We start from the raw sequence: 115,343 nt of genomic DNA, 5'->3' as shown, positions 1-115,343 counted from the left end.
CGGCGGCGGCCACCAGGGCGCCCAGGATCAGGTGCACCCAGCCCCAGCCGGTGAGGCTGAACTCGTAGGTGAAGTTGCGGGTGGCCACGAAGACGTCGTCCTGGGCGATGGCGGCGATGCCCTCGAAGATCGCCATGATGCCGCCGAACACCATGAGGACCGCGGCGGCGGCCGTCCAACTGGTGGCCCAGGGGTTCCGTGCCTCCCAGCCGGTCCCGTGCCCGCGCGTACCGCTGACATTGCTGGCCATGTTCTCGACCTTTCGGATGTCCCCGAGCGGTTCGATCTCATTCAGAGTGGCACCCCGGGCGGAACCCGGCACCTCGGTACCCGGCACGGCGCCTCGGGGCCGGACGTCGTCAGCCCTCGCGGCGGCGCTCCTCGCGGAAGCCCTCCGCCAGCGCGGTCGCGCGCGTGAACCAGTCGTTCAGTACGGCGAGCTCCTCGGGCGAGTAGTCGGCGAAGAGCTCGGCGAGGCGCGCGTAGTAGGGCTCGTACAGCCGGGTCGCCAGGGCCACCGCGTCGGGCTCGGCGGCCACGCGCACCCGGCGGCGGTCGGCGGGGTCGGGGCGGCGGGTGATGAAACCGGCCCGTTCCAGGCGGTTGAGGACGCCGGTCATCGCGCCGGTGGTGACGTGGACGCGTTCCGCCAGCTCACCGGCCGTGAGGAGGTCCTCCCCCGCCGCGATGACGAAGCCGAAGCAGGTCACGTCGGTGACGTTCAGGCCCATGAGCTGGGCCATCTCCTGCTGGCCGACCAGGTGGGTCGCGATCAGCCGGTCCATCGCCCACATCGCCTCCTGCTGGGTGGCGGGCGGGCGCGGAGTGACGTGCATGACGGGGCTTCCCCTTTTCCCTTAGGTCGTGAGATATTTCTGTTGTTAATCCCTTAGGACGTGAGATATCTCGTCCGGGGGAACGCCGACTGCGCGAAGGGGCAGACATGAGCGCGCACCCATATGACCACGGGCACACGGTCGCCGGATGGACCGGTTGCGGGATCGCCGTCACCGGGACGGCGGTGCTCGGCGCGGGCCTCTGCACCGGCTCCGGGCCGCTGCTCGTCGCCGGGGCGGTGGTCGTGGCGGTCGCCCTGCTGGTCACCTGGGGCCTCCACCTCGCCGGCTGGGGCAAGCCGTCGGGGCCGCGCCCGCGGGAGCAGTGGGACTGGCGGGTGCGCGACACCGGCGCCCGCGCCGGGCACCCGCGGTGCGTGGGATGCCGGCTGGCGGGGCGGGGCCGGGTGGCGTTTCCCGACGCGGTCGTGCCGGAACCCGCGCGCGTGGTGGCGTCCGTGACCGAACCCGCGTCGGCGTCCGTGCCCGTGTCGGCGTCGGCGTCGGCGTCGGCGTCCGTGCCCGTGTCGGCCGGCGCGGACTCGGTGGGCGCCGGGAGCTGATCCGGCCGGGGTCCGAGAGGCTGGCCGTCGCTCCGGACCGCGAGGACGCGCGAGCCGGGACGTCCGTACGTGAGCCGGTCGTGAGCCGTCCCCGCGGCAGCGCCCCGTTGTCAGTGGTCCCCCCTACGCTCGGCGGGGATGGCACAGGCATGGCGGTGTGCGGGGCTGAGCTGGACGGCGGACGGCCCCGTGCTGATCTGGGACGGGGGCCGGCGCTCGGCGCTGACCTGGGGGAAGACGGTGGCCTTCGGGGTCGCGGAGGGGGAAGTGCGGACCTGCGTCGGAGCGCGGGGGAACGCCTGCCCGCTCGGGGCCCCGGTGCCCGCGCGGAGCACCGGGGCGCGCTGCGAGGAGTGCGCCCGGCTGGACCGCGCGCACTCGGTGGCCGCCGACACGCTCGCGGACGATCCCCGGCCGTACCGCGTGTACCTGGCGTGGTTCGGGCCCGGGATGACCAAGGTCGGCATCACCGCCGCGCGGCGCGGTCCTGCCCGGCTGCTGGAGCAGGGGGCGGTCTGCTTCAGCTGGCTGGGCACCGGACCGCTGATGGCGGCGCGGCGCACCGAGGAGCTCCTCCGCGCCGCGCTGCGGGTGCCCGACCGGATCCCTTACGCCGCCAAGCGGGCGGCGCGGGCGGCGCTTCCGGCGATCGCTGAGGAACGGGCGGGTGAGCTGGCCGCGTTGCACGCGCGAGCCGTCGCCCTGAGCGGCTGGCCGGAGTCGCTCGACCCCGCCCCTTTCGCCCCCGTCGACCATGTGGCGGCGTTCGCCCTGGACCGGGCGCCCGCTCCGGTGGGCGAGGTCGGCGAGCTGGTGGCGGGAGGCGCGGTGAGCGGCGAGCTGGTGGCCGCCGCCGGACCCGATCTGCACCTGGCGACGGACCGCGGCGTCCTCGTGCTGGACACCCGGCTGCTGCGCGGCTGGGAGCTCGTCCCCGCCGCCGGGCAGGGGGTCGCGGTGCCGGTCAGGGCACTGAAGGAGCGGACGGGCGCTCAGGACGGGCTGTTCTGAGGGAAGGGCTGGCCGCCGGGTCGGAGGAAGGCTGGACTGCTGGGTCGGAGGAAGGCTGGACTGCTGGGTCCGAGGAAGGCTGGACTGCCGGGTCTGAGGGGGGCTGGACTGCCGGGTCTGAGGGGGGTCTGGACTGCCGGGTCTGGGGGGCTGGACTGCCGGGTCTGAGGAGGATCCGTGCCGCGCGGTCCGAGGAGGGTCCGGACTGCCGGGTCCGAGGAAGGGCCGGGCCGCCGGGTCAGGCGGTGGGGCTGGACCGACGCGGTGGTCGCGGGTGATCGTGTCGGGCATGAGCGTTCCCCGGACAGCCCTTCCGACCCGGCCCCGACCCCGCGACGAGACCGCCGGCGTACGGCGCTTCTGGCAGGAGCTCGGGCTGCCCGGCCTCGTCGACGTGCACACGCACTTCATGCCGGAGCGGGTGCTCCGCAAGGTGTGGGCGTACTTCGACGGGCTCGGCCCGCTGACCGGCGGGATCGAGTGGCCGATCACCTACCGTGCGGAGGAGGCGGAACGGGCGGCGCTGCTGCGCGCGTTCGGCGTGCGCGCCTTCACGTCGATGCTCTACCCGCACAAGCCGGGCATGGCCCGCTGGCTGAACGACTGGGCGGCCGGCTTCGCCCGCCGCACCCCCGACTGCCTGCACACCTCCACGTTCTTCCCCGAGCCCGGTGCCGCGGACTACGTGCGCGAGGCCGTCGAGGACGGCGCGCGCGTCTTCAAGGCGCATGTACAGGTGGGCGGTTACGACCCGGCCGACGAGGCGCTCGACGCCTGCTGGGGGCTGCTCGCCGAGGCGGGCGTCCCGGTCGTCGTGCACTGCGGTTCGGGCCCCGCCCCCGGCAAGCACACCGGGCCCGAGCCGGTCGCCCGTGTGCTCGCCCGGCACCCCCGGCTGCGGCTGGTGGTGGCCCACCTGGGCATGCCGGAGTACGAGGACTTCCTGGACCTGGCCGAGCGGTACGCGGAGGTGCGCCTGGACACCACGATGGCCTTCACCGACTTCAGCGAGCGGATGGCGCCGTTCCCCGGGCGGGCGCTGTCCCGGCTCGCGGACCTCGGCGACCGGGTCCTGCTCGGCACCGACTTCCCCAACATCCCTTACCGGTACGCCCACCAGCTCGACGCCCTGGCGGGACTGGGACTCGGGGAGGGCTGGCTGCGGGCGGTCTGCCACGACAACGCGGCCCGGCTGTTCGGCCTGCCGGACACACCGGGGGCGGCGCCCGTATGAGAGCGGGGCGCGGCGCCCTGCCTGGGACAGGCCCGTGGGTTTCTCAGCGAAAACACAGAAAGACGAAAGGGTGCTCTCAGAGGAGCCCCTCATCGTGTCCGGTATGACCACGATCTCGCCCCAGGGGCGCTCCGCACTGCTCCGGCCGGACGGAAGCTCCGTCCGGGTGCTGGTGGTGGACGACGAGCAGTCGATCACCGAACTGCTCTCCATGGCCCTGCGCTACGAGGGCTGGCAGATCCGCAGTGCCTCCGACGGCCAGGGCGCCGTGCGCGCCGCCCGCGAGTTCCGTCCCGACGCCGTCGTCCTGGACATGATGCTGCCCGACATGGACGGACTGGCCGTCCTCGGCCGGCTGCGCCATGAGCTGCCGGACGTGCCCGTGCTGTTCCTGACCGCCAAGGACGCCGTCGAGGACCGTATCGCCGGGCTGACCGCGGGCGGGGACGACTACGTGACCAAGCCGTTCAGCCTGGAGGAGGTCGTCGCACGGCTGCGCGGGCTGATCCGCCGCTCCGGCGCGAGCGACCGCCGCTCCGACGCCGTCCTGGTGGTCGGCGACCTCACCCTGGACGAGGACAGCCACGAGGTGACGCGCGGCGGCCGGAGCATCCACCTCACCGCCACCGAGTTCGAGCTGCTGCGCTTCCTCATGCGCAACCCGCGGCGCGTGCTCAGCAAGGCCCAGATCCTCGACCGGGTCTGGTCGTACGACTTCGGCGGGCAGGCGAACGTCGTCGAGCTGTACATCTCCTACCTGCGCCGGAAGATCGACGCGGGCCGGGAGCCGATGATCCACACCCGCCGCGGCGCCGGCTACCTGCTCAAGCCCGCGGTGTCGTGAGCGGACGCGGACGGTCGCGTCCCCGCACGCTGCGGACGCGGCTCGTCGTCGCGTCCGTGACGCTGATCGCGGTGGTGTGCGCGGTGATCGGCACGGTGACCGCGCTGGCCCTCCGCTCCCACCTGTACGAGCAGCTCGACGGACAGCTGCGCGAGGCGGCGATGCGGGCGACGGGCGGCCCTCCGGGCGCCGGACCGCATCTCGGGCTTCCGGGGGGCCGCCTCGACTTCGTGACCAAGGGTCCGCAGATGTTCGGCACCGTCGGTGCGACCGTGGTGAACGGCACGGTGACCGACGGGATCGTCAGCAACTCCCGTGAGGAGAACGGGGTCAGGACGCCCGAGGCCGGCCGGCTCACCGCCGCCCAGCTCGCCGCCCTGGAGGCGGTCCCGCGCGACCGGCGGGAGCACACCGCCGACCTGCCGGGCCTCGGGAGCTACCGCGTCGTCTTCGCGGAGGGCCCCAACGGCGCCTTCTACGTGGCCGTCCCCACCACCGACGTCGACGCCACCGTCACCACCTTGATCCTGGTGGAGATCAGCGTCACCGCCGCCGGGCTCGTCGCCGCGTCCCTGGCCGGCGCCGTCATCGTCGGGGTCGCCACCCGGCCCCTGCGCCGGGTCGCCGCCACCGCCACCCGCGTCGCCGAACTTCCCCTGCACCGGGGCGAGGTCATGCTGGAGGAGCGCGTCCCGGAGTCCGAGTGCGATCCGCACACCGAGATCGGGCGGGTCGGCGCCGCCCTGAACCGGATGCTCGACCACGTCCACGGCGCCCTGGACGCACGCCAGACGAGCGAGACCCGCGTACGCCAGTTCGTCGCGGACGCGAGTCACGAGCTGCGCACCCCGCTCGCCTCCATCCGCGGGTACGCCGAACTCACCCGGCGTGGACGGGAGGAGACCGGCCCGGACACCCGGCACGCGCTGCGCAGGATCGAGTCCGAGGCGGACCGGATGACCCTGCTGGTCGAGGACCTGCTGCTGCTCGCCCGGCTGGACGCCGGACGGCCCCTGCGGTTCACGGAGACCGACCTGGTGCCGCTGGTCGTGGACACCGTCAGCGACGCCCGCGCCGCCGGACCGGGCCACCACTGGCGCCTGGACCTGCCCGACGGGCCCGCGCCGGTGGTCGCCGACGCCGCCCGGCTGCAGCAGGTCCTCGTCAACCTGTTCGCCAACGCCCGTATCCACACCCCGCCCGGCACCACCGTCACCGCGCGGGTGCGCCGCGACGGGCCCCGGCTCCGGGTGGACGTCGCCGACGACGGGCCCGGCATCCCGCCGGATCTGCTGCCCCACGTCTTCGAACGGTTCGCGCGTGGCGACGCGGCGCGCACCCGGGCCACCGGCTCGACCGGGCTGGGCCTGGCCATCGTGCGGGCGGTGGCGACCGCACACGGCGGCACCGTGACCGTCGACAGCGCGCCTGGACGGACGGTGTTCACGCTCCACCTGCCCGCGCCCGCGACCTCGGGATCTCCCGCGCCCGCGATCCCGGCACCTTCCGTCGCCGTGATCTCCGCACCTCCCGCGCCCGTGATCCCGCCCGCGTCCGCCGTCCCGCCCGACTCACAGCCCCGGCACAGCATCGCCACAGAGGTACGACAGGGCGGTTGACCAGGGTCGGTCCCATGCGAACCGAACCCTCTCCCGGCACCCTGCCGGCTCGGGAGCACCTTCCGGCCGGCTGGGCCGGCACACCGGTCCTGGACGTCGTCGTCCCCGTGTACAACGAGGAGAAGGACCTCCAGCGGTGCGTCCGCCGGCTGCACGAACACCTCACCCGCACCTTCCCCTACGCGTTCCGCATCACGGTCGCCGACAACGCGTCCACGGACGGCACCCCGCACCTCGCCGGGGAGCTGGCCCGGCGGATCCCGGAGGTCCGGTCCGTGCGGCTGGAGCAGAAGGGCCGCGGCCGCGCGCTGCGCACCGTCTGGTCGGCCTCGGACGCACCCGTGCTCGCCTACATGGACGTGGATCTGTCCACCGACCTCAACGCCCTGCTCCCGCTGGTCGCCCCGCTGATCTCCGGGCACTCGGACCTGGCCATCGGCTCCCGGCTGAGCCGCAGCGCACGGGTGGTGCGGGGGCCCAAGCGGGAGTTCGTCAGCCGCGCCTACAACCTGATCCTGCGCGGCTCGCTCCAGACGCGCTTCTCCGACGCGCAATGCGGGTTCAAGGCGGTCCGCCGGGACGTGGCGCGGGCGCTGCTGCCGCTGGTGGAGGACGGCGGCTGGTTCTTCGACACCGAGCTGCTGGTGCTCGCCGAGCGGGCCGGACTGCGCATCCACGAGGTGCCGGTCGACTGGGTCGACGACCCCGACTCGACCGTGCGTATCGTGCGCACGGCAACGGAGGACCTGAAGGGCGTCTGGCGGGTCGGCAGGGCGCTGGCGACCGGCGCGCTGCCGCTGCACCGGCTCGCCCGCCCGTTCGGCGACGACCCGCGTGACCGGGACATCGAGGACGTACCGCGAGGGCTGGCCCGTCAACTGGTCGGCTTCTGCGCCGTCGGCGCCCTGTCCACCCTGTTCTACCTGCTCCTCTACAGCGGCTTCCGGACCTTCGCCGGCTCCCAGGTCGCCAACGGGCTCGCGCTGCTGGTCTCCGCGGTCGCCAACACCGCCGCCAACCGCCGGCTGACCTTCGGGGTGCGGGGGCGGGGCGGGCTGGTCCGCCATCAGGCGCAGGGGCTGGTCGTCCTCGCCATCGGTCTGGCGCTGACCAGCGGCTCGCTCGCCGCCCTGAACACGGCGAGCGGCGACCCCGGCCGCTCCACGGAACTGGCGGTCCTCGTGGCCGCCAACCTCGCGGCGACCGTGCTGCGGTTCCTGCTCCTGAGGGCGTGGGTGTTCCCCGACCGTCCCGGCGACCGCGCCGCCGACCGTCCCGGCGACCGCACCTCCGCCCCCGACCCGAGGACCGCCCGATGACCACTCCGCACGAGCCGACGGCGGCCCCCGCCCCCGCGGATCCCCTCCCCGCGTCCGCGCCGCCCGGCGCGAGCGCCGTACCCGCCGCCGGAAGCGCATCTTCCGCCGACCCCCGCCGGGCCCGCCCGGCCCTGCTCGCGCTGCTCCTGCTGACCGCGCTGCTCTACCTCTGGAACCTCCAGGCGTCCGGTTACGCCAACTCCTTCTACTCGGCGGCCGTCCAGGCCGGCAGCCAGTCCTGGAAGGCGTTCTTCTTCGGGTCGCTGGACGCGGCCAACGCCATCACCGTGGACAAGCCCCCGGCCGCGCTGTGGCCGATGGCCCTGTCGGTGCGCCTGTTCGGCCTCAACTCCTGGGCGATCCTGGTGCCCGAGGTGTTGATGGGCGTCGGCACGGTCGCCGTCGTGTACGGGGCCGTACGGCGCCGCTCCGGGCCGGGCGCCGGGCTGCTGGCGGGGGCGGTGCTCGCCCTCACCCCGGTCGCGGCGCTGATGTTCCGGTTCAACAACCCGGACGCGCTGCTCGCGCTGCTGATGGCCGTCGCCTGCTCCTTCCTGGTCCGGGCCCTGGAGGACGGCCGCACGAAGTGGCTGGTGTGGGCCGGGGTCGCCATCGGCTTCGCGTTCCTCACCAAGACGTTGCAGGCCTTCCTGATCCTCCCGGCCCTGGCGGCGGTCTACGCCGTCTGCGCCCCGGTGCGGCCGCGGAAGCGGTTCGTCCAGCTGGCCCTGGCGACCGTCGCGCTCGTGGTGTCCGGCGGCTGGTGGGTCGCGGTGGTGGAGCTGTGGCCGGCGTCCTCGCGGCCGTACGTCGGCGGCTCGCAGAACAACAGCTTCCTGGAGCTGACCATCGGCTACAACGGCCTCGGCCGCCTCAACGGCGACGAGACGGGCAGCGTCGGCGGCGGGGGCGGCCCGGGCGGCGGCGGACGCTGGGGCGAGACCGGACTGGGCCGGATGTTCGACGCCGACATCGGCGGCCAGATCTCCTGGCTGCTGCCCGCCGCGCTGCTCCTGCTCGTCGCCGGCCTGGTGCTCACGCGGAGGGCAGGGCGGACCGACGTCACCCGTGCCGCGTTCCTGGTGTGGGGCGGCTCGCTGCTGACGACCGCGGTGGTCTTCAGCTTCATGGCCGGCATCTTCCACCAGTACTACACGGTGGCGCTGGCCCCCTACCTGGCCGCCGTCACCGGCATGGGCGCGGCGGCCCTGTGGCGCGGGCGGCGGGACACCTGGGCCGCCCTCACGCTGGCCGCGTCCGTCACGGTGACGGCGGTCTGGGGCTACGTCCTGCTCCACCGCACGCCCGACCACCTGCCGTGGCTGCGCTGGCTCGTCCTGGTCGGAGGGCTCCCCGCCGCGCTCGGGCTGGTCTTGGCGGGCCGGGCGGGGCGCCGGGTGGTGCTCGCGGCGGCCGGACTGGGCCTGGCGGCCTCGCTGGCCGGCCCGACGGCGTACACCCTGAGCACCGTGCGGGAGGGACACTCCGGTTCCATCGTCACCGCCGGTCCGGCGTCGGGGCAGGGCGGCGGGGCCGACCCAGTTCGGCGGCCCCGGCGGGGCGGGGCTCCGGGAGAGGACGGCGGCGGGCGGAACGGCACCCCGCCCGGGACGAACGGCACCGGCGGCTTCCCTGGCGGCGGCCCGAACGGCGGCTCCCGGGACGGCGGTCCGGCCGGCGGCACCCCGCCCGGCGCGAACGGCTCGGACAGCGGAGGCTTCCCCGGCGGCGGGACCACGGAAGCGGCCGGCCCTCGCGGCGGCATGGGCGGCCTGCTCGGCGGCGCGGACGTCGACGCCGAGGCCCGCGCGCTGCTGGAGGCCGACGCCGACGACTACACCTGGGTGGCGGCGGCGATCGGCGCCCAGAACGCGGCCGGCTACCAACTCGCCACCGGGAACCCCGTGATGGCGATCGGCGGCTTCAACGGCACCGACCCGTCCCCGACCCTCGAACAGTTCCAGCAGTACGTGCAGGACGGCCGCATCCACTACTTCGTCGCGGGCGGCGGCATGGGCATGGACGGAGGTCCGGGCGGCTCCGACGGCACGGGCACCTCCGCGGCGATCACCGCCTGGGTGCAGGCGACCTTCGAGGAGGTGACGGCCGGCTCCTCGGCCTTCTACGACCTCACCCGCCCGGCATCCGGGGACTGACCGCCGTACGGAGTCGTGTTGTACACCGTAAGTGCTTGTTCTACGGTGTACAGCATGACGACGTCCTCGCGGGAACCCTCGACCGCGTCCCCCGGCCCGGACCCGCGGAACGTCCGGGCGGCCCACACGCCGCCCGGTCATGCCCGGCGCTGGCTGATCCTCGGCGTCATCTGCCTCGCCCAGCTCACGGTGCTGCTGGACAACACCGTGCTCAACGTGGCGATCCCCTCCCTCACCAGGGAGATGGACGCCTCGACCGCCGACATCCAGTGGATGATCAACGCCTACTCCCTGGTGCAGTCGGGCCTGCTGCTCAGCGCGGGGAACGCCGCCGACCGCTACGGCCGCAAGAAGATGCTGATCGTGGGCCTGGCGCTGTTCGGCGCGGGCTCGCTGGTGGCCGGGCTTGCCCAGTCGTCGGGCCAGCTGATCGCGGCGCGGGCGGGCATGGGCGTCGGCGGGGCGCTGCTGCTCACGACCACCCTCGCCGTCGTCATGCAGATCTTCACGCCCGAGGAGCAGCCCCGGGCGATCGGCATCTGGAGCGCCGTCAACTCCCTGGGCTTCGCGGCCGGTCCGCTGGTCGGCGGGTTCGTGCTGAACCACTTCTGGTGGGGTGCCATCTTCCTGATCAACCTTCCGGTCGTGGTCCTGGCCCTGGCCGCCGTCACGGCGTACGTCCCCGAGTCCCGCAACCGGCAGGGCGACCGGCCCGACCTGGTCGGCGCGGTGCTCTCCACCATCGGCATGACCGCCCTGGTCTACGCGATCATCTCCGGCCCCGAGCACGGCTGGACGTCGGGCCTGGTGCTCGCCACGGCGGCGACGGCGGTCCTGGTCCTCGGCGCCTTCGCGTACTGGGAGAGCCGGATCCCGTACCCGATGCTCGACCCGCACTTCTTCCGCAACCGGCGCTTCACGGGCGCGGTCGGCGGACTGGTGCTGATCACCTTCGGCATGGGCGGCGCGCTCTTCCTGCTCACCCAGTACCTGCAGTTCGTCCTCGGGTACGGCCCCCTGGAAGCGGGGCTGCGCACCGCGCCGATGGCGCTGACCGTGGTCGCCCTCAACTTCACCGGCGTGGGCACCAGGTGGTCGGCGAGGCTGGGCACTCCGCTGTCCATCGCGCTCGGCATGGGGCTGATGGCGGCCGGCCTGGTGTCGACAGCGACCCTCACCGAGCACGGCTACGGCGGGACCCTGCTGGGCCTGGTGCTGATCGGCGCGGGCACGGCGATCGGCAGCCCGGTGATGGCGCACGCCGTGATGAGCTCCGTGCCCCGGGAGAAGGCCGGTGTCGGCGCGGGCATCAACGGCACCCTCGCCGAGTTCGGCAACGGGCTCGGGGTCGCCGTCCTGGGCGCGGTGCTCAACGCCCGGTTCGCGGCGCTGGTGCCGGTGGCGGCGACCTCGCTGCCGGTGGCGCTGGCCGCGGCCGGATCGGACGGCGAGCGCGCCGAGATCACCGGGGCGTTCTCCTCCGGCCTGGAGACCAGCCTGCTGGTGGGCGCGGTGGCGGTGCTGCTCGGCGGACTGATCGCGGCGGGCCTGCTGCGCCGGGCCGACCGCGCCGACACGCGGGCCGCGGACGGCGGGACGGACGCCTAGCATGAACCGGCGTCGGCGAGTCGAGGAAGGTGCGCCATGGTGAGGGCAGCCCAGCGGTCCGGGAAGGCGCCGCGGCCCAGTGTCTGGCTGGAGGGCAGGGCCCGGGGCGGCGGGCGCGGCGGACGCCAGCCGTCCGGACTCGACCGGGAGAGGATCACCGGGGCCACCGTGCGGCTGCTGGACGCCGAGGGCCTGGCGACGTTCTCCATGCGCCGCCTCGCCGCCGAGCTCGACGTGACCGCGATGTCCGTCTACTGGTACGTCGACACCAAGGACGACCTCCTCGAACTGGCCCTGGACCGCGCCTTCGGCGAACTCGTCCTCCCCGGCCCGGAGTCCGGCGAGGACTGGCGCGCCGACCTGCGCGCACTGGCCCGCGAGTACCGCGCGCTGCTGGTGCGCCACCCCTGGCTGTCGGCGCTGGCCGGCCGCTTCCTCAACATCGGGCCCAACGCGCTGCGCTTCTCCGGAGTGATCCAGCAGGTCCTCGGCCGCAGCGGTCTGCCCGAGCACGGGGTCACCGGGGCGATCTCCGCCGTGTTCCAGTTCGTGTACGGCTACGGCACCATCGAGGGCCACTTCCACGACCGGGTGGCCGCCACGGGCCTGACCCCGGACGAGTACCACCGCCGGGCCATGAACGAGGTGACGCGGGACCCGGACGCCTCCGACGTGATCGGGCAGTCGGCCCGGATCATGGAGGCCCGCGGCGGCGACACCGTCGAGGAGATGCTGGAGCGGGACTTCACCTTCGCCCTGGACCTGCTCGTGGCGGGCATCGAGACGATGGTGGCCCGCAGCCGCGGATGACGTGGGCGGCGCCTAGTCGCCCTCCGCGAGCCGCGCGGGGAAGCCGCCGGTGGCGACCGGCCCCCAGCGCTCCGGGGTGACCCGGATCAGCGACTTGCCCTGCTTGACCATCGCCGCCCGGTACTCGTCCCAGTCGGGGTGCTCCCCGGCGATGTTGCGGTAGTACTCCACCAGCGGCTCCACCGCCTCGGGCATGTCCAGGACCTCGGCGGTGCCGTCGATCTGCACCCACGGCCCGTTCCACTCGTCGCTCAGGACGATCAGGCTCACCCGGGGGTCCCGCTTGGCGTTGCGCGTCTTGGCACGCTCGGGGTACGTGGACACCACGATCCGCCCCGAGTCGTCGACACCGCAGGTCAGCGGGGAGCCCTGGGGGCTGCCGTCGGCCCGCCGGGTCAGCAGGACCGCCCGGTGCCGGGGCCGTACGAAGTCGAGCAACTCGTCGAGGGAGACGCTGGTGTTGGTCGCGATGTTCGGTGCCATGGCGTCAGCCTAGGCCGCCATCGCCTCCGGAAGGTTGTCGTACACGGGGACGTCACGGCGCAGGCCGGTCAGTTCCAGCACCCGGCCGGCCACGCTTTCCGGGAGCGCCACCAGATGGACCCGGGTGTCGGGCAGCAGAAGTCTTCGGGCGTCGTTGATCAGACGGACTCCCTGGGAGTCCATGAAACGGGTCGCGGACAGGTCGAGGACCATCACCTGGGCGGGTCCTTCGGAGCCGGAGCGGGCCTGATACATGATCAGCGGCAGCAGGCCGTCGGCGTTGCAGAAGTCGATCTCCGACGGCAGCGGGAGCATCACGCGCTCGGAGGGATACGGGGGGAGGGTCACTGCACTCACCTGACGGTCGATTGTCCGAATACGGAAAAAGGCCGCTTCCTGACCCTCCGCCCATTGCACCACGTCGGGGTGTGTGACCGGAAGCGGCTAAAGTTTGTACGTCCTGTGCTCGCAGTCGGGAATGTGCTGCGGAGCTCTCCTGCGCACGGCCGTCCGGTCGTGCTCGCCGAAGAGGTTCGTGGTGGTCTCCTCCCAGTTTTCCGATTGCGGCTTCCCCCATGGTGTGGACCTGGCGGAGGCATTGACGGCGGCGGCCCGCCGGCTGCACGAAACGGCGTCGGCCGACAGCACGCTGGACGCCGCGGTGCGTCTCACGGTGGATCTGCTGCCCGGCGCGGAGCACGCGGCCATCTCCGTCATAGAGCGCGACAACCGGCGCCGCCCGCTCGCCTGGACCGACGAGGTCGTCCGCGCCGCCGAGGACGGCGGGCCCCCGGCCGGGCGTCAGCCGTACTGGCAGCGGCTGTGGAACGCGCCGGTGGCCGAGGTCGCGGACAGCGAGGGTGACGAGGGCGAGGACACGCTGTCCGGGCTGGGACTGCGCTCGGTGCTGTCGCTGCGGCTGCGCGTCGACCGGCGGCGGCTGACCGTCCTCACGGCGTACGCCCGCAAGCCGCGCGCCTTCGACGAGGCGGCGCTGCGGGTCGGGCGGCTGTTCACCACGCACGTCGGCATCGCCCTCGACTCCGCCACCGTGCGGGAGCAGCTCACCGAGGCCATGCGCACCCGGGACCTGATCGGCCAGGCGACCGGCATCCTGATGGAACGCATGGACCTCGACGCGGCCGGTGCCTTCGAGAGCATGGTCCGCGCCTCCCAGCGCGAGAACGTCAAACTCCGCGACCTGGCCCTCCGCATCGTCGCCACCCACGAGAAACCCTGACGGCCTCCTCCGCGACACCCGGGCGGCCGTGCTTCCGCGGCCGGCGCGCGGTGGCGCGCCGCCGCTTCCTCCACTCCCCATGGGCGGGCCCCGGTCGAAGGAGCGGGCCCGGACCCGGTTTCAGACGGTGGGGAGGGTTTCGCCCTGGACCGCCTGGACGTCGAGTTCCACGCGCAGGGTGGTGCCGATGGCGGCGATGCCGGCTTGGACGACCTGGTTGTAGTTCATCGCGAAGTCCTCGCGGTGCAGCTCGGTCGTCGCGCGGAAGGCCGCGCGGGTGCCGCCCCACGGGTCGGCGCCGGTGCCGAGGTAGGCGAGGTCCAGGTCGACCGGGCGGACCACCCCGCGCATGGTCAGCTCGCCGTGGACGGTCCAGCGGTCGGTGCCCGCCTGGGTCAGCCCCGTGGACCGGTAGGTGATCTCCGGGTACCGCTCGACGTGCAGGAAGTCCGGGGACCGCAGATGGGTGTCGCGCATCCCGTTGCCGGTGTCGATGGACGCGGCCTGGATGACCGCCTCGACACGGGACTTGGTCACGTCGTCCGGGGCGATCTCCACCGTGGCCGAGAAGTCGGTGAACCGTCCCCGCACGCTGGAGATGCCCAGGTGCTGGGCGACCGCCGCCACACCGGAGTGCGCCGGGTCGACGGTCCACGGTCCGGGCGGCGGCAGCTCCGTGCCCCCGGTGCGGGCCAGCGTCACGGTCCCGACCTCGGCACGCCCGCTCGCGGTGACGAGGGCGCTCGCGGCGGCGGGCGCGTACCCGACCGCGGTCACGACGACGGTGTACGCCCCCGGCGTCAGCTCGGTGGCGTCCCGGACGGCGCCCTCGGCGTCCGCCTCGGCGCGCAGCACCTGGCTGCCGGTCCCGTCGGTGAGCGTGACGACCGCGTGAGACACGGCCCATCCGTCCCGGGTACGGATCCTCGCGGTCAGTGGCATCCGGTCTTCTCCCTGAAAAAGCTCATAAAAGGTCGTGATACGACCGGCCCGCGGCGGGGCGCGTCTCCGCTACAGGACGCGCGGGCCCGCCACGGGCCCGGGCCGGTGCTACTCGCCCGGGTGGGCGAGTTCGATGTCGTGGTCGTCGACACCGGTGCCGGCGACCGTCAGCGCGGTCGCCACCGGCGGGTAACCCGTGGCGATGACGGTGTACTCGCCGCCGTCCAGGTCGGCGAAGGCGTACGCCCCGTCCGCCCCGGTCGTCGCCGTGCCGACCACGTTGCCCGCCGCGTCGACCAGGGTGACCCGGGCGTCGGCCAGCGGACCGTGCGGGGCGCGCACCACGCCCCGGACGTGGGCGCCGCTCTCCAGGTCGGCCTCGACCCGGGTGACACCCGTGGCGCCGATCTCGACCGGCAGTGCGCGCGGCCGGTAACCGGCGGCGTTCACCGCCACGGTCACCGCCCCCGGCACCAGCTCGGCGAACGAGAACTCGCCCTGCTCACCGGTGGTCCCGGTGGCCAGCAGGTCCCCGCGTACGTCGGTGACGATCACCATCGCGTCCCGCACCGGCTGCCCGGTGTCCGCCGCGCGGACCACACCGGTCATGCCGCTGGTGCCGCTGAGCAGGATGTCGTAGGCGACCGGCTCGCCGTTCACCACGACCGTGGACGCCTGCGGCTGGTGGCCGTCGGCGGCGGCGATCAGGACGTACGACCCGGCCGAGGGGGCGTCCACCGCGTAGGAGCCGTCGTCCTGGGCCACCGAGCGGCCCAGCTGACGTCCGCCGAGGGAGATCAGCGTGACCGCGGCCCGCGGCACCGGGGTGCTGTCCGCGCCCCGGACGAAACCGCGCACCGGGATGCCGGAGGAGGCGGACTCCTCGGGACGGGCGACGGTGGCGACGGCGGACACGGGCCGCGCGAAGGTGTCCTCGCCGGTCCGTTCGGTCTCCGAGGTGACGGAGCCCGCGGAGGCGGCGCCCGCGGCCGGGACGGTGGCCGCGGCCTCGGTGGGGGCCGGGACGGCCGGGGCGCCGGTGACGCCGGCCTTCTCCTGGGCGGCCTGTGCCAGCGCGCCCGTGGTCCGCAGCGGGACCTCCTTGATGAACAGGGTCACCAGGAAGCCGAGCAGGGCGACCGGCGCGACGTACAGGAAGATGTCGGCGATGCCGTGCCCGTAGGCGCTCTCCAGCCAGGTGCGGATGCCCGGAGGCAGCAGGTCCATGTCGGGGATGGTGCCGCTGCCGGAGGCCTTGGCGGCCGCCGCCTGCTCCTGCGGGCTGAGCGAACCGATGGTGTCCGCCGCGTAGTTGCTGATCCGGGAGGACATCACCGAGCCGAGCACGGAGACGCCCACCGCACCGCCGAGGGAGCGGAAGAAGGTCACCACCGACGAGGCCGCGCCCAGGTCGCTCGGGGCCACCTGGTTCTGCGTGCAGAGCACCAGGTTCTGCATCATCATGCCGACGCCCAGACCCATCAGCGCCATGAAGATGCCGATGTGCCAGTAGGGGGTGTCGTAGCGCATGGTGCTCAGCAGGCCGAGGCCCGCCGTGAGCAGCACGCCGCCGGCCAGCAGCCAGGCCTTCCAGCGGCCGGTCTTGGTGATGACGATGCCGGAGACGGTCGACGATATGAACAGACCGCCGATCATCGGGATGGTCATGACGCCCGACATGGTCGGGGACTTGTCCCGGGCCAGCTGGAAGTACTGGCTGAAGTAGACGGTGCCCGCGAACATCGCGATACCGACGAACAGCGAGGCCAGCGAGGCCAGCGCGATGGTGCGGTTGCGGAACAGGCGCAGCGGGATGATCGGCTCACTGGCCTTGGACTCGACGAACAGGAAGACCAGCGTCAGCAGGATCGCGCCGCCGACCATCAGACCGGTCTGCCAGGACATCCAGGCGTACTTGTCGTCGGCGAAGGTGACCCAGACGAGCAGCAGGCTGACGGCCGCGGTGACGAAGAAGGCGCCGGCCCAGTCGACCTTGACCTCCCGCTTCACCAGGGGAAGGTTCAGCGTCTTCTGCAGCACGATCAGCGCGATGATCGCGAACGGGACGCCGACGTAGAGGCACCAGCGCCAGCCGAGCCAGCTGGTGTCGGTGATGACACCGCCGAGCAGCGGACCGCCGACGGTCGCGACGGCGAAGGTCGCGCCCAGGTAGCCGGAGTACCGTCCACGCTCACGCGGGGAGATCATCGCGGCCATGATGATCTGCGCCAGTGCGGCCAGACCGCCACCGCCGAGACCCTGGATGGCGCGAGCGATGATCAGCATGCCCGGGTTCTGCGCCGTACCGGCCACGATCGAGCCGATGACGAAGACCACCAGGGCCGTCTGGACCAGGGCCTTCTTGCTGATGAGGTCGGCGAGCTTGCCCCACAGCGGGGTGGAGGCGGTCATCGTCAGCAGCGAGGCGGTGACGACCCAGGTGTAGGCGCTCTGTCCGCCGCCGAGGTCGGAGACGATCTCGGGCAGGGCGTTGGTGACGATGGTCGACGACAGGATGGCGCAGAACATGCCGAGCAACAGCCCGGACAGCGCCTCCATGATCTGCCGATGGGTCATCGGAGCGTCCTGGGAGGGGCCTCCTCCGTGCTTGGCATGAGCCCGCACACCTTGTGGTGTGGTCGTTGCCATGGACTTCCTTCTCTTATGTGTTTGCGGGTGTACGGGGGGTTGTCCCTAGCGCGGGAGGTGCCTGCCGGGGCACGGTGCGCGGGTCGCCGAAGCTGTCCCGGAGCCGGGCCATCAGCTGGGTGAGGCTGCCGACCTCCTCGTCCGACCAGTCGCTCAGCCGCTCGGCGAGGAGCCGGGTCGTGAGCCGGAACATCTCGTCGAGCCGGGTCTGGCCGGCCGGGGTGAGACGCAGGATGCGGGACCGTTTGTCGGCGGGGTCGGGGGAGCGTTCGATCCAGCCGCGCTCGGCCAGGTGGGCGACGTGGCGGCTGGTGACGGACATGTCCACGGACAACAGCTCCGCGAGACGGCTCATGCGCATGTCGCCGTGGCCGCCCAGCAGGGTCAGCACGGCCGCGGAGCCGCTCGGGCAGTCGGCCGGCATGATCCGGTTCATCTCCCGTTTGACGGCGCCGAAGGCGCTGAACTGCCGGACCAGTTCCTCGTACTGTGCCGACTCGGCCATGGCACCTCCGTTTCGTTGCTTAAAGCAACCGTAAGTTTCGATGGTTGCTGAAGGCAAACAAAAGCGCCCCTGTCGGCCCAAAAACTTGGCAAAGGCAAGTAATCGCGGCAGTAAACCCGCAGCTCGGAGCGGTTGTGCCGGTTCGGCGGCGGTCCTCCGTGGCCGGTGCGGCCGCCTGCCCCCGCCCCGCTTGGGGCGCCGGGCGGTGATTCGCTAGGGTCTCGTGACATGGCTAACACCCAGGGCCCGCAGGGCAATCACGACCCCGCCGGCAGCACCCAGATGTTCCGCGCGTTCGTCGACGAGGCCCCCCAGGGGCAGCAGGCGGCGGCGTCCACCAGCGGGGGGCCGCGCATCGGCCTGATCGTCGGCATCGTCGTCGCCGTGGCGGTCGTCGCCGCGGTGGCCTGGCTCGCACTGAAGTAGGAACGGCGCCGGCCCGGCCGCCGACGCGATCTCCCTCCGGGGGCGCTGCGGCGGCCGCGCACCTCGCCCCCTGCGCGGGGGCGCCGGCATGTTCGCGCGGCGGAACGGGCTGTCGCCCGCGCCACGGCGGCGCCTACGCGCCTTGCTCCCTGTGCGGGCGCGCACGCGTGCCCGCAGGGCGGAGCGCCTTGCCGTCGCCGATGCGGCACGCTTCAACGTCTCGCGCCGCGAGCGTCCTGTCGCCGGCGCGGCGTGTGCGCTCGCGCGTTGTCGAGCGTCCTGCCGCCGGCGTGGCTCGTTCATACCCGCGCTGCGCTGCGGTGTACCTCACCGCCCTCGCGGGCGTACTCACCTGCCTGCGCACGCCGGGTACACGCTCGACTCACTCGCTGCCGGGCTCGCTCACGTCTCCCCGATTGTGATGCCCGAGGTTGCCTCGGTGGCTGCCCACGTTCCCGCGTCCGCGAGCGGTGCGGCACTTTTATCCACAGCTGTGGATAACCTTTTCCCGGTCCATCACGGGGCCTCACCCCCACCTGAAGTGATCTGAGCGAGCAGACCGCTGATCAACGCGGGGCTGCCGCGCACCCGGGCGGTCCGGCGCCGCGAAGCGCCCCGTGGGCGGCGGGAGCGACGCGTTGGGTACCTGGGCTGCGGATGCCGCCGGTGACGGCCGGCCTCACGGTCGGCGCGCGGGCCGGTGCTGCGGGGCGCCCGTACGCGCCGCGGTGTACTGCTTGCTCGGGCCGGACTCCGTGCCTGTCTCCGCGGAGGCCTTCGCGCCCCGGCCCCAGCCGTCCAGGACCCGGCCGTGAGCCGGCGGCACGTCCCCTGGGCCGCCGTATGCCTTCGCGCCCCGGCTCCAACCGTCCGGGCCCGGCCGCGAGCCGGTGGCACGTCCTGACCCGGGGCGTCGTAAGCCCGGGTCCCGGAATGCGTGCAGGGCTCAGCTCTCGACGATCCGGGAAGCGCCCGCAGGTGTGGGCTGCCTGCCGTCGGGCGCGAGTCCGCCCGCGTCGTATGGCGGACGCGGAGGTGTCCCGGACCCCAGGGGCCGGGACACCTCCGTACCGGAGTCGCCGCGGACGTCAGTCCGAGATGAGCCCTTCCCGCAGCTGCGCGAGCGTCCGCGTGAGCAGACGCGAGACGTGCATCTGCGAGATGCCGACCTCCTCGCCGATCTGCGACTGCGTCATGTTCGCGAAGAACCGCAGCATGATGATCTGCCGCTCACGCGGCGGCAGCTTCGCCAGCAGCGGCTTCAGGGACTCCCGGTACTCCACGCCCTCCAGCGCCGTGTCCTCGTAGCCGAGGCGGTCCGCCAGCGAGCCCTCGCCGCCGTCGTCCTCCGGGGCGGGGGAGTCCAGCGAGGACGCCGTGTACGCGTTCCCCACCGCGAGGCCGTCGACGACGTCCTCCTCGGACACGCCCAGGACGACGGCGAGTTCGCTCACCGTCGGCGAGCGGTCCAGCTTCTGGGAGAGCTCGTCGCCGGCCTTGGTCAGCGCCAGCCGCAGCTCCTGCAGCCGGCGCGGCACCCGCACCGACCAGGACGTGTCACGGAAGAACCGCTTGATCTCACCGACCACCGTCGGCATCGCGAACGTCGGGAACTCCACGCCCCGTTCGCAGTCGAAGCGGTCGATCGCCTTGATCAGGCCGATGGTGCCGACCTGGACGATGTCCTCCATCGGCTCGTTGCGCGAGCGGAAGCGTGCCGCCGCGTACCGCACGAGCGGGAGGTTGAGTTCGATCAGCGTGTCCCGGACGTAGGCACGCTCCGGGCTGTCCTCGTCGAGCACGGCGAGCCGCAGGAACAGGGAACGGGACAGGGTGCGGGTGTCGAGGGCCGCCGTGTCCGGGAGGTCCGGAGCGGGTGTAGCGGCGAGGGCCGGGCCCTCGTCGATGGGGCCGAGTGCGTCGAGAGCATGGGGAGCTGACTCGCTCTCCGCGAGCGTGAGCACCTTCGAGCTGCCCTGTTCTGCGGACATGCCACCCCCTTTGGGTCGCGGGACGGTCGCGGCGGACGCTCCCGATCCGGGGAACGCAGCCTTCACCTGAATACCGGCGCCGAGGCTCCGGCAAACGCGCTTCCGGCAGAATGTCACATGTCGGCAACGCGCTGTAGTGACATGTCGACATGCGAGACGCGAATCAGCCCTGGAAACAAGGGGTCTGACGGCGTATCGGTCGGAAGAACCACAGAAGTGCGCTCGCGGACGATTCGCTCTTTACGGTTACGCGTCGATCCTGTTTGCGGACCGCAGTCGCTGGAAGCTCCGGGCCAGGAGCCGGGAGACGTGCATCTGCGAGACGCCCAGCTCCGCGCTGATCTGGGACTGCGTCAGATTGCTGTAGTAACGCAGCAGAAGGATGCGCTGCTCGCGCTCCGGCAGCTGCACGAGCAGGTGCCGGACCAGGTCGCGGTGCTCGACCCCGTCGAGGGCCGGGTCCTCGTAGCCGAGCCGGTCCAGCAGGCCGGGCATGCCGTCACCCTCCTGCGCGGCCTCCAGCGAGGTGGCGTGGTACGACCGGCCGGCCTCGATGCAGGACAGCACCTCCTCCTCGGAGATGCGCAGCCGCTCGGCGATCTCGGCGGTCGTCGGGGTGCGCCCGAAGGCGGTGGTGAGGTCCTCGGTCGCGCCGTTGACCTGCACCCACAGCTCGTGCAGCCGACGCGGTACGTGGACGGTGCGCACGTTGTCGCGGAAGTACCGCTTGATCTCGCCGACCACGGTGGGCATCGCGAACGTCGGGAACTGCACGCCCCGCTCCGGGTCGAAGCGGTCGATGGCGTTGATGAGCCCGATGGTGCCGACCTGGACGACGTCCTCCATCGGCTCGTTGCGGGAGCGGAAACGGGCGGCCGCGTAGCGCACGAGCGGGAGGTTCGCCTCGATGAGCGCCGCGCGGACGCGGGCGTGCTCCGCCGTGCCGGGCTCCAGGTTCTTGAGCTGGCCGAACAGCACCTGGGTGAGGGCCCGGGTGTCCGCGCCGCGGCGCTTGGCTGGGGTCTGGACCGCGTCGGGGGACACCTCGTCCTGGGGTGGCGCGGAACTGGCCGACACGGTCAACGCCACCTCTTCATCGCTCACATCGTCCGTCAACTCATCCGTCAAAAGCGGTCATAGCATCACAAGACTGACTCACTGTGTGCAAGCACCGCATATTCCGTGTTGAGGGCGATCGGGCGTCGCCGGGCACGCGAAAGCCCCCTGCCGCAGCGGCAGGGGGCCTCGGTGCACGGGGCGCGGGCGGGGCGTCAGAACTCGTAGTCGGCGATCACCCACGTGGCGAACTCGCGCCACAGGCCCACGCCCGCCTGGTGGTCGGGGTGCTCGACGTACCGGTGCAGCGCCTCGGCGTCGTCGAACGCCGAGTTGATGGCGAAGTCGTAGGCGATGGGGCGGTCGCTGATGTTCCAGGCGCACTCCCAGAAGCGGATCTCTCCGATCTTTCCCTCCAGCGCGCGGAAGGCGTCCACTCCTTCGACGACCTTCGGGTCGTCGCGGCGGACGCCCTTGTTGAGCTTGAACAGCACCAGGTGCCGGATCATCACTTGCCTCCCGCGGCCAGCCAGGTCATGAAGTCGCCGACCGCCTTGGCGGCGTCCGAGATGCCCTGGAACCCGATGAGGACGTAGTCGGCGGCGGTCTCGGGATCCGTGATGATCACGTACAGCACGAAGACCACCAGCAGATAGACGGCGGCCTTCTTCGCGTTCACCGCCATCGCGGCCCTCCCCTGTCACTGCTGTCACACGAGCATCGAGCGGGCCCATGATCGCACGAAGGGCCCCGTCTGACGACGGGGCCCTTCAGAAGCGGTAGCGGAGGGATTTGAACCCTCGGTGACTTGCGCCACACTCGCTTTCGAGGCGAGCTCCTTCGGCCGCTCGGACACGCTACCGAGGGAGACCTTACAGCACGGTGGCGCGTGGTCAGAAATCGGTATTCACCGGCCGCGGAAGAACTCCGTGAGCAGCCGTGCGCACTCCTCGGCGAGCACGCCCTCGATCACTTCCGGGCGGTGGTTGAGGCGCCGGTCCCGTACGAGATCCCACTGGGAGCCCACCGCGCCGGCCTTCTCGTCCCGGGCGCCGTAGACGACCCGGTCCACCCGGGACTGCTGGACCGCGCCCGCGCACATCGTGCAGGGCTCCAGGGTGACGACCAGGGTGCAGCCGGCCAGCCGCCACTCCCCGAGCCGCTCGGCGGCCCGCCGCAGTGCCAGCACCTCCGCGTGTGCGGTGGGATCACCGCCCGCCTCGCGCTCGTTGTGCGCGGAGGACAGCACGGTGGCCCCGTCCGCGGCCAGCACGAGGGCGCCCACGGGGACGTCCCCGCCCGGGACGGCCCGGCGGGCCTCGTCCAGGGCGAGGCGCATCGGCTCACGCCAGCGGTCGCGCACCGGGTCCGGGAGACCCGGTGCGGGGGTGGTCGTCGGCACGGTCAGCGGACGGTCTCCAGGACCTCGGAGGCGCCCAGGGCCTCGGCGATCTCCGAGACGGCGTCCGCGGTCATCGACCGCAGCTCCTTCTCGGTGACGCCCAGGTCGTCCAGGACCTGCGCGTCCCCCACCGGGCCGTGCGGCACGGACTCCCCGGAAACGGTGGGTCCGGTGGCGCCGTCGGCGTCCTCGTCGTCCGGCTCACCGTCCTCCGTGCCGTCGAGGTCGAGGGCGTCCAGGTCGGGGACGTCGTCCCCGGGTTCCCGGCCGAGCAGCTCGTCGGTGAGCAGGATCTCGCCGTAGCTGCTGCGGGCCGCCGCGGCGGCGTCGGAGACGTAGATCCGGGGATCCTCCTCACCGTCCACGCGGACGACGCCGAACCAGCCGTCCTCCTGCTCGATCAGCACGAGCACCGTGTCCTCGTCGGGAGAGGCTTCCCGGGCGAGGTCGGCCAGATCCGACAGGGTTTCCACATCGTCGAGCTCTGTGTCGCTCGCTTCCCACCCGTCTTCGGTGCGCGCGAGCAGTGCGGCGAAGTACACCGTGACTCTCCCACTGGTCATAGGCGTGCCGGTTGGGGTCCCCCGGCGGAGGTGTGCGGGCGGGTGTTCCGGTTCTCCGAGACCCCGCCCACTGGGAATCGTGGCAGAAACAAGGCCATCAGGGGACGTCTTCCGCTCCCTGTGTCCGGCAGTTTCGACCGCAGTGCGCCGAGTGCGCCCCGGAAGGACTCACCAGCGCACTTGTTGCCGCCATGTCGGGATCGTACGCGGCTTTCCCCGCCGCCCCTGTGTGGCGCTCGCAGCCGTCTCGCCGGGGGCACCCCCGGCACCCCCACGACCCCCGCGACAACCGGCCCCCGCCCCACACGACCGGCCCACCCCGGGGCGTGTCGCGCCCAGCACCCCGCCGGGGGGCTCTGCCCCTCCGCGCTCCCGCGCCCTCCGCGGGCAGTCATGCATCCCCCAGTGCCACAAGGGCCTGGGAGGTGCCCCCACGGCGATGGGGGAGGGTGGGCGCGGCGGCACCCCGCGAGCGCCGGGCTGCGCGAACACCCGGCCCGCACCCGCGCCGGGTCACTCCGAACGGACCCCGGCCCCGGCCCGCACCGGCTCACGGTCGAAGCTCCCCGCACCGAGACCGCTACCAGCGAAACGTCCGCATCCGCATCGCATGCCGCAACCGCGCCGCCTTCGCCCGCCGAGGCTGCACCCGATCCCGCAGCGCCCGCGCCTCCGCCAGCTCCCGCAGGAACCGCGCCCGCCGCCGCCGACGGTCGGCCTCCCAGTCGGCCTCCGCCCCGGAAGCCCCGGACGCTCCGCCCGGACCGCCCGCTCCACCGGGACCCGCCGCTCCACCAGGCCCGCCCGGACCGCCCGGCCCGGCCCGGCCACTACGCCCGGCCCGCCCGGCCTGTGCCGTCCTTCCGGCCTGCCCCGTCCGTCCGCCCTGCGAGGCCCGTCCGGCCTGCCCGGCCCTCCCGGCCGGCCTCGCCCGCCCGGCCCGCCCGGGCCCCTCCAGCGCCGACGGATCGTCGCGATCGTCCTGCTCAGGCATTGCCTCACCACCTCAATCCGTCCTTCCCGCCTTCCCCCGCGCAGGCGATTTGACGCCGGCGAAGGAGTGACGGACGACCAGGACGCTTGCCACGCGGGGGGACGCCGACCCCTCAGGTCCCGGTTAATGTTGAGGTCATGCGTCTCCACGTCGTCGACCACCCCCTGGTCGCCCACAAGCTCACCACGCTGCGCGACCAGCGCACCGACTCCGCGACCTTCCGCCGTCTCGCCGACGAGCTGGTCACCCTGCTCGCCTACGAGGCCACGCGTGACGTGCGCACCGAACAGGTCGACATCCGGACGCCCGTCGAGGCGACCACCGGCGTCAAGCTCTCCCACCCCCGCCCGCTGGTGGTGCCGATCCTCCGGGCCGGTCTCGGCATGCTGGACGGCATGGTCCGGCTGCTGCCGACCGCCGAGGTGGGCTTCCTGGGCATGGTGCGCAACGAGGAGACGCTCCAGGCCTCCACCTACGCCACGCGCATGCCGGACGACCTCTCCGGCCGCCAGGTCTACGTCCTGGACCCGATGCTCGCGACCGGCGGCACGCTCGTCGCGGCCATCCAGGAGCTGATCAAGCGCGGCGCGGACGACGTGACCGCCGTGGTGCTGCTGGCCGCGCCCGAGGGTGTCGAGGTGATGGAGCGCGAGCTGGCCGGCACACCGGTGACGGTCGTGACGGCCTCCGTCGACGAGCGCCTCAACGAGCAGGGCTACATCGTGCCGGGCCTCGGCGACGCGGGAGACCGGATGTACGGAGCCGCGGAGTAACTCCGCGCGTCCACCGTTCCCCTCCCGCGCCCTTCAGCGAGAGCGCGGGACCGCTGAACCGCTCAGCAGTTCTTCTTGGAGGCGGGCGCCGGCTCGGGGTTGGCCAGTGAGGTCAGCGCCCGGTCGGCGTCCGCCTTCGCCGTCAGTCCCCGGAAGGCGTCGCCGATGATCAGGTCGAGCTCCACGCCCTTGCGGGCCGGGTCGGTACGGCGTTCGGCGCCGGCGAGCTGCGTGCCGAGCACCGGCAGCGCCGTGTCCAGCGCGGCGGCCGGGCCGAGCAGCACGCCGGTGCCCTTGACCTTCTTGTCGTAGGTCGCGGGCGCGTTGGCCACCTCGCCGATCCGGAAGCCGCGCTTCTTGAGCTCGTCCGCCGTCTTCTGGGCGAGCCCGCCGCGGGTGGTGGCGTTCAGCACGTTGACCGTGATGGTGCCGGGGCGGGGGAGCGCCTTCCCGGCCGCCGCCGCGGGGCTGGCCGCAGGGCTCGCCACGGCGGAGCACGCCTTGGTGCCGGCCGCGGAGGCGGAGTCCCCGCCGCCGGTGAACACGTCGATGAGCTGCAGCGTGCCCCAGCCGCCCACACCGAGCACGGCGACGGACGCGACGGTCAGCACGACGAGCTTTCCGCGCCGCCGGGGCCGGCGCATCCGCGGGTACTTGTCACCCGTGATGCGGTACTGGCCGCCCATGCCGGGTGGAGTGAGCATGCTCATGAGCGCAGCGTAGTGCGCCCGGGCTGCAATGCCTACTAGATGATCATTCGACTGGGTGCAGTCCGACCCGAAAGGGCCAAACTGGCCCGTGAGAGGGTTCGACAGGCCTCAGTCGAGTTCGAGAACCCGCGCGTGCAGCACCTGGCGCTGCTGGAGCGCGGCGCGCACCGCGCGGTGCAGTCCGTCCTCGAGGTACAGATCGCCCTGCCACTTCACGACGTGCGCGAAGAGGTCGCCGTAGAAGGTCGAGTCCTCGGCGAGGAGCGTCTCGAGGTCGAGCTGCTGCTTGGTCGTCACGAGCTGATCGAGGCGGACCGGGCGCGGCGCCACGTCCGCCCACTGCCGGGTGCTTTCCCGGCCGTGGTCGGGGTACGGCCGGCCGTTTCCGATGCGCTTGAAGATCACACGGAAAGCCTACCGGTCGAGACGTTCCGGGCGCAGCCATGGCGACGCAGTACGGCGCCGCAAAAGCACCCGCATACCGGGAGCAAACGGGCCCGCGGTCCCCCGGGGTGACCTGGCGCGCCTCCCCGTGCCGTTCCGGGGCCCGCCGGCCGCCCCGCCACCACGCCGGCAGGACGGACGCCCCGCGCCGGCCCGGTCACCACGCCGGCAGGACGGACGCCCCGCGCCGGCCCGGTCACCACGCCGGCAGGACGGACGCCCCGCGCCGGCCCGGTCACCACGCCGGCAGGACGAACGCCCCGCGCCGGCCCGGCCACGACGGCGTGCGGACGAACCACCGGACGGGCGCCCGCTCACGCCCCCGGCTTCTTCGCGGCCTTGGCCGCCTTCGCCGCCGCCTTCATCTCCTGCTTGTGCGCCCGCACCTTCACCAGGGACTCGGGGCCCGTGATGTCCGCGACGGACCGGAAGGACTTCTCCTCGCCGTAGGCGCCGGCCGCCTCCCGCCAGCCGGCGGGGCGGACACCGAGCTGCTTGCCCAGCAGGGCGAGGAAGATCTGCGCCTTCTGCTTGCCGAACCCCGGCAGTTCCTGCAGCCGCCTCAGCAGCTCCCGGCCGTCCTCGACGCCCCGCCAGACGGCCTCGGCGTCACCGTCGTAGTGCTCGACGAGGTACCGGCACAGCTGCTGGATGCGCCCGGCCATGGAGCCCGGGTAGCGGTGCACGGCGGGCTTCTCCGAGAGCAGCGCCGCGAACGCCTCGGGGTCGTACGCCGCGATCTCGTGCGCGTCGAGGTCGTCCGAGCCGAGCCGCCGCGCGATCGTCGCCGGGCCCTTGAACGCCCACTCCATCGGGATCTGCTGGTCCAGCAGCATCCCGGTCAGCGCGGCGAGCGGGCTGCGGCCCAGCAGCCGGTCGGCGTCGGGGTCCTGGGCGAGGTGCAGTGTGACGTCCATGCCCCCGATGATCGCGCGTCGCCCCGTTGATCGCGCGTCGCGGGTCAGCTCGCGCGCCAGTACCCGAGCGCCTGCACCCGCTGCTTGGGGACGGCCAGCTCCTTGCGGACGAACGCGCCCAGCGTGCGGGTGGTCGCGGTGTCGCAGGCGATCCACACGTACGGGTCGGGGCCGGACCTCAGCAGGTCGGGCAGTTCGGCGCGCACCCGCTCGACCAGCGCGGCCTCCCGCCGGGGCACCTCGCGCACCTCGTGGCGCGCGGGGTCGGCGGCCCAGGGCAGCCCTTCCAGGGAGCCCTCGAACCAGATGGTCGCCGGGGCGTCACCCAGGGCGCCGAGCAGGGAGTTGATGGCGGGCAGCGAGGCCGGGTCGCCGACCACGCAGACGTGGGACGGAGCCGGGCTGGGCTGCTCGAACCCCGTGCCCTGCACGGTCGCCTCGACGGTGTCGCCGGGCTTCGCGGCCCGGGCCCAGTCGCTCGCGCAGCCCTCGTGCAGCGCGAACTCCAGGGCGAAGGTGCCGGCCTCCGGGTCCGGGTCGACCAGGGTGTAGGCGCGCTGGTGCGGCCTGCCCGCGTTGTCGAACCACAGCCGCACCCACATCGTGGGGTGCACGCCGGTCGTCGCCAGCATGCCGCCGTCGGTGAAGGTCACCCGCCGGTAGTCCGCGGTGACGTCCTCCGTGCCCGTCACGGTGAACTCGAAATCCTTCGCGCGCAGCAGTTTGAGAACCGCGCCCTCCCAACCCCGCCCCTGCCCCATCGCGTCCTCACCCTTCGCGTACGATTCCGCCACGTCACGGTTTACTTAGGGGAGCCTAACCTAAAGTGAAATGAGGGCACAGTGTCCGGTGCGATCTTCCGGGACCCCTGGGGGATTCCCCATCTGCGGGCGGACGACGCGCGTGAACTCGCGCGCGTCCAGGGGCTGGTGACCGCCCTCGACCGCGGCTGGCAGATCGAGGTGGAGCGGCACCGCGCCCAGGGCACCTCGGCCTCCTTCCTCGGCGCCGCGGAACTGTCCTGGGACGTACTGGTCAGGCGCGCCCGGGTGACCGACACGGCCCGCCGCTGCTTCGCCCGCCTGGAGGAGGGCGACCCGGAGACCGCCGACTGGATCCGGGCGTACGTCACCGGCGTCAACGAGGGCCTGGAGGGGCTCGACGCCCCGGAGTTCGCCCGCGCCGGCACCGTCCCCGGCCGCTGGGAGCCGTGGACCCCGCTGGCGGTGTGGCTGTCCACGCACCTCCTCTTCGCCGGGTTTCCCGCCAAGCTGTGGCGCGACCACGTCGCCGGGCGCCTCGGGCCGGACGCCGTGGGCCTGTTCGCCACCGACGGCCCCGGCACCTCGGGCAGCAACGGCTGGCTGGTCGCGGGGGAGCGCACGGTCACCGGGCAGGCGGTGATCGCCGGCGACCCGCACCGGTTCATCGAGGATCCCGGTGTCTACCAGCAGATACGTCTGTCCTGCCCGGAGTTCGACGTCCTCGGCCTCGCCGTGCCGGGCGTCCCCGGCATCGCCCACTTCGGCCACACCGGCACGGTCGCCTGGGCCATCACCAACGCCATGGCCGACTACCAGGACCTCTACCGCGAGCGGCTGCGGCGCACCGGCGCCGGCATCGAGGCGCTCGGCCCGGACGGCACCTGGCGGCGGGCCGCCCGGCACACCGAGACCGTCGAGGTGGCGGGCGAGGAACCCGTCGAGGTGGAGGTGGTCGAGACCGAGCGCGGCCCCGTCGTCATCGGCGGCCCCGAGGGTCTCGACGGCGGGGTCCCCGAGTCCGGTGAGCCGCCGCTCGCCGTCGCCCTGCGGTACCCGCCGCGCGTCACCGGTGACCTCGGCTTCGGCGCGCTGCTGCCCCTGCTTCGGGCCCGTCGCGTCGCCGACGTCGACCGCGCCGTGGACCTGTGGGCCGAGCCCGTCAACGTCGTCCTGGCCGCCGACACCGAGGGCGGCACCCTGCACCGGGTGGCCGGCCGCGTCCCCGTACGCGCCGAGGCCAACGGCTCCCGGGTGGTGCCCGCGTGGGAGCCCGGCCACGAGTGGCGGGGCCGGCACGAGACCCCCCGCGCCGGACTCGACGACGGCGTCGCCGTGATGGCCAACCAGCGCGGGCCCGCCGCCCCCCTCGGCGTGGAGTTCGCCCCGCCGCACCGCGCCGACCGCATCGCCGCGCTGCTCGCGCGGCAGCACCGCTGGTCCGCCGCCGGCATGGCGGCCCTCCACACCGACACCCACCTCGCCTCCGCCGCCCCCCTCCTGGACCGCCTGGCCGCGCTCGACACCTCGGCCCTCACCGGACCCGCCGTCGCCCTGCGCGAGCGCCTGCTCGCCTGGGACCGGCACATGGACGCGGACAGCGCCGACGCGGCCGCATTCGCGGCCCTGCGCGGCGCGGTCGTCCGCGGACTCGCCGCCGAGCCCGCCCTCGCGGCGGCCGCGACCCCGCCGCCGTACCCGGAGGTGTTCCGGCCCTGGCTCGCGCTGGTCCCGCGCATCGGGTTCGCCCTCGGACACCTGCTGGCGGCCGAGGACCTGTTCGGCATCGACCGCCCGGCCGTCGTCCGCGCGGCGCTGGAGGAGGTGGCCGCCGCGCCGCCCGCCGGCGTCTGGGGCGACACCCACCGCCTCGCGCCCTGGCGGGCCCTGCCGTCCGAGGCGCCGCAGGAGGAGCCCGGCCTGTCCGGCGACCACGACTGCGTGCTGTGCACCTCCGCCGTGCCCGGCATCACCGACCTCGCCGCCCGCGGGCCCGCCGCCCGCTACGTCTGGGACCTGGCCCGGCGCGAGGACAGCCGCTGGGTGGTGCCGCACGGCGCCTCCGGCCGGCCCGGATCACCCCACCACCGAGACCAGCAGCCCCTGTGGCTCGCCGGCGACCTGGCCCCGGTCGTCACCGACTGGGCGCAGCTGACGAAGGAGACCGATGTCTGACCCGTACGCCTCCCGCCCGGCCGTCCACGAGCAGACGGTCGACGGCTTCGGCACCGTGCGCGTCCTGCCGCTCGACCCCGCCGCCGACGCGCCCCTGCTGCACCGCTGGGTGAGCGAGGAACGCGCCGTGTTCTGGGGCATGAACGGCCTCACCGTGGAGCGGGTCGCCGAGATCTACGCGCACATGGAGACCCTCGACACCCATCACGCGTACCTCGTCGTCAAGGACGGCGACCCGGCCGCGCTGCTCCAGACGTACGAGCCGGAGGCCGACCGGGTGGGCGCGTGCTACCCCGTCGAACCGGGCGACATCGGCATTCACCTGCTGCTCGCGGGCGCGGGGCCGGGCGAGACACGCCCGGGCTGGACCGCCGGTCTTGCGGCCGCCGTCCTCACCTACGTGCTGGAGGTGCTGGACCGCCGGCGGATCGTCGTCGACCCGGACGTCGCCAACGAGAAGGCGGTCGCCCGCTTCGTCAGGCAGGGCTTCACCACCGGTCCTCGGGTCGTGCTCCCCGAGGTCGACCTGCCGGACGTGTACCTCCCGGAGAAGAAGGCACAACTCGCCTTCCTCACCCGCGAGGTAGCCTTCGGCGGGTGACCCCCGACGACCTCGTCGCCCACTACGGACTGGAGCCGATCCCCCGTGAGGGAGGCCGGTTCCGGCAGACCTGGGCCGGTCCCGTCCGCCCCGACGGCCGCCCCGAGGGCACCGCCATCGTCGCCCTGCTCACCGACGCGCCCGGCGACTTCTCCGCCCTGCACCGCCTGCCCGCGGACGAGACCTGGCACCACTACCTCGGTGACCCGCTGCGGATGCTGCTGCTCGCCCCCGACGGCGGCAGCAGCACCCCGGTGCTCGGCCCCGACGTCCTCGGCGGCCAGCACGTCCAGCTCACCGTCCCCGCCGGCACCTGGATGGGCGCCCGGGTCGCGGCGGGCGGCTCCTGGACGCTGTTCGGCTGCACGATGGCACCCGGCTTCACCTACGAGGGCTACGAGCACGGCGACCCGGCCGAGCTGGCGGCCCGTCACCCGGACCGGGCGGCCCTCGTCGCGGAGTTCGGCAGACCATGAGGGAGCCGGGACTGCTGCACGGCCAGGTCGCCCTGGTCACCGGCGCGGGGGGCGGCATCGGCGGAGGCATCGCCCGGCGGTTCGCCGAGGAGGGCGCGGCCGTCGCCCTGCACTGCCGCACCTCGGTCGCGTCCGCGCAGGGGACCGCCGCCGCCATCCGGGACGCGGGCGGCAGGGCCGTCGTCCTGCGGGCCGACCTCACCGACGAGGACGCCTGCCACCGCCTGGTCGCCGAGACGGCCGAACGGTTCGGCGGCCGGCTCACCGCGCTGGTCAACAACGCCGGTGTCCAGCCGGTCCAGGAACTCGCCGGCATGACGGCGGCCGAGTGGCGGGCGGTCGTGGACACCAACCTCACCGCCGTCTTCGCCTGCACCCAGGCGGCCGCCCGGCTGATGCGGGACCAGGACGGCGGCGGCTCCGTCACCCACATCGCCTCCGTCGAAGGCCGCTTCCCCGCCCCCGGGCACGCCCATTACGGCGCCGCCAAGGCCGCGGTGGTGATGCACGCCCGCACGGCGGCCCTGGAGTACGGCCCCTGGGGCGTCCGCGTCAACACGGTCTCGCCCGGCCTGATCGACCGGGAGGGCCTGGCGGACGCCTGGCCGGAGGGCGTACGCCGCTGGCGGGAGGCGTCCGCCGTGGGCCGGCTCGGCCGCCCGGAGGACATCGGCGACGCCTGCGTGTTCCTCGCCTCCCCGCTGGCGTCCTGGGTGACCGGGCACGACCTGGTGGTGGACGGAGGGGCGACGTCCCGCCCGACCTGGTGATTCCGCGCCCGTCCCGTTGAGCGGGCGGCGCCTTCCGTCCGTACTCCCTGGGAGGCGAACGGCCAGGAGGCGGGTACGACGTGGAGCGACGGCGCGGTGAGGCGGCGGTCGGCCGTGGAGGGGGCGGGTCACGGCGGCTCCGGGCCCTGGTGCTGCTGGGCACCCTGCTGATCCTGCTGCTCGGCGGCGCGGCCCCGGCGAGCGCCCACGCGGCCCTGCGCGCCAGCGACCCCGCGGAGGGGAGCGTCGTCAAGGCGGCGCCCCCGCACATCACCCTGACGTTCACCGAGTCCGTGGGCCTGCTCGAGGACTCCTTCCGCGTCTACGGCCCCGACAACCGCCGCGTGCACATGGAGGAGCCCGCGCACGCGGCCGGCGCCGCCGACACCGCGCGCGCCGCACTGCCCCGCGACCTCGCCGAGGGCACGTACACCGTGGCCTGGCGGGTGGTCTCGGCGGACAGCCACCCGGTGTCGGGCGCGTTCACCTTCTCCGTCGGCAAGCCGTCACCGACCCCGCCCGCGGCCCCCGCCGACCACGCCGAACACCCGGTCACCAAGAGCCTGTACGACACCGGCCGCTACCTCGCCTACATCGCCGCGGCGCTGCTCATCGGCACGGCGGCGTTCGCGGCGCTGTGCCGCCCGCCGGACACGGCACCGCTGCGGGCGCCGCTGCTGTTCGGCTGGTGGACCCTGCTGGTGACGACGGCCGCGCTGCTGGTCCTGCGCGCCCCGTACGAGAAGGGGACGTCCCCGGCGACGGCACTGGACCTCTCGTCGTTCCCCGGCACACTGACCGGCCGCCCCGGCCTGGCCCTCCTCACCCGCCTCGCCCTCCTGCTGACGGCCGCGTTCCTGGTCCCCCTCCTCCGTCGCCGCTCCCCGCGCACCCGTGTGACGGCGGGCGCGGCCCTGTCCCTCGGCCTGGCCCTGACGTGGGCGTCGGCCGAACACGCCTCGGCCGGCATCCAGGTACCGGTCGCCATGACGTCGTCGGTGCTGCACCTGCTGGCGATGGCGGCCTGGCTCGGCGGCCTCACCGCCCTCCTGCTCACCCTTCACCGCGCGAAGACCCCGCCCCCGTACCCGACGGTCGCGCGCTTCTCCCGCCTGGCCTTCACCTCGGTGACGGTCCTCGTCGTCACCGGCGTCTACCAGTCCTGGCGCGGCCTCGGCTCCTGGTCCGCCCTCACGGGGACGACGTACGGCCGGACCCTGACCGTGAAACTGGCCGCGACGGTCTTCCTGCTGCTCGCGGCGGCCCTGTCCCGCCGCTGGACGACCCTGCCGGCCCGGCCGGCGCCGGCCGAGGAACGCGTGCCGGCGCTGGTAGGTTCGGCGGGCCCGCCCCCCGAACCGAGGACCACCACCGTGACCGCCGGAGCGGAGGCCCTCCACCGCCGCGCCCTGCGCCGCTCCGTGCTGGCGGAGGTCGTCGTGGCGGTGGCCGTCCTGCTGATCACCACGGTGCTGACCGGCACACTGCCGTCCCGCGCGGAGGCCGAGGCGGCCAAGGCACCGGAGCCGCAGGTGGCGGGCCTGCCCGGCGCGGAGGCGTTCACGGTCCCCTACGACACGGGCACCCCCGGCGGCAGCGGCACGGTCCAGCTCCAGATGGACCCCGGCCGGGTCGGTGAGAACGGCCTCCAGGCGGTGGTCTTCGGACCTCAGGGCGCCCTGACCTTCGTCCCGGAACTCCGCGTCTCCTTCACCCTCCCGGCCAAGGACGTGGGCCCCATCGACGCCAAGCTCACCGACCGGGGCGGCTACTGGGCCACCAACGACCTCACCCTCCCCCTGGAGGGCACCTGGACGCTGAAACTCACCGTCCGCGTCTCGGACATCGACCAGATCACCGAGACCCGCCAGGTGAAAATCACCCGCTGACCCATCGGCACGCCGACCACGCCGCACTGCCGGAGCGGTACATCACCTCCTCCTTCGGTGCCCTGATCGAGCCCGGCCCTGGTCACACGCTCCTCCCCCGTGGACGGCACCACCCTGATGACGTCGGTGACGTACCACTGGCACGCCCCGTCCGCCCTCCCTGACGTTCTGCTCCGGGCCACACGACGATCCCGAGGTGACCGCCGCGGTTCTGGAGCCGAGGGCGTGAGTGGTTCCGACCGGGCGTGGCCGTAGGTCAGGCGGCCCTGTAGGTCGCCAGCCAGGTGTGTATCTCTTCCGCGTCCATGCGGTCCAGGAGGCCGTTGATCTCCTGCACCAGCTTGGTGTCGCCGGCCTTCTGGGCCTGGCCGAGGATGACGAAGAGCGCGACGCGGTCGTCCTCGGCCTGCGCGAGCGGGTAGCCGGTCTCCAGCCAGGCGCGCGTCTCCTCGGGGACGTCAAGGTCGAGGAGGGCGTTGATCTCCTTGATGACCCGCTTGTCGCCGTTCTGCTGGGCTTCGCCGAGAATGACGAAGAGCGTGAACCTGTCGTCATCGGCCTGGGCGAGCGGGTAGCCGGTCTTCAGGAACGTGCGCATGTCGTCGACGGTGCCGTTGAGGGCCTGGGTGGCTGCCTCGGTGACGCTCCTGCCGCCGGCCTCGGTCTCCAGGATCGCGGTGATCGCGGCGCGCAGCTCGTCTTCCGTCATCTCGTCCATCGGCGTCTCGGACGAGACCGTCGCGGTCGTCGCGGGGGCGGGTGCGGCCGACGGGCCGGCGAAGGCCGGGGTGGAGAGGACAAGAGCGGGGGCCAGCGCCGTGGCCGCGACGAGCAGGCCCGCGCGATGCTGTCTCACGAATGTGCCTCCTGTTCTGAGGTGGACACCGTGATCATCACCGCCCGCGTTGCTCGAACGCACTGCCGCATTCGGGCAGTTTTCCGCGCGCGTTGCTTGCCGCCCCCGCCCCGGCCGGCGGGTGGGCCGCCATGTGTCCGGCATCACGCCTGCCGGCCATGAGGTGGCCGGATGCGGCGCCCCTAGAGCTTGGTCATCTTGGCGTACGGGCTCAGGATCCTCATGGGCGCCCCCGAGCCGAAATCCACGAGCACCGCGACTCCGTCCTCGACGTCGACCACCCGACCGAGGCCGTGCACGTCATGGGTGACCGGGTCGCCCGGGGCGAAGTGCTTGGCAGCCGGTGCGACCGGGGCCTTGAAGGGACTGGTGGGCAGATGGCGTTTCGATACCGCTGGCTTGGTCATGGCTCAGTATGCGCCTCCGTGCCGAGCGGGGTCGTGGCTCGCGCCGTGCTTGTGACGCTGGTCATGCTCCACGGGAACGGAGACGGACAACGTCGAAGGGCCCCACTGCGAACAGTGGGGCCCTTCGACTTCGTGCCCGGTGAGGCACTGGCGGAGGATACGAGATTCGAACTCGTGAGGGGTTGCCCCCAACACGCTTTCCAAGCGTGCGCCCTAGGCCTCTAGGCGAATCCTCCGCCAGGAACATTACATGACCGAGAGGAGTGCTCGCGAACTCGTTCCGGGCCCGGGACATGGGGTAGCCTCTGCGTAGCCCCTCACGCGGCGCTATCTGACTGAACTCCCCCAGGGCCGGAAGGCAGCAAGGGTAGGTCGGCTCTGGCGGGTGCGTGGGGGGCGCTTGCGTTCCGAGCGGCCGGTCCGGTTGTCGGCGGGCGCCTATAACCTCGTAAGCGTGTCGTCTCTCGCGCTGTACCGCCGCTATCGCCCGGAGTCGTTCGCCGAGGTCATCGGGCAGGAGCATGTCACCGACCCGTTGCAGCAGGCGCTGCGGAACAACCGGGTCAATCACGCGTACCTGTTCAGCGGTCCCCGCGGCTGCGGCAAGACGACCAGCGCCCGCATCCTCGCCCGGTGCCTGAACTGCGAGCAGGGGCCCACGCCCACGCCGTGCGGTCAGTGCCAGTCGTGCCAGGACCTCGCGCGCAACGGCCCCGGTTCGATCGACGTCATCGAGATCGACGCCGCTTCCCACGGTGGTGTGGACGACGCCCGTGACCTGCGGGAGAAGGCGTTCTTCGGGCCCGCGTCCAGCCGCTACAAGATCTACATCATCGACGAGGCCCACATGGTCACGTCGGCCGGTTTCAACGCGCTGCTCAAGGTCGTCGAGGAGCCGCCGGAGCATCTGAAGTTCATCTTCGCGACCACCGAGCCCGAGAAGGTCATCGGGACCATCCGCTCCCGGACGCACCACTACCCCTTCCGGCTCGTCCCGCCCGGCACCCTCCGGGAGTACCTGGGTGAGGTGTGCCACAAGGAGGGCATGGCCGTCGAGGAGGGCGTGCTGCCGCTGGTGGTGCGCGCCGGCGCCGGCTCCGTGCGTGACTCGATGTCCGTCATGGACCAGCTGCTCGCCGGCGCGAGGGAGGAGGGCGTGACGTACGCCATGGCCACCTCCCTGCTGGGCTACACCGACGGCTCGCTGCTCGACTCCGTCGTCGAGGCCTTCGCCACGGGTGACGGCGCGGCGGCCTTCGAGGTCGTCGACCGGGTGATCGAGGGGGGCAACGACCCGCGCAGGTTCGTCGCCGACCTGCTGGAGCGGCTGCGCGACCTGGTCATCCTCGCCGCCGTTCCCGACGCCGCCGACAAGGGCCTGATCGACGCCCCCGCCGACGTCCTGGAGCGGATGCAGGCCCAGGCCGGCACCTTCGGGCCCGCCGAGCTCAGCCGTGCCGCCGACATCGTCAACGAGGGCCTCACCGAGATGCGCGGCGCCACCTCGCCCCGTCTCCAGCTGGAGCTGATCTGCGCGCGCGTGCTGCTGCCCGCCGCGTACGGCGACGAGCGCTCGCTCATGGCGCGGCTGGACCGCATCGAGCGCGGCGTGCAGTTCTCCCCGGGCGCGGTGGCCGCCGCGCCCGCGATGGGGTACGTCCCCGGTCCGGAGGCGCACGGAGCAGCGGCTCAGGCGCCCGCACCCGCTGTCGAGCCGGGGGGCGGTCCCGCCGCCGCCCGGGCCGCCGTACGGGCCCAGGGACCCGCCCCCGCCGCCCCGGCGGCCCCCACGCCTCCGCCCGCCCAGGCTCCGGCCCCGGCCGCTCCTCCGGCCGCGCAGACCCCGCCTCCGGCCCCGGCCCCCTCCGGCCCCCCGGCAGGCCCCGCACCGGATGCCGCGCCGTCCGCACCCGCCCCCGGTGCCTGGCCCACCGCCTCCCCCGCCGGCGGCGGCGCGGCCCGGCGTCCCGGCGGGTGGCCCACGGCCGCCCCGGCGGGCAGCGGAAGCAGGCCCCCGGCGGCAGCCCCCGCCGCTGCCCCCGCACCCGCCCCGCAGGCCCAGCCGGCGGCGCCGTCGCCCGCGCCCTCGGGCGGCGGTGGCGGCCTCGACCCCCGCATGCTCTGGCCGAACATCCTGGAGACGGTCAAGAACCGCCGCCGCTTCACCTGGATCCTGCTCAGCCAGAACGCCCAGGTGACCGGCTTCGACGGCACGACCCTCCAGATCGGCTTCGTGAACGCGGGCGCCCGGGACAACTTCCTCAGCAGCGGCAGCGAGGACGTGCTGCGCCAGGCGCTGGCCGAGCAGTTCAACGTGCAGTGGAAGATCGAGGCGGTCGTCGACCCGTCCGGCGGTGGCTCGGGCGTCCCCGCCCCCGCGGGACCGCCCGGCGGCCGCAGCGGCGGCGGTGGCGGCGGTTACGGAGGCGGCGACGGCCGTCGGCCCTCCGCCCCTTCGGCGGGTGCCCCGTCCGCCCCCGCACCGCCCTCGGCCGCTCCACCGGCGTCCGCGTCCGGCCCCGCCCCGGCGCCCGCGCCCCGGCCGTCCGCCCCGGAACCCCCTCCCGTCTCCCCCGAGGACGACATCCCGGAGGACGACGACCCCGACCTGAACGAATCCGCCCTGTCCGGTAGGGAACTGCTGGTCCGCGAGCTGGGCGCGACGGTCGTCGAGGAGTTCACCAACGAGTAGCGGCGCCCCTCCGCGCGGGCGGGCGGCCGCGGCGGCCCCGGGCCTCGTCGTTGGAGGAACGCACAAGCGCCGCCTCCCCGTCCCTTCGGAAGCCCGCACAAAGGGCATACGTCCGCTGCCGTTAGGCTGACCCCCGTGAAGGTCCTCGTCATCGGAAGCGGCGCCCGCGAACACGCCCTGTGCCACTCCCTGTCCCTCGACCCCGATGTCACCGCGCTGCACTGCGCGCCCGGCAACGCCGGCATCGCCGAGGTCGCCGAGCTGCACCAGGTCGACGCCCTCGACGGCGCCGCCGTGTCCGCGCTGGCCCTGCGGCTCGGCGCGGACCTCGTGGTGGTCGGCCCCGAGGCGCCCCTGGTCGCCGGTGTCGCCGACGCCGTGCGCGAGGCGGGCATCCCCGTTTTCGGCCCCTCCAAGGAGGCCGCGCGGCTCGAGGGCTCCAAGGCCTTCGCGAAGGACGTCATGGCGGCGGCCGGCGTGCCCACCGCCCGCTCCTACGTGTGCGCCACCCCGGACGAGGTCGACGCGGCCCTCGGCGCGTTCGGTCCCCCCTATGTCGTCAAGGACGACGGGCTCGCGGCCGGCAAGGGCGTCGTCGTCACCGACGACGTCGAGGCGGCCCGTGCGCACGCGGCCGGCTGCGAGCGTGTGGTCGTCGAGGAGTTCCTCGACGGCCCCGAGGTCTCCCTCTTCGCCGTGACCGACGGCGAGACCGTCGTGCCCCTCCAGCCCGCCCAGGACTTCAAGCGCGCCCTGGACGGCGACGAGGGCCCGAACACCGGCGGCATGGGGGCGTACTCCCCGCTGCCGTGGGCCGACCCCAAGCTGGTCGACGAGGTCATGGAGACGGTGCTTCAGCCGACCGTGGACGAGATGCGGCGCCGCGGCACGCCGTTCTCCGGTCTGCTCTACGCCGGTCTGGCGATCACCTCGCGCGGTGTCCGCGTGATCGAGTTCAACGCCAGGTTCGGCGACCCCGAGACCCAGGTCGTGCTGGCCCGGCTGAAGACCCCGCTCGCGGGGCTGCTGATGGCCGCCGCCACCGGCAACCTCGCCCACCTGGAGCCGACGCGGTGGAGCGACGAGGCCGCGGTCACCGTGGTCGTCGCCTCGCACAACTACCCCGGCACCCCGCGCACCGGTGACCCGATCACGGGCCTCGACGAGGTCGCCGCCCAGGACGCCCCGCACGCCTACGTGCTGCACGCCGGGACCCGGCGGGAGGGCGGCGCGGTCGTCAGCGCGGGCGGGCGCGTGCTGTCCGTGACGGCGACCGGCAAGGACCTCACCGAGGCCCGCGACCGCGCCTACCGTGCGGTGGCCCGCATCGGCCTCGACGGCTCCCAGCACCGGACGGACATCGCGGCGAAGGCGGCCCAGGAGGCCTGACGGGACCGGGGCCCTCGCGGCCCAGGAGGCCTGACGGGGCCGGAGCCCTAAGCGACCAGGCTCTCGCACCCCCGGCGAGCCTCAGGACCGCCCGCCGTGGCCGGCTGCCGGACCGGCCGCCCGTGGCGAGCTCCCGGACCGCCCGTACCGCCCCGCCCGTACCGACGAACCTCACAGGCCCCGGATCCCCCAGGATCCGGGGCCTGACCCTTGCCGTCCGTCGACCACCTCTCCCCAAAGCCATTCCATCGAGTGAGCGATGTGCCATCCGGCTGACGGGGGACGGGACCCCAACTAGGGTGCCGCGCAAGCGTTCCGGCACTTGGCCCACCGGCATTGCGATGTCAGTGGCGGGTGCCACAGTGGGGGCATGGGCAACGCCAGGACAGCGTCAGGCGCAGGGAGGGGGTGAGGCCGCACCATGACCGCGAGCGGAGTGGGCAGAGACGCGGACGCTCGGAGCGCGCGCTCCCGGGCACTGGCCGTGCTGCGCATCCGCAGCCGGGCCCTGGCCGTAGCCCTGCTGCCGGCCGCCGCCGCCGTGATCCTGCTGGTCGGCGGGTCCACGGGCCATCTGCCGGCCCCGGCTGGGACCTCGCCGCCGGATCCTCACCCCGTCGCGGTCCTCGTTCTGCTGCTCGCCGCCGGTGTCGCCCTGGTCGTCGCCCGCGCCCGGCCCGCCGTGAGCCCCACCGTGCCGATCGCCGAGAAGGCCGCCCCGGACCTGTACCGCATGGTGCGGGACCTCGCCGACCGCCTCGGTGTCCCCGCGCCGTCCGCGATAGCGCTCACCCCCGACTGCGACAGCTGGCTGGAGGACCGCACCCACCCGGCGCACGGCCCCCAGCCGCCCGAGGAGCACCACGACGTGGCGCAAGCGGGCCGGCCCGCCCGCCGCGCACCCGCCGCACCCGTGCTGGTCATCGGCTCGCCGTTCCTGTGGTGGATGCGGGTGGCCGAGCTGCGCGCGCTCCTCGCCCCGGTCGTCGCCGGTACTGGCCCGTCGGCCCACCCCGACATAGCCGCCGCCCGGCGCTTCGTACGCGGTCTGGACGCGGCGGCGGCCGTGGCGTCGGCGCCGGGCCGCGGGCCGGTGCACCGCGCGGTGCTCGGCGGCGTCGGCTGGATCGTCCGCCTGATGCTGCACGGCAGCCGGGTGCACGCGGCCGAGATGGAGCGCGGGGTCGCCGCGGCCGCCGCCGACCGCGCCAAGGCCGTGGACTACGGCCTGCGGATCGTCGCCCAGGAGCAGGTGGGCCTGGCGTACGCGGGCTGGGACCGGCTGCTGACCCGGGTGGCGCTGCCCGCCTGGCGGATGGGCCGCTGGCCCTCGCGGCTCAACGCGGGCGTGGTCGCCGCCCTCACCGAGCTGTCCCGGCGGGACCGGCTGGCCGAGGGCTTCGCCTCCCGCCTCGGTGAGCGTCCCGCCTGCGACCTCCTCGAGGAACCCGGCGCGGTCGACGAGGCCACATCCCTGCTCGCCGCCCGCCTCTTCCACGGAGGCCCGGCCCGGACCGGCCCCGACTGGTCGCCGGTCCACTGGGGCGACTACCCGGAGGAGGTCGTCGACCGGAAGTGGCGCACCGACGCCGCCCGCCTCCACCGGATACTCGACGCCCTCGGCGTACCGCCCTCGGCCGACGAGCCGCAGGCCCCCGACGGCCCCACCCTCGCCAGGGTCCTGGCCCACCTGGCCACCCCGCCGGACGTCACCCGTGCCGCCCTTCCGCCCGTCCCCGACGAGGAGGACGACCTGGCCGGCGGCACCGCCCACGGCGCCGCCCTCGCGGCCCGGCTCACCGCGGAACTGGCCCGCGAGGAGGCCGTAGCGGCCCCCGCCTCTCCCAGCACCGCGGTGTCCGACCCCGACCCCGTCCGCGACGACGGCGCGCTCCCCCTCTTCCCGCTGCAGCCGCCCCGCACCGGACGGGAGCTGCTCACGGACCACATCACGGCGATGGTCTGCTGCGCGGCGATGGACACCGTGGGGGCCGCGCCCGGACTCGACTGGCTCGACGGGCCCACGCTCCTCGTCGGCGGCGCCCGCGCCACCGATCTCCCGCCCCGGGTGCTGAGTCTGATCGAGGAGGGCGATCCCGCGGCCCTGGAGGGATGGCTGACCCGCCAGGGCATACGCGCCGAGAAGCCCGTACGCCTCGTCTGATCCGGAGTCCGGTCCCTCACCTCTCACCGATTCACAACGAACGGTGACCGGGCGCGTGCCGTATGTGATGTGCTGGGGGCACGTTCACGCTTGGGGGAGGGGGACGGTCATGAGGCCGGAGCGCAAGCGCCACGCGGGGACGCCGGCACCGGACGGCGGCGACGCCTTCGCACCCGTCACCCTCCCGTGGCTGAGTTCCTCCGAGACCGGCACGCGCCGCTCGCCGGCATCCGCCCCCGGGGAAGTGACGGACGGCCACATCGAGGGCTTCACCTCCACCGGCGCCGTCGCCCCCGGCGAGTCGATCGACTTCCACGTCACCGTCGAACCGCCCCGCCCGTTCCGGATCGACGTCCACCGCATCGGTCACCACGACGGCCACGGCGGGACCGCGACGACCTCCAGCCCTCTCCTCCCCGGCCTGGCCCAGCTCCCGCCGCTCACCGCCGGGCGCACCGTCGCCTGCCACCACTGGTGGCTGTCCTGGCGGCTGGCGGTGCCGTCGTACTGGAACGTCGGCGCGTACGTCGCCGTGCTCACCACGGCCGACGGCCGCCACCGCGCGCACATCCCGTTCACCGTGCGCGACGACCGGGCGGCCGACCTGCTGCTCGTGCTGCCGGACATCACCTGGCAGGCGTACAACCCCTACCCGGCGGCGGACCCCGGCGCGAGCCTCGCCCCCGGCCACGACGACCACGGCCGCCCGCCCGACGGGACCGACGCGGTCACGACCGTGTCCTTCGACCGCCCCTACGCGGGCGACGGACTCCCGCCGCAGGCCGGACACGCCTACGACGTCATCCGCTGGGCGGAGCGCTACGGCTACGACCTCGCCTACGCCGACGCCCGCGACCTGCACGCCGGCCGGATCGACCCCGCCCGTTACCGGGGCCTGGTCTTCCCCGGCCACGACGAGTACTGGACCACGGAGATGCGCAGCGCCGTGGAGGGCGCCCGGGAGCACGGCACGTCCCTGGTGTTCCTGTCCGCCCGCACCCTGCACCGGCAGGTGGAGCTCGCCCCCGCCCCGTCCGGCCCGGACCGCCTGGTCACCTGCGGCCGGCGCCGCGGGCAGCACGGGCCCGGGCTGTGGCGGGAGCACGACCGCGCGGAGCAGCAGCTGCTCGGCATCCAGTACGCGGGCCGGGTCCCGCGGCCCCGGCCGCTGATCGTCCGCAACAGCGACCACTGGATGTGGGAGTCGACCGGTGCGCACGAGGGCGACGCCCTGGACGGCATGGTCGCGGGCGGCGCCGACCGCTACTACCCGCGCACCCCGCTGCCCGACCACGAGGAACGGGTGCTGCTCGCGCACTCCTCCTACGGCGACCGGCAGGGCGCCCGGCGCCACCAGGAGACCTCCCTGTACCGGGCACCGTCCGGCGCCTGGGTCTTCGCCTCCGGCACGCTCGCCTGGTCCCCGGCCCTGGACCGCCCGGGGCACACCGACCCCCGCGTCCAGCGCGCCACCGCCAATCTCCTCGACCGCATCTGCAAACGGGCCTGAGCGGAGCGCGGGCCCCGGGGGGCCGGCTCCCGCCGCCTCCACCGCTCCGCCGGCCCCTCCCCGCACCACCCCGACCTTCGCTCCGTCCCCACATACGGGAGAATCGACGTATCGCCCTGCCCCTCCCGCCACCCCCCTCAAGGAGCCCGCGGGAACGGGAGCGCTGCGGGCGTCCCTTCTGTTCGATCACGCGGAGGAACCGTGTCCGGATTCGTCGACAAGCCCGAACCGATCCAGGTTCCGGGCCTGGTGCATCTGCACACCGGCAAGGTGCGCGAGCTGTACCGGAACGAGGCGGGCGACCTCGTGATGGTCGCCAGCGACCGCATCTCCGCCTACGACTGGGTCCTGCCGACCGAGATCCCGGACAAGGGCCGGGTGCTCACCCAGCTCTCGCTGTGGTGGTTCGACCAGCTCGCCGACCTGCTGCCCAACCATGTGCTGAGCACCGAGCTCCCCGACGGCGCCCCCGCCGACTGGGCGGGCCGCACCCTGGTGTGCAAGTCGCTGAACATGGTCCCGGTGGAGTGCGTGGCCCGCGGCTACCTGACGGGCTCGGGTCTCGCCGAGTACAACGAGACCCGGACGGTCTGCGGGCTGGCCCTGCCCCACGGCCTGGTCGACGGCTCCGAGCTGCCCGCACCGATCTTCACCCCGGCCACCAAGGCGGCCGTCGGCGAGCACGACGAGAACGTCTCCTACGAGGAGGTCGCCCGCCAGGTCGGCGCGGAGACCGCCGCCCAGCTGCGCCAGGCGACCCTCGCGGCCTACTCCCGCGCCCGCGACATCGCCCGGGACCGGGGCATCATCCTCGCGGACACCAAGTTCGAGTTCGGTTTCGACGGGGAGAAGCTGGTCATCGCCGACGAGGTACTCACCCCGGACTCGTCCCGCTTCTGGCCGGCCGAGCAGTGGGAGCCGGGGCGCGCGCAGGCGTCGTACGACAAGCAGTTCGTGCGGGACTGGCTCACCTCGGCCGAGTCGGGCTGGGACCGCAAGAGCGAGCAGCCCCCGCCGCCGCTGCCGCAGCAGGTCGTGGACGCCACGCGGGCGAAGTACGTGGAGGCGTACGAGCGCCTGACGGGCACCACCTGGAGCTGACGAGGGCCCGGGGCCGGGGCCGCACGCCCGGCCCGCCACCCCGCCGGGGCATCCGCAGATGACAAAGGCCCCGGTCAGTGACCGGGGCCTTGTTCCTTGAGCGAACGACGAGGTTCGAACTCGCGACCTCAACCTTGGCAAGGTTGCGCTCTACCAACTGAGCTACGTTCGCCTGCGCCGTGGCGCGAGCACCACTATACCCAACCTCGCTCGCGTGCGAGGCGCACCGCCGTGTGACGGTTCTCCGCGCCGAGCTTCGAGACGGCCGAGGAGAGATAGTTGCGCACGGTCCCCTGGGAGAGCGCGGCCCGCTCCGCGATCTCCGCCACGGGCGCACCGTCCGCCGCCAGCTCCAGCACCTCTGCCTCGCGGGCGGTCAGCGGCGAGTCGCCGGCGGCGATCGCGTCGGCGGCCAACTCGGGGTCGACGTACCGGTTTCCCCCGTGCACGGTGCGGATGATCTCCGCGAGCCGCTGGGCGCTGACGGTCTTGGGGACGAAGCCCCGCACCCCCGCCGCGAGGGCCCGCTTGAGATGTCCCGGCCGCCCGTGACCGGTCACGATCAGCACCTGGCAGCCGGGCAGCTCGGTCCGCAAAGATGTGGCGACCTTCACACCGTCCGCGCCGGGCATCTGCAGGTCCAGTACGGCGACGTCCGGCTCGTGGGCCCGTGCCATCGCCAGGGCCTCCGGCCCGGAGGCGGCCTCGGCGACCACGAGGAGGTCGTCCTCCAGGGACAGCAGGGCGGCCAGCGCCCCGCGGATCAGATGCTCGTCGTCGGCGAGCAGCAGCCGCACCACGTCCGTCACGACGCGACCTCCAGCACGGCCCGCGCGGTCAGCGGTACCTCCGCGACCAGCGTGAAGTCGCCGTCGCCGGTCTCACCGGCGTCCAGCGTGCCGTCGACCGCGGACAGCCGTTCGCGCAGCCCGGCCAGTCCGGTTCCGCCCCTGCGGGCCGAACCGTGGGGGGCGGCGGCCCCGTCGTTCCGCACCGTCAGCACCACACGCCCCTCCGGCCTGCGCACCGTGACGGTGCACTTCTTCGCGTCCCCGTGCCGCAGCACGTTGGTGGTCGCCTCCCGTACCACCCAGCCCAGCGCGGACTGCACCTCGGCGGGCAGTCCTTCCGTCTCGCCGCTGACCTCGCAGTCGATCCCGGCCGCCCGCAGCACTCCGCGCGCACCGCTGAGTTCGGCCTCCAGGTCGGCCCTGCGGTAGCCGCGCACCACGTCCCGCACCTCCCGCTGGGACTCCTGGGCGATGCGTTGCACCTCGATCATCTGCTCGACCGCCTCGGGCCGTTCGCGCCGCGCCAGCTGCACGGCCAGCTCGCTCTTCAGTGCGATCACGGCGAGGTTCCTGCCCATCACGTCGTGCAGGTCCCGGCCGAAGCGCAGCCGCTCCTCGGCGACCGCGAGCCGGGCCCGGGTCTCGCGCGCCTCGTCGAGGGCGTAGACGGCCTTGAGCAGCCAGATCGAGAAGCCGGAGGTGGCGGCGAAGAAGCCGGTCGCGGCCGTCACGAACGCGGTCGTGGCGAGCGCGGCGAGGGCGGGCATGCCGAGCGCCCAGGTCACCAGGCCCGCGCCGGCCCCGAACCCGCCGACCAGCCAGACGACGCGCCGCCGGTCCTGCATGGCGAGGGCCATCAGGCCTACGCCGTAGCAGAGCGTGACGCCGAAGACCGCCCCCAGGACGGTGGAGGCGTCGTCCCCGCCGGGGCCGTGCTGGGCGAGGGTGAGGGCGACGACCGCGAGTGCGGCGGTCGCGGCGCCGAGCGTCCACAGCAGCCGCAACGGCTGTGGACGCCGGCCGCACGTCCAGTCCAGGGCGCGGGAGGCGGTCACCATGGCCAGCGCGGTGTGCCCGGCGACCGGCAGCATCAGCAGGAACCCGGCGCGCGCGTCCAGGTGACCGAAGGCGGTCACGCCGATCACCGTGGGTTCGGACAGCGCGATGAAGTGGAACGACCACCGTGTGTACGTCTCGACCTTCGCGGGCGTGCTCTTACGCCCCCACCAGCCGCCCGGACTGCCCATCTGCCGTGTCTCCTGTCCGTCCCGATGCCCGCGCCTGCGGGGCTTGCCCACGGCCGGCGTCCTCGCCCGCTCTCTGCCGACTCCGGCTGAGAGGCCGCTTCCGGTCCGCCCGCACGAGCGTCACGCCCGGATCCGGTCCGCCCGTGAGAGCCGCACGCCGCTCTCCAGAGCCGCACGCTGCTTCTCCGCGCCGTGCGCGCCTGTCACGCGCGCCTCAGCGCCGCGGCTCCCAGCGGAACCGCCGCCGTACAGCAAACACCGCCAGCAGGGTCCAGGCCAGCGCCACCGTGAGCGCACCCAGGGACTCTCCGGCCGTCAGGTCACCGGTCCAGCCTCCGCGCACCAGGCTGACGACCGGGGTCAGCGGCAGCAGCTCGCAGATGGACGCCAGCTTGTCCGGGAACAGCTCCAGCGGGACGAACATTCCGGAGCCGAGCATCGAGACGATCAACAGAGGCATGGGTGTGACCTGCGCACTCTCACCGGTGCGCGTGTAGCTGGCGGTGACGGCGGCGAGCGCCGCGCTCATCACGAGCCCCAGCAGCAGGCCGACGACGGCCAGATGCGGCGCGGACGGCGCCGACAGGTCGAGCAGCACGGTGCAGCCCGCGATCAGCAGCAGGCACTGCACCAGCCCGGTGAGGACGGCCGGCAGCGCGGATCCGCCGAGGATCTCCCCGTCCCGCAGTTCGCCCGTGCGCAGCCGCTTCAGCACGAGCTCCTCGCGCCGGACGACGTAGACGCCGACCAGCGAGGAGTACACGGCGAACAGCAGCGAGAAGCCGACGGCGGCGGGCAGGACGAGCGTGCCGGGGGTGAGCCCGGCCTCCGCGAGATCCATCTCCTCGGCCGCGGACCGCACGCTCAGCGGCAGGATCAGCGGCACGAACAGAGCGGCGAAGAGGGTGCCCTTGCTGCGTCCCAGCAGGGTCAGTTCGGCCCGGGCCAGGGAGGTCATCCGGCTGACCGGGGTGGTCGTGGGGGTGCTCATACCGCGTACTCCTGCGTGGTCGTGCCGTCCGCCCTGGGGGCCGAGGCGTCCCGGGCGATGGTGAGGAACGCCTCCTCCAGGGAGGCGGAGCGCACGTCGAGCCGGCGCAGTTCCACCCCGGCGTCCCGCGCCCACAGCAGCAGCCCGGTGGCCGAACGCTGGAGTTCGCGGGTGCGGAGCCGGACGGTGCGGCCGTCCACGGTGTGGTCGCTCACGCCGAGTTCGCCGAGCGGCGGGAGGTCGCCCAGGAAGTAGCCGTCGGGCAGGTCGAAGGTGATGCGGGACGGCTCGGTCGCGGTGACCTGGGCCGGGGTGCCGGTGACGGCGATCCGGCCGTCGTGCATGATCGCGAGCCGGTCGGCGAGGCTCTCGGCCTCCTCCAGATAGTGCGTGGTGAGCAGCACGGTGGTGCCGGCGTCGCGCAGGGCGCTCACCAACTCCCAGGTGTCATGGCGGCCTTCGGCGTCGAGACCGGTGGTCGGCTCGTCGAGGAAGAGCACCTCGGGGTCGCCGAGCAGTGCGAGCGCCAGGTCCAGGCGCCGCCGCTGGCCGCCGGAGAGCTGCTTGACCCGGACGTCCGTCTTGGACTCCAGGCCCACCATGGTCAGCACCTCCCGCGTGGGGCGGGCATCGCTGACGCAGCCGGCCCACATGCGGGCGGTCTCGGCGACGGTCAGCTCGGAGGGGAAGCCGCCCTCCTGGAGCATCACGCCGGTGCGGTGCCGTACGGCGCCGCGCTCGGTGTAGGGGTCGTGGCCGAGGACCCGGACCCGCCCGCCGGCCGGCGCGGCGAGTCCTTCCAGCAGTTCGACGGTGGAGGTCTTGCCGGCCCCGTTGGTGCCCAGCAGCGCGAAGATCTCCCCGCGCCGCACGGAGAAGTCGATCCCGCGCACCGCTTCGAACCCGCCCCCGTAGACACGTCGCAGATCGGTGACCTCGATCACGTGCTCGCGTTCGGTTGTTTCCATGCCTCGAGCTTCCCGGCCGGTGCGGGCGCCCGGCAGTGCGCCGTGTCATCACCGGACATGACAAATGTCAGACGCCGGGCGGAGAAGGGTGCGGGAGAGATCGCCGGAAGGACCCGGCACAGGGGCATACGAAAAGACCCCGGTCCGATGGACCGGGGTCTCGTTCCCGAGCGGACGACGAGGCTCGAACTCGCGACCTCAACCTTGGCAAGGTTGCGCTCTACCAACTGAGCTACGTCCGCATTGCCTCCGACCGGCTCTCACCGATCGGCGCGGGCACCAGCCTACCTGATCCTCCCCCAGAGGAGGGACCCCTGGTGTGGTTGGTACGGCGATGCAGAGCGGGTGACAGGAATTGCACACTGCGCCTTCCCCCTGGAAGGGGGATGTTCTACTACTGAACTACACCCGCATGTACTCCTCGGGCCGGGCCTTTCGGCCTCGCCCCTCGGCGTGCTCCAGACTTTAGCTGATCAGCAGGGGGGCTGCGCAAGTCGGTTGCGTCGAGGGGCCGGTGACCGGCCGTCGGCAGGCCCACCCGAACGGGTCGGGCGGCACACGCGCGTGCGGTTCACTGCGCCGCGGTGAACGCCTCGTAGACCCTCTTGGGGATCCGGCCCCGGGCGGGGACGTCCATCCGGTTCGCCTGCGCCCAGGCGCGCACGGCCGCCGGATCGGGTGCGACCTCCGTCTGTCGGTAGGCCTTGCCGGAGCGCGCCCGCTTGCGGCCGGCGTCCACGTAGGGCTCGAGCACCTCGCGCAGTTTCCTGGCATTGGCTTCGTTGAGGTCGATCTCGTACGACTTGCCGTCGAGTCCGAAGGCGATCGTTTCCGCCGCTTCCGAGCCGTCGATGTCGTCAAAGAGAGTGACCACGACCTTCTGCGCCACGAATATCGGTCCCTTCGTGCGACACCTCTCCGCCCGGACGTCCTTGATGACGTGCCGGTACGTCGCCGAGATGTCGGCTGTCCGCCTGTAATCGGGCAAAGTATCTGCTAATGACAATTCATTTGTACAGTGCCCGGCAATGCATTGTGAAGCCCGACTAAATCTGTCCGCGTGTCCGGGGCGCAATAGCGATGTGCGGGGGAAGGCCGATCTTTCCCGGATCTTTTCCTGGACGCCTCCCCACGATGCCGAATCGTGACGGTGCTCACGTAGATTCCTACAACTCTACCCGCGTAGAAATTTTGTGCGGGTAGTCTGAAGGAACCTGCTCAGCACCACACACCGGGAGTGCCAGTGGCACGCGTCGTAGTCGACGTCATGCTCAAGCCGGAGATCCTCGACCCCCAGGGCCAGGCGGTGCAGCGCGCACTGCCGCGACTGGGTTTCGAAGGGATCTCGGACGTCCGTCAGGGAAAGCGATTCGAACTGGAAGTTGACGGGCCGGTCGACGAGGCCGCGCTCGCCCGTATCCACGATCTTGCGGAATCCTTCCTCGCCAACACCGTGATCGAGGACTTCACCGTACGGGTCGAGGAAGTCGCGGAGGCCGCGAAGTGACCGCTCGTATTGGCGTCGTCACTTTCCCGGGCAGCCTCGACGACCGGGACACCCAGCGCGCGATCCGCGTCGCGGGTGCCGAACCCGTCGCCCTCTGGCACAAGGACAAGGACCTCAAGCAGGTCGACGCCGTGGTGCTCTGCGGCGGTTTCAGTTACGGCGACTATCTGCGCGCCGGCGCCATCGCGCGCTTCTCGCCGGTCATGGACACCGTCATCGAGCAGGCGAAGGCCGGTCTGCCGGTCCTCGGCATCTGCAACGGCTTCCAGATCCTCACCGAGGCGCACCTGCTCCCCGGCGGCATGCTGGGCAACGACCACCTGCACTTCATCTGCCGCGACCAGAAACTGCGGGTGGAGAACGCGGACACCGCGTGGACCGCCGACTACGAGTCCGGCCAGGAGATCCACATCCCGCTGAAGAACATGGACGGCCGCTACGTCGCCGACCGGTACACGCTGGACAAGCTGGAGGCCGAGGGGCGGGTCGCGTTCCGCTACCTCGACGTCAACCCGAACGGCTCGCTCAACGACATCGCCGGCATCACCAACGAGGCCGGGAACGTCGTCGGTCTCATGCCGCACCCCGAGCACGCCGTCGAGTCGCTGATCGGTACGGGCCGTACCGACGGCCTGCCCTTCTTCACGTCGATCCTCAAGAAGCTGGTCACCGCATGAGCAAGACGCCCCTGGACACGGTCGAGCACGCGGCCGCGACCCCCGACGTCGAGCTGCCCTGGGCCGAGCTGGGCCTGAAGAAGGACGAGTACGAGCGGGTCGTGGAGATCCTCGGCCGCCGTCCCACCGGCGCCGAGCTCGCCATGTACTCCGTCATGTGGTCCGAGCACTGCTCGTACAAGTCCTCCAAGGTCCACCTGCGCCAGTTCGGCGAGAAGGCCCCCGAGTCCGAGGCGCTGCTCGTCGGCATCGGCGAGAACGCGGGCGTCGTGGACGTCGGCCAGGGCTACGCGGTCACCTTCAAGGTCGAGTCGCACAACCACCCCTCCTACGTCGAGCCCTACCAGGGCGCGGCCACGGGCGTCGGCGGCATCGTCCGCGACATCATCGCGATGGGCGCCCGCCCGGTCGCCGTGGTCGACCCGCTGCGCTTCGGCGCGGCCGACCACCCCGACACCAAGCGCGTGCTGCCCGGCGTGGTCGCCGGCATCGGCGGCTACGGCAACTGCCTCGGCCTGCCGAACATCGGCGGCGAGGTCGTCTTCGACGCCTGCTACCAGGGCAACCCGCTGGTCAACGCCGGTGCCATCGGCGTCATGCGGCACGAGGACATCCACCTCGCCAAGGCGTCCGGCGCGGGCAACAAGGTCATCCTGTACGGCGCCCGCACCGGCGGTGACGGCATCGGCGGCGCGTCGATCCTCGCCTCCGAGACCTTCGACGACGCCAAGCCGTCCAAGCGCCCCGCCGTGCAGGTCGGCGACCCCTTCCAGGAGAAGCTCCTCATCGAGTGCACCCTGGAGGCGTTCGCCGAGAAGCTGGTCGTCGGCATCCAGGACCTCGGCGCGGCCGGCCTGTCCTGCGCCACCTCCGAGCTCGCCTCCAACGGCTCCGGCGGTATGAGCGTCACCCTCGACGACGTGCCCCTGCGCGACTCCACGCTCTCGCCCGAGGAGATCCTCATGAGCGAGTCGCAGGAGCGCATGTGCGCGGTCGTGGAGCCCGACAAGGTCGACCGGTTCCTCGAGATCTGCGACAAGTGGGACGTCATCGCCACCGTCATCGGCGAGGTGACCGACGGCGACCGCCTGGAGATCTTCTGGCACGGAGAGAAGATCGTCGACGTCGACCCGCGCACGGTCGCGCACGACGGCCCGGTCTACGAGCGCCCCTACGCCCGCCCGTCCTGGCAGGACGAGCTCCAGGCGGACGACGCGAACAAGCTGCCGCGCCCGGCGACGGGCGAGGAGCTGAAGGACCAGGTCCTGAAGCTGGTCGGCTCGCCGAACCAGGCGTCCAAGCAGTGGATCACCCAGCAGTACGACCACTTCGTGCAGGGCAACACCGTCCTCGCCCAGCCCGAGGACTCCGGCATGATCCGCATCGACGAGGCGTCCGGCCTCGGCGTCGCGATCGCCACCGACGGCAACGGCCGCTACGCCAAGCTCGACCCCTACACGGGCGCGCAGCTCGCCCTCGCGGAGGCGTATCGCAACGTCGCCACGACCGGCGCCAAGCCGCTCGCCGTCTCCGACTGCCTGAACTTCGGCTCGCCGGAGGACCCGGCGGTCATGTGGCAGTTCGCGGAGGCCGTGCGTGGTCTGGCGGACGGCTGCAAGCAGCTCGGCACCCCGGTGACCGGCGGCAACGTCTCGCTCTACAACCAGACGGGCGAGGCCGCCATCCACCCGACCCCGGTGGTCGCGGTCCTCGGCGTCATCGACGACGTCGCCCGCCGCACCCCGGTCGCCTTCCAGGAGGAGGGCCAGCTGCTGTACCTCCTCGGCGACACCCGCGAGGAGTTCGGCGGCTCGGCCTGGTCGCAGGTGATCCACGACCACCTCGGCGGCCTTCCCCCGAAGGTCGACCTGGAGCGCGAGCGGCTGCTCGGCGAGATCCTGATCTCCGCCTCCCGTGACGGCATGATCGACTCCGCGCACGACCTGTCGGACGGCGGTCTGGTCCAGGCGGTCGTCGAGTCGGCCCTGCTCGGCGGGAAGGGCGCGCGTCTGGTGGTGCCCGACGGTCTGGACGCCTTCACCTTCTTGTTCTCCGAGTCGGCCGGCCGCGCGGTCGTCGCCGTGCCGCGCTCGGAGGAGGTCCGCTTCAACGACATGTGCGGTGCGCGCGGCCTCCCGGCCACCCGCATCGGCGTCGTGGACGGCGACACGGTCGAGGTCCAGGGCGAGTTCTCCCTGACCCTGACCGAACTGCGCGAGACCCACGAGGGGACGATCCCGGCGCTGCTGGCCTGAGCCTCGGCCCGTTCCTCGTAGCACTCGACAGCTCTTCGCACGAAGCCCCCGCCCTCACCGGCGGGGGCTTCGTCGTGTCCGGCCGCCTGTTCGTGTCCGGCTGTCCACAGGTGTGCACAGGCTCTTGCGCAAGATTACGTAGTTACGTAATCTCGAAGGCGTGGAACTGGAAGAGCGCATGACCGAGCTGGAGCGCCGCATCGCGGCGCTGGAAGCGGCGGACCGCCCGGCGCCCGGCCTGGGAGAAGGCGACTTCTGGGCCCTGGAAGGGCTCAAGGAGCAGCTCGCGGAGCTGAAGGCGGACGACGGAGGCGTGCTGTTCACCGGCGCGGTGCGGATGCCGACCGGCGAGCGGTACGACTGGCAGCACGGCGCGCTCACCGCCGACCTGCTCACCTACGAGTGGCCGGACGCCGCCGAGTCCTTCGCCGCGCTCGGACACCCGGTCCGGCTGCGGCTGCTGCGCGAGGTGGCCGGCGGCCGCCGCACCGCCGCCGAACTGGCGGAGCTGGACGACATCGGCACGACCGGGCAGATCTACCACCACCTGCGCCAGCTCAGCGCCGCCGGCTGGCTGCACACCACCGGCCGGGGCCGGCACGAGATACCGGCGGGCCGGGTCGTGCCGCTACTGGTGGCGCTGTCGGCGGCGCGGCCCTGACACACCGACGACCACCGGGGGGAAGCATGTCCGCGCGCAAACTCGTCAGGACCGCCTACCGCGGGCTCCTGATCGCCTTTTTCGGCCTGGTGACCGCCCACGTGGCGCTGGACCTCGGCCACCCGGTGTGGTGGGACTTCCTCCCGCTCCTGCTCGCCTACGTCCTGCTGGTGGCGGGCAACCGCTGGGGCGGGGCCCCGGACGGTCCCCGGGCCGCCCGGGAGGCCGTCGAGGTCGAGCCGCCGGTCACCGGCCGCTGGATCGCGATGAACAGCCCCGCCGACCACACCCCGAGCCACCACACCCACGCCTACGGCCAGACCTTCGCCATCGACATCGTCGCCGAGCCCGAGCCGGGCTCCCGTCCGGCGTTCCGCGCGCTGTGGCCGGCAGCCCGCCGCAATGCCGACTTCCCGGCCTTCGGCGCCCCGCTGCACGCGGTGGCCGACGCCACCGTCGTGCGGGCCTCCGACCGGGCGCGCGACCACCTGAGCCGCGGCTCGCTGCCCGCGCTGGCGTACCTGATGCTGGTCGAGGCGAACGTCCGGGACCTGTGCGGAGCCGGGAGGATCATCGGCAACCACGTGGTCCTCGACCTCGGCGACGGCGTCTTCGCCGCCTACGCCCACCTCAGGCGCGGCTCCCTCACCGTCCGCGAGGGCGACCGGGTGCGGGCGGGCCAGGTGCTCGCCCAGGTCGGCAACTCGGGCAACTCCACCGAGCCCCATCTGCACTTCCAGCTGATGGACGGCCCCGACCCGGACACCGCGCGCGGCATCCCCTTCACCTGGCGCGGCATCGGCGTCCCGCGCAACAACGAGGTGTTCGAGATACCGGCCCGGCGGACCGGCGCCCCCGCATAGGCTTCCGCCATGCCACCGGCCAGGAAACGCCCTCGCTCCTACGACCCCGCCAGGACCCGCGCCGCCGTCCTGGCACAGTTCGGGAACGTCCGGTCGGCGGTCCGCGCCCTCACCCCCGAGCAGTTCGCCCGGCCCACCCGGCTCGGTGACTGGACCGTCCGGGAACTGGTCGCCCACATCGGCACCGCGCTGCAGGCCGTGGACCGGCTGCTCGACGAGCCCGAACCCGCACGGCAGGACGGGCACCTGCTCGACTGGCCCTCCGCGATCACCGCCGACGCCGGCACCATCGCGTCCACCGCGCACCGGCTCGCGGCCGCCCACCCCGACCCGGACGCCTACCTGGCGGACGTCGAGCGGCGCTTCACCGCGCGCCTCGACGCCCACCCGGGGACCAGGCTGCTCCCGACCAGTGCGGGCGCCCTGCCCCTCGCGGACTACGTCGTCACCCGCACCGTGGAACTCGTCGTTCACACCGACGACCTCAACGCCGCCGTCCCCGGCCTGGACGTCCCCTACGACCGGCAGGCCCTCGCCGCCTGCGTCCGGCTGCTGGCCGACACGCTCGCCGCGAAGGCGCCCGGCGGTTCCACGGAGGTGCGCGTCCCGCCGTTCGCGGTGGTGCAGTGCGTCGAGGGCCCCCGGCACACCCGGGGCACCCCGCCGAACGTCGTCGAGACCGACCCGCTCACCTGGATCCGGCTGGCCGGCGGGCGGATCAGCTGGGCGGACGCCCTGGCCACCGCCGAGGTGAGTGCGGGCGGGGAGCGCGCGGACCTCGGACCGTACCTGCCGCTGCTCGGCTGAGCCGAGGACGGCCGAATCCTTTCTCCACGGCGCGGGCCGGCCCGCCCGGGAGGGGAACCACCCGCTCCGCCCTCCCGTCGAACCGGCATGGACCGACAGAAGCACACCCAGCGCATGACCCTCACGGCCGTCGCCGTGCTCGTCGTCCCGCTCGCGGCGGCCTGCGGCAACGAGCAGGCCGGGGCCGGCAGCGGCACCGCCGAGGCGGAGCAGCCGGTCACCGGCGTCCGCTGGACCGTCGACAGCGTGACCGTCGGCGGCACAACGCACCGGGCCCCCGACGGCGCGCACCTCACGCTCGGCGAGGACGGCCGGGCCACCGGCAGCTACGGCTGCAACCTGTTCGAGGCCCGCGTCCGGACCGACGGCGACCGCATCCGGCTCACCGACCCCGAGACCACCCTCAGGGCCTGCTCCGACGCGATCATGGCCGGGGAGAGCGCCGTGTCCCGCGCCCTTGGCGACGGCGCGCTGAAGACCGACGCCTCCGACGGCCGCCTGACGCTGACCACCGGTTCCGGCGACACCGTGCGCCTCAGCGAGACGGAGGACAGCCCGCTGGACGGTATCCGGTGGACCGTCACCACCCCGGCCGTCGCCGGCCGCGCCCACCTCACCTTCGACAAGGAGCGCGGCGCGGTCTCCGGAAGCCTCGGCTGCAACCAGGTGAACGCCGACGCCACCGTGCGCGACGGCCATATCACCCTCGGCGCCCCGTCCCTGACCCGAATGATGTGCGAAGACTCACTCATGGACGCCGAGAAGGCCCTGACGAAGCTCTTCAGCGGCACCGCCGCCTACGCCATCGACGGCAACACCCTCACGCTGACCAGCGAAAACGGCACCGAAGTACGGGCCGTCGCGGCCCGCTGATCCACCGCCGGGGCCGCATCCCGCATTCGGACCAGTGGTCGACCTCGCCTACACTCGGAGGCGTGCCACGTGGTGACGGACGACTCAACCACGACCTGCTCCCCGGCGAGAAGGGCCCCCAGGACGCTTGTGGCGTCTTCGGTGTCTGGGCTCCGGGTGAAGAGGTCGCCAAGCTCACGTACTTCGGGCTCTACGCCCTCCAGCATCGGGGCCAGGAATCCGCGGGTATCGCGGTCAGCAACGGCTCCCAGATCCTCGTTTTCAAGGACATGGGCCTGGTGTCCCAGGTCTTCGACGAAACCTCCCTCGGCTCCCTCCAGGGTCACATCGCGGTCGGTCACGCCCGCTACTCGACCACCGGTGCCTCCGTGTGGGAGAACGCCCAGCCGACGTTCCGCGCCACCGCGCACGGATCGATCGCGCTCGGCCACAACGGCAACCTGGTCAACACGGCGCAGCTCGCCGACATGGTCGCCGAGCTCCCCAAGGAGAACGGCCGCGCGCCCAAGGTGGCCGCGACCAACGACACCGACCTGATCACCGCCCTGCTGGCCGGCCAGCGCGCCGCCGACGGCGAGCCGGTCACCGTGGAGCAGGCCGCCCATGTGGTCCTGCCCAAGGTCAGGGGTGCCTTCAGCCTCGTCTTCATGGACGAGAACACCCTCTACGCCGCCCGTGACCCGCAGGGCATCCGCCCGCTGGTCCTCGGCCGGCTGGAGCGCGGCTGGGTGGTCGCCTCCGAGTCCGCCGCCCTCGACATCTGCGGCGCGAGCTACGTGCGCGAGATCGAGCCGGGCGAGTTCGTCGCCATCGACGAGAACGGCCTTCGTACGTCGCGATTCGCGGAAGCAAAGCCCAAGGGCTGCGTCTTCGAGTACGTGTACCTGGCCCGCCCGGACACCGACATCGCCGGCCGGAACGTGTACCTCTCGCGCGTCGAGATGGGCCGTCGCCTCGCCGCGGAGGCCCCGGCCGAGGCCGACCTGGTCATAGCCACCCCGGAGTCCGGTACTCCGGCCGCGATCGGCTACGCGGAGGCCTCCGGCATCCCCTTCGGCGCCGGCCTGGTCAAGAACGCGTACGTCGGCCGTACGTTCATCCAGCCCTCGCAGACCATCCGGCAGCTCGGCATCCGCCTCAAGCTGAACCCGCTCAAGGAAGTCATCAAGGGCAAGCGCCTGGTCGTGGTCGACGACTCGATCGTCCGCGGCAACACCCAGCGCGCCCTGGTGCGCATGCTCCGCGAGGCGGGCGCCGCCGAGGTCCACATCCGGATCTCCTCGCCGCCCGTGAAGTGGCCCTGCTTCTTCGGCATCGACTTCGCCACCCGCGCCGAGCTCATCGCCAACGGGATGACCATCGAAGAGATCGGCACCTCGCTGGGCGCCGACTCCCTGGCGTACATCTCCATCGACGGCATGATCGAGGCGACCACCATCGCCAAGCCCAACCTGTGCCGCGCCTGCTTCGACGGCGAGTACCCGATGGAGCTGCCCGACCCCGAGCTCCTCGGCAAGCAGCTGTTGGAGACCGAGCTCGCCGCGGGCACCGCCGCCCCGGCCGCGGTCGACGCGATCCGCCGCCCGTAACCCTGACGGACGACACGAAAGCTCTCACAGCCATGTCCCAGAACACTGGTGCCAGCTACGCAGCGGCGGGCGTCGACATCGAAGCGGGCGACCGCGCGGTCGAGCTGATGAAGGAGTGGGTGAAGAAGACGCAGCGCCCCGAGGTCCTCGGCGGCCTCGGCGGCTTCGCCGGCCTCTTCGACGCCTCCGCCCTGAAGAACTACGAGCGCCCGCTCCTCGCCTCCGCCACGGACGGCGTCGGCACCAAGGTCGACATCGCGCGGCAGATGGGCGTCTACGACTCCATCGGCCACGACCTGGTCGCGATGGTCATGGACGACATCGTGGTGTGCGGCGCCGAGCCGCTGTTCATGACCGACTACATCTGCGTCGGCAAGGTCCACCCCGAGCGCGTCGCCGCGATCGTCAAGGGCATCGCGGAGGGCTGTGTCCTGGCCGGCTGCGCCCTGGTCGGCGGTGAGACGGCCGAACACCCCGGCCTTCTGGGTCCGGACGACTTCGACGTCGCCGGCGCCGGTACGGGCGTGGTGGAGGCCGACCGGCTGCTCGGCGCGGATCGCATCCGTACGGGTGACGCGGTGATCGCCATGGCGTCCTCCGGGCTTCACTCCAACGGCTACTCGCTCGTCCGGCACGTGCTGCTGGAGCGGGCGGGCCTCGCCCTGGACGCCCGGATCGACGAGCTGGGCCGCACCCTCGGCGAGGAGCTGCTGGAGCCCACCAAGATCTACTCGCTGGACTGCCTGGCGCTGATCCGCACCACCGAGGTGCACGCGTTCAGCCACGTCACCGGCGGCGGGCTGGCGGCCAACCTGGCGCGTGTCGTCCCCGACGGACTGCACGCCACGGTGGACCGCTCCACCTGGACGCCCGCTCCGGTGTTCGACCTGGTCGGGCGGACCGGTTCGGTCGAGCGGTTGGAGCTGGAGAAGACGCTGAACATGGGCGTCGGCATGATCGCGATCGTGCCCCAGGAGTCCGTGGACGTGGCGCTGGCGACGCTGGCCGACCGCGGCGTGGACGCCTGGGTGGCCGGCGAGATCACCGAGCGCGGTGACCACACCACGGGTGCCGCTCTTGTCGGTGACTACGCGAACTGAGCTCCGGGACGCTGCCCGCGCGAGGAACGTGCGGGCAGCGCACCGGCCCGCGAGGCCGGTCCGGGCAGCACTGAACCCGGTGGGTGACCGGAGTCACCGACCGGGCTCATGCACCACGCAAGGTCAGGCGCCGCGACGTCGTTGAGAGGACGGGCCGTCCTCGTCCTCGTCGTCGTCCTCATAGAGGTCGGCGTACCGTGCGTACAGGTCGTCGTCTTGCTCATCGTCCTCGAAACGCTCACCGTTCGGTGGCTGATTCGAAGGCGATGCACCCAGCTCCTCGGCCAGGCGTGAGAGGTCAGTCCCACCGCTGTTGTACTTCAGCTGGCGGGCGACCTTCGTCTGCTTGGCCTTGGCCCGGCCGCGCCCCATGGCTCGACCCCCTCAACGACGGGGCTCGACGGCCCCAGAGTCTTGACACGCGTTCATGGTCCAGAACGGGCTCTCCGTGGAGAGACCGGTCTGTAGGGCTCCCACGGTACCTGAGCCCGCGCCCATACGGTACGTCGCCCGCATGACGTGCCCGTGCCCAGGGCCTTCGAGGCGCCCCGTCCTCGCTGGTCAACGGCGATTTTAACCACTTATCGACGGTCGACCCGCCGGGAGAAGTGAGAGTTCTCTCGAAGTGCCCGCCGACGGGTACCGCTCATGTGTGCGAAGGCGCCCCGATCGGGGGCGCCCCGCACGGAATCACAGCGACGGACGCGCCTCCGCCATCCGCTGCTCGGCGATCCGGTCGGCCGCGGCGGCCGGCGGAATACCGTCCTCCTTCGCACGTGCGAATATGGCGAGCGTGGTGTCGAAGATCTTCGACGCCTTCGCCTTGCACCGGTCGAAGTCGAAGCCGTTCAGCTCGTCGGCCACCTGGATCACACCGCCGGCGTTCACCACGTAGTCGGGCGCGTAGAGGATCCCGCGGTCGGCGAGGTCCTTCTCCACACCCGGGTGGGCGAGCTGGTTGTTGGCCGCGCCGCAGACCACCTTGGCGGTCAGCACCGGCACGGTCTCGTCGTTCAGGGCGCCGCCGAGCGCGCACGGGGCGTAGACGTCCAGGCCCGCGGTGCGGATCAGCGCTTCGGTGTCGGCCACGGCCGACACGCCCTGCGGATGCCGGTCGAGGATCCGGCGTACGGCGTCCTCGCGCACGTCGGTGATCACGACCTCGGCGCCCTCGGCCCGCAGGTGCTCCACCAGGTGGTGACCGACCTTGCCCACGCCCGCGATGCCGACCTTGCGGTCGCGCAGCGAGGGGTCGCCCCACAGATGCTGGGCGGCGGCCCGCATGCCCTGGTAGACGCCGTAGGAGGTGAGCACCGAGGAGTCGCCCGCGCCGCCGTTCTCGGGGGAGCGGCCGGTGGTCCAGCGGCACTCCCGGGCCACGACGTCCATGTCGGCGACGTACGTGCCGACGTCGCAGGCGGTGACGTAGCGCCCGCCGAGGGAGGCGACGAACCGGCCGTAGGCCAGCAGCAGCTCCTCGGTCTTGATCCGCTCCGGGTCGCCGATGATCACGGCCTTGCCGCCGCCGTGGTCGAGACCGGCCATGGCGTTCTTGTACGACATCCCGCGCGCGAGGTTCAGCGCGTCGGCGACGGCCTCCTCCTCGGAGGCGTACGGGTAGAAGCGCGTACCGCCCAGGGCGGGGCCCAGAGCGGTGGAGTGGATGGCGATCACGGCCTTGAGGCCACTGGCACGGTCCTGGCAGAGCACGACTTGCTCATGACCGCCCTGGTCCGAACGGAACAGGGTGTGCAGGACGCCGTCAGATACGTCGGTCACGGTGGTGACTCCTGAGTAAGTAGCGGCGGGTGGGACGGGCTCCCGTACGGGTGGCGGGGGCTGTGGCACGAGAGTAGATCCTCGCGTGCCCGACGGCGGCACTGTGTCCCGGATCACCTCCGTCCGGAGTACCGCGTGCGACGATTTGCCGGGGTTTCCCACCCGTCCGGGCGGGGGCCGGGCAGGTTTTCGCAGCGGTCCGCGGGGGAGGGAGCAGAGCGTGCCCAAGGTGTCCTCGGTGATCGTCCCCTACGCGGCCTACCTGCGCGTGTACGAACCGCTGGCCGCCTTCCCGGAGCCGGAGCGCGGGCACTGGGCGCGCTACGCGCGCCGCCCCGACCGCCCCTCCTACCAGGAGGAACTGCGCCGGTCGCTGGCCGACCTGGCGCCCACCCCACCGGTCGCGGTGCCGGTGCACGAGAGCGACGACGCCTTCGTCCTGGAGACGGACGGCGTGGTCTGCGTCTGCCCGTGGCGCACCCGGCTGCGCGGCTGGCAGGCGCTGGGCGGCCTCGCGGAGGAATACCCCCTGCCCGTCCTGGACGCCCTGCTGCCCCCGGTCGTACGGCACCAGGCCACCCGGGACTACGAGCGCTGGCTGGCCGAGCACCCCGATGCGCGGCCGTGGATCCGCACCTCCACCTGGCAGGTGCCGATCAACTGGTTCGTGCTGTTTGACGACGACGAGCGCGAGTACGGGAAGGGCTCCGCCGGGGAGGACCCGGTGCTGCGCTACCGGACCCCCATGGTCCAGGCGCGGCGGCGGGTGGCCCGCGGACTGCGGGCGCTGCGGGACGCCGTGGACGAGAGCCTGCTGATCGACGGCCTGGTGGACGTCGGCCGCTGGCTGGAGGAGTTCCACCCGCGCTCGCTGGTCGAGCTGGACTACGGGGGACTGGTGCACGCGCTGCCGGCCGGCGCCCTGGAGGACGACCACTCGGCGGCCGACGTCGGCGAGGGGATCGCGGCGCTGCGGCGCGGTGACGAGGAGGGCGCGGGGGAGGCCTACGGGCGCCTCGTGAAGCGCTGGCGCGCCGTGCGCGACTTGCGCTCGGCGAACTGACGTTTGACCAAACGCTCTTCTTGGGGTTTTGTCTTCGCACCTGAGGTGTGTGAAGTCGCGTCAATCCGGACGCGACAACGGACGTAGCAACCGTTCCGGGCGTTTGTCTCAAGCGTGTCAAGCGTGACGGACCGCACGTACGGGGCCCTTGCGTCCCTTGCCCCTCCTCATGCCAAAATAGGACAAGGAGTCCGGGGAGGACTCCTCCGTCCTGCTGTGCTCCACTATGGGCGGAATCTCAGCATTGCACGCTTTGGGGGGTCCGGTGACTCCTGCACGCTGCTGTGACTGATCGTCACAAGGGCGTGACTGTCCGCTATGGCATGGTCCATCGGCTTCCGCGGCTGATGAACACCTGGGAGGGCAATTCCATCGGTTTGGCCGACGTGGCTGGACAGATGGTGTAGTTGTAGTGCCGAGGACAAGCCGTTCGTCCTATAACCGACTCGACTCGCGTCCGCCATTTCGGGCAACGCGGGTCAAGGTGCAGAATTTAGAGGAAAGAACCGAGAAGGTTCGGTTCTCCCGAGGAGGCCGCTCATGACCGCTCGCACCCCTGATGCCGAGCCGCTGCTGACCCCCGCTGAGGTTGCCACCATGTTCCGCGTCGACCCGAAGACGGTCACGCGCTGGGCGAAGGCCGGCAAGCTCACGTCGATCCGCACGCTCGGCGGGCACCGCCGCTACCGCGAAGCCGAGGTCCGCGCACTGCTCGCGGGCATTCCGCAGCAGCGCAGCGAGGCCTGAACCTGCATGAACCGGGCAGAACCGGCTGGTCCCCCACCGGCCCCGATGCCCGGGAACACTAGCTCCAAGCGACGCGGGGACTGCCCCAACAGGCCCTTCGCCCAACCGAATCAGAGCTTCTCAGGCAACTGAACAACGGGTGCGTCGTCGATCGCGCTGGACTCCGCCGGGTCCAGCGCGATCTTTTTTGTGCGCTGCTGTGGGTCCGCTCGCGGGCCTGAGCGGCTCCAACGGCGCGCTGTGCGCGGGCTTGTCGGACTCTGGGGCGCCTGTGGGTCGCTGTGGGTCACCCGTGAGGCGACCGGCGCGGAGCCCTCAAGGTAGTGCAATTGCACATATTAAATAGACCTGTTGTAGGTGGGGCGTAAGTTCCACCCTTGTCAAAATTCATACGGTGACACCCGTCACATACCAGTCGGGTTGTTGAGCCGACGGCATATGCGCTAGACGGAACGTGTGTTGACGGCCGGTTGTTCCCGCGGCCCTTCGGCGGCCTCCGCGGCCTCCAAGGACTCGGCGTGGTCGCCGGCTGCGGAGTCCATCGCCAGGCGCTGCAGACGGTGGCAGATCGGGCAGTGGCGGGTGAGATGCCGGTACGACGAGGCGGCCGCGAGGTGCGCGCGGAGCAGTGCTCGCGTCTCGTGCCTGGTCGATGCCGCCATACGCCACCTCCGGGACCCCCGTGGACTCGTGCCCTTGTTCCTGAACTACCGAGGGATACGGGGCCCGTCAAGACGGCACAGGGGCCCGCGGCGCGGGTTCCGCGCCCTCGTGCCCGGGTGCGCCCGCCGACGGGCCCCGTGCCGCGGCCACACGGGCTGACGAAGGGAGCCACGCACGCCGAAGGCCCGCCCCCCTCGCGGGGGACGGGCCTTCGGTCAAGCGGTCCTGACGGGATTTGAACCCGCGGCCTCCACCTTGACAGGGTGGCGAGCACTCCAAACTGCTCCACAGGACCAGGTTTCGCGGCGCTTTTCTTGCGTTGCGCTGCGAGAAGGACTGTACAGGAGCAGGAGCCCCCTGGTCGAACTCACCCTGTGTGCGGGTCCCGTCACGGGACCGCCGCGTCGATCGCCTTCACGATCCGCTTGTCCGACACCGGGTAGGCCGTGCCGAGCGCGTGGGCGAAGTAGCTGACCCGCAGCTCCTCGATCATCCAGCGGATGTCCCGCACCTGCTGCGGCACGGGCCGCCCCTGGGGCATCTGCTCCAGGAGCCAGGCGTACTCGTCCTGCATCTCGTGGACCTTGGCCATACGCGTAGTGTCCCGCTGCACGTTCGTCGGCATCTGCTGCAGTCGGCGGTCCGCGGCCACCAGGTACCGCATCAGGTCCGGCAGCCGCCGCAGCCCCGTCCCAGTCACGAACCCCGGCCGTACCAGTCCGTCCAGCTGCTTCCGCACGTCCTGAAGGTTCGGCAGCAGCGCGGGGCTGCTCACGCCCTTCAGACGGCGCTCACAGGCCTGCCAGGCGGCCAGGACCTGCTGGACCTGACCCACCGCGCGGACCGTGGTGTCGACGATCTCCGCCCGCACCTTGTCGAACAGCTTGCGGAACGACTCCTCGTCCCACACCGGGCCGCCGAAGTCCGCGATCAGCTTGTCCGCCGCGGCCGTGGCGCAGTCGTCGAACAGCGCCTGCACGGAGCCGTGCGGATTGGCGGACAGCGCCAGCTTCTGAGGGTTGGTCAGCTTTTCGGACGCGAACTTCGCGGGGTTGACCGGGATGCCCAGCAGGATCAGCCGCCGGGTGCCCTTCCACATCTCCTCCGCCTGCTCGGCCTCCGAGTCGAACAACCGGACCGACACCGAGTCGCCGTCGTCCACCAGGGCCGGGTACGCCTTCACCGGCTGGCCGGCCCGACGCGTCTCGAACACCCGGGTCAGCGAACCTATCGTCCAGTCCGTCAGCCCGCGGCGCTCCAGCGACTCCCCGCCCTCACGCTGGGCCGTGGCGGCGGCCGCCTGCGACAGCGCCTTGCGCGCCTTGGGCCGAAGCTTGAGTTGGAGCGCCTCCAGGTCCTTGTCCTCGGCGAGCGTCCGGCGCCGTTCGTCGACGATCCGGAACGTCACCTTCAAGTGGTCCGGGACCCGCGACCAGTCGAAGTCGTCCGCCTCGAACGGCACGCCGACCATGCGCTTCAGCTCACGGGCCATCGTGACGGTCAGCGGCTCCTGCAGCGGTACCGCGCGCTCCAGGAACGCCTTGGCGTAGTTCGGCGCCGGCACGTAGTTCCGCCGGATCGGCTTGGGGAGGGACCGGATCAGCTCCGTGACCACGTCCTCCCGCAGGCCCGGGATCTGCCAGTCGAAGCCCTCGTCCGTCACCTGGTTCAGCACCTGGAGCGGGATGTGGACCGTCACACCGTCCGCGTCCGCCCCCGGCTCGAACTGGTACGTCACGCGGAACTTCAGCGGGCCCTGCCGCCACGTGTCGGGGTAGTCGGCCTTGGTGACCGCGTCCGCCGACTCACGGATCAGCATCTCCCGCTCGAAGTCGAGGAACTCCGGCTCCTCGCGCCGCTTGTGCTTCCACCACGAGTCGAAGTGCGCCCCCGAGACGACGTGGTCGGGGATTCGCCGGTCGTAGAAGTCGAACAGGGTCTCGTCGTCGACCAGGATGTCCCGGCGCCGGGCCCGGTGCTCCAGCTCCTCGACCTCGGTCAGCAGCTTGCGGTTGTCCGCGTAGAACTTGTGGTGTGTCCGCCAGTCGCCCTCGACCAGCGCGTTCCGGATGAACAGCTCGCGGGAGACCTCCGGGTCGATCCGCCCGTAGTTCACCTTGCGCTGCGCCACGATGGGCACGCCGTAGAGCGTGACCTTCTCGTAGGCCATCACGGCCGCCTGGTCCTTCTCCCAGTGCGGCTCGCTGTAGGTGCGCTTGAGCAGGTGCTCCGCGAGCGGCTCCACCCACTCCGGCTCGATCTTCGCGTTGACCCGCGCCCACAGCCGGGACGTCTCCACCAGCTCCGCGGACATCACGAACCGCGGCGGCTTCTTGAACAGCGCGGAGCCCGGGAAGACGGCGAACTTGGCGTTGCGCGCGCCGAGGTACTCGTTGCGTCCGCCGTCGCGCCGGCCGCCCTGGCCGGAGTCCTTGGACTCCTTCACGTCCTTCATGCCGATGTGCGAGAGCAGACCGGACAGCAGGGAGACGTGGATGCGGTCGGCGGGGGCGTCCTCCTCGTTGAGGTGGATGCCCATCTGCTTGGCGACGGTGCGCAGCTGCGTGTAGATGTCCTGCCACTCGCGGATCCGCAGGAAGTTCAGGAACTCCTGCTTGCACATCCGCCGGAACGACGACGAGCCGCGCTCCTTCTGCTGCTCGCGGACGTACCGCCACAGGTTGAGGAAGGCCAGGAAGTCGCTGGTCTCGTCGCGGAACCGGGCGTGCTGCTGGTCGGCCTGCGTCTGCTTGTCGGAGGGCCGCTCGCGCGGGTCCTGGATCGACAGGGCCGCCGCGATGACCATGACCTCGCGGGCGCAGCCGTTGCGGTCCGCCTCCAGCACCATGCGTGCCAGACGCGGGTCGACCGGCAGCTGTGCCAGTTTCCGTCCGGTCTGGGTGAGGCGCTTGCGCGGGTCCTTCTGCGTGGGGTCGAGGGCGCCCAGTTCGTGCAGCAGCTGGACGCCGTCGCGGATGTTGCGGTGGTCCGGCGGGTCGATGAACGGGAACTTCTCGATCTCGCCGAGGCCCGCCGCCGTCATCTGCAGGATGACCGAGGCGAGGTTCGTCCGCAGGATCTCCGCGTCGGTGAACTCCGGACGGGCGAGGAAGTCGTCCTCGCTGTACAGCCGGATGCAGATGCCGTCCGAGGTACGGCCGCAGCGGCCCTTGCGCTGGTTGGCGCTGGCCTGCGAGACCGGCTCGATCGGCAGCCGCTGCACCTTGGTGCGGTGGCTGTAGCGCGAGATGCGGGCGAAGCCGGGGTCGATGACGTACTTGATACCGGGGACGGTGAGGGAGGTCTCGGCCACGTTGGTCGCCAGCACGATCCGGCGTCCGCCGTGCTGCTGGAACACCCGGTGCTGCTCGGCGTGCGACAGCCGGGCGTACAGCGGCAGCACCTCGGTGGACCGGTACCGCTTCTTGGTCAGCGCGTCTGCCGTGTCCCGGATCTCCCGCTCGCCGGAGAGGAACACCAGGATGTCGCCGGGTCCCTCCGCCATCAGCTCCTCGACGGCGTCGGTGATCGCGGTGATCTGGTCGCGGTCGGCGTCGTCGGAGTCCTCCTCCAGCAGCGGCCGGTAGCGCACCTCCACCGGATAGGTCCGCCCGCTGACCTCGATGATCGGGGCGTCGCCGAAGTGCCGGGAGAAACGCTCCGGATCGATGGTCGCCGAGGTGATGACGACCTTGAGGTCGGGACGTTTCGGCAGCAGCTGCGCGAGATAGCCGAGCAGGAAGTCGATGTTCAGCGACCGCTCGTGCGCCTCGTCGATGATGATCGTGTCGTAGGCGCGCAGTTCGCGGTCGGTCTGGATCTCCGCGAGCAGGATGCCGTCCGTCATCAGCTTGACGAAGGTGGCGTCCGGGTTCACCTGGTCGGTGAAGCGGACCTTCCAGCCGACGGCCTCCCCGAGCGGGGTGTCCAGCTCCTCGGCGACCCGCTCGGCCACCGTACGGGCCGCGATCCGCCGGGGCTGGGTGTGCCCGATCATGCCGCGGACGCCCCGGCCCAGCTCCATGCAGATCTTCGGGATCTGCGTGGTCTTCCCGGAGCCCGTCTCGCCGGCGACGATCACCACCTGGTGATCGCGGATGGCCTCGGCGATGTCGTCCTTCTTCTGGCTGACGGGCAGCTGCTCGGGATACCGGACCTCCGGCACCCGGGCCCGGCGCGCGGCCATCCGCTCCTCGGCCGCGGCGACCTCCGCCTCGATCTCACCGAACACGGCGGCACGGGCCTCCGGCTTACGGATCTTGCGGGCCCCCTCGAGCCGCCGTCCGAGCCGGTGCGCATCGCGCAGCGACAGTTCGGTGAGGCGGGAGGCAAGGGAGCCGAGGGCGGGGGCAGAGTGCGTAGACATACGGACTCCAGGATCTCAGACCGCGGAAAAACACGGCGAGTCATTTTGCCGGGGCACACGACAAGGCCCCGATCAGAGATCGGGGCCTTGTCCGCGGTGGCTGGGGCCGGGGTCGAACCGGCGACCTATCGCTTTTCAGGCGATCGCTCGTACCAACTGAGCTACCCAGCCGCGGTGTTTCACGTGAAACACCAGCGGTCCTGACGGGATTTGAACCCGCGGCCTCCACCTTGACAGGGTGGCGAGCACTCCAAACTGCTCCACAGGACCAAGCGTGTCGTACGACAGTGTCGCACAGGGTGGTGCGTGCCCCCAACGGGATTCGAACCCGTGCTACCGCCTTGAAAGGGCGGCGTCCTAGGCCGCTAGACGATGAGGGCTATCGGCCCGCCTGGCGCCTCTCGGCGCGTCGGGGACGTGAGAAGCATATGGGATGGCGGGATGGTTCGCCAAAACGGTTTAGGAGCGAGGTCGTGGCGGCGTGGCGGAGGGGATCGACGGGGTGCTTCCCGACGGGGTGCCGGAGGGGGAGCCGGACGGGCTTCCGGAGGGCGACGGGGAGGTGTCCGCGCCCGGCTGGTTCTCCTCGGGGAGGTGCCGGCTGACCTCCGCCGTGGTCAGGCCGAGACCTCCGAGCTCGATCGAGTCCCACGCCTGGAGGCGCCGGGTGTCCCGGTCGAAGTAGAGGATCGACGTCTCGATCGGGTCGGGGTACTTGCCCTCGATCGCGCGCAGCCCGCTGCCCCCGGTGGAGCCCTCGACGCGCAGCCGGGTGCCGTACCGCATGACCTCGGACTCCTCGCGGTGGATGTGCCCGGAGAGCACCAGCGGCACGGTGCCGTCGACCTCCCGCGCCGCCGAGGGCTCGTGGATGACGGCGACGTCCACGGGGGTGCCCGCCCTGCGCTGGTCCCGCATCGAGGAGGCGAGACGGGCGCCCGCCAGCTCCTGGGACTGCTCGGCGCCGGTCCGCTGGGTGCGGTCGGGGGTGAACTGCGGATCGCCCATGCCCGCGAAGCGCAGGCCCGCGACGGTGGCCGCCCGGCCGTTGTCGAGGACGTGCACGTTCTTCATGCGCTCCAGGTAGCGCTGGGTGACGAGCGAGTCGTGGTTGCCGCGCACCCAGACGTAGGGGGCGCCGAGGTCCTCGACGGGGTCCAGGAAGCCGTTCTCGGCGGCCGTGCCGTGGTCCATGGTGTCGCCCGAGTCCACGATCACGTCCACCCGGTACTGCTCCACCAGCGAGGCGATGATCTTCCAGCTCGCGGGGTTCAGGTGGATGTCGGAGACGTGCAGGACGCGGATGGTGGTCGGGTCCGGCTGGTAGACGGGCAGCGTGGAGGTGGCGTCGTAGAGCTTGGTCACGTTGGTGACCAGGCGGGCCAACTCCTGCTGGTAGACGTCGAACTCGGTCACGATGCTGCGCGCGTCGCCGACCAGGGAGGGCGCGGACGACAGCAGCCCGGAGAACTTCGGCTCCAGGACCGAGTCCGGGTTCCAGGTGGCGTACGCCGTGCCGCCGGACGCGGCCAGCAGGCCCAGGGCGAGTCCGCCGGCCGCGAGGGCGCGGCGCGGGCGGCGGTAGACGAGCAGTCCGAGCGTGGCGGCGCCGGTGACGACGGCGACGCAGGACCGTACGGCGAGGTCCGCGGTGCCGCGGGCGATGTCCTGCGTGACCTCGTCCTGCAGGCCCGAGAGGCGCTCCGGGTGGTCGACCAGGGCCCGGGACCGCTCGGGGTCCAGCTGGTCGACGTTGACGTCGAGGCGTACCGGCGCGATGTGGCTGTCGAGCTGGAGCGCGCCCAGCGGAGAGATGTTGATCTTCGTGCCGCCGGTGAAGGACGGCCGCAGGGTCATGGTGGTGTTCATGGGGCCGACCGGCACCCGGACGTTGCCGACGACGAGCAGGCCGAGCCAGGCGCCGAGCAGGACCACCGCGACCAGACCGAGGGCCCGCGCCCAGGGACGAGGCCGCGGGCCGAGGGCGGCGGCCGATGCGGCCGGGGGACGGGTGGAGCGGCGGCGGGTCAGGGCCTGCGGGAGCCGGGGGACGCGGTGGAACAGGTTCATGACGGCAGTCGGGACGCGGGCCATTGATCCCCTATGCCCGTACGGGCGGCCGGATATGCGGGCGTCGCCCGCCTCTCGTACCGACCGATCGTCCCCGACAATGGCTTCGTGCTGGAGATGACGCGCGAGGAGTTCGAAGAGCTGGTCGCCGAGGCGCTGGACCGGATCCCGCCTGAGCTGACGCGGCTCATGGACAACGTCGCGGTGTTCGTGGAGGACGAGCCGCCGGCGGACGACCCGGAGCTGCTCGGGCTGTACGAGGGGACGCCGTTGACCGAGCGGGGCGAGTGGTACGCCGGGGTGCTGCCCGACCGGATCACCGTCTACCGGGGGCCGACCCTGCGGATGTGCGAGTCCCGGGAGGACGTGGTCGCCGAGACCGAGATCACGGTGGTGCACGAGATCGCGCACCACTTCGGGATCGACGACGCCCGGCTGCACGCACTCGGCTACGGATAGGCCGTACGCGTGTCTTCTTGCGGGTGGCGGGAGTTGGGGTTGTTGACCCTGTACTCCAACCGGAGGTGGCCCCGTGCGCCGCTTGTACGTACCCGTCCGCCTGGCCGCCACCGCCATGGCCGTCGCCGCTGCCGCCGGATGCGTGAGCGTGGGTGACGACGGCGCCGGCGGCAAGGCCGGTCCGTCCCACTCCGCGGGCCGTCAGGGCGGTGAGGCTCCGGACGGCGGCACGGCACGGTCGGGCGGCGGCGCCGGGTACGGGGCGGCGGCCGACGGCGAGCGCGGGGACGAGCGGAAGGGCAAGCGCGGGAAAGGCCGGAAGAAGGGCGAGGACGCCGGGCCGTCCCCGTCCGGCGAGCGGCCGTCCGCGGGGGCGAGCCGCAGCGCACCGGCCGGCGGCGGGCCCGGCGAGCCCGCGCGCCCCACCCCCGACGACCGGCCCGACCCGCCGGAGCCCACCCGGACGCCGGACCCGCAGCCCTCCGCCACGCCACCCGACCCGGGGCCCTCACCCGAGCCGACCCAGGCCGAGCCGTCGTCGTCCGCCCACCAGCCGCCCGACACCCAGCTGGCGCAGCGGGAACCCGCGCCGATGGCGGGCGCGCCGGCGTAACCTGGACAGCGGTCCCGCCGTCCTGCGGCACCCCGCTCACCTGCCAGTTTGCATTCGAGGGGCCCGAGTGCGTATGGTGGCAGATCGTTTGATCCTATTTGCCCGGCGCCACTGCAGAGCGCGCCGTGTGGCGCGTACTCTCTCCCTTGCCGTGGTGGACCGCATTGAGGCGGTCGTAATTGCGAACTGCGAATCACGGAGTTGACGGGCGCGTGCCGAAGAGACTCCGGAAGGTTTCGCATTCGTATGCCCATCGCCAGTACTGATCACGTCGTCGTGCCCGAGAACACCGAGGACACCGACACCACCGCCGCCACCGAGGCGGCGGCCCCCGAACTCACCTTCGCCGACCTCGGCCTGCCCGAGGGCGTCGTGCGCAAGCTCGCGCAGAACGGCGTGACCAGCCCCTTCCCGATCCAGGCCGCGACCATCCCGGACGCCCTGGCCGGCAAGGACATCCTCGGCCGCGGCCGCACCGGCTCCGGCAAGACCCTCTCCTTCGGTCTGCCGACCCTGGCGCAGCTCGCCGGCGGCCGTACCGAGAAGCACAAGCCGCGCGCCGTCATCCTGACGCCGACCCGCGAGCTGGCCATGCAGGTGGCCGACGCCCTCCAGCCCTACGGCGACGTCCTCGGCCTGAAGATGAAGGTCGTCTGCGGCGGCACCTCCATGGGCAACCAGATCTACGCCCTCGAGCGCGGTGTCGACGTCCTCGTCGCCACCCCCGGCCGCCTGCGCGACATCATCAACCGTGGCGCCTGCTCCCTGGAGAACGTGCAGATCGCGGTTCTCGACGAGGCCGACCAGATGTCCGACCTGGGCTTCCTGCCCGAGGTCACCGAGCTGCTCGACCAGGTCCCGGCCGGCGGCCAGCGCATGCTGTTCTCCGCCACCATGGAGAACGAGATCAAGACCCTCGTCGACCGGTACCTCAAGGACCCGGTCCACCACGAGGTCGACGCGGCCCAGGGCGCGGTGACGACCATGTCGCACCACATCCTCGTCGTGAAGCCCAAGGACAAGGCGCCGGTCACCGCGGCCATCGCCTCCCGCAAGGGCCGCACCATCATCTTCGTCCGCACCCAGCTCGGCGCCGACCGCGTCGCCGAGCAGCTGCGGGACGCCGGCGCGAAGGCCGAGGCCCTGCACGGCGGCATGACCCAGGGCGCGCGCACCCGCACCCTGGCCGACTTCAAGGACGGTTACGTCAACGTCCTGGTCGCCACCGACGTCGCCGCCCGCGGCATCCACGTCGACGGCATCGACCTGGTCCTCAACGTGGACCCGGCCGGCGACCACAAGGACTACCTGCACCGCGCGGGCCGCACGGCGCGCGCCGGCCGCACCGGCACGGTCGTCTCCCTGTCCCTGCCGCACCAGCGGCGCCAGATCTTCCGTCTGATGGAGGACGCGGGCGTCGACGCCGCGCGTCACATCATCCAGGGCGGCGCGGCCTTCGACCCGGAGGTCGCCGAGATCACCGGCGCCCGGTCCATGACCGAGGTGCAGGCCGAGTCGGCCGGCAACGCCGCCCAGCAGGCCGAGCGTGAGGTCGCCCAGCTCACCAAGGAGCTGGAGCGGGCCCAGCGCCGCGCCTCCGAGCTGCGCGAGGAGGCCGACCGCCTGCTGGCCCGTTCCGCCCGCGAGCGCGGCGAGGACCCGGAGGCCGTGGTGGCCGAGGCGGCCGTCGTGGCGTCCGCCGAGGCCGAGGTGATCCTCCCGGAGCAGCCGACCGCGCGGGACGTCGAGCGGACCGAGCGTCCGGAGGCCGCGGCGCCGTACGAGCGGCGTGAGCGCCGGGACGAGCGGGACGACCGCGGCGGTTTCCGCCGTGACGACCGTGGTGACCGGGGTGGCGACCGTGGCGGTTTCCGCCGTGACGACCGTGGTGACCGTGGCGGGCGCTCCTTCGAGCGCCGTGACGGCGACCGCGGCGGCTTCAACCGCGGTGACCGTGACCGCGGTGGCCGTTCCTTCGAGCGTCGCGACGACCGTGGCGGTTTCCGCCGTGACGACCGTGGTGACCGGGGTGGCGACCGCGGTGGCTTCCGCCGTGACGACCGCCGCGACGACCGGGGCGGCTTCCGCCGGGACGAGCGGGACGACCGCGGCGGTTTCCGCCGTGACGACCGTGGTGACCGGGGTGGCGACCGTGGCGGTTTCCGCCGTGACGACCGTGGTGACCGTGGCGGGCGTTCCTTCGAGCGCCGTGACGGCGACCGCGGCGGCCGTTCATTCGAGCGCCGCGAGGGCGGCGACCGCGGCGGCTTCCGCCGGGACGACCGCACCGGCCACCGGGGCAGCGACCGCCCGTTCAACCGCGACCGCCAGGGCGACCGCCCGGGCTTCCGCTCCGGCGGCCACGAGCGCCCCTACGGCCGTCGTGACGACCACCGCGGAGGCGGCTCCTTCGGCCGCCGCGAGGACAAGCCGCGCTGGAAGCGCAACGGCTGACACCGCCTCATCCGGCAAGACCGAGGGCCCGCGCGACACCCCGTCGCGCGGGCCCTCGCGCATGTGCGCGGCATGGGTCCGCCACGCGCCTGCCCGATACCCGATCGGCTCCCCGGCCGTGTCCGGCTATGCTCGGGGAGGCAACATCGCCTGGGGCCCTTAGCTCAATTGGCAGAGCAGTGGACTTTTAATCCATTGGTTGTGGGTTCGAGTCCCACAGGGCCTACTCCCCGCGGGAGGGGCGCACCCCCTCCGACGCGCGAGACGGCGCTCGTACCGGCCCGGCCGGTACGAGCGCCGTGGTCGTCACGCGGACGGTTCAGTGGCGCGACGGGCGGCGGACGTCCTCCTCGCCCGGGCGCCGGTAGGGGTCGATGAGCTGCACGCCGATTCCGCTGGTCACGAGGCCCGCCGCGATGAGCAGTCCGTCGGGGACGACGATGCCCGCGACCAGCATGCCCAGCCCGGCGATCAGCACCCACCAGGCGCCGGCGCGCCGGTACTCGCGCGGACGGGCCGGACGGCCGGCGGCGAGGGAACGGGCGAAACGGGGGTCCTCGTGTTCGAGTCGGGCCGCGAGGTCGACCAGACGATCGTCGTCGGACTGGGGCACGGCTCCTCCTTCCCAGGGGGTGGCCGCCCGGTCACACCGTCGACGGCCGTCGCTCCGAGCACCGGGACATGCGCGAACCGCCGGCTTGCCGCGAACTCGGGCCGGTTTCAAGGAGTTTGCCCGTGCGCCGACGTGGTCACCCGCCCGGTACGGTGCCTCCACCCTCGCCCGGCGGCACCCCCCGGGGCCATCCGTCGCGGGCCCCATCCTCATGGGGGGCCGGTATGCAGGAGACGCGGGGCACGGGTCGGCGGGCGACCGGAAAATGGGGACTGTCACCGATGGCGCCGCCCCGGCGGGAGGCGGAGGCTGGACGGTGACGGCCCGCGCCGCGCCCCCGGTCGCGGGCTGTCGGGGCCTTGTGAGCATACCGACGGCGAGGAGGCGGAACCGGGTGCCTCTGTTCTGGCGCATCTTCCTGCTGAACGCCGTCGTGCTCATCGTCGCCACCGCTCTGCTGCTCGGGCCCGTCACCGTGTCCACCCCGGTGCTGCTCACCGAGGCCGCGGTGCTGACCGTGGGGCTGGCGGCCATGCTCGTCGCCAACGCGCTGCTGCTGCGCGTCGGGCTCGCCCCGCTGCAGCGCCTCACCCGCGCCATGACCACCACCGACCTGCTGCGCCCGGGACACCGGCCGGCCGTCGGCGGGCGCGGCGAGATCGCCGAGCTGATCACCACGTACAACACGATGCTCGACCGGCTGGAGGACGAGCGGGCCACCAGCAGCGCCCGCGCGCTGTCCGCGCAGGAGGCGGAGCGCCGCCGCATCGCCCGCGAGCTGCACGACGAGGTCGGCCAGTCGCTGACCGCCGTGCTGCTCCAGCTCAAGCGGGCCGCCGACCACGCACCGGCCGGGCTCGGTGACGAACTGCGCCAGGTGCAGGAGACCACCCGGGACTCCCTGGAGGAGATCCGGCGGATCGCCCGCAGGCTGCGCCCCGGCGTGCTGGACGAGCTCGGGCTGGCCAGCGCCCTCAAGGCCCTCGCCACCGAGTTCGGCGGGCCGGGACTGAGCGTGCAGCACTGCCTCGACCCGGACCTGCCCGAGCTGGACCGGGAGTCCGAGCTGGTGCTCTACCGGGTCGCCCAGGAGGGCCTCACCAACATCGTCCGGCACGCCGGTGCGCGCCGGGCCGAGCTGGCCCTGCGGCGCGCGCCCGGCGGTGTCGAGCTGCGCGTCCGTGACGACGGCCGGGGCATCGGCGGCGCGGACGAGGGCGCCGGCATCCGCGGGATGCGCGAGCGTGCCCTGCTCGTCGGCGCCGACCTGACCGTGGAGCCCGGGCCCGGCGGCGGCACGGAGCTGCGGCTGGCCGTCCCCGTCCCGGCGCGTTTCCCCGCGCACGTCCTCGTCCCCGTACGACCCGTGCGGGAGTCCGCCCCCGCGAAGACCCTCGCCGTCGTGCGCCGGTCCGCGCCCGCGCACGCCCCGCCCCCGTGACCGATGTCCCTCGACCGGAAACGCTGAACCATGACCGACCCGTCCCCCACCCGCATCCTCCTCGCCGACGACCACGCGCTGGTCCGCCGGGGGGTTCGACTCATCCTGGACGGCGAACCGGATCTGACCGTGGTGGCGGAGGCCGCCGACGGTGCCGAAGCCCTCGAACTGGCCCGGGAGCACCGCCCCGACCTGGCCATCCTCGACATCGCCATGCCGCGCCTGACCGGTCTGCAGGCGGCCCGTGAACTCTCCCGCACCCTGCCGGAGACCCGGATCCTCGTGCTGACCATGTACGACAACGAGCAGTTCTTCTTCGAGGCCCTGGCCGCCGGCGCCTCGGGATACGTCCTGAAGTCGGTCGCCGACCGTGATCTCGTCGAGGCCTGCCGCGCCACGATGCGCGGCGAGCCCTTCCTCTACCCGGGGGCCGTGAACGCCCTCATCCACAACTACCTCGACCTCGCGCGGGAGGGCCGCACCCTGCCCGCCAAGGCGATCACCGACCGCGAGGAGCAGATCCTCAAGCTCGTGGCCGAGGGCCACACCTCGCAGCAGATCGCGAACATGCTGGTGATCAGCCCCAAGACGGTGGAGCGGCACCGCGCCAACCTGCTGGCGAAGCTCGGTCTCAGGGACCGCCTGGAACTGACCCGCTACGCCATCCGCGTGGGCCTGATCGAGCCCTGACCCGCGGCCCGTGGGCCGGGGCGCGGTCGGCTCCCCGCCGCACGGCTTGCCAGACTGGAGCCGGACCGCGCAGCGGTCCCGCAGCCACCCGCACCCGGAGAGCCCGCCGATGCCGCATCCGTACGTCCTGCTGTCCGCCGCCGTCTCCCTCGACGGCTACCTGGACGACACCGGCCCGGAGCGGCTGCTGCTGTCGAGCCCGGCCGACTTCGACCGCGTCGACGAGGTGCGGGCGTCCGTGGACGCCATCCTGGTCGGCGCCGGCACGCTCCGCGCCGACAACCCCCGTCTGCTGGTCAACTCGCCGGAGCGCCGGGCCGCCCGGGTCGCGGACGGCCGCCCCGAGTACCCGCTGAAGGTCACGGTGAGCGGCTCGGGCGACCTGGACCCCGCGGCCAACTTCTGGCACACCGGCGGCGAGAAGGTGCTCTACACCACCGACCAGGGGGCCGAGCGGGCCCATGCCCTCGGCATCGCCGCCGACGTCGTGCCGCTCGGCACGGAACTGGACTGGCGGCGGCTGCTGGAGCACCTGCACGACCGGCGCGGGGTACGGCGGCTGATGGTGGAGGGCGGCGGGCGGATCCACACCCAGCTGATCAGTCAGGGGCTCGCCGACGAGCTGCAGCTGGTCCTCGCCCCGCTGTTCGTCGGCGACCCGGACGCCCCCCGCCTGTTCGGTCCCGGCTCCTACCAGGGCGGGCGGCTGCGGCTCGTGGAGACCCGGCCCGTCGGCGACGTCGTCCTGACGCGCTACGAGCCCACCGCGCCCGGCGCCGGCGCGCTGCCGTCCGCCGCCGACCACCACTGGCTCGCCCTCGCCTGCGAGCTGGCGGAGCGGTGCCCGCCCTCACGGACCGCGTTCAGCGTGGGCGCGGTCGTGGTCGCCGCCGACGGCACCGAGCTGGCGCGGGGGTTCTCCCGTGAGGGGGACGAACCCGTGGTGCACGCCGAGGAGGCCGCGCTCGCCAAGACCGACCCCATGGACCCCCGGCTGGCCGGCGCGACCGTCTACTCCAGCCTGGAACCCTGCGCCCGCCGTGCGTCCCGGCCGGCGCCCTGCGCACGGCTGATCCTGGACGCGGGGGTGCGGCGGGTGGTCACGGCCTGGCGGGAGCCGGACACGTTCGTGGCGGACGCCGACGGCAGCGCGGTACTGGCCGAGGGGGGCGCCACCGTGGTGGTGCTGCCGGAGTACGAGGAGCGGGCCAAGGCGCCGAACGGCCACCTCCTGGACCGCTGATCGCGCCCCCTGCCCGGGGGGTGTGCGACCTGCCCTGATGATGCCGTACACTTGTGTTCAACGGCGCGGGGTGGAGCAGCTCGGTAGCTCGCTGGGCTCATAACCCAGAGGTCGCAGGTTCAAATCCTGTCCCCGCTACTGAAGGCCGAGGGCCGGAATCCGAAAGGGTTCCGGCCCTCGGCGTTTTCCGGTGTCCGTCGCTCTTCCGTCCGCTGTTCCGCCGGTGTCACCGAACGTGATCGTGCGGAGTCTCAGCGCATAACAACTGACGAACCGTCAGGTTCGACCGGCCGTCTGAGGCGCGGTCAACTCGCCCGTTTTCGCCCGCTCGTGGCGCTTAAGTCCGGGCGGAATTCGTTAACGATCAAGAGGAACGGCTTGGAATCCGGCCCTCGGGTCTATTAACGTTCGATAACGCAGCGCGGTCGTCCCAGCCGTCACAGACGTCGGCTCCGTGCGCACGCGCCGAATCCCGCAAGGGAACCGGGGAACCACCACCTTGGGGTGAATCGTGCGGATACCGCCGTGGAGACACGGCTCGTATACGCGCGTAGGAGACCTTCCTGCTCCGAACCCGTCAGCTAACCCGGTAGGCGAGAAGGAAGGAAAGGAGCGCGCCCACGTGGCGTCCAACCCGCCTGCCCCCGAGGCCCCGTTCAAGCCGAGCGACACCTTCGCCTACGGCGCCGTCGGCGCCGAAGAGGGGCCCTTCGAGGAGTGGAACCCCACCGCGGAGTCCGTTCGCCCGGTACGCGGCCGGCACCGCGTCGCCAAGCAGCGCGGGGGCGGACTCGCCCGCAGCTCCACCGTCCTGGGCGTCGGCGTCATAGCCGCCGTCGGCGCCGGCGGCATGGCCAGCGCCCAGACCGGCAAGCCGCCCGTCTCCATCTCCATGCCCGACCTGCCCAACGTGGGTTCCCTCATCTCCGACGAGGAAACGCCCAAGGGCTCGGCCACCCCCCTCAGCAGCATCGGCATGACCGGTGCCGAGACCGAGGAGGGCGCCGCCGACGCCGGTGAGGCGCTGCGCGCCCGCATCATGGCCCAGGTCGAGCAGCAGCAGGGCCAGGCCCAGAGCAAGGCCGAGGCCGCCGCGCTCGCCGCCGCCGAGAAGGAGGCCGCCGACGCGGCCGCCAAGGCGGAGAAGGAGGCCAAGGAGAAGGCCGAGGCGGCGAAGAAGAAGGCGGAGGAAGAGGCCGCGAAGAAGGCCGAGGCCGAGCGCCTCGCCGAGCTGGCCAAGCAGTACGCCCTGCCGACCTCCTCGTACACCATCACCTCGACCTTCGGTCAGGCCGGCGCCTACTGGTCCTCCGGCTACCACACCGGTCTCGACTTCGCCGCCCCCACGGGCACGCTGATCAAGGCCGTGCACACCGGCACGATCACCTCCGCGGGCTGGGACGGCTCCTACGGCTACAAGACCGTGCTCACCCTCGACGACGGCACCGAGATCTGGTACGCCCACCAGTCGTCGATCAATGTCAGCGTCGGCCAGAAGGTCAACACCGGCGACGTGATCGGCCGCGTCGGCGCCACCGGCAACGTCACCGGCGCCCACCTCCACCTCGAGGTCCACACCGGCGGCTCCTCCTCCGGCATCGACCCGGCGGCCTGGCTGGCGGGCAAGGGCCTCAGCATTTGATCCACCGGCGGCCGCGTCCCGGCCGTCCACGCCGTGAACCCCGGCAGTCCCGACGACGACCCCCCGACGTCAGGGCTGCCGGTCACGCATGTCCGGGGCACCGGCCGTGCGGTCAGCGGCGGTAGGGGTCCTCGACGGGCGCGGGATACGGCCCGCCGTGGGGCGGCTGTCCGTGCGCGGGCTGTCCGTACGAGGACTGTCCGTACGGGAACGGTGTGTGCGGGGCCTGTCCGTACGAGGGATGTCCGTGCGGGGCGGGCTGTCCGTAGGAGGGCCGGCCGTACGGCCCGGGCGGCGCCTGGCCCGCCCACGCGGCGCCGTACGGAACGCGGGGCGCCGTGAGGCGGACCGCGTGGTCCAGCGCCGGGCGGGCCGCCACGCGCCGGTGCCACAGCTCCAGCAGCAGCTGCCGCTCCCGGGTCACGAAGTCCGCCCCGGCCTTCCCCGTCCGGCCCCGGTGCCGCAGGAACGCCAGCGAGGTCGCGTACGCCTCGTACTGGGCGACCGCGCGCGCCGCCGGCTTCCCGCCGTGCTCGCGTGCGTACCGCCGGGCGAGGCGCCGGGCCCGCATCGAACCGAGCGCGAACGGCTCCGCGGGACTCAGCCAGCCCGCGATCGCGTACGCGGGCAGCTCCGTGCGCACGGTCCGCAGTTCCCGCTGCCGCGTCCACACCACCAGCCAGGTCAGCAGCCCGAACGCCGGCATCATGAACGCCCCGTAGACCGCGATGAAGCCGAACTGGCCGAGCGTCGCGGAGCCGTTCCACAGCGCGTGCATGCCCATCGCCAGGAGCAGCCCGGCGAGCGGCAGCAGCACACGGCGCACCCGCTGCCGGTCCGTGGCCAGCGCGGCGGCACCGAAACCGATGCCGGTGAGCACGGTGAACAGGGGGTGCGCGAACGGCGACATGACGATGCGGACGAAGAAGGTCGCCGCGGTGACCGAGGCGATGCCGCTGCCGCCGGTGAGCTGGTCGGCGCCGAAGGCGTTGCCGAGGTAGAGGACGTTCTCGGTGAACGCGAACCCGGTGGCGGTGACCCCGGCCACCACCACGCCGTCGAGCATTCCGGTGAAGTCGCGTCTGCGGAAGAGGAAGAGCAGCAGGACCGCCGCGGCCTTCGCGGACTCCTCCACGACGGGCGCTATGACCGTCGCGCCCAGGGTGTCGGCACCGGCCGGGTCGGCGGTCGCCGTCGCGATCCACCGGGTGGCGAAACTGTTCGCCACGATGGCTATGAGCGCCGCCGCGCACGCTCCCCAGGCGAAGGCGAACAACAGGTTCCGCCACGGGGCCGGCTCGACCCGGTCCAGCCAGCGGAAGGCGGCCAGGAGCAGCGGGACCGGCAGCACGGCCAGTCCCAGCCCGACCAGGAAGCCCCGCGTGCCCGTCTGCTCCCGCACCAGCGCCAGGATCACCAGCCCGGACAGGGCCAGCAGGGTGACCAGCGCCGCGTAGCGCACCACGGGCCGCTGCCACCAGTGCGGGTGCCGCAGGCCGGGGCCGGGCGCTGCGCCGGGGTGCGGCGGGTACGGAGGGCTGCTGGCCACGGGATCGTCCCTAACGAGGGAGGGGCAGGGCGGCGTGCCGGCTCGGTGCCTCGGGGGCGCGGGGTCTCAGGGGCGGTCCCCGTCCCGGTGCCCGGCACGGTCGTCGTGCGGTACGCGGCGGAAGAGCAGGTCGTTCACCACATGCCCCTTGTCCAGGCCCTGACGCTCGAAACGGGTGAGCGGGCGGAACTCCGGACGCGGCGCGAAACCGCCGTCCGCCCGGGTGTTCTCGAACGCGGGGTGCGCCGTGAGCACCTCCAGCATCTGCTCCGCGTACGGCTCCCAGTCGGTGGCGCAGTGCAGCACGGCCCCCGGGGCCAGGCGGGTCGCGGCGAGGGTGAGGAACTCGGGCTGGATCAGCCGCCGCTTGTGGTGCCGCTTCTTCGGCCAGGGGTCGGGGAAGTAGACGCGCAGCCCGCTCAGCGCGTCCGGTGCGAGCATCTCGCGCAACAGGATGATCGCGTCCCCGTTCGCCACGCGTACGTTGCCCAGCCCGCGCTCCTCGGCGAGGTGCAGCAGATGGCCCTGGCCGGGGGTGTGCACGTCCACGGCGAGGACGTTGGTCTCCGGGTCGGCGGCTGCCATCCGCGCGGTGGCCTCGCCCATGCCGAAGCCGATCTCCAGGACGACGGGGTGGTCGTTCCCGAACAGCTCGGCCAGGTCCAGGCGGCGGCTGCCGTCGATGTCGAGCCCCCACACCGGCCACAGCCGCTGCAGGGCGTCCGCCTGGCCGGCGGTGACCCGGCTGCGGCGCGGCTGGAAGGAGCGGATCCGCCGCTCGAAGTGCGACCCGGCGGGGTCGGCCTTCGGGCCGTCGGGGAAGCGCGGCTCCCCCTTCGCGCGGGCGCGGCGGGCCGGCTCGCCGGCCGGCGTCTCGGCGTGCGGTGCTTCGGGGGTGCTCATCACGGATTCAGACACAGTGCCCTCGATTTTACGGGGACGGCACGGACGGCGGCCCGGGTCTCATCGCTCGCTCGCGGCGAGGCCGTCCAGCGCCCGGCGGGCGATCTCCCGGCCGATCGGCAGCGAGGCCGTCGCGGCGGGCGAGGGGGCGTTCAGCACGTGCACCGCGCGGGGGGCCTCCCGGATCAGGAAGTCGTCGACCAGCGTGCCGTCCCGCAGCACCGCCTGCGCCCGCACCCCGGCCGCCGTCGGCACCAGGTCCTCGTCCCGCACGGCGGGCAGCAGCCGGCGCACCGCGCGGGCGAAGGCGGGCCTGGACAGGGAACGGTGCAGCTCGCCGGTGCCGTACCGCCAGTGGCGGCGGGCCAGCTGCCAGGAGCCCGGCCACCCCAGGGTGGCGCCCAGCTCGCGCGGACGCACCGTCCGCCAGTCGTAGCCCTCACGCGCCAGGGCCGGAACCGCGTTGGGCCCGACGTGCACCCCGCCGTCCGTGCCGCGGGTGAGGTGGACGCCGAGGAAGGGGAACGCCGGGTCGGGCACGGGGTAGACCAGGCCCCGCACCAGATCGGGGCGGGCCAGCTCGTAGTACTCGCCGCGGAAGGGCACGATGCGGGCGCCGGGTTCGTCGCCGGTGAGCAGGGCGATCCGGTCGCAGTGCAGCCCCGCGCAGTTCACCAGCATCCGGGCGCGCACGATGTCACCGGCCGCCGTCAGGACGGCCACGCCCCGGTCGGGGCGCCGGTCCACACAGACCACCTCGGCGCCGAAGCGCAGGTCGGCGCCGGACGCTTCCGCGAGCCGGCGGGCGACCGTGCCGTAGTCGCAGATGCCGGTGGTGCCGACGTGGATCGCGGCGAGGCCCTCGACCTCCGGTTCGTACTCCGCGATCTGCGCGCCGCACAGCTCGCGCACCGCGAGGCCGTTCTCCCGGCCGCGCTGCACCAGGGCGTGCAGCCGGGGCAGCTCCTCGCGGGCGGTGGCGACGATCAGCTTGCCCGTCACCGCGTGCGGGATGTCGTACTCGGCGCAGAACTTCACCATCTCCGCCGCGCCCCGCACCGCGTACCGCGCCTTCAGCGAGCCGGGGCGGTAGTAGATGCCGCTGTGGATCACCCCGCTGTTGCGTCCCGTCTGGTGCCGGGCCGGGCCGGGCTCCTTCTCCAGCACCGTCACCCGCGTCCCGGGGGCCGCCCGCCCGAGGGCATACGCCGTCGACAGGCCGACGATCCCGCCGCCGATCACCATCACGTCACAGTCGTACGACCCCGCCACCACCTGAGCCACCTCCCGCGTCGATAGTGCACTGCGCCACTGACAACGGCTTCAAACCAGGGGGAGGCCCGGGCGGAGCGGTCAGGCCGTCGTCATCAGCAGCGGGCGGGCGCGCTCGCGCAGCTCGACCACGCGCGGCTCGTCGCCGTAGGGCTCCAGCCGGTGCAACAGGTCCCTGACGTACTCCGTGGTGCGGGCGGAGGAGATGCGGCCCGCCACCTCCACGGCCCGTACGCCCTGTTCGCAGGCCGCGTCCAGGTTGCCGGACTCCAGTTCGGCGACCGCGGAGACCACCAGACGCAGGCCGTGCGAGCGCACGAACTCCTCGGTCGGCCTCGACAGCGCCTGCTCGGTGAAGCGGCGGACCTGGCGGGGCGCCTTCAGGTCGCGGTAGCACTCCGCGGCGTCGGCGGCGAAACGGTCGTAGGAGTAGAAGCCGAGCCAGGTCGGGTCGCTGTCGCCGGGGCGGGACCGCTCCAGCCAGCTCTCCGCCGCCTTCAGCGCGGCGCCGGCCGCGTGGGCGTCACCGGCGCGTGCGTGCGCGCGTGCCTCCACGAGGCGGAAGAAACTCAGGGTGCGGGCGGTGGCCAGGCCCCGGTTGCGCTCCAGTGCCGCCTGGGCGAGGTCCACGCCCTCGTCGCCGAAGCCGCGGTAGGTCGCCTGCAGCGACATCGAGGCGAGGACGTACCCGCCGAGCGGCACGTCGGCCGCCGCGCGGGCCAGCCGCAGGGCCTGGATGTAGTAGCGCTGGGCCGCCTCCTGCTGGCCGGTGTCGAAGGCCATCCAGCCCGCGAGGCGGGTCAGTTCGGCCGACGCGCCGAAGAGGGAGCGGCCCACGTCGTCGGAGTAGGAGCCGAGCAGCAGCGGGGCCGCCTCGACCCGGAGGCACTCGGGCACCATCGACGAACGCCAGTCGCCGCCGCCGTACTTGGAGTCCCAGCGCCGGGCGTCCTCCGCGGCCTCGCGCAGCTTCCGTACGTCGCTGTGGCCGACTTTGAGCGGTGCGCCGGAGCCGTCGGACGGACTCACCTCGCGCGCCACCGAACTGTCGGCCGGGGTTATCAGCCACCGTGACGCGGGGGTCGCGTACGCGCTCACCGCGAACGACCCGGCCAGGGACTGCCAGATGCCGCCGGAGCCGGCGCGGCGGCCCGCGAGGTCCAGCCGGTACAGCTCCGTCGCGCTGCGCACCGCCTGGCCGACGTCACGGGGGAAGGCGAGGCCCACCTCGGGCGCGGGATCGGCGTCCGCGAGACCGATCTCGTGCAGCGGCACGGGACGGCCCAGCTTCTGGCCGATGGCGGCGGCGATCAGGTGCGGGGCGGCACCCTGGGGCACCATTCCCTTCGACACCCAGCGCGCCACCGACGTCTTGTCGTAGCGAAGCGTCAGTCCTCGCTGTGCGCCAAGGTCGTTGACGCGCCGCGCGAGGCCGGCGTTCGAGATTCCCGCGAGGGCGAGAACGGCGCCGAGTTTTTCGTTCGGCCCGCGTTGCTCCCTGGACATGCGCCACCCCTCGACACAGACGGCTGCCGCACTGGCATAACCACGCGGCATTCGTAAACCCAGCGTAGTTCGCCGCATCCCAAGCGTTAAGGGGCATTCTTCCGGATGGCGGGATTGTGGTCCGTACTGAAGTACGGGTCCGATACGCGCAGTTGCGGCGTGCTCCCGGTGTGTGGCCGTGCGCCTGTCCGTGCGCTCTTCTCCGGCCATCACGGGAGCGGTTCCATGGTCCGTGCGTGGGTCGGCCCGCTGTACTGGATCCGGTGGGCTGGGGGAACACCGCCGCCTACATCCCCGCGGGCGGCGGAACGGTCCGGGAGACGCGCTCCGTCTCCCGGACCGTGCGCCCCGCGGTGGTGCGCAGAGCCTGCACGGAGCGTGTTCGAGTGTGATCTCGCCGCTTCGATATGGCCGAAAATCGATGCCACTCTTTTCGGCGAATCCGCCTTTCCATCCAGGTAGTTGAGGGCGCGTTGGTGGCTTTGGGGGCGCGTTGTGGGGGCGCATTCGCGTCGAAGCGGCCTGGTGGGCGGCGGGCATTCCGATGTCGATCAGCGTGCCTCGGGCGGGTGTTCGGGCGACCGCGGACCCAACACCCGTCGAGGGTAGGTGTATCCGCCGGGGCGCATTCGGCGGAGCACACACCGCTCCGGCGGCGTTACCGAGCGCCTCCTTCATGGCAGCATGGGGAACCGGTTCGTACGGTGCACTGGTTGTCCACAGCTTGTGGAGGCGGCGATGCGGTGGTTGGTGGGATGGAGCAGCACCGCCGCGGCGGCCGGGGGGTACGGCCCCGTCGGCTCCGCCGGTGCCACCGGCGTCGACGGCGAGACCGTGCAGCCGGTGGGTTCCCAAATGCTGTGGGGCGACCCCGACCCCCTGTGGGCGGTCGGCGACTGGCGCCCCGACGAGGTACGGGTGGTCTCGTCCGACGCGCAGACCCGCATCGCCGTCCTGGGCACCTGCGGCGCCTCCGACGAACAGCTGCGCGTCGCCCTCTTCGCCGCGCGGGGCGGGGCGCTGCGGCACCTCACCGCCTGGCCGGGCAGCTACACGGCCGTCGTCCAGGTCGGCCGCCGGGTCACCGTGTGCGGCGACCTCGCCGGCGCCCGGCCCGTCTTCCACACTCCCTGGGCGGGCGGCACCGCGTACGCCACCGCCGCCCTGCCGCTCGCCGACCTCGTCGAGGCCAACCTCGACTTCGGGCACCTCGCCGCGCTGCTCGCCGCGCCCGACGTGCCCGCCGCACTGCAGGACTCCACCCCGTACGACGGCGTGAAGCGCATTCCGCCGGGGCACGCGCTGATCCTGCGCGCCGGGGCCCGGGAGGTCGCCGGATACGAACCCGTCGCCTCGCTGGCCGTCGCCGCCCCGCCCGCCGACCCCGATCACGCGGTGGACGCGGTGCGGGACGCGCTGGTGGAGGCCGTGCGGACCCGGCTGGCCGCCCCCCGGCACGTCCCCGGGGCCGACATAGACCCCGGTCCGGTACCGGGGATGGGGCCCGCGGAACGGCGCGCGGCCCGTGGCACTCCGGTCGCGGGGATCGGCGCCGATCTGTCCGGCGGGCCGGCCTCGGGGGCGCTCGCCCTGCTGGCCGCCGGGCTCCCCGGGATGCCGGGGACCGTCCTGGGGCACGGCACCGGCGCGGGGGAGCGGCTGCTGGCCGTCACCTTCAACGACCTCGCGGCCGGTGACGCCGGGGGGCGCGACGAGGGCGAACTGGAGCGGGCCGGTGCCCTGGCCGCCAACCCGCGGCTGCACCACGTGGTGGTCGCGGGCGGGGAGTCGACGCTTCCGTACGTCGAGCTGGACGGGCCGCTGACCGACGAGCCGGGGCCGTCCCTGGTCGCCGCGGCGCGGCACCGGGCGCGGCTCGCGGCCGGCAGCGCGGACCACTTCACCGGGTACGGGGCCAAGCAGGTGCTCGACGCGCATCCGGCGCGCCTGGCCGACCTGCTGCTGGACCGCAAACGGCGGCACCTGGTGCGGCCGGTCGCCGCCCTCGCCAAGGCCGACGGGTCCGTGATGGTGCCGGCGCGGGTCTACGCGGCGGCGCGGCGGCTGGCGCGGACGCCGTACCGGACGGGGCTCGAGTCCCTCGCGGAGCGGCTGCTGCGGCGGAAGCTGGACGACGATGGGCCGGGCGGGGCCGCGGACGCCTCCCTGGCGGCGCTGACCTGGGGGAGACCCGGGCCCGCGGCGCGCTGGCTGACCGGTGAGGCGCTGGCTGAAGTATCGGTTCGCCTCCAGGCGTCGACGTGGCGGTCCGAGGTCGGGCCGGGGCAGCGGCCCGGGGACTTCCGGGCGCGGGCGGCGCTGGCGCGGTACGCGGCGGACGTGCGGGTGCTGGAGCAGGCGGCGGAGATCCGGTCGCAGCGGCTGCACACGCCGTTCCTCGACAACCAGGTGGTGCGCGCGGCCCGCGCCCTGCCGGAGGCGCTGCGGGTGCAGCCGGGGGCCCGGGCCTCGATCCTGCGGTCGGTGCTGGAGGGTGCGGGGGTGCGGGATCTGCCGGCGGGGTGGGGGACGCCGGGGTCGCCACGTCGGCGGTCGCGGCGCGGACGGGGCTGCGGGTGGCGGCGGGGTCGCTGATCTCGCTGTTCGACACGCCGTTGCTCGCGGAGGCGGGGCTGGTGGAGGCGCGGGTGGTGCGCAAGGCGTTGCGGGGGCGGCGCAGGGGAGGCGCTGCCGCTGGACGGGCTGGCGGATCTGGTGGCGCTGGAGGTGTGGCTGCGGCGGCTGCTGGCGCGGCGGGGGACGTGCTGGACGGGGACGCCGGCGCGGCAGCGGGCGGTGCCGGGAGGGATCGCGCCGCAGCGGGGGGCGCTGGGCGCGGGGGCAGCGGGGTCCCGGTGAGGGGCTTGTGTTCGGTGGGGGTGAGGTCTGACGGGGTGCGGTGCGGGGTGGGGTGGGGGGTGCCAGGCGGTGGGGGCGGGCGTAGCGCCCAGGGGCGGTGGGCGGTGCGGGGACGGGGCGGAGGTGGTCGTCCTCGGTCTTGCGCGATGGAGGCGCTTGGGGGTGGGGGGTGTTGACGCGCCAGCCGCTGCGGGCGCCCACCCCCTCCCCGTCCCCTCCCCGCCGTCGGCGGCCACAGCACCACCGTGGCGACCATCGCCGCCCACCGCTCGCGGCGCATCTGCCCCGGCCCGCACATACACCGGGTGATTCTGAAAGCCCTGCCGGGTTGTGAGGTATGTACGCAGGCCGGCGCCCGGGTGGGGTTGTGGGCCCCTGCGGCGGGTGCCGGCCTGGGTGGCGGAAGAGTGACCGTGGGTCAGGGCCGGCTGCGGAGCCCCTCCAGGAGGATGTCCAGCAGCCGGGCCGACGCCGCCGCCTGCTGCGCCGCATCCGGCAACGAAGGCGCCGACGTGGCGATCACGAGCAGCACGTCCGACACGGACACGTCCGCCCGCAGCTCACCCGCCGCCCGCGCCCGGTCCACCAGTTGACCGACGACGTCGAGCAGCTCCGCAGCCCCCGCGTCGTCCTCCGCGCGCTTCTCCGGCACCAGCCGCAGCTCCCCCGCCGGCTGCGTCCGCTGCTGCGGCAGCCGCGCGTGGTCCGGCAGGCCCCGCTCCTCCGCCACACCGACCCGCAGCACCTGCGGCGGCAGCAGCCGCCCCGCGCCGGAGGCGACCGACGTGCGCAGGAAGCGGGACAGCGCCGACCACGGCTCGTCCTCCTGGCCCAGCGCCGCACGCGCCTGCTCGGTCAGCCGGGAGGTCTCCTCCTCGGCGATCCGCCGCACCAGCACGTCCTTGCTCGGGAACCGCCGGTACACGGTGCCCACACCGACACGGGCCCGGCGGGCCACGTCCTCCATGGGCGCGCCGTAGCCCAGCTCGCCGAAGACCTCACGCGCGGCGCGCAGCACGTGCTCCAGGTTCCGCTGCGCGTCCACGCGCAGCGGTGTGGTGCGTCCGCCGTCCGGGCGTCCGCCCGAGGCCGCGCTCATCGTGGCGCCGGCGGCGACAGCGGACGACCAATGAGAGTCCTGAACATGCATGTGTATTCCCCCGGTAATGACGTCTCCCCCCGGAGACTCTCCCCGCCATTGACGACTGGGGCGTGTGGAACGGGACCGGCCTGTCGGTCCCGCCCGTCGCGGACCCGACGAGCACATCCCCCTGCACCCCGTCGACACACGAACATAGTTGAGCGGGAGTCAATTCAGAAGGGGCACGTTCCGCACGGAGCGCCCCTCGATCGGAGCACGAGTCGTATACGTCCTGAATGTTCCCCCGAATGGGGGGCGATCATAGGGTGTGACCTGCGGAGATCGGGTGTGGGTCGGTAAATCGGCCAACCACGGCCGGTGAAGTCGTCCGGTCACACAATTCGTCGAGGCTGTGGACAAACGGAAGCGACGGGTGCGTCATGGGATGGTGAAGGAACGTGCGCGCATTCTCGTTGTCGGCGGCGGCTACGTCGGGATGTACACGGCCCTGCGCCTGCAACGAAGGCTGAAACGGGAGCTCGCGAGAGGCGAGGCCGAGATCACGGTCGTCACCCCCGATCCGTACATGACGTATCAGCCCTTCCTTCCCGAAGCGGCCGCCGGTGCCATTTCCCCTCGTCACGTCGTCGTACCGCTGCGTCGTGTCCTCGACCGGTGCCGCGTCGTCATCGGGGAGGCCACCGCCGTCGACCACGCCGCGCGCACGGCCACCGTGCGCACGCCGGCCACCGAGGAGGAAGGCACGGACGGGCAGCGGATCCCGTACGACGAACTGGTCCTCGCCCCCGGCTCCGTGGCGCGCACCCTGCCGATCCCGGGCCTCGCCGAGCACGCCATCGGCTTCAAGACCGTCGAGGAGGCCATCGGCCTGCGCAACCACGTGCTGGAGCAGATGGACATCGCCTCCTCCACACGCGACCCCGCCGTCCGGGACGCCGCGCTGACGTTCGTCTTCGTCGGCGGCGGTTACGCGGGTGTGGAGGCGCTCGGCGAACTGGAGGACATGGCCCGGTACGCCGCGCGGTACTACCACAACCTCCGCCCCGAGGACATGAAGTGGATCCTCGTGGAGGCGTCCGGCCGGATCCTGCCCGAGGTCGGCGAGGAGATGGGCCGCTACACGGTCACCGAACTGCGGCGGCGCAACATCGACGTCCGTCTGGAGACGCGCCTGGAGTCCTGCGCCGACCGGGTGGCCGTACTGAGCGACGGATCGCGTTTCCCGACGCGGACGGTCGTGTGGACGGCCGGGGTGAAGCCGCATCCGGTGCTGGCCGCCACCGACCTGCCGCTGAACGAACGGGGCCGGCTGCGCTGCACCGCCGAACTGGCCGTCGAGGGCGCGGCCCACGCCTGGGCCGCCGGGGACGCCGCCGCCGTGCCCGACGTGACCGCGCGGGAGAAGGGGCGGGAGTGCGCCCCCAACGCGCAGCACGCCCTCCGCCAGGCCCGGGTGCTCGGTGACAACGTCGTCCACGCCCTGCGCGGCGAACCGCTGGAGACGTACGCCCACAAGTACGCCGGTTCCGTCGCCTCCCTGGGGCTGCACAAGGGGGTCGCCCAGGTCTACGGGCGCAAGCTGAAGGGCTATCCCGCCTGGCTGATGCACCGGACCTATCACCTCAGCCGGGTGCCGACCTTCAACCGGAAGGCGCGCGTGGCCGCGGAGTGGACGCTCGCGGGGCTCTTCAAGCGGGAGATCGTCTCGCTCGGTTCACTCGAACACCCTCGGGCGGAGTTCGAACTGGCGGCCGGTGGAAAGCCTTCCCAGGACCCACCGCACAACCCGAAGGGGTCGTCCTGACCGGACCCAGGAACTCTCGCGGCCGGACCGGCGTCTAGCGGATGTCGGCCCGGCCGGACCCTGCCAGACTGGGCCAACGCCGCGGGGCGGCACTGCCCGCCCCCGGTGCGGCCCCCGGGCCCCGGCCGGTCCCGGTATCCGGCCGCCGACAACTACACGAGGCAAGGATTCGTGAACTTCACGCGCTGGAGCGCCCGGCTCCCCGGAACGCAGCGCCGCGCCGCAGCGCGGACCGAGCAGACGGTTTCCCCGGACCGGCGGGGAGAGGGCTCCGTGCCCGCGGCCCGCGCCGAACAGCTCACCGACGGGGAGCACCCCGCGCCCGCGGTGGACGAACTCGCGGTGCGCGAGGTCCTGGACCGCGTCCCCTACCTCGTCGCCCTCGTGCACGGCCCGGAGCACCGCATCGCCTACGTCAACGACGCTTACACGGCCGCCTTCGGCGTCCGCCCCGTCGGCGCGCCCGCCCGGGGAGCGCTCCCGGAACTCGACGAGCTGGGTCTGCTGCCCCTCCTCGACCAGGTCCTGCGCAGCGGCAAGCCCCGCACGGTGAAGTCCCGCAAGGCCCCCGACGGCCGCTCCTACACGTTCACCTGCACCCCGGCCGGCGAGGGCGACGGCCGCGGAGTGCTGATCTTCGCCACCGACGTCACCGACCACGCAGAGGCGGCCGAGCGGCTGCGCGCCAGCGAGCGCAGACAGCGCGAGACCGCCGTCACCCTCCAGCGTTCCCTCCTCCCGCAGGAACTCGAGGAGCCCGACGACCTGCGCGTCGCGGCCACCTACCACCCCGGCGGCACCGAGGCGGCCGTCGGCGGCGACTGGTACGACGTGATCACCCTCGGCGGCGGCCGCACCGCCCTGGTCATCGGCGACGTGATGGGCCGGGGTGTGCGGGCCGCCGCCGTCATGGGACAGCTGCGCACGGCCGTCCGGGCCTACGCGCGCCTCGACCTCCCGCCGCACGAGGTGCTCCAGCTGCTCGACGGCCTCGCCATGGAGATCGACGCCAACCAGATCGCCACCTGCGTGTACGCCATCCACGATCCCAACGAGGGACGCCTGGTGTACGCCTCCGCGGGCCACCTCCCCATCCTGGTCCGGGACGAGAACGGCACCGTGCGGCGCGCCGACGAACCGACCGGCCCCCCGCTCGGCACCGGCGGCTGGATGCACTCCTCGGGTTCCGTGCCGCTCGGCCCGGGCTCGACCGCCGTCCTCTACACCGACGGACTCGTCGAGCGCCGCAACGAGGACCTCGACGAGGGCATCGCCGCCCTGGAGCGCGCCCTGGCCGGAGCCACCGGCAGCCCTCAGGTCGTCTGCGACCGCCTGGTCCGCTCGGCCGGCGTCACCCCGGACCACGACGACGACGTCGCCGTCCTGGTCCTGCAGCATCCCGCGCGTACGGGAGCGGAGAGCGAGCTGTTCCGCAACGCCGCCCTCGAACTGCTCGGCGGGGTCGAGGCGGCACCCCGCGCGCGTGCCTTCGCGTCGGGCGTGCTGACCAGCTGGCGCTTCCCCGCGGAACTGCACGACCTGGGAGTACTGGCGACCAGCGAACTGGTCGCCAACTCCCTCCAGCACGGCACACCCCCGATGCGGCTGCGGCTGCGCCGCACCGACCGCCGCCTGATCATCGAGGTCACCGACGGCGACGACCACCTGCCGAGGCGCCGTCGCGCGGAGCCCGGCGACGAGGCCGGCCGGGGCATCGCCATCGTCGCGACGATCGCCTCCACCTGGGGGAGCAGACGCACACCGGGCGGCGGCAAGGCGGTCTGGTGCGAGTTCCTGCTGCCCGCGCCCGCCGGCGTCGCCGTGTGACGGGCGGGGCGCGCGGTCAGGCGCGGGCCGGTGCCTGCTCCGCACCGCCCTGGGCCACCACCCGGCTGCGCGCCGTCGACGGATGGTCCTGCACCTCGGTGAGCTGCCGCCCCAGCCGCACGGCCAACACGGTGATGCCCAGCGAGAACAACAGGAAGACCACGATGTACGGCGCGTGCAGCGAGGCGCCCAGCGGCCCGCCCACGGCCGGTCCCACGGCCAGCGCGAGCTGCTTCACCAGGGCGAAGGCCGAGTTGTACTGACCGGCCATGCCGGTCGGCGCGAGATCGGCGACCAGCGGCGCCAGCGTCGGCGAGAGCATGGCTTCGCCGAGCCCGAAGAGCGCGTACGTCGAGACGAACGCGGCGGTCGCCATCGCCTGGCTCCCGTGCCCCAGGCCCGCGTACCCGGCCACGGCCCACGCCACGGCCCAGATGAGACCGACCGAGGCGATCACCCGCGACCGCTTGCGCCGCTCCACGAAGCGCAGCACCGCGAACTGCGCGACGACGATCACCAGCGTGTTCGCCGCCAGCGCCGTCCCCAGCGCGGACGTGGAGATTCCGGCGGCCTCGACGCCGTAGGCGCTCAGGCCCGATTCGAACTGGCCGTAGCAGGCGAAGAACAGCACGAAGCCCAGCACGCACAGCTGCACCATCGCCCGGTTGCCCAGCAACTGTTTCCAGCTGCTGCCGCCCGACTGGGCAGGGGCGCCGTCGATCCGTGGCGAGCGCGGCATCCGTACCGTCGCCATCACCACGACGAGCAGCAGGAACATCGCCGCTTCGAGGGAGAAGAGGAGGGTGAAGGAGCCCGCTTTGCCCGGATCGACCAGGTGACCACCGATGAGACCGCCGACGCCGAGCCCGAGGTTCTGCAGGAAGAACTGCGTGGCGAACGCCCGCGACCGGGTCTCCGGGCCTGAGCACTCCACGATCATCGTCGCGAGCGCCGGCTGCATGACCGCCTGCCCGGCGCCGAGCGCCGCCGCCGACAGCAGCACGGTCGCCGCGCTGCCCGACAGACCGAGGCTCAGCGCGCCGATCGCGGCGGTGACGAGGGCGGCGAGCAGCACCGGAAGCGGGCCACGCCGGACGATGGCCCGCCCGGCAAGTGGCAGCACGATCAGCGCGGCCACGGCGAAGACGGCGAGGACGAGTCCCGCCGTCACCGGCCCCAGCCCGCGCACCTGCGCGACGTAGACATACAGGTACGGGACCGTGAAGCCCAGCCCGAAAGCGCTGAGTGCGTTGCCCACGTGGATCCGGCGCATCGCTGCGCCCATCGCCCTGGTCACGTTCACCTCTCTCACACGTTAGGAGTGAAGACTTAGAAGCTAAAGTTCGAAGCTAAAGAGTACACAGAGAAGGACTTCAAGGCAAAGAAGGGCCGTGCCATACTGCGGAGCATGGGCGACACCCCCGGCGTGGAAGAGCCGACACTCGAAGAGCAGATCGCCGCCTACCAGCGCGAGTTCCAGGACCTCGACCCGCAGGTCGAGAAGATCGTCAACGCGCTGTCCCGGCTGAACCGCCGCATGAACGTCGCCTACGGCCGCCAGACCGCCGAGCTCGGCATCACCAACGCGGACTGGGAGGTCCTCAAGGCCCTCGTCCTGTCCGGCGCCCCCTACCGCATGGGCCCCAGTGACCTGGCCAAGCGCCTGGGTCTGACGCCGGCCGCCATGACCCACCGCATCGACCGCATGGTCACGGAAGGTCTGGTCACCCGGGAGCGGGACGAGAACAACCGGGTGCGCGTCATCGTGGAGCTCACCCCGGCCGGCCGGGAGAAGTGGCAGGAGGCCATGCGGATGGCCACCGTCTTCGAGGCGGACCTGCTGCAGGACCTCGACCAGGACGAGCGGGCGACCCTCGGCGAGGTACTCACCCGCCTCCTGCGGCGGGTGGAGGACGCCCAGCCGGACGCCGGCGGACGCCTCACCGACCTGGACTGAGCGGGATCCGACCCGGTCCGAAAGATCTTGGGCGTGGGTACTTGACGCGCTCCCACCCGGTCCGTAAGGTTCTTCGGGTTGCCACGGGGCCGTAACGGTTCTCCGGCAGCACTTCCGCCGCGACAGCGGCATCACACCTCAGTACGACCTCCCAGCGGGATCGATTTCGGCATGTCCGAATTCAATGCCGCACTCCCGATTTGGGGAACACGGAGAGAGTCCGCTAAGGTTTGAGACGTCGGGACGGCCCAACGGCCGGGAAGACGAGCCCCGCTGACTGGGGGTCAGAGCGAGAAACTGGATCTGATAAAGTCGGAACCGTCGGAAAGGGAAAAGCGCGAAAGCGTTTGAACCTGGAAAGCGCCGAGAAAATCAGGTCGGAAAGATCTGATAGAGTCGGAAACGCAAGACCGAAGGGAAGCGCCCGGAGGAAAGCCCGAGAGGGTGAGTACAAAGGAAGCGTCCGTTCCTTGAGAACTCAACAGCGTGCCAAAAGTCAACGCCAGATATGTTGATACCCCGTCCATCCGGTTTCGGATGGTCGAGGTTCCTTTGAAGAAAAACACAGCGAGGACGCTGTGAACGTCGGGACTATTCCTCCCGATGTTCCGCTCTCGTGATGTGTGCACCCGATTACGGGTAAACATTCACGGAGAGTTTGATCCTGGCTCAGGACGAACGCTGGCGGCGTGCTTAACACATGCAAGTCGAACGATGAACCACTTCGGTGGGGATTAGTGGCGAACGGGTGAGTAACACGTGGGCAATCTGCCCTGCACTCTGGGACAAGCCCTGGAAACGGGGTCTAATACCGGATACTGACCCTCGCAGGCATCTGCGAGGTTCGAAAGCTCCGGCGGTGCAGGATGAGCCCGCGGCCTATCAGCTTGTTGGTGAGGTAATGGCTCACCAAGGCGACGACGGGTAGCCGGCCTGAGAGGGCGACCGGCCACACTGGGACTGAGACACGGCCCAGACTCCTACGGGAGGCAGCAGTGGGGAATATTGCACAATGGGCGAAAGCCTGATGCAGCGACGCCGCGTGAGGGATGACGGCCTTCGGGTTGTAAACCTCTTTCAGCAGGGAAGAAGCGAAAGTGACGGTACCTGCAGAAGAAGCGCCGGCTAACTACGTGCCAGCAGCCGCGGTAATACGTAGGGCGCGAGCGTTGTCCGGAATTATTGGGCGTAAAGAGCTCGTAGGCGGCTTGTCACGTCGGTTGTGAAAGCCCGGGGCTTAACCCCGGGTCTGCAGTCGATACGGGCAGGCTAGAGTTCGGTAGGGGAGATCGGAATTCCTGGTGTAGCGGTGAAATGCGCAGATATCAGGAGGAACACCGGTGGCGAAGGCGGATCTCTGGGCCGATACTGACGCTGAGGAGCGAAAGCGTGGGGAGCGAACAGGATTAGATACCCTGGTAGTCCACGCCGTAAACGGTGGGCACTAGGTGTGGGCGACATTCCACGTCGTCCGTGCCGCAGCTAACGCATTAAGTGCCCCGCCTGGGGAGTACGGCCGCAAGGCTAAAACTCAAAGGAATTGACGGGGGCCCGCACAAGCGGCGGAGCATGTGGCTTAATTCGACGCAACGCGAAGAACCTTACCAAGGCTTGACATACACCGGAAAGCATTAGAGATAGTGCCCCCTTGTGGTCGGTGTACAGGTGGTGCATGGCTGTCGTCAGCTCGTGTCGTGAGATGTTGGGTTAAGTCCCGCAACGAGCGCAACCCTTGTCCCGTGTTGCCAGCAGGCCCTTGTGGTGCTGGGGACTCACGGGAGACCGCCGGGGTCAACTCGGAGGAAGGTGGGGACGACGTCAAGTCATCATGCCCCTTATGTCTTGGGCTGCACACGTGCTACAATGGCCGGTACAATGAGCTGCGATACCGTGAGGTGGAGCGAATCTCAAAAAGCCGGTCTCAGTTCGGATTGGGGTCTGCAACTCGACCCCATGAAGTCGGAGTCGCTAGTAATCGCAGATCAGCATTGCTGCGGTGAATACGTTCCCGGGCCTTGTACACACCGCCCGTCACGTCACGAAAGTCGGTAACACCCGAAGCCGGTGGCCCAACCCCTTGTGGGAGGGAGCTGTCGAAGGTGGGACTGGCGATTGGACGAAGTCGTAACAAGGTAGCCGTACCGGAAGGTGCGGCTGGATCACCTCCTTTCTAAGGAGCACTTCTTACCAACTTCGGTTGGTCAGAGGCCAGTTCATCAGCGAACGTCTGATGCTGGTTGCTCATGGGTGGAACGTTGACTATTCGGTCCGGATCTCGGGTCGGTGGCTGCCAGTACTGCTCTTCGGAGCGTGGAACGCATGATCACCGGGTGGGACCGGACCGGGCGCGCTGTTGGGTGTCTGAGGGTACGGCCGTGTGGTCGCCTTCAGTGCCGGCCCCGGTAAAAATCCGCTTCGGTGGGTTGTGACGGGTGGTTGGTCGTTGTTTGAGAACTGCACAGTGGACGCGAGCATCTGTGGCCAAGTTTTTAAGGGCGCACGGTGGATGCCTTGGCACCAGGAACCGATGAAGGACGTGGGAGGCCACGATAGGCCCCGGGGAGTCGTCAACCAGGCTTTGATCCGGGGGTGTCCGAATGGGGAAACCCGGCAGTCGTCATGGGCTGTCACCCTTGCCTGAACACATAGGGCAAGTGGAGGGAACGCGGGGAAGTGAAACATCTCAGTACCCGCAGGAAGAGAAAACAACCGTGATTCCGGGAGTAGTGGCGAGCGAAACCGGATGAGGCTAAACCGTATGCGTGTGAGACCCGGCAGGGGTTGCGCATTCGGGGTTGTGGGATCTCTCTTGATCAGTCTGCCGGCTGATCGACGAGTCAGAAACCGTTGATGTAGGCGAAGGACATGCGAAAGGTCCGGCGTAGAGGGTAAGACCCCCGTAGTCGAAACATCAGCGGCTCGTTTGAGAGACACCCAAGTAGCACGGGGCCGAGAAATCCCGTGTGAATCTGGCGGGACCACCCGCTAAGCCTAAATATTCCCTGGTGACCGATAGCGGATAGTACCGTGAGGGAATGGTGAAAAGTACCGCGGGAGCGGAGTGAAATAGTACCTGAAACCGTGTGCCTACAAGCCGTGGGAGCGTCGGACATCAAGCTTGCTTGGTGTTTCGTGACTGCGTGCCTTTTGAAGAATGAGCCTGCGAGTTTGCGGTGTGTTGCGAGGTTAACCCGGGTGGGGAAGCCGTAGCGAAAGCGAGTCCGAACAGGCGTTTCAGTAGCACGCTCAAGACCCGAAGCGGAGTGATCTAGCCATGGGCAGGTTGAAGCGGAGGTAAGACTTCGTGGAGGACCGAACCCACCAGGGTTGAAAACCTGGGGGATGACCTGTGGTTAGGGGTGAAAGGCCAATCAAACTCCGTGATAGCTGGTTCTCCCCGAAATGCATTTAGGTGCAGCGTCGTGTGTTTCTTGCCGGAGGTAGAGCACTGGATAGGCGATGGGCCCTACCGGGTTACTGACCTTAGCCAAACTCCGAATGCCGGTAAGTGAGAGCGCGGCAGTGAGACTGTGGGGGATAAGCTCCATGGTCGAGAGGGAAACAGCCCAGAGCATCGACTAAGGCCCTAAGCGTACGCTAAGTGGGAAAGGATGTGGAGTCGCACAGACAACCAGGAGGTTGGCTTAGAAGCAGCCACCCTTGAAAGAGTGCGTAATAGCTCACTGGTCTAGTGATTCCGCGCCGACAATGTAGCGGGGCTCAAGCGTACCGCCGAAGTCGTGTCATTGCAGCATATAGCCCCAACGGGTGCTGTGATGGGTAGGGGAGCGTCGTCTGCCGGGTGAAGCAGCACCGGAAGGTAGTTGTGGACGGTTGACGAGTGAGAATGCAGGCATGAGTAGCGATTCACACGTGAGAAACGTGTGCGCCGATTGACTAAGGGTTCCTGGGTCAAGCTGATCTGCCCAGGGTAAGTCGGGACCTAAGGCGAGGCCGACAGGCGTAGTCGATGGATAACCGGTTGATATTCCGGTACCCGCTGTGAAGCGTCAAACATCGAATCCAGTGATGCTAAGCCCGTGAAGCCGCCGGCTGAGTCTTCGGACGAGGTCGGAGTGGTGGAGCCGGTGACCCGAGCTGGTAGTAGGTGAGTGATGGGGTGACGCAGGAAGGTAGTCCATCCGGGCGGTGGTTGTCCCGGGGTAAGGGTGTAGGACGTCAGGTAGGTAAATCCGCCTGGCATGTGTCTGAGACCTGATGCCGAGCCGATTGTGGTGAAGTGGATGATCCTATGCTGTCGAGAAAAGCCTCTAGCGAGTTTCATGGCGGCCCGTACCCTAAACCGACTCAGGTGGTCAGGTAGAGAATACCGAGGCGTTCGGGTGAACTATGGTTAAGGAACTCGGCAAAATGCCCCGTAACTTCGGGAGAAGGGGGGCCATCACTGGTGAGAGGACGTGCTCCTCGAGCTGGGGGTGGCCGCAGAGACCAGCGAGAAGCGACTGTTTACTAAAAACACAGGTCCGTGCGAAGCCGTAAGGCGATGTATACGGACTGACGCCTGCCCGGTGCTGGAACGTTAAGGGGACCGGTTAGCTCCATTTCGGTGGGGCGAAGCTGAGAACTTAAGCGCCAGTAAACGGCGGTGGTAACTATAACCATCCTAAGGTAGCGAAATTCCTTGTCGGGTAAGTTCCGACCTGCACGAATGGCGTAACGACTTCTCGACTGTCTCAACCATAGGCCCGGTGAAATTGCACTACGAGTAAAGATGCTCGTTTCGCGCAGCAGGACGGAAAGACCCCGGGACCTTTACTACAGTTTGATATTGGTGTTCGGTTCGGCTTGTGTAGGATAGCTGGGAGACTGTGAACTCTGGACGCCAGTTCAGGGGGAGTCGTCGTTGAAATACCAGTCTGGTCGTGCTGGATGTCTAACCTGGGTCCGTGATCCGGATCAGGGACAGTGTCTGATGGGTAGTTTAACTGGGGCGGTTGCCTCCTAAAGAGTAACGGAGGCGCCCAAAGGTTCCCTCAGCCTGGTTGGCAATCAGGTGTTGAGTGTAAGTGCACAAGGGAGCTTGACTGTGAGACCGACGGGTCGAGCAGGGACGAAAGTCGGGACTAGTGATCCGGCGGTGGCTTGTGGAAGCGCCGTCGCTCAACGGATAAAAGGTACCCCGGGGATAACAGGCTGATCTTCCCCAAGAGTCCATATCGACGGGATGGTTTGGCACCTCGATGTCGGCTCGTCGCATCCTGGGGCTGGAGTCGGTCCCAAGGGTTGGGCTGTTCGCCCATTAAAGCGGTACGCGAGCTGGGTTTAGAACGTCGTGAGACAGTTCGGTCCCTATCCGCTGTGCGCGTAGGAGTCTTGAGAAGGGCTGTCCCTAGTACGAGAGGACCGGGACGGACGAACCTCTGGTGTGCCAGTTGTTCTGCCAAGGGCATGGCTGGTTGGCTACGTTCGGGAGGGATAACCGCTGAAAGCATCTAAGCGGGAAGCCTGCTTCGAGATGAGGACTCCACCTCCTAGAGAGGGTAAGGCTCCCAGTAGACGACTGGGTTGATAGGCCGGATATGGAAGCACGGTAACGTGTGGAGTTGACCGGTACTAATAGGCCGAGGGCTTGTCCTCAGTTGCTCGCGTCCACTGTGTTGGTTCTGAAACCACGAACAACCCCATGTGCCACACATGGTGCGGTTGTCAGTTTCATAGTGTTTCGGTGGTCATAGCGTAGGGGAAACGCCCGGTTACATTCCGAACCCGGAAGCTAAGCCTTACAGCGCCGATGGTACTGCAGGGGGGACCCTGTGGGAGAGTAGGACGCCGCCGAACAATTGTTGTGGAAAGCCCCCGTGCCCTTCGGCACGGGGGCTTTCTGCGTTTCAGGCCGGCTCCACCAGCTTGGCGTCGTACGCCAGAATCACCGCCTGAATTCTGTCCCGGGATCCCGTCTTGGCGAGGATGCGGCCGACGTGCGTCTTCACCGTGGACTCGGCGAGATGGAAGCGGGCCGCTATCTCGGTGTTCGTCCATCCCTTGCCGATGACCGTGAGGATCTCCCGTTCCCGCTCGGTGAGTGTGGTCAGCCGGGGGTCGTCGGGTGTCGGCTCCTTCTCGGTGTCGCCGGCCGGCAGATGCTGGGCATAGGCGCCCAGGAGGCGGCGGGTCAGGCTGGGCGCGACGACCGCGTCCCCGGTGGCCACGGCGCGGATGCCGGACAGCAGTTCCTCCGGCTCGGCGTCCTTGACGAGGAAACCGGAGGCACCCGCGCGGAGACCGGCGTGGGCGTACTCGTCCAGGTCGAAGGTCGTGAGGATGAGGACGCGCGTGCGGTCGCCCGCGGCGACGATGCGGCGGGTGGCCTCGATGCCGTCCATGCCCGGCATGCGGATGTCCATCAGGACCACGTCGGGGTGCAGTCGCGCCGTCGTACGGACCGCTTCGGTGCCGTTCGTGGCCTCGCCCAGGACGGTCAAGTCGGTCCAGGAGTCGGCGGAGCTCGCCGAGGGCCTGACGGCTGGTGGTGCCGATGGCGTCCAGAGCCTGGGCGGCGCGTTCCGGGGACTTGCCGGCCGCGTACTTGCCGCCGTCGGCGAGGCCCGTGATCACGGACAGGTTGTGGCCGATGATGTCGTGCATCTCCCGGGCGATGCGGGTGCGTTCGGCGGCGGCGGCGAGCTGGGCCTGCTGGTCGCGTTCCACCTCCAGTCGCCGCGCCCGTTCCTCCAGGGACGCCAGACGCTCGCGCCGGGAGCGGACCGCGATGCCGAGCAGCGCGGTGAGGGCGAAAGCCCAGACCGCGGGACCCATGGCGGCGTCCCAGGTGGCGAGGGGGTAACGCAGGGCGCCGGGGACGATCGGGAGGACCACCACCAGGAACGCCGGGATCAGCTGCTTCAGGGGCCTGTGCAGGGCCAGGCCGAACACCGGGACGAGCTGGACGAGGTGGGCCTGGAAGACCGCGCCCGACCAGCTGTTGAGGAGCGCGAAGGGCGCCGTCACCGCGAGGACGGCCATGGGGTGGCGGCGGCGCCACAGGAGCGGGACCGTGAAACCGAGGCTGAGCACGATCAGCTGGGTGTCCGACACGTCGAGGTTCTGGGCGACCCGGCGCCAGCCGCTGCTGGCGTAGTCGGTCAGCGCCGCCGCCACCCAGAACAGGGTGGCCGTCACGTCCCACCCGTACGGGTGGCGCCGGTCGAAGAGGCGCACCGCCGCGAGCAGGCGTTGCAGCCGGCCGGTGGGGGCGGCGGTGTCCATGCCGCGGGCGTCCCCTGTCCGCTGTTCGGTCACATGACCATGCTCGGTCACCTGACGGGTGCGACCCGGGGGGTCCATGACATTCGGACGTCCGCCGCTCGCGCCGCCGTGGCGTCTCGTCAGGTGCCGTGCCGTAAGCATGTGTCGATGCTCTGTCGCGCGGGGGGCCGCGGGCGTCGGACGGTGGTCGTCATGCGGATGAAGTCGTCGTACCCCGGTACTACGGTGACGGCATGACTTACCAGGTCCGTTCCCTGCACGCCGACGAGTGGCCCCGGGCCAAGGCCCTGCGGCTCGCCGCCCTCCAGGACCCCGTGGCGGCCATCGCGTTCATGGAGACCTACGAGTCCGCCGTGGCGCGGCCCGACTCCTTCTGGCGGGAGCGGGCCGAGCGGAGCGCTGAAGGGGCGTCCGGGGCGCAGCAGATCATTGCCCAGGGGCCCGACGGGGAGTGGGTCGGGACCGTGACCGTGCTGATCGAGAAGCCGGGGACCACGGACTGGGCGGGGGCGCCCGTCGAGCGGCTCCAGGGGCACCTGGTCGGGGTGTTCATGAGGCCCGGGCACCGGGGCATCGGGCTCACCGAGGTGCTCTTCGACGCCGGTCTGGAGTGGGCGTGGGCGCAGGGCGCCGAGCGGGTGCGGCTCCTCGTGCACGCGGACAACGCGCGGGCGCTGCGGGCCTACCGCAAGGCGGGTTTCGCCGAGACCGGGGTGACCATGACGCTGGGGGGCGCCCCGGACGACCTGGAACTGGAGCTGGCCGTGGAACGGCCGGAGTCAGACCGGTAGTTCGGCGTGCGGCCAGCGGGCGCGGGCCTGTTCGGGGGAGCGGAGCAGGGCCAGGGTGGGCATGCCCCGGTCGGCGCCGGTGGCGAGCAGGTCCGGCAGCTGGGAGAGAGGGGCCACGGCCGCCACGTCGTCGAGGACGAGGGTGAGTGGTGGGTCGAGCCGACCGGAGGATGACCGTTCGGCCATGCGCCGGCCGTGCTCGACCACGTGCGAGGCGAGCGCCGTGAGCAGAGGCATGGCGCCCGGTCCGGTGCGCGGATCCTCGATGGATTCGCCCACGACGTAAAGCGTTCCCCCTTCGTGGATGAAGGAATCCAAGGCGAGGGCATCATTTCGGTGCGGGGTGCAGGCTTCGCGGACGTTGACCGTGGAGAGGGCGGCCAGGGCACGGGCGGTCAGCTGCTGGGCGACGTCACGGCGTTCGGGGTGGGCGGTGAGCGCCGCCTCGAGTTCGCCCGCGGAGCCGGAGGCCGCCTTGGGGCTGGTGCGCAGCACCCGCACGGCGTCCTGCACCTGGAGGCCCTGCGCCCAGCGGTGGACGTGACGGACGGTGCGGCCGTCGACGGCGGCGGCGTGCAGGTAGCTGCGGAGCAGGAGTTCCGCGGTGTCGCTGACGGCCTGGTCGAGCCGCGAGGTGGGGCGGACGGGCGTGAGGAGGGCGGCCGCGCGGGCGGTCGCGGTGTCCTTGTCCTCGCAGCCGGCGACGGGGGACCAGTGCAGGCGGGCCGGGGTGTCGCACAGGTGCGTCGGGTCGTAGAGGTGGGTGGGGCCGAGCTTCGCCCGGGCGTCCTTGGTGTCGTACCAGAGCGTGGGGTTGGACGTGAGCACCAGGACGGGGCCCTCTGCGTCACGTACGGCCTGGACGGCGGTGGCGTGGCGGGTGGCCGGGGGGCCGTGGCGCAGGCCGGGGCCGCCGCTTTCCTCGGGGGCGGGCTCCCGGCCGGGACGGGGCGCCTCCGGTGCCGGTGCAGGTACCGGTGCCGCGGGAGTGGGGTGTTCCGGTACGGCGGTGGCGGGTTGCCGTGGTGCGGGCGGGGTGGTCTCGGGTGTCGTCGGGGCGGGGACCTCGTGCACCGGTTCCGGTTCCGGCGTGGGCGGCGGAGCTGCCGGTGCCGGTTCCGCGCGGCGGCGGGCGCGGACGGCCCGCCAGCGGGCCACGGTGCCCAGGACGAAGACGGTGAGGACCACCAGGATCATCAGCTGGCCGATGAGCAGGCCCCAGAACAGGCCGTAGCCGGAGAGGTCCTCGGGCGGGGCGTCCGGCCAGGCACCGGGGACGTCGTGCGGTTCGGCGATCAGGTGGCGCATGGCCAGGGGCGTGCCGGCGAAGGACAGGCCGGACGGCCAGCGGCCGTGGGCGAAGAGGCCGGAGAGGCCGGTGGCCGTCCACACCATCGCCGTCATGCCGAGGAGGAACGCGAGCACCCCGACCAGCAGCCCGTCGGGGATGCCGCCCTGGCCCTCGGTGCGCCCGCGGTGCTCGTCCGGTCTCACGCGTCCCCCTCCTACGCCACCGTCGACTCGGAGTCCCCGACGTGCTGTTCCACGAAGGCCGCCGCGCGCTCCTCAGCCTCCCGTTCGGCGGCGCGCAGGGCGTCGTCGGCGAGGTCGGCGGACGACTCGGTCATCGCGCGGTCGGTGAAGACCAGCGGGCGCTCGGTCTCCGTGACCAGGTGTTTGACCACCTGGACGTTGCCGTTGACGTCCCAGACCGCGATGCCCGGGGTGAGCGACGGGATGATCTCCACGGCCCACCGGGGCAGGCCCAGCACCCGGCCCGTCGCCCGCGCCTCGTCCGCCTTCTGGGCGTAGATGGTCCGTGTCGAGGCCATCTTCAGGATCGCCGCGGCCTCCTTCGCCGCCGCTCCGTCCACCACGTCGGACAGGTGGTGGACGACCGCGACGAAGGACAGGCCGAGACGGCGGCCGAACTTCAGCAGCCGCTGGAACAGCTGCGCCACGAACGGGCTGTTGATGATGTGCCAGGCCTCCTCGACCAGGAAGATGCGCTTCTTCCGGTCGGGGCGGATCCAGGTGTGCTCCAGCCACACGCCGACGATCGCCATGAGGATCGGCATGGCGATGGAGTTGCGGTCGATGTGGGACAGGTCGAAGACGATGAGCGGGGCGTCCAGGTCGATGCCGACGGTCGTCGGGCCGTCGAACATGCCGCGCAGGTCACCGTCGACCAGGCGGTCCAGGACCAGGGCGACGTCCAGGCCCCACGCCCGGACGTCGTCTATGGCGACGTTCATCGCCTCCGCCGACTCCGGCTCGGGGTGGCGGAGCTGGTCGACGATGTCGGACAGGACCGGCTGGCGCTCCACGATGGTCTCGTTGACGTAGGCGTGCGCGACCTTCAGGGCGAAGCCGGAGCGCTCGTCCAGGCCGTGCCCCATGGCGACCTCGATGATCGTGCGCAGCAACGCCAGCTGGCCCGTGGTGGTGATCGCCGGGTCGAGCGGGTTGAGCCGGATGCCCTGGTCGAGCGCGGCCATCGGGTCCAGGCGGATGGGGGTTATGCCCAGCTCCTGGGCGATGAGGTTCCACTCGCCGGCGCCGTCCTCACCCTGCGCGTCCAGGACCACCACCTGGCGGTCGCGGAAGCGCAGCTGGCGCAACACGTACGTCTTCTCCAGGGCCGACTTGCCGTTGCCGGACTCGCCGAGGACCAGCCAGTGCGGCGCCGGGAGCTGCTGGCCGTAGAGCTGGAAGGGGTCGTAGATGTAGCCCTTCCCGGAGTAGACCTCGCGGCCGATGATGACGCCGGAGTCGCCGAGGCCGGGCGCGGCGGTCGGCAGGTACACCGCCTGCGCCTGGCCCGTGGACGTGCGCACCGGCAGCCGTGTGGTCTCGACCTTCCCGAACAGGAAGGACGTGAAGGCGTCGGTGACGACGGACAGCGGATCCCGCATCTTCAGCTCAGCCCCTACCTACGAATGCCGGTGGCGAACGGGAGAGTGTTCACGAACGCGCGGTGGTGCTCGCGGTCGCACCACTCCAGCTTCAGGTACGACTTTCCGGCCGACGCCCGTATCGTCCGCTTGTCGCGGGCCAGGGCCTCGGGTGTGCGGGAGGAGACCGTGATGTAGCCGACCAGGTTGACGCCCGCGGCGCCGCTGGCGAGGTCCTCGCCGCGCTGGTCGAGGCGGCCGTGCGCGGCGACGTCACGCGGGTCCACGGTGCGGTTCATCTTGGCGGCGCGGGACGCCTCCGCCTCGTCGTTGGTCTTCTCCGTCAGCATGCGCTCGATGGCGACCTCGGTGGGTTCCAGGTCCATCGTGACGGCGACCGTGCGGATGACGTCCGGGGTGTGGACGAGCAGTGGCGCGAGGAAGTTCACGCCGACCGGGGTCATCGGCCACTCCTTCACCCAGGCCGTGGCGTGGCACCAGGGGGCGCGGGTGACGGACTCGCGGGTCTTGGCCTGGAGGTAGGTCGGTTCGGTGGCGTCGAGCTCGGCCGGCCAGGCGTTGCGCTGCGACATGGCCTGGATGTGGTCGATCGGGTGGTCCGGGTCGTACATGGAGTGGATCAGCGAGGACAGCCTGCTCTGGCCGAGCGGCTGGCGGACGCGGATGTCGGCCTCCTGGAGGCGGGAGCAGATGTCGGTCAGCTCACGGGCCATGACGACGGCGAGTCCGGCGTCCCGGTCCACCCGGCCGCCGCCTTGGCTGCGCATGGCGCGGGCCATGGTGTTGGCCTCGGCGGCCAGGTCGCGGCTGTAGTGCATGCAGGCGACGAGGTACGCGCGGTGCTGCTCGCTGCTGGTCGACACCATGGACTGCAACTGGTCGTACGACTGCTGCAGCCACGCCGGCGCTTTCTCGTCGCCGCGGACGGAGACGTCCTTGGCGTGCGCGTCGGGGTCGGCGGGCAGGGTGCGGGCGAGCATCTGGAGGCGGGTGACGAAGCCGTCGCCGTTCGCCACGTGCTTGAGCAGTGTGCCGAAGCGGTCGACGAGGGCCTCCTGGTCCTCGGAGTCGCGCAGGCCGACGCCGGGGCCCTCGATCTCGATGGCGGCGGTGACGGTCTTGCGGTCCGCGTGCAGCAGCACGGCGATCTCGTCGGGGCCGAACGGCGCGGCGAGCCAGGTGATCCGGCCGATGCCGGGCGGCGGCCCGACCTCCACCTCGCGCCCGTCGAGCCGGGTGCCGGCCTCGACGACACCGGAGCGGTAGGTGGCGCCCCGGCTCAGGGTGCGCTTGTAACTGCGGTTGATCTCGAACCACTTGTAGAACGTGCGGTGCTTGTACGGCACGTACACGGCGGCCAGGGCGAGCATGGGCAGCCCGGCGAGCAGCACGATCCTGACGGACAGGACGGGGACGAGGAGTCCGCACATCATGCCGAGGAACGCGCCGACGACGATGAGCGCGATCTCACCTGTCTCGCGATTGCGGCCGACGATCGCGTTCGGCCGGGCGCGGCCGATCAGATACGTACGGCGGGGCGCGATCGCGGGGGACACATGGGAATCGGTCGTCAACGCCCTTCACCTCCCGTGCGGTTGGTACTGCTGTTGCGTGTGCTGGCGTGGGGGGTGTTCACCGGGCTGCCCGAGCGGGGCGGGGGAGCGGCGGAGGAACCGGATCCGCCGCCGCCGGACGGGCGGGAGCTGTGTGCGGCGACTCCCCCGGACGCGGGGTTGGACGGGCGGGGTGTGGAGGACTGGCCGCCCCCGCCCTGGTGGTCGGCGCGGGTGCTGTGGGTCTTGATGCCCTGCGCGACCAGGGTGGCCGGGGAGCTGATCACGGCGGCTGCCTTGCCCTCGGCGCCCTGCATGATGCGGTTGCTGCGGGAGCCGGCGATCTCGTCGCCGAAGCCGGGGACGAAGCGGTAGATCATCGCCGAGGCGAAGATGGCGAGCAGGATGATCGCGAGGCCGGAGACCACGGCGGAGAAGGCGTCGGGGCCGTCGTCGGCGGAGAGCGCGCCGGCCAGGCCGAGCACGATGACGATGACCGGCTTCACCATGATCACGGCGATCATGATGCCCGCCCAGCGGCGGACGTGGCCCCACAGGTTCTTGTCGACCAGGCCTGCGTAGACGACGGTGCCGAGAAGCGCGCCGACGTAGAGCAGGGCGGCGCGGATGACCAGCTCCAGCCAGAGGATGCCGGCGGCGAGGATGGAGACGAGGGAGACGACGATCAGCATGATCGGGCCGCCGCCGATGTCGTTGCCCTTCTCCAGGGCTGCGGAGAACGTCCCGAAGAACGTGTCCGTCTGGTCGCCGGTCGCCTTCGCCAGCACGTCGGTCACGCCGTCGGTCGCGGAGACGACGGTGTAGAGGATCAGCGGGGTGAAGGCGGAGGCGAGGACGGTCAGCCAGAGGAAGCCGATCGCCTCGGAGAGGGCGGTGGCGAGCGGTACGCCGCGGACTGCCCGCTTGGCCACGGCCAGCAGCCAGAGGAGCAGCGTGAGGATCGTCGACGCGGCGAAGACGACGGCGTACTGCTGGAGGAAGGTGTCGTTGGTGAAGTCCACCTTCGCGGTGTCCTCGACGGCGGCGCTGAGCTGTTTGACCGTCCAGGACGCGGCGTCGGCGCAGCCGCGGGCGAGAGAGGCGAGGGGGTCGAGGGCGGAGGTGGGGTCGTTGAACGTGCTCGACCGTCCTCCTCCGGAGGATCCGCCCTCATCCCGTTCGCAGTACTGCTTGGCAGGGCCGATGAGAAGGTCGCAGGGGTCGTCACTGGTCGTGGGCGTCGGCGTGGGTGCCGCGACGGCGCGCCCGGCCAGCCCGATCGCGGCTGCCTGTACGGCGACGACCACCGCGGCGAGCTTGAGTACGTGACGTGGGCTACCGGGCATATGTGAACCCTCCGTACTCCTCGACAGCCTTGCTGATCTCTTCAGAGCTGGCAGCCTTGTCGTCTCCGGGGACCGGAGCCGGGCCGTCCTTCTGGGTGTCGGCGGAGATCTTCCAGTCTCCGTTGGTCCACTGGAGTTCGAAGATCCAGGTCTTCCACGTGGTGGTCACCGGGTCGGTCGACTTGTCGCCCGACATGCCGATCAGGCCCATGTACCAGACCGCTACGCGGGCGTTGTCGTCGTCGAAATCCTCGATGTGCGTGCCCACCGGGATGGTGCGCGAGACAAAGGTGCTGCCCTGCGGGGGATTGCCGTTCGCGTCGAGACCGAGCTTGCTCAGGAAGTCGGCGGAGTAGGCCTGATCCATCGCCGGGCGGAGTTGTTCGGCGGCAGCGGGCGTGTAGATGGCCCCCACGATCGAGTGCCTGCTGTCCTTCTTGAACATGCCGTCGGAGCCCAGAACCACCGCGTAGTTCGCCGCCGCGCTTTCCGCGCCCTGGCGGGTGTGGGGAAAGCCGGCCGGGACACCGGCCTCCTTCGCCGAGACGGGCTTCTTGCCCGACGGTGCCGTCGCCGCCGCCTTGGGGGAGTCGCCGCCCCCGCCCTCCTCCCCGTCGGAATCGCCGCCTCCGCGGTTCGCGAAGGCGATGGCGGCGATGAGGAGGACCACCACGCCGACGACCGTCACCAGGCTGCGCGACGACGAACGGCCGCTTCTGCGCGCGCCACCGTACGGGTCGCCGCCCCCCTCCGGCAGGCGGGTGCGGGTCCGGCCCGTGTCGTCTCCGAGACTCATGCCGCGTACGCCCCCTCAGCGTCGTGCGGAAACACCTCGTACTCCGTGTACTCCACGTACGACGGTAGCCGTACCGGCTGCCGCTCGGGCGTGGTGTGGTGACTGGACATCAGGGAAACGCAACCTCAGCCGGTGGGCACGACGGGCGGGTGGGATGGAGGGGAGCCGGGCGTGCCCGGTCGGGACCGATGGTGCGGGGCTAGACGGCCATGCCGTACACGATGGTGAACAGGGTGCCGAGCGATCCGATGATGAAGACGCCCGTGAGGCCCGCGATGATGAGGCCCTTGCCCTGTTCGGCGGAGAACGTGTCCCTGAGCGCGGTGGCGCCGATGCGCTGTTTGGCCGCCCCCCAGATGGCGATGCCGAGGCAGAGCAGGATGGCGACGGCCATGACCACCTCGATCATCACCTTGGCCTCGTTGCCCAGGCTGCCGAAGGGGCCCCAATCCGGAGCGATCCCGCCGATAATGGTGTTGATGTCTCCCTCGTCGGCCGCGAAGAACATGTAAGTCACCGCCCCTGTATGGGTAGTTCCGCATCCTCTGCGGGGGTGCAGAGGTCAGGCCTCATTGTCGCCGACGATGCCGCTGTCGTATGTCGACTTGACGTCATCTGTTGGCGGGTTTCGTAGGAATAGCTTGCCACCGGCGTGCGCCGGACTCCGGGAGGGGCGCGCTCCGACGGGTGAAGAGTCGTATCGTCACTCTGTGTATCACGCTGGGTAACGCCGGGCAATGAAGCGCGGCTCGTCCCCCGGTGGCGCGGACCGAGCATGTCGTCGTATCTGATCACCCCGCGACGGGCTTCCCGCCTCTACACTGTCGGGCGGCGGTGGACTGCCGGACGGTGAGGGGTGGTTGACGGTGCGTAAGGTGTGGGTCGGTGCGACTCTGGCCGTCGGCTCCGCGCTCGCCTTCGTGATGCTCCTCGTCGTCGGGGTGTACGTCGTCGCCGGGAACCTGGTGAACGGGGTGGGCGGCGGCGCGGCCAAGGCGCTCGCCAAGGGCAGTGTGCCGGCGGCCTACCAGCAGCTCGTCTCCACCTGGGGCAACCTCTGCCCGGCCATCAACCCGGCGCTGCTCGCCGCCCAGCTGTACCAGGAGAGCGGGTTCAACCCCAAGGCGCAGAGCCACGCGGCGGCGCAGGGCATCGCGCAGTTCATCCCCGGCACCTGGGCCGTCCACGGCGTCGACGGCGACGGGGACGGCGACCGTGACGTGTGGGACCCGGCGGACGCGATCCCGTCCGCGGCGACCTACGACTGCACGCTGGCGTCCTATGTGAAGGACGTCGGCGGGGATCTGACCGAAAACATGCTCGCCTCGTACAACGCGGGGGCGTACGCGGTCATCAAGTACGGGGGTGTGCCGCCGTACAAGGAGACGCAGAACTACGTCCAGCGCATCCGGGAGTTGGAGAAGAGCTTCGCTGCGCCGGTGGGGCGGGTGGATCCGTCGCGGCAGGCCGCCGGGGCCATCGCTTTCGCGCAGAAGAAGCTCGGCACCCTTTATCTCTGGGGCGGCAACGGCACCCCTGACCAGGGCGGACGCTTCGACTGCTCGGGTCTGACCAAGGCCGCGTACGAGAGTGTGGGGATCACGCTGCCGCGGGTGGCGAACGACCAGTACAACGCGGGACCGCACCCGGCCCGGGACGAACTGCTGCCGGGCGACCTGGTGTTCTTCTCGGACGACCTCACCAATTCCCGCGCCATCCGGCATGTGGGCATTTATGTCGGCGGAGGGTACATGATCGACGCGCCACGGACCGGAGCCGTGATCCGATTCGACCCGATCGACACTCCTGACTACTTTGGTGCCACCCGGGTCACCGAAGATGGCGCGAAAGCGCTCCCCACGACCGTGTGAGCGGAGCGACAAACTCCCCCCTGAGCTGCAGAGACGCATCTCTCTTCGATAACGTCTGCGTGATCTTTCGGTGGAGTGTGGAACGTATCAGCGGGGACCGTGCGTTCCTGTTCTCGTAGCCGAGCGGACGAGCGGATCTACAGACCACGGGGGTGGCAGCACGGCGCGCGTCCGGCGCGCCGGACGACATGACGAAGGGGCCGCAGCACCATGGCTGGACTCGCCGATTCCGGGTCGAACCCCGACGTCGACCTGCTCTACGACATCAACGGCCTGGCCAAGGCCGCCCCGCCGTGGCTCGACCACGTCATGGAGTTCATCGGTGAGTACGGGGTGCTGTTCGGCCTCCTCACGATGGTGCTCTGGTGCTGGTGGGGTGTGCGCAAGCAGGGCGGACCTGACGCGGCGTCGTCCGTGGCGGCGCTGGTGTGGGCCCCGCTCGCGGCGGGCGTCGCGGTCCTGGTGAACGTGCCGATCCGGGGATTCGTGGAGCGGCCGAGACCGTTCAACGACCACGAGGGTCTCGAGGTGCTGGTCGACGGCAAGGACGACTTCTCCTTCGTCAGCGACCACGCGACGCTCTGCATGGCGCTGGCGGTGGCGCTGTTCCTGGCCAACCGGAAGTTCGGACTGGTCGCCCTGGTGCTGGGCCTGATCGGCGGCTTCATCCGCGTCTACATGGGCGTGCACTATCCGACGGACGTGATCGGCGGGCTCGCGCTCGGGACGGCGGTCGCGCTGCTGCTCTCCCCGCTCGCCATGGCCCTGTTGACGCCGCTGATGCGGGCCGTCGAGCGCTCGCCGAAGGCCGGGTGGCTGGTCTCGGCCCGGCCGCAGGGCCAGCGCCGGCGGGTGGCCGAACGCACCCGCGGCAGGGCGTCGGACGCCGGTCCCGAGGAGCGGGACCTGGCCGCCTGACGAGGGCTCGGTGAAGGGCCCGCGACCGCCGCCCCTCTCGGGGTGGATGGTCGCGGGCCCTCCGTCTGTCCGGAGGCCGGCTTCAGAGGGCCTGCGGGTAGGTGAAGACGCGGTCCGGGTCGAGGCGCCGCTTCAGCCGGGTCAGGCGCGGGGCGGCGTCGCCGTAGTAGGCGCGGCGCCAGTCGGTGAGGTCCGGGTCGGTGTAGTTCTGATAGGCGGCGCCGGACGCGTGGGGGCGCATGGCCCGGTGAGTGTCCGTCAGCCAGGCGCGGATCGCGGTGCCGGGGGCGTCGGGTCCCCACGAGGCGAGGTACTGGGCCAGTACCCGGGAGTCGCGGTGGACGAACGCCGTCGCGGTGGGCGCGACCCGGTTGACCGCTCCGCCGAGGGCCGTGAGGGCGATGCTCGCCGAGCCACCGCGGGCCTCCCGGATCCGGGCGAGCAGGGTGTCGACGCCCGCCTCGTCGAGCGGGCGGTCGAAGAAGTCGGAGCGGGCCGCGTAGGTCTCGCGCCCCAGGGCGCCCTCGGGGCTGCGGCCGGGTGTCGCGCCCGGCAGCCCGCACTGGTCGTCGTCGGCGAAGGAGGAGCAGCCGGCGTACAGCTCCATGGACTCCTGGTACGAGCGCCGGCGCAGCGAGACGCCGCTCGCGGAGGCGCCGACGCGGTCGGCGAGCCGGTCGACGGCGTTCTGCAGCTCGCCGTAGGTGCCGAGGGAGAAGACGGTGACGGAGACGCCGGGTCCGCCGCCGGTGTTGTCCAGGTGGAGCGCGGACCAGATCTCGTCGGGCTGGTCGGGTCCCCACTCCTGCCAGGCGGCGACCACGGCGGCCGCCCGCTCCCACGGCCAGGTGAGGTGGCCGGTGACGCTCCGCGGGGCCGGGTGGGTGCGGAAGCGGAACTCGGTGACGACGCCGAACTGGGCGTTGCCCGCGCCGCGCAGCGCCCAGAACAGGTCCCGGTTCTCGGAGTCGGACGCGGTGAGCCGGCTGCCGTCGGCGGTGACCAGGGTGACCTCGGTGAGGCTGTCGCAGGTCAGGCCGTAGGCGCGGGAGGTCACGCCGTGGCCGCCGCCGAGGGTCAGGCCGGAGATGCCGACGGTGGGGCACGAGCCGCCGGGGACGGTGCGGCCCCGGGCGGCGAGGGTGCGGTAGACGTCGATGAGCCGGGCGCCGGCGCCGACGACGGCCGTGTCACCGTCGAGGCGGACGGCGTCGAGGCCGGACACGTCGACGATCAGGCGGCCGTCGCCGGAGGACCAGCCCGCGTAGGAGTGGCCGCCGCTTCGCACCGCGAGCGGGACGGCGTGCTCGCGTGCGTGGCTGAGGGCGGTGCGTATGTCGTCGGCGTGCCGCACGTAGGCGACGGCGGTGGGCCTGAGCGGGTCGAAGCGTGTGTTGTAGAGGCGGCGGGCCGTCTCCCAGTCGCCGTCACCGGGGCGCACGAGCCGGCCGTCGAGGTGCCCGGCGAGGGCGGTCCAGTCGGCGGGCGTCGCGGGGCGCGGGGTCCTGGAGGGAGAGGGGGAGCGCGACGGGGCGTGCGTGGGGGTGGCCGGGGCGGGCCCGGGCTTCGAGGGGGTGCACGCGGAGGCCGCGGCCGCGGTGGTGAGCGCTGCGGCGGTGCCCGCGAAGAAGGTGCGGCGGTTCACGGTCGGCCTTCCGGAGGTCGGGTGGGGGGTGCGGCCGGTCCGGGGCCGGGCGGTCCGGCTGCCGCCGCGGTGCGCGTCCGCCCGCCGTCCCGTCCGTCTCCCGTGGTCGTGCGGGGGCCATTGTCTGCACCCGGCCGGGGTGGCGTCACTCCCCCGTGTGGTTTTCGGCGTCCTTGCGGGCCTGGCTCCTGGCTCTTCTGGCCGGGCCGCGCCAGCCGCAGGTGCAGCGGGCCGTGCAGAAGGGCCCCTGCTCGGTGGTGGTCGTGGTGTGCGACCGGGGAGCCGGCGCGTCGTCCTGGTGCGGCACGCGGCCCACGGTAGCGCCCGTGCGGGGCCGCGTGACGGGGCCACCGACCCGTCGTTAACGGCTACGACAGGCGGCCCGTGTCGGACGGAGCGGGGGTAGGCAGGGATGGCTCGACGACGACAGCACCGGCGGACGCACGGCATGACGGCCGTGGTCGGGGTCGTCTGCTGTGTCGGCCTCGGGTCCGCCGGCTGCGCGCGCAGCGACGCCGTGACCCAGGGCCCTCCCGCCGGCGACCCGGTGCGGGTGCTGCGCTCGGCCGCCGACGCGCTGGTGGACTCCGGCAGCTCGCAGACCCGCACCTCGCTGGAGATGGCCACCGGCGGCACCCGGGTCACCATCCGGGGCGAGGGGGTCTACGACTACCGCAGGCGGCTGGGGCGGCTGAAGGTGCTGCTCCCCCAGGACCCCGCGGGCGCCGCCGACCGCAGACCCATCACCGAACTGCTCGCGCCCGGGGCGCTGTACATGAAGAACCGGGGGGCCGGGGTGCCCGCCGACAAGTGGGTGCGGGTGGACACCGCGACGCTGTCCGACGGCAATCTCGTCACCGGCGGGGCGACGGATCCGTTCGCCGCCGCCGAGGTGCTGCGCGGCACGCGGTCGGCGACGTTCGTCGGCCGGACCGAGGTCGCGGGGGCGCGGGTGCGGCACTACCGGGGCATCGCCGACCTGGAGGCCGCCTCGCGGGAGGCCTCGGAGGTCAACCGGGGGCCGCTGGGCGCGGCGGCGAAAGGGTTCGCCACGGCCCGGGTGCCGTTCGACGTGTACCTCGACGACGAAGGGCGGATCCGCAAGATCCGGCACCGGTTCAGCTTCGTGAACGGGGAGCGGCAGGAGCCCGTCGCGGTCGCCTCCACCACGCTGCTCTACGACTTCGGTGCCCCCGCCGACGTGCGGCTTCCCGAGGACGAGGACATCTACGCCGGGCGGATCGCGCAGGAGTGACGGTGCGCGGGCCGGGGCCGGGGGGCCCGGAGTGGCCGGGCCGAACTAGCCCTTCCGTGCCATGCGCGGTCCGTAGGGCGCTCCCTACTCTAGGAAGTCGGTGACGACAGAGTGAGGTGAGGCGCGTGGCTCCGCTCGGGAGTGGGACGGTTCCGGTTCAGGATCACGTGGCGCTCGCCGAGATCGAGCTCTGCGGGGAGCTGATCATCGCCGCTTCCAACGCCGAGGACCGGCTCAGTCCGGAGAGCATCGACGAGGTGCTGAGGGTGGCCGAGGCGCGCGCGGAGTCCGCCGGGGACTGAGACCGCGGCCACCGGGGCCGGCGGTCAGGTCCGCAGCATGCGGGCGATGGCCTGCGTCGCTTCCTTGACCTTCGCGTCGATCTCGTCGCCGCCCTTGAGGGCCGCGTCCGCGACACAGTGGCGCAGGTGCTCCTCCAGCAGCTGCAGCGCGAACGACTGCAGCGCCTTGGTGGAGGCGGACACCTGGGTGAGTATGTCGATGCAGTAGACGTCCTCGTCGACCATCCGCTGCAGTCCGCGGATCTGGCCCTCGATCCGGCGCAGCCGCTTGAGGTGCTCCTGCTTCTGGTGGTGGTAGCCGTGGATCCCGCGGTCGTGATCGGTCACGATGTCCGTTACGTCCGTCACACCCGTCGCCTCCCCGGTGCCCGTCTCCACGGTGTCCGGCATGTCCGGCGAGGAGGGCGCGGGGGCGCCGGTCCCGGTGGTGGTCATCGCGTCCTCCTGGCGTCCTGATGGGCGTTATATACCCCTGGTGGGTATATGGTACCGAACTTCGCCGGTCCGGGGCCCGCAGGTCAGGACCGCGGGCACCGGCCGGGACAGCGCACGGGCCGCCCCCGTACTCATCACTCTGCATGATGGGCGACACTGGGGGCGGCCGTTACAGGTGGCCGGATGATGTGCCTAGCATCAGCCTGACCGAAACCGACGCATACCGAGGACCCCACGTGCGCTTTCGTCTGACCCCCAGGGAGACGAGCTTCTACGACATGTTCGCCGCGTCCGCGGACAACATCGTCACGGGCTCCAAGCTCCTCATGGAACTCCTCGGGGCGGACACCTCCGCCCGAGCTGAGATCGCAGAGCGTATGCGGGCCGCGGAACACGCCGGTGACGACGCCACGCACGCGATCTTCCACCAGCTGAACTCCTCGTTCATCACGCCGTTCGACCGCGAGGACATCTACAACCTGGCGTCCTCCCTCGACGACATCATGGACTTCATGGAGGAGGCCGTCGACCTGGTCGTCCTCTACAACGTCGAGGAACTGCCCAAAGGCGTCGAGCAGCAGATCGAGGTGCTGGCGCGGGCCGCGGAGCTCACCGCCGAGGCCATGCCGCACCTGCGGACCATGGACAACCTCACCGAGTACTGGATCGAGGTCAACCGCCTGGAGAACCAGGCCGACCAGATCCACCGCAAGCTGCTGGCCCACCTCTTCAACGGCAAGTACGACGCGATCGAGGTGCTGAAGCTCAAGCAGATCGTGGACGTACTGGAGGAGGCGGCCGACGCCTTCGAGCACGTGGCGAACACGGTGGAGACCATCGCCGTCAAGGAGTCCTGAGCTCTTCATGGACACCTTCGCTCTGGTCGTGACCATCGGGGTCGCGCTCTTCTTCACGTACACCAACGGTTTCCACGACTCCGCGAACGCGATCGCCACGTCCGTCTCCACCCGCGCGCTGACGCCCCGCGCGGCGCTCGCCATGGCGGCCGTGATGAACCTGGCCGGCGCCTTCCTGGGCTCCGGGGTCGCCAAGACCGTCAGTGAGGGGCTGATCGAGACGCCCCAAGGGTCGAAGGGGATGGGGATCCTCTTCGCCGCGCTGGTGGGCGCCATCACCTGGAACCTGATCACCTGGTACTTCGGGCTGCCGTCCTCGTCGTCCCACGCCCTGTTCGGCGGCATGGTGGGCGCCGCGCTGGCCGGCGGGACGACGGTCTACTGGCACGGGGTGGTGGACAAGATCGTCATCCCGATGTTCGTGTCGCCGGTGATCGGCCTCGTCGTCGGTTACCTGGTGATGACGGCGATCATGTGGATGTTCCGGCGGGCCAACCCGCACAAGGCGAAGCGGGGCTTCCGCATCGCCCAGACGGTGTCCGCGGCGGGCATGGCCCTCGGCCACGGCCTGCAGGACGCGCAGAAGACGATGGGC

95 protein-coding genes, 11 tRNA genes, 3 rRNA genes, 1 other RNA gene, 3 pseudogenes and 1 riboswitch (2 of these 114 cut by a window edge) are annotated in these 115,343 nt (G+C 71.9%); of the genes and pseudogenes, 57 read left to right on the top strand and 56 right to left on the bottom strand.

Going from position 1 to position 115,343, the window contains the following annotated elements; all coding sequences use genetic code 11:
* Both F3L20_RS31140 and F3L20_RS31135 read right to left on the bottom strand, forming a co-directional pair.
* Positions 1–250 carry the 5' portion of a DUF7144 family membrane protein gene (locus tag F3L20_RS31140; protein ID WP_145829521.1) on the bottom strand. The gene continues 182 nt to the left of window position 1, outside the view, so only the first 250 of its 432 coding nucleotides appear in the window; it begins with the start codon at positions 248–250; its stop codon lies off the left edge, out of view.
* A gap of 109 nt (positions 251–359) precedes the next feature.
* Entirely contained in the window at positions 360–836 is a 477-nt protein-coding gene (locus F3L20_RS31135; RefSeq protein WP_145829522.1) for a MarR family transcriptional regulator, read from the bottom strand.
* Between the two features lie 107 nt (positions 837–943).
* Here F3L20_RS31135 and F3L20_RS31130 point away from each other — a divergent pair, with 107 nt between their 5' ends.
* From F3L20_RS31130 to F3L20_RS31090, 9 genes are all read left to right on the top strand, one after another.
* Positions 944–1,399, top strand: a complete 456-nt coding sequence (locus F3L20_RS31130) for an HGxxPAAW family protein (RefSeq protein WP_150157092.1) — start codon at positions 944–946, stop codon at positions 1,397–1,399.
* Between the two features lie 138 nt (positions 1,400–1,537).
* Positions 1,538–2,410 carry a DUF2797 domain-containing protein gene (locus F3L20_RS31125; RefSeq protein WP_150157091.1) on the top strand — a complete coding sequence of 291 codons (873 nt, stop codon included), beginning with the start codon at positions 1,538–1,540 and terminating at the stop codon, positions 2,408–2,410.
* 289 nt (positions 2,411–2,699) lie between these two features.
* Positions 2,700–3,644, top strand: coding sequence for an amidohydrolase family protein (locus F3L20_RS31120; protein WP_150157090.1), 945 nt, complete (start codon positions 2,700–2,702; stop codon positions 3,642–3,644).
* A gap of 103 nt (positions 3,645–3,747) precedes the next feature.
* On the top strand, positions 3,748–4,488 hold the full coding sequence (locus F3L20_RS31115) for a response regulator transcription factor (protein ID WP_145829525.1): 741 nt from the start codon (positions 3,748–3,750) through the stop codon (positions 4,486–4,488).
* Positions 4,485–6,107, top strand: a complete 1,623-nt coding sequence (locus F3L20_RS31110) for a sensor histidine kinase (RefSeq protein ID WP_150157089.1) — start codon at positions 4,485–4,487, stop codon at positions 6,105–6,107. Before F3L20_RS31115 ends, F3L20_RS31110 begins: the two co-directional genes overlap by 4 nt.
* 14 nt (positions 6,108–6,121) lie before the next feature.
* Entirely contained in the window at positions 6,122–7,426 is a 1,305-nt protein-coding gene (locus F3L20_RS31105; RefSeq protein ID WP_150157088.1) for a bifunctional glycosyltransferase family 2/GtrA family protein, read from the top strand.
* Positions 7,423–9,582 carry an ArnT family glycosyltransferase gene (locus tag F3L20_RS31100; protein WP_150157087.1) on the top strand — a complete coding sequence of 720 codons (2,160 nt, stop codon included), beginning with the start codon at positions 7,423–7,425 and terminating at the stop codon, positions 9,580–9,582. Before F3L20_RS31105 ends, F3L20_RS31100 begins: the two co-directional genes overlap by 4 nt.
* 54 nt (positions 9,583–9,636) lie before the next feature.
* On the top strand, positions 9,637–11,190 hold the full coding sequence (locus F3L20_RS31095; protein WP_240810797.1) for an MFS transporter: 1,554 nt from the start codon (positions 9,637–9,639) through the stop codon (positions 11,188–11,190).
* A 36-nt stretch (positions 11,191–11,226) separates the two neighbouring features.
* Complete coding sequence (locus F3L20_RS31090; protein ID WP_150157086.1) at positions 11,227–12,000, top strand: TetR/AcrR family transcriptional regulator; 774 nt, start codon at positions 11,227–11,229, stop codon at positions 11,998–12,000.
* A 12-nt stretch (positions 12,001–12,012) separates the two neighbouring features.
* Here F3L20_RS31090 and F3L20_RS31085 read toward each other — a convergent pair whose 3' ends face one another.
* Both F3L20_RS31085 and F3L20_RS31080 read right to left on the bottom strand, forming a co-directional pair.
* Positions 12,013–12,483: a PPOX class F420-dependent oxidoreductase gene (locus F3L20_RS31085; RefSeq protein WP_150157085.1), complete on the bottom strand. Its 471-nt coding sequence runs from the start codon at positions 12,481–12,483 to the stop codon at positions 12,013–12,015.
* A gap of 9 nt (positions 12,484–12,492) precedes the next feature.
* Entirely contained in the window at positions 12,493–12,798 is a 306-nt protein-coding gene (locus tag F3L20_RS31080; RefSeq protein WP_051490027.1) for an STAS domain-containing protein, read from the bottom strand.
* A 163-nt stretch (positions 12,799–12,961) separates the two neighbouring features.
* Here F3L20_RS31080 and F3L20_RS31075 point away from each other — a divergent pair, with 163 nt between their 5' ends.
* Positions 12,962–13,723, top strand: coding sequence for an ANTAR domain-containing protein (locus F3L20_RS31075; protein ID WP_150157084.1), 762 nt, complete (start codon positions 12,962–12,964; stop codon positions 13,721–13,723).
* A 120-nt stretch (positions 13,724–13,843) separates the two neighbouring features.
* On the opposite strand, the gene F3L20_RS31070 is transcribed toward F3L20_RS31075, so the two are convergent.
* The 3 genes from F3L20_RS31070 to F3L20_RS31060 form a co-directional block, all read right to left on the bottom strand.
* Positions 13,844–14,665: a YceI family protein gene (locus F3L20_RS31070; RefSeq protein WP_150157083.1), complete on the bottom strand. Its 822-nt coding sequence runs from the start codon at positions 14,663–14,665 to the stop codon at positions 13,844–13,846.
* A gap of 108 nt (positions 14,666–14,773) precedes the next feature.
* Positions 14,774–17,314 carry an MFS transporter gene (locus F3L20_RS31065; protein WP_150157082.1) on the bottom strand — a complete coding sequence of 847 codons (2,541 nt, stop codon included), beginning with the start codon at positions 17,312–17,314 and terminating at the stop codon, positions 14,774–14,776.
* Positions 17,315–17,327: 13 nt separating this feature from the next.
* Positions 17,328–17,819 (bottom strand): MarR family winged helix-turn-helix transcriptional regulator, encoded by a 492-nt coding sequence (locus F3L20_RS31060; protein ID WP_150157081.1) that lies wholly within the window; start codon positions 17,817–17,819, stop codon positions 17,328–17,330.
* A gap of 228 nt (positions 17,820–18,047) precedes the next feature.
* On the opposite strand from F3L20_RS31060, the gene F3L20_RS31055 reads away from it, so the two are divergent.
* Complete coding sequence (locus tag F3L20_RS31055) at positions 18,048–18,245, top strand: hypothetical protein (protein WP_145829532.1); 198 nt, start codon at positions 18,048–18,050, stop codon at positions 18,243–18,245.
* Positions 18,246–19,333: 1,088 nt separating this feature from the next.
* Here F3L20_RS31055 and F3L20_RS31050 read toward each other — a convergent pair.
* From F3L20_RS31050 to F3L20_RS31025, 7 genes are all read right to left on the bottom strand, one after another.
* Entirely contained in the window at positions 19,334–20,236 is a 903-nt protein-coding gene (locus F3L20_RS31050; protein ID WP_145829533.1) for an RNA polymerase sigma factor SigF, read from the bottom strand.
* Between the two features lie 246 nt (positions 20,237–20,482).
* On the bottom strand, positions 20,483–21,319 hold the full coding sequence (locus tag F3L20_RS31045; protein ID WP_206338947.1) for an RNA polymerase sigma factor SigF: 837 nt from the start codon (positions 21,317–21,319) through the stop codon (positions 20,483–20,485).
* Between the two features lie 188 nt (positions 21,320–21,507).
* The gene (locus F3L20_RS31040; RefSeq protein WP_150157079.1) at positions 21,508–21,801 is read right to left on the bottom strand and encodes a Dabb family protein; all 294 of its coding nucleotides are present in this window, start codon (positions 21,799–21,801) and stop codon (positions 21,508–21,510) included.
* The gene (locus F3L20_RS34190; RefSeq protein WP_167534644.1) at positions 21,801–21,977 is read right to left on the bottom strand and encodes a hypothetical protein; all 177 of its coding nucleotides are present in this window, start codon (positions 21,975–21,977) and stop codon (positions 21,801–21,803) included. Before F3L20_RS34190 ends, F3L20_RS31040 begins: the two co-directional genes overlap by 1 nt.
* A gap of 92 nt (positions 21,978–22,069) precedes the next feature.
* Positions 22,070–22,154, bottom strand: a tRNA-Ser gene (locus F3L20_RS31035).
* Positions 22,155–22,199: 45 nt separating this feature from the next.
* Positions 22,200–22,631, bottom strand: coding sequence for a tRNA adenosine(34) deaminase TadA (gene tadA / locus F3L20_RS31030; protein WP_150157562.1), 432 nt, complete (start codon positions 22,629–22,631; stop codon positions 22,200–22,202).
* Positions 22,632–22,696: 65 nt separating this feature from the next.
* The gene (locus tag F3L20_RS31025) at positions 22,697–23,236 is read right to left on the bottom strand and encodes a hypothetical protein (RefSeq protein ID WP_150157561.1); all 540 of its coding nucleotides are present in this window, start codon (positions 23,234–23,236) and stop codon (positions 22,697–22,699) included.
* Between the two features lie 1,152 nt (positions 23,237–24,388).
* Here F3L20_RS31025 and upp point away from each other — a divergent pair.
* The gene (gene upp, locus F3L20_RS31015) at positions 24,389–25,024 is read left to right on the top strand and encodes a uracil phosphoribosyltransferase (protein ID WP_024886154.1); all 636 of its coding nucleotides are present in this window, start codon (positions 24,389–24,391) and stop codon (positions 25,022–25,024) included.
* 62 nt (positions 25,025–25,086) lie between these two features.
* Here upp and F3L20_RS31010 read toward each other — a convergent pair whose 3' ends face one another.
* From F3L20_RS31010 to F3L20_RS30995, 4 genes are all read right to left on the bottom strand, one after another.
* On the bottom strand, positions 25,087–25,710 hold the full coding sequence (locus F3L20_RS31010) for a LytR C-terminal domain-containing protein (RefSeq protein WP_150157560.1): 624 nt from the start codon (positions 25,708–25,710) through the stop codon (positions 25,087–25,089).
* Between the two features lie 132 nt (positions 25,711–25,842).
* Complete coding sequence (locus tag F3L20_RS31005) at positions 25,843–26,139, bottom strand: type II toxin-antitoxin system VapB family antitoxin (RefSeq protein ID WP_004943146.1); 297 nt, start codon at positions 26,137–26,139, stop codon at positions 25,843–25,845.
* Positions 26,140–26,492: 353 nt separating this feature from the next.
* Entirely contained in the window at positions 26,493–27,095 is a 603-nt protein-coding gene (locus tag F3L20_RS31000; protein ID WP_150157077.1) for an HhH-GPD-type base excision DNA repair protein, read from the bottom strand.
* A gap of 44 nt (positions 27,096–27,139) precedes the next feature.
* Complete coding sequence (locus tag F3L20_RS30995; protein ID WP_150157559.1) at positions 27,140–27,856, bottom strand: siderophore-interacting protein; 717 nt, start codon at positions 27,854–27,856, stop codon at positions 27,140–27,142.
* Positions 27,857–27,937: 81 nt separating this feature from the next.
* Here F3L20_RS30995 and F3L20_RS30990 point away from each other — a divergent pair, with 81 nt between their 5' ends.
* The 5 genes from F3L20_RS30990 to F3L20_RS30970 all read left to right on the top strand — a co-directional run bounded on the left by F3L20_RS30990 (position 27,938) and on the right by F3L20_RS30970 (position 33,767).
* Positions 27,938–30,031 (top strand): penicillin acylase family protein, encoded by a 2,094-nt coding sequence (locus tag F3L20_RS30990; RefSeq protein ID WP_150157076.1) that lies wholly within the window; start codon positions 27,938–27,940, stop codon positions 30,029–30,031.
* Positions 30,024–30,632 carry a GNAT family N-acetyltransferase gene (locus F3L20_RS30985; protein ID WP_150157075.1) on the top strand — a complete coding sequence of 203 codons (609 nt, stop codon included), beginning with the start codon at positions 30,024–30,026 and terminating at the stop codon, positions 30,630–30,632. Before F3L20_RS30990 ends, F3L20_RS30985 begins: the two co-directional genes overlap by 8 nt.
* Positions 30,629–31,108 (top strand): cupin domain-containing protein, encoded by a 480-nt coding sequence (locus F3L20_RS30980; RefSeq protein ID WP_150157074.1) that lies wholly within the window; start codon positions 30,629–30,631, stop codon positions 31,106–31,108. The genes F3L20_RS30985 and F3L20_RS30980 overlap by 4 nt, the downstream gene beginning before the upstream one ends.
* Positions 31,105–31,878 carry an SDR family NAD(P)-dependent oxidoreductase gene (locus tag F3L20_RS30975; protein WP_150157073.1) on the top strand — a complete coding sequence of 258 codons (774 nt, stop codon included), beginning with the start codon at positions 31,105–31,107 and terminating at the stop codon, positions 31,876–31,878. The genes F3L20_RS30980 and F3L20_RS30975 overlap by 4 nt, the downstream gene beginning before the upstream one ends.
* Positions 31,879–32,027: 149 nt before the next feature.
* Positions 32,028–33,767 (top strand): copper resistance protein CopC, encoded by a 1,740-nt coding sequence (locus F3L20_RS30970; RefSeq protein ID WP_150157558.1) that lies wholly within the window; start codon positions 32,028–32,030, stop codon positions 33,765–33,767.
* 256 nt (positions 33,768–34,023) lie between these two features.
* On the opposite strand, the gene F3L20_RS30965 is transcribed toward F3L20_RS30970, so the two are convergent.
* The 3 genes from F3L20_RS30965 to F3L20_RS30955 form a co-directional block, all read right to left on the bottom strand.
* Complete coding sequence (locus F3L20_RS30965) at positions 34,024–34,623, bottom strand: ALF repeat-containing protein (RefSeq protein ID WP_240810796.1); 600 nt, start codon at positions 34,621–34,623, stop codon at positions 34,024–34,026.
* Between the two features lie 182 nt (positions 34,624–34,805).
* On the bottom strand, positions 34,806–35,030 hold the full coding sequence (locus F3L20_RS30960) for a hypothetical protein (RefSeq protein WP_150157071.1): 225 nt from the start codon (positions 35,028–35,030) through the stop codon (positions 34,806–34,808).
* Positions 35,031–35,178: 148 nt separating this feature from the next.
* Positions 35,179–35,266, bottom strand: a tRNA-Ser gene (locus tag F3L20_RS30955).
* Positions 35,267–35,338: 72 nt separating this feature from the next.
* On the opposite strand from F3L20_RS30955, the gene ffs reads away from it, so the two are divergent.
* From ffs to F3L20_RS30925, 6 genes are all read left to right on the top strand, one after another.
* Positions 35,339–35,437, top strand: an RNA gene (gene ffs / locus F3L20_RS30950) — signal recognition particle sRNA small type.
* A gap of 47 nt (positions 35,438–35,484) precedes the next feature.
* Positions 35,485–37,722, top strand: a complete 2,238-nt coding sequence (locus F3L20_RS30945; RefSeq protein WP_150157070.1) for a DNA polymerase III subunit gamma and tau — start codon at positions 35,485–35,487, stop codon at positions 37,720–37,722.
* A gap of 135 nt (positions 37,723–37,857) precedes the next feature.
* Complete coding sequence (gene purD, locus F3L20_RS30940; protein WP_150157069.1) at positions 37,858–39,111, top strand: phosphoribosylamine--glycine ligase; 1,254 nt, start codon at positions 37,858–37,860, stop codon at positions 39,109–39,111.
* A gap of 421 nt (positions 39,112–39,532) precedes the next feature.
* Positions 39,533–41,275 (top strand): hypothetical protein, encoded by a 1,743-nt coding sequence (locus F3L20_RS30935; RefSeq protein ID WP_150157068.1) that lies wholly within the window; start codon positions 39,533–39,535, stop codon positions 41,273–41,275.
* Between the two features lie 109 nt (positions 41,276–41,384).
* The gene (locus F3L20_RS30930) at positions 41,385–42,785 is read left to right on the top strand and encodes a N,N-dimethylformamidase beta subunit family domain-containing protein (protein ID WP_150157067.1); all 1,401 of its coding nucleotides are present in this window, start codon (positions 41,385–41,387) and stop codon (positions 42,783–42,785) included.
* Positions 42,786–42,986: 201 nt separating this feature from the next.
* Positions 42,987–43,886, top strand: a complete 900-nt coding sequence (locus F3L20_RS30925) for a phosphoribosylaminoimidazolesuccinocarboxamide synthase (protein WP_150157066.1) — start codon at positions 42,987–42,989, stop codon at positions 43,884–43,886.
* Positions 43,887–43,985: 99 nt separating this feature from the next.
* Here F3L20_RS30925 and F3L20_RS30920 read toward each other — a convergent pair.
* The 8 genes from F3L20_RS30920 to F3L20_RS30885 all read right to left on the bottom strand — a co-directional run bounded on the left by F3L20_RS30920 (position 43,986) and on the right by F3L20_RS30885 (position 48,772).
* Positions 43,986–44,058 (bottom strand) — tRNA-Gly (locus F3L20_RS30920).
* A 22-nt stretch (positions 44,059–44,080) separates the two neighbouring features.
* A complete protein-coding gene (locus F3L20_RS30915) occupies positions 44,081–44,686 on the bottom strand; it encodes a response regulator transcription factor (protein WP_145829604.1) in 606 nt (201 codons plus the stop codon).
* A gap of 5 nt (positions 44,687–44,691) precedes the next feature.
* Positions 44,692–45,924, bottom strand: a complete 1,233-nt coding sequence (locus F3L20_RS30910) for a sensor histidine kinase (protein ID WP_150157065.1) — start codon at positions 45,922–45,924, stop codon at positions 44,692–44,694.
* 214 nt (positions 45,925–46,138) lie between these two features.
* Positions 46,139–46,915 (bottom strand): ABC transporter permease, encoded by a 777-nt coding sequence (locus F3L20_RS30905; protein ID WP_150157064.1) that lies wholly within the window; start codon positions 46,913–46,915, stop codon positions 46,139–46,141.
* On the bottom strand, positions 46,912–47,883 hold the full coding sequence (locus F3L20_RS30900; protein ID WP_150157063.1) for an ABC transporter ATP-binding protein: 972 nt from the start codon (positions 47,881–47,883) through the stop codon (positions 46,912–46,914). Before F3L20_RS30900 ends, F3L20_RS30905 begins: the two co-directional genes overlap by 4 nt.
* Before the next feature lie 169 nt (positions 47,884–48,052).
* Positions 48,053–48,125, bottom strand: a tRNA-Gly gene (locus F3L20_RS30895).
* Between the two features lie 98 nt (positions 48,126–48,223).
* A tRNA-Gly gene (locus F3L20_RS30890) sits at positions 48,224–48,295 on the bottom strand.
* 159 nt (positions 48,296–48,454) lie between these two features.
* The gene (locus F3L20_RS30885; protein WP_145829554.1) at positions 48,455–48,772 is read right to left on the bottom strand and encodes a histone-like nucleoid-structuring protein Lsr2; all 318 of its coding nucleotides are present in this window, start codon (positions 48,770–48,772) and stop codon (positions 48,455–48,457) included.
* A 354-nt stretch (positions 48,773–49,126) separates the two neighbouring features.
* On the opposite strand from F3L20_RS30885, the gene purS reads away from it, so the two are divergent.
* The 9 genes from purS (at position 49,127) to purM (ending at position 58,215) form a co-directional block, all read left to right on the top strand.
* Positions 49,127–49,390: a phosphoribosylformylglycinamidine synthase subunit PurS gene (gene purS / locus F3L20_RS30880; RefSeq protein ID WP_006133353.1), complete on the top strand. Its 264-nt coding sequence runs from the start codon at positions 49,127–49,129 to the stop codon at positions 49,388–49,390.
* Positions 49,387–50,067 (top strand): phosphoribosylformylglycinamidine synthase subunit PurQ, encoded by a 681-nt coding sequence (gene purQ / locus F3L20_RS30875; RefSeq protein WP_145829555.1) that lies wholly within the window; start codon positions 49,387–49,389, stop codon positions 50,065–50,067. Before purS ends, purQ begins: the two co-directional genes overlap by 4 nt.
* Positions 50,064–52,322 (top strand): phosphoribosylformylglycinamidine synthase subunit PurL, encoded by a 2,259-nt coding sequence (gene purL / locus F3L20_RS30870; RefSeq protein ID WP_145829556.1) that lies wholly within the window; start codon positions 50,064–50,066, stop codon positions 52,320–52,322. Before purQ ends, purL begins: the two co-directional genes overlap by 4 nt.
* 178 nt (positions 52,323–52,500) lie before the next feature.
* The gene (locus F3L20_RS30865; RefSeq protein WP_150157557.1) at positions 52,501–52,983 is read left to right on the top strand and encodes an ArsR/SmtB family transcription factor; all 483 of its coding nucleotides are present in this window, start codon (positions 52,501–52,503) and stop codon (positions 52,981–52,983) included.
* A gap of 26 nt (positions 52,984–53,009) precedes the next feature.
* Positions 53,010–53,846, top strand: a complete 837-nt coding sequence (locus F3L20_RS30860) for a M23 family metallopeptidase (protein WP_150157062.1) — start codon at positions 53,010–53,012, stop codon at positions 53,844–53,846.
* A gap of 9 nt (positions 53,847–53,855) precedes the next feature.
* Entirely contained in the window at positions 53,856–54,653 is a 798-nt protein-coding gene (locus tag F3L20_RS30855; protein ID WP_150157061.1) for a maleylpyruvate isomerase family mycothiol-dependent enzyme, read from the top strand.
* 87 nt (positions 54,654–54,740) lie between these two features.
* Positions 54,741–55,526, top strand: coding sequence for an META domain-containing protein (locus F3L20_RS30850; protein WP_150157060.1), 786 nt, complete (start codon positions 54,741–54,743; stop codon positions 55,524–55,526).
* Positions 55,527–55,588: 62 nt separating this feature from the next.
* A complete protein-coding gene (gene purF / locus F3L20_RS30845; protein ID WP_150157059.1) occupies positions 55,589–57,115 on the top strand; it encodes an amidophosphoribosyltransferase in 1,527 nt (508 codons plus the stop codon).
* Between the two features lie 32 nt (positions 57,116–57,147).
* Complete coding sequence (gene purM, locus F3L20_RS30840; protein ID WP_150157058.1) at positions 57,148–58,215, top strand: phosphoribosylformylglycinamidine cyclo-ligase; 1,068 nt, start codon at positions 57,148–57,150, stop codon at positions 58,213–58,215.
* A 123-nt stretch (positions 58,216–58,338) separates the two neighbouring features.
* Here the strand turns inward: purM and F3L20_RS30835 are convergent, their stop codons facing one another.
* Together F3L20_RS30835 and F3L20_RS30830 are read right to left on the bottom strand one after the other, a co-directional pair.
* Entirely contained in the window at positions 58,339–58,587 is a 249-nt protein-coding gene (locus F3L20_RS30835; RefSeq protein WP_145829562.1) for a DUF3073 domain-containing protein, read from the bottom strand.
* A 318-nt stretch (positions 58,588–58,905) separates the two neighbouring features.
* On the bottom strand, positions 58,906–59,994 hold the full coding sequence (locus tag F3L20_RS30830) for a Leu/Phe/Val dehydrogenase (RefSeq protein WP_150157057.1): 1,089 nt from the start codon (positions 59,992–59,994) through the stop codon (positions 58,906–58,908).
* A 220-nt stretch (positions 59,995–60,214) separates the two neighbouring features.
* Here F3L20_RS30830 and F3L20_RS30825 point away from each other — a divergent pair, with 220 nt between their 5' ends.
* Together F3L20_RS30825 and bldC are read left to right on the top strand one after the other, a co-directional pair.
* On the top strand, positions 60,215–61,057 hold the full coding sequence (locus F3L20_RS30825) for a hypothetical protein (protein WP_150157056.1): 843 nt from the start codon (positions 60,215–60,217) through the stop codon (positions 61,055–61,057).
* Between the two features lie 540 nt (positions 61,058–61,597).
* Positions 61,598–61,804, top strand: a complete 207-nt coding sequence (gene bldC / locus F3L20_RS30820) for a developmental transcriptional regulator BldC (protein ID WP_003949541.1) — start codon at positions 61,598–61,600, stop codon at positions 61,802–61,804.
* A gap of 443 nt (positions 61,805–62,247) precedes the next feature.
* On the opposite strand, the gene F3L20_RS30815 is transcribed toward bldC, so the two are convergent.
* The 7 genes from F3L20_RS30815 to F3L20_RS30785 all read right to left on the bottom strand — a co-directional run bounded on the left by F3L20_RS30815 (position 62,248) and on the right by F3L20_RS30785 (position 68,927).
* Positions 62,248–62,466 (bottom strand): DUF6274 family protein, encoded by a 219-nt coding sequence (locus F3L20_RS30815; RefSeq protein ID WP_150157055.1) that lies wholly within the window; start codon positions 62,464–62,466, stop codon positions 62,248–62,250.
* Between the two features lie 221 nt (positions 62,467–62,687).
* Positions 62,688–62,762 (bottom strand) — tRNA-Asp (locus tag F3L20_RS30810).
* 93 nt (positions 62,763–62,855) lie between these two features.
* A complete protein-coding gene (gene hrpA, locus F3L20_RS30805) occupies positions 62,856–66,833 on the bottom strand; it encodes an ATP-dependent RNA helicase HrpA (protein WP_150157054.1) in 3,978 nt (1,325 codons plus the stop codon).
* Between the two features lie 97 nt (positions 66,834–66,930).
* A tRNA-Phe gene (locus F3L20_RS30800) sits at positions 66,931–67,004 on the bottom strand.
* 24 nt (positions 67,005–67,028) lie between these two features.
* Positions 67,029–67,103: transfer RNA gene (locus tag F3L20_RS30795), tRNA-Asp, on the bottom strand.
* A gap of 37 nt (positions 67,104–67,140) precedes the next feature.
* Positions 67,141–67,213, bottom strand: a tRNA-Glu gene (locus F3L20_RS30790).
* Between the two features lie 79 nt (positions 67,214–67,292).
* The gene (locus F3L20_RS30785; RefSeq protein WP_150157053.1) at positions 67,293–68,927 is read right to left on the bottom strand and encodes a metallophosphoesterase family protein; all 1,635 of its coding nucleotides are present in this window, start codon (positions 68,925–68,927) and stop codon (positions 67,293–67,295) included.
* An 84-nt stretch (positions 68,928–69,011) separates the two neighbouring features.
* Between F3L20_RS30785 and F3L20_RS30780 the strand changes: the two genes are divergently transcribed.
* The 4 genes from F3L20_RS30780 to F3L20_RS30765 all read left to right on the top strand — a co-directional run bounded on the left by F3L20_RS30780 (position 69,012) and on the right by F3L20_RS30765 (position 72,655).
* Entirely contained in the window at positions 69,012–69,362 is a 351-nt protein-coding gene (locus F3L20_RS30780; protein WP_024886119.1) for a metallopeptidase family protein, read from the top strand.
* Between the two features lie 73 nt (positions 69,363–69,435).
* Positions 69,436–69,975, top strand: coding sequence for a hypothetical protein (locus F3L20_RS30775; protein WP_150157052.1), 540 nt, complete (start codon positions 69,436–69,438; stop codon positions 69,973–69,975).
* Between the two features lie 246 nt (positions 69,976–70,221).
* Positions 70,222–72,429 (top strand): DEAD/DEAH box helicase, encoded by a 2,208-nt coding sequence (locus tag F3L20_RS30770; RefSeq protein ID WP_150157051.1) that lies wholly within the window; start codon positions 70,222–70,224, stop codon positions 72,427–72,429.
* Between the two features lie 153 nt (positions 72,430–72,582).
* A tRNA-Lys gene (locus tag F3L20_RS30765) sits at positions 72,583–72,655 on the top strand.
* A gap of 93 nt (positions 72,656–72,748) precedes the next feature.
* On the opposite strand, the gene F3L20_RS30760 is transcribed toward F3L20_RS30765, so the two are convergent.
* Entirely contained in the window at positions 72,749–73,042 is a 294-nt protein-coding gene (locus F3L20_RS30760; protein WP_145829570.1) for a DUF3040 domain-containing protein, read from the bottom strand.
* 394 nt (positions 73,043–73,436) lie between these two features.
* Here F3L20_RS30760 and F3L20_RS30755 point away from each other — a divergent pair, with 394 nt between their 5' ends.
* The 5 genes from F3L20_RS30755 to F3L20_RS30735 all read left to right on the top strand — a co-directional run bounded on the left by F3L20_RS30755 (position 73,437) and on the right by F3L20_RS30735 (position 78,058).
* Positions 73,437–74,483 carry a HAMP domain-containing sensor histidine kinase gene (locus F3L20_RS30755; protein ID WP_150157050.1) on the top strand — a complete coding sequence of 349 codons (1,047 nt, stop codon included), beginning with the start codon at positions 73,437–73,439 and terminating at the stop codon, positions 74,481–74,483.
* Positions 74,484–74,513: 30 nt separating this feature from the next.
* A complete protein-coding gene (locus F3L20_RS30750) occupies positions 74,514–75,173 on the top strand; it encodes a response regulator (protein WP_150157049.1) in 660 nt (219 codons plus the stop codon).
* 109 nt (positions 75,174–75,282) lie between these two features.
* Entirely contained in the window at positions 75,283–76,416 is a 1,134-nt protein-coding gene (locus tag F3L20_RS30745) for a dihydrofolate reductase family protein (protein ID WP_150157048.1), read from the top strand.
* A gap of 64 nt (positions 76,417–76,480) precedes the next feature.
* Positions 76,481–76,554 (top strand) — tRNA-Met (locus F3L20_RS30740).
* Positions 76,555–76,869: 315 nt separating this feature from the next.
* A riboswitch (cyclic di-AMP (ydaO/yuaA leader) is annotated at positions 76,870–77,027 on the top strand.
* Between the two features lie 11 nt (positions 77,028–77,038).
* Entirely contained in the window at positions 77,039–78,058 is a 1,020-nt protein-coding gene (locus tag F3L20_RS30735) for a M23 family metallopeptidase (protein WP_145829574.1), read from the top strand.
* 112 nt (positions 78,059–78,170) lie between these two features.
* On the opposite strand, the gene F3L20_RS30730 is transcribed toward F3L20_RS30735, so the two are convergent.
* The 4 genes from F3L20_RS30730 to F3L20_RS30715 form a co-directional block, all read right to left on the bottom strand.
* A complete protein-coding gene (locus F3L20_RS30730) occupies positions 78,171–79,607 on the bottom strand; it encodes a PrsW family intramembrane metalloprotease (RefSeq protein ID WP_150157047.1) in 1,437 nt (478 codons plus the stop codon).
* Positions 79,608–79,673: 66 nt separating this feature from the next.
* Complete coding sequence (gene trmB, locus F3L20_RS30725) at positions 79,674–80,510, bottom strand: tRNA (guanosine(46)-N7)-methyltransferase TrmB (RefSeq protein ID WP_150157046.1); 837 nt, start codon at positions 80,508–80,510, stop codon at positions 79,674–79,676.
* Between the two features lie 60 nt (positions 80,511–80,570).
* A complete protein-coding gene (lhgO, locus tag F3L20_RS30720; RefSeq protein ID WP_240810795.1) occupies positions 80,571–81,794 on the bottom strand; it encodes an L-2-hydroxyglutarate oxidase in 1,224 nt (407 codons plus the stop codon).
* A gap of 69 nt (positions 81,795–81,863) precedes the next feature.
* Positions 81,864–83,288: an MFS transporter gene (locus F3L20_RS30715; protein WP_145829577.1), complete on the bottom strand. Its 1,425-nt coding sequence runs from the start codon at positions 83,286–83,288 to the stop codon at positions 81,864–81,866.
* 738 nt (positions 83,289–84,026) lie between these two features.
* On the opposite strand from F3L20_RS30715, the pseudogene F3L20_RS30710 reads away from it, so the two are divergent.
* Positions 84,027–86,147: pseudogene (locus F3L20_RS30710) on the top strand (asparagine synthase-related protein).
* Between the two features lie 418 nt (positions 86,148–86,565).
* Here F3L20_RS30710 and F3L20_RS30705 read toward each other — a convergent pair.
* The gene (locus tag F3L20_RS30705; RefSeq protein WP_145829579.1) at positions 86,566–87,297 is read right to left on the bottom strand and encodes a TetR/AcrR family transcriptional regulator; all 732 of its coding nucleotides are present in this window, start codon (positions 87,295–87,297) and stop codon (positions 86,566–86,568) included.
* A 376-nt stretch (positions 87,298–87,673) separates the two neighbouring features.
* Here F3L20_RS30705 and F3L20_RS30700 point away from each other — a divergent pair, with 376 nt between their 5' ends.
* On the top strand, positions 87,674–89,053 hold the full coding sequence (locus F3L20_RS30700) for an NAD(P)/FAD-dependent oxidoreductase (RefSeq protein WP_150157045.1): 1,380 nt from the start codon (positions 87,674–87,676) through the stop codon (positions 89,051–89,053).
* Positions 89,054–89,224: 171 nt separating this feature from the next.
* Entirely contained in the window at positions 89,225–90,880 is a 1,656-nt protein-coding gene (locus F3L20_RS30695; protein ID WP_150157044.1) for an ATP-binding SpoIIE family protein phosphatase, read from the top strand.
* Between the two features lie 16 nt (positions 90,881–90,896).
* On the opposite strand, the gene F3L20_RS30690 is transcribed toward F3L20_RS30695, so the two are convergent.
* Complete coding sequence (locus F3L20_RS30690; RefSeq protein WP_150157555.1) at positions 90,897–92,165, bottom strand: MFS transporter; 1,269 nt, start codon at positions 92,163–92,165, stop codon at positions 90,897–90,899.
* Between the two features lie 123 nt (positions 92,166–92,288).
* Between F3L20_RS30690 and F3L20_RS30685 the strand changes: the two genes are divergently transcribed.
* The 4 genes from F3L20_RS30685 to rrf all read left to right on the top strand — a co-directional run bounded on the left by F3L20_RS30685 (position 92,289) and on the right by rrf (position 98,636).
* Positions 92,289–92,837, top strand: a complete 549-nt coding sequence (locus tag F3L20_RS30685; RefSeq protein ID WP_145829582.1) for a MarR family winged helix-turn-helix transcriptional regulator — start codon at positions 92,289–92,291, stop codon at positions 92,835–92,837.
* Between the two features lie 646 nt (positions 92,838–93,483).
* Positions 93,484–95,007: ribosomal RNA gene (locus F3L20_RS30675) — 16S ribosomal RNA — on the top strand.
* Positions 95,008–95,316: 309 nt separating this feature from the next.
* Positions 95,317–98,435: ribosomal RNA gene (locus tag F3L20_RS30670) — 23S ribosomal RNA — on the top strand.
* Positions 98,436–98,519: 84 nt separating this feature from the next.
* Positions 98,520–98,636 (top strand): 5S ribosomal RNA (gene rrf / locus F3L20_RS30665).
* Together the 16S, 23S and 5S rRNA genes form the textbook arrangement of a ribosomal RNA operon.
* Positions 98,637–98,686: 50 nt before the next feature.
* On the opposite strand, the pseudogene F3L20_RS30660 reads toward rrf, so the two are convergent.
* Positions 98,687–99,295 (bottom strand): annotated as a pseudogene (locus F3L20_RS30660) (response regulator); the annotation flags it as partial.
* Between the two features lie 40 nt (positions 99,296–99,335).
* Positions 99,336–100,064 (bottom strand): annotated as a pseudogene (locus F3L20_RS35770) (histidine kinase); the annotation flags it as partial.
* A 233-nt stretch (positions 100,065–100,297) separates the two neighbouring features.
* Between F3L20_RS35770 and F3L20_RS30650 the strand changes: the two are divergent.
* Complete coding sequence (locus tag F3L20_RS30650) at positions 100,298–100,855, top strand: GNAT family N-acetyltransferase (protein ID WP_150157043.1); 558 nt, start codon at positions 100,298–100,300, stop codon at positions 100,853–100,855.
* Here F3L20_RS30650 and F3L20_RS30645 read toward each other — a convergent pair.
* The 6 genes from F3L20_RS30645 to F3L20_RS30620 form a co-directional block, all read right to left on the bottom strand.
* The gene (locus tag F3L20_RS30645; protein WP_150157042.1) at positions 100,844–102,349 is read right to left on the bottom strand and encodes a type IV secretory system conjugative DNA transfer family protein; all 1,506 of its coding nucleotides are present in this window, start codon (positions 102,347–102,349) and stop codon (positions 100,844–100,846) included. The two genes, F3L20_RS30650 and F3L20_RS30645, sit on opposite strands and share 12 nt — an antisense overlap.
* Positions 102,350–102,360: 11 nt before the next feature.
* Positions 102,361–103,770: an ATP-binding protein gene (locus tag F3L20_RS30640; protein WP_145826620.1), complete on the bottom strand. Its 1,410-nt coding sequence runs from the start codon at positions 103,768–103,770 to the stop codon at positions 102,361–102,363.
* Between the two features lie 14 nt (positions 103,771–103,784).
* A complete protein-coding gene (locus tag F3L20_RS30635; RefSeq protein ID WP_150157041.1) occupies positions 103,785–105,344 on the bottom strand; it encodes an SCO6880 family protein in 1,560 nt (519 codons plus the stop codon).
* Positions 105,341–106,669 carry a hypothetical protein gene (locus tag F3L20_RS30630; protein WP_150157040.1) on the bottom strand — a complete coding sequence of 443 codons (1,329 nt, stop codon included), beginning with the start codon at positions 106,667–106,669 and terminating at the stop codon, positions 105,341–105,343. Before F3L20_RS30630 ends, F3L20_RS30635 begins: the two co-directional genes overlap by 4 nt.
* Positions 106,659–107,465: a hypothetical protein gene (locus F3L20_RS30625; RefSeq protein WP_150157039.1), complete on the bottom strand. Its 807-nt coding sequence runs from the start codon at positions 107,463–107,465 to the stop codon at positions 106,659–106,661. Before F3L20_RS30625 ends, F3L20_RS30630 begins: the two co-directional genes overlap by 11 nt.
* 199 nt (positions 107,466–107,664) lie before the next feature.
* Entirely contained in the window at positions 107,665–107,973 is a 309-nt protein-coding gene (locus F3L20_RS30620) for a hypothetical protein (RefSeq protein ID WP_095752152.1), read from the bottom strand.
* 415 nt (positions 107,974–108,388) lie between these two features.
* On the opposite strand from F3L20_RS30620, the gene F3L20_RS30615 reads away from it, so the two are divergent.
* Both F3L20_RS30615 and F3L20_RS30610 read left to right on the top strand, forming a co-directional pair.
* On the top strand, positions 108,389–109,336 hold the full coding sequence (locus F3L20_RS30615) for an NlpC/P60 family protein (protein WP_382685690.1): 948 nt from the start codon (positions 108,389–108,391) through the stop codon (positions 109,334–109,336).
* 210 nt (positions 109,337–109,546) lie between these two features.
* On the top strand, positions 109,547–110,254 hold the full coding sequence (locus tag F3L20_RS30610) for a phosphatase PAP2 family protein (protein WP_150157038.1): 708 nt from the start codon (positions 109,547–109,549) through the stop codon (positions 110,252–110,254).
* Positions 110,255–110,336: 82 nt separating this feature from the next.
* On the opposite strand, the gene F3L20_RS30605 is transcribed toward F3L20_RS30610, so the two are convergent.
* Positions 110,337–111,899, bottom strand: coding sequence for an FAD-binding oxidoreductase (locus tag F3L20_RS30605; RefSeq protein WP_150157037.1), 1,563 nt, complete (start codon positions 111,897–111,899; stop codon positions 110,337–110,339).
* Positions 111,900–112,044: 145 nt separating this feature from the next.
* A complete protein-coding gene (locus F3L20_RS34185; RefSeq protein WP_167534643.1) occupies positions 112,045–112,206 on the bottom strand; it encodes a hypothetical protein in 162 nt (53 codons plus the stop codon).
* A 105-nt stretch (positions 112,207–112,311) separates the two neighbouring features.
* Here F3L20_RS34185 and F3L20_RS30600 point away from each other — a divergent pair, with 105 nt between their 5' ends.
* On the top strand, positions 112,312–113,154 hold the full coding sequence (locus F3L20_RS30600) for a hypothetical protein (protein ID WP_150157036.1): 843 nt from the start codon (positions 112,312–112,314) through the stop codon (positions 113,152–113,154).
* A 116-nt stretch (positions 113,155–113,270) separates the two neighbouring features.
* Positions 113,271–113,456 carry a hypothetical protein gene (locus F3L20_RS30595; protein WP_150157035.1) on the top strand — a complete coding sequence of 62 codons (186 nt, stop codon included), beginning with the start codon at positions 113,271–113,273 and terminating at the stop codon, positions 113,454–113,456.
* Between the two features lie 24 nt (positions 113,457–113,480).
* Here the strand turns inward: F3L20_RS30595 and F3L20_RS30590 are convergent, their stop codons facing one another.
* Positions 113,481–113,891 carry a metal-sensitive transcriptional regulator gene (locus F3L20_RS30590; RefSeq protein ID WP_150157034.1) on the bottom strand — a complete coding sequence of 137 codons (411 nt, stop codon included), beginning with the start codon at positions 113,889–113,891 and terminating at the stop codon, positions 113,481–113,483.
* Between the two features lie 236 nt (positions 113,892–114,127).
* On the opposite strand from F3L20_RS30590, the gene F3L20_RS30585 reads away from it, so the two are divergent.
* Together F3L20_RS30585 and F3L20_RS30580 are read left to right on the top strand one after the other, a co-directional pair.
* Positions 114,128–114,748 carry a DUF47 domain-containing protein gene (locus F3L20_RS30585; RefSeq protein ID WP_024884041.1) on the top strand — a complete coding sequence of 207 codons (621 nt, stop codon included), beginning with the start codon at positions 114,128–114,130 and terminating at the stop codon, positions 114,746–114,748.
* Between the two features lie 7 nt (positions 114,749–114,755).
* Positions 114,756–115,343, top strand: partial view of an inorganic phosphate transporter gene (locus F3L20_RS30580; RefSeq protein ID WP_150157033.1) — the 5' portion only. 411 nt of this gene lie beyond the right edge of the window; the window shows 588 of its 999 coding nt (coding positions 1–588); it begins with the start codon at positions 114,756–114,758; its stop codon lies beyond the right edge, outside the window.

Source organism: Streptomyces tendae, from assembly GCF_008632955.1.
Taxonomy (GTDB): domain Bacteria; phylum Actinomycetota; class Actinomycetes; order Streptomycetales; family Streptomycetaceae; genus Streptomyces.
This window is presented reverse-complemented; position numbering and strand designations above follow the sequence as displayed.

Coding starts and splice junctions, on each gene's coding strand:
- F3L20_RS31135 (WP_145829522.1), bottom strand. CDS start 836: ATGCACGTCACTCCGCGCCCGCCCGCCACCCAGCAGGAGGCGATGTGG.
- F3L20_RS31130 (WP_150157092.1), top strand. CDS start 944: ATGAGCGCGCACCCATATGACCACGGGCACACGGTCGCCGGATGGACC.
- F3L20_RS31125 (WP_150157091.1), top strand. CDS start 1,538: ATGGCACAGGCATGGCGGTGTGCGGGGCTGAGCTGGACGGCGGACGGC.
- F3L20_RS31120 (WP_150157090.1), top strand. CDS start 2,700: ATGAGCGTTCCCCGGACAGCCCTTCCGACCCGGCCCCGACCCCGCGAC.
- F3L20_RS31115 (WP_145829525.1), top strand. CDS start 3,748: ATGACCACGATCTCGCCCCAGGGGCGCTCCGCACTGCTCCGGCCGGAC.
- F3L20_RS31105 (WP_150157088.1), top strand. CDS start 6,122: ATGCGAACCGAACCCTCTCCCGGCACCCTGCCGGCTCGGGAGCACCTT.
- F3L20_RS31100 (WP_150157087.1), top strand. CDS start 7,423: ATGACCACTCCGCACGAGCCGACGGCGGCCCCCGCCCCCGCGGATCCC.
- F3L20_RS31095 (WP_240810797.1), top strand. CDS start 9,637: ATGACGACGTCCTCGCGGGAACCCTCGACCGCGTCCCCCGGCCCGGAC.
- F3L20_RS31090 (WP_150157086.1), top strand. CDS start 11,227: ATGGTGAGGGCAGCCCAGCGGTCCGGGAAGGCGCCGCGGCCCAGTGTC.
- F3L20_RS31085 (WP_150157085.1), bottom strand. CDS start 12,483: ATGGCACCGAACATCGCGACCAACACCAGCGTCTCCCTCGACGAGTTG.
- F3L20_RS31080 (WP_051490027.1), bottom strand. CDS start 12,798: ATGCTCCCGCTGCCGTCGGAGATCGACTTCTGCAACGCCGACGGCCTG.
- F3L20_RS31075 (WP_150157084.1), top strand. CDS start 12,962: ATGTGCTGCGGAGCTCTCCTGCGCACGGCCGTCCGGTCGTGCTCGCCG.
- F3L20_RS31070 (WP_150157083.1), bottom strand. CDS start 14,665: ATGCCACTGACCGCGAGGATCCGTACCCGGGACGGATGGGCCGTGTCT.
- F3L20_RS31065 (WP_150157082.1), bottom strand. CDS start 17,314: ATGGCAACGACCACACCACAAGGTGTGCGGGCTCATGCCAAGCACGGA.
- F3L20_RS31060 (WP_150157081.1), bottom strand. CDS start 17,819: ATGGCCGAGTCGGCACAGTACGAGGAACTGGTCCGGCAGTTCAGCGCC.
- F3L20_RS31055 (WP_145829532.1), top strand. CDS start 18,048: ATGGCTAACACCCAGGGCCCGCAGGGCAATCACGACCCCGCCGGCAGC.
- F3L20_RS31050 (WP_145829533.1), bottom strand. CDS start 20,236: ATGTCCGCAGAACAGGGCAGCTCGAAGGTGCTCACGCTCGCGGAGAGC.
- F3L20_RS31040 (WP_150157079.1), bottom strand. CDS start 21,801: ATGATCCGGCACCTGGTGCTGTTCAAGCTCAACAAGGGCGTCCGCCGC.
- F3L20_RS34190 (WP_167534644.1), bottom strand. CDS start 21,977: ATGGCGGTGAACGCGAAGAAGGCCGCCGTCTATCTGCTGGTGGTCTTC.
- tadA (WP_150157562.1), bottom strand. CDS start 22,631: ATGCGCCTCGCCCTGGACGAGGCCCGCCGGGCCGTCCCGGGCGGGGAC.
- upp (WP_024886154.1), top strand. CDS start 24,389: ATGCGTCTCCACGTCGTCGACCACCCCCTGGTCGCCCACAAGCTCACC.
- F3L20_RS31010 (WP_150157560.1), bottom strand. CDS start 25,710: ATGGGCGGCCAGTACCGCATCACGGGTGACAAGTACCCGCGGATGCGC.
- F3L20_RS31000 (WP_150157077.1), bottom strand. CDS start 27,095: ATGGACGTCACACTGCACCTCGCCCAGGACCCCGACGCCGACCGGCTG.
- F3L20_RS30995 (WP_150157559.1), bottom strand. CDS start 27,856: ATGGGGCAGGGGCGGGGTTGGGAGGGCGCGGTTCTCAAACTGCTGCGC.
- F3L20_RS30985 (WP_150157075.1), top strand. CDS start 30,024: ATGTCTGACCCGTACGCCTCCCGCCCGGCCGTCCACGAGCAGACGGTC.
- F3L20_RS30975 (WP_150157073.1), top strand. CDS start 31,105: ATGAGGGAGCCGGGACTGCTGCACGGCCAGGTCGCCCTGGTCACCGGC.
- F3L20_RS30960 (WP_150157071.1), bottom strand. CDS start 35,030: ATGACCAAGCCAGCGGTATCGAAACGCCATCTGCCCACCAGTCCCTTC.
- F3L20_RS30935 (WP_150157068.1), top strand. CDS start 39,533: ATGACCGCGAGCGGAGTGGGCAGAGACGCGGACGCTCGGAGCGCGCGC.
- F3L20_RS30930 (WP_150157067.1), top strand. CDS start 41,385: ATGAGGCCGGAGCGCAAGCGCCACGCGGGGACGCCGGCACCGGACGGC.
- F3L20_RS30910 (WP_150157065.1), bottom strand. CDS start 45,924: ATGGGCAGTCCGGGCGGCTGGTGGGGGCGTAAGAGCACGCCCGCGAAG.
- F3L20_RS30905 (WP_150157064.1), bottom strand. CDS start 46,915: ATGAGCACCCCCACGACCACCCCGGTCAGCCGGATGACCTCCCTGGCC.
- F3L20_RS30900 (WP_150157063.1), bottom strand. CDS start 47,883: ATGGAAACAACCGAACGCGAGCACGTGATCGAGGTCACCGATCTGCGA.
- purL (WP_145829556.1), top strand. CDS start 50,064: ATGAGCAAGACGCCCCTGGACACGGTCGAGCACGCGGCCGCGACCCCC.
- F3L20_RS30865 (WP_150157557.1), top strand. CDS start 52,501: ATGACCGAGCTGGAGCGCCGCATCGCGGCGCTGGAAGCGGCGGACCGC.
- F3L20_RS30860 (WP_150157062.1), top strand. CDS start 53,010: ATGTCCGCGCGCAAACTCGTCAGGACCGCCTACCGCGGGCTCCTGATC.
- F3L20_RS30855 (WP_150157061.1), top strand. CDS start 53,856: ATGCCACCGGCCAGGAAACGCCCTCGCTCCTACGACCCCGCCAGGACC.
- F3L20_RS30850 (WP_150157060.1), top strand. CDS start 54,741: ATGGACCGACAGAAGCACACCCAGCGCATGACCCTCACGGCCGTCGCC.
- purM (WP_150157058.1), top strand. CDS start 57,148: ATGTCCCAGAACACTGGTGCCAGCTACGCAGCGGCGGGCGTCGACATC.
- F3L20_RS30835 (WP_145829562.1), bottom strand. CDS start 58,587: ATGGGGCGCGGCCGGGCCAAGGCCAAGCAGACGAAGGTCGCCCGCCAG.
- bldC (WP_003949541.1), top strand. CDS start 61,598: ATGACCGCTCGCACCCCTGATGCCGAGCCGCTGCTGACCCCCGCTGAG.
- F3L20_RS30815 (WP_150157055.1), bottom strand. CDS start 62,466: ATGGCGGCATCGACCAGGCACGAGACGCGAGCACTGCTCCGCGCGCAC.
- hrpA (WP_150157054.1), bottom strand. CDS start 66,833: ATGTCTACGCACTCTGCCCCCGCCCTCGGCTCCCTTGCCTCCCGCCTC.
- F3L20_RS30785 (WP_150157053.1), bottom strand. CDS start 68,927: ATGGCCCGCGTCCCGACTGCCGTCATGAACCTGTTCCACCGCGTCCCC.
- F3L20_RS30770 (WP_150157051.1), top strand. CDS start 70,222: ATGCCCATCGCCAGTACTGATCACGTCGTCGTGCCCGAGAACACCGAG.
- F3L20_RS30750 (WP_150157049.1), top strand. CDS start 74,514: ATGACCGACCCGTCCCCCACCCGCATCCTCCTCGCCGACGACCACGCG.
- F3L20_RS30745 (WP_150157048.1), top strand. CDS start 75,283: ATGCCGCATCCGTACGTCCTGCTGTCCGCCGCCGTCTCCCTCGACGGC.
- trmB (WP_150157046.1), bottom strand. CDS start 80,510: ATGAGCACCCCCGAAGCACCGCACGCCGAGACGCCGGCCGGCGAGCCG.
- F3L20_RS30715 (WP_145829577.1), bottom strand. CDS start 83,288: ATGTCCAGGGAGCAACGCGGGCCGAACGAAAAACTCGGCGCCGTTCTC.
- F3L20_RS30705 (WP_145829579.1), bottom strand. CDS start 87,297: ATGCATGTTCAGGACTCTCATTGGTCGTCCGCTGTCGCCGCCGGCGCC.
- F3L20_RS30700 (WP_150157045.1), top strand. CDS start 87,674: ATGGTGAAGGAACGTGCGCGCATTCTCGTTGTCGGCGGCGGCTACGTC.
- F3L20_RS30690 (WP_150157555.1), bottom strand. CDS start 92,165: ATGGGCGCAGCGATGCGCCGGATCCACGTGGGCAACGCACTCAGCGCT.
- F3L20_RS30685 (WP_145829582.1), top strand. CDS start 92,289: ATGGGCGACACCCCCGGCGTGGAAGAGCCGACACTCGAAGAGCAGATC.
- F3L20_RS30650 (WP_150157043.1), top strand. CDS start 100,298: ATGACTTACCAGGTCCGTTCCCTGCACGCCGACGAGTGGCCCCGGGCC.
- F3L20_RS30640 (WP_145826620.1), bottom strand. CDS start 103,770: ATGCGGGATCCGCTGTCCGTCGTCACCGACGCCTTCACGTCCTTCCTG.
- F3L20_RS30630 (WP_150157040.1), bottom strand. CDS start 106,669: ATGCCCGGTAGCCCACGTCACGTACTCAAGCTCGCCGCGGTGGTCGTC.
- F3L20_RS30625 (WP_150157039.1), bottom strand. CDS start 107,465: ATGAGTCTCGGAGACGACACGGGCCGGACCCGCACCCGCCTGCCGGAG.
- F3L20_RS30620 (WP_095752152.1), bottom strand. CDS start 107,973: ATGTTCTTCGCGGCCGACGAGGGAGACATCAACACCATTATCGGCGGG.
- F3L20_RS30615 (WP_382685690.1), top strand. CDS start 108,389: ATGCTCCTCGTCGTCGGGGTGTACGTCGTCGCCGGGAACCTGGTGAAC.
- F3L20_RS30610 (WP_150157038.1), top strand. CDS start 109,547: ATGGCTGGACTCGCCGATTCCGGGTCGAACCCCGACGTCGACCTGCTC.
- F3L20_RS30600 (WP_150157036.1), top strand. CDS start 112,312: ATGGCTCGACGACGACAGCACCGGCGGACGCACGGCATGACGGCCGTG.
- F3L20_RS30590 (WP_150157034.1), bottom strand. CDS start 113,891: ATGACCACCACCGGGACCGGCGCCCCCGCGCCCTCCTCGCCGGACATG.